Consider the following 115,343-nt stretch of genomic DNA (forward strand, 5'->3'; position numbering starts at 1 on the left):
ATGTTTCATCTTCTATTGTGAAGAAATGGTTCAATAACTTTACCGCTGAAGCGATGGTGTATGCGATTGGTTCAGAGAATCCGTACTATACGCAGGTGCTGCCTAAAGAAAGCAAGCCGCCGGCTCTATCTTCTGTGATGCTGCAGCTCATGACGAGCCTGCGGCCGGGAGATCCCCGCAGCCTTCTCGGTTCGGAGCTGCCGGGCTTTGCTATTTTTGATTCTGAAATTTATATTGCCGGTAAAGGAACCAATTATTCCACGCTGCCAATCGAGCCTACGCTTCCTTTGCAAGAGGTATTGCAGCCGAATGAACCGAACGAAAAGAACGCGGAAGTGGAGCAGCCGGAAAAGAATCTTCCGCCTCCTAAGCAAAACACGGAAGGACAAGTTGTTTATATCTACCATTCCCACAGCTATGAATCATTCAGACCGGTGTTAAAAGGCGGAAAGTTCACGAGCACGGATCCGAAGACCAACATCATTTCTGTCGGGGACCGGCTAAAACAGGATTTAGAGACGCGGGGAATCGGGGCATCGCATGATACGTCAAATGTCGGAGAAAAGCTAAACGCGAGGAAATGGGGAACAGGCAAGGCCTATGCTCTCTCGCGAGAAACCGTCCAGCAGGCTATTGCCCAAAACCGAAGGCTTTCTTATTTCGTTGATATTCATCGCGATTCGCAGCCAAGAAAGCTGACAACGATCTCCATCAAAAACCAGGATTATGCGAGGATTTGTTTTATCGTTGGCCGGGAGCATCCTTCGTTTCAAAAGAATTTGCAGCTTGCCGAAGAGCTCAACCGCCGGGTCAACCAAAAATATCCACACCTGAGCAGGGGGGTCATCATCAAAAACAAATATGAAGGAAACGGCATTTATAACCAGGATCTTTCCAATAATGCCATGCTGATTGAAATCGGCGGCATTGATAATGACTTCCGTGAATTGTATCGAACCACCGACGCGTTTGCCGATGTGTTTGGCGACTTTTACTGGCAAGCAGAGAAGGTTAACGGCGGGGAAAGAAAGAAAGAATAAAGAGCTGAATTTTCAGCTCTTTATTTGTGCAAAGGAGAGGAAGATATGGAAACGATTGAATATGAATGGGTGAAACAGACAAGAAAAATTATGCTGGACGTTTGCGGTAACCTGACAACCGAAATGCTGACTGCAAACGTGGAGGGATTTGGCTATCCATCGATCCGCAATCTACTGGTTCATACAGCAGATTGCTACTACGCCTGGCTGGGCTCCTTTCTTTTGCTGAGGACCAAAACACCGCTCACTCCAAAAGACAAATTTGAGGAGATGAGCCTGAACGACATCAGGGAAAGGTTTTCACAAGTTGATCTTTACGTGAAAGATATTTGGAGTGAGTATGACGGAAGGATGGATGAACCTGTCAATAGAATCATCCCGTGGAGAGATACCGGGGAGTCTCTTTCCATGACGCCAAGACAGTTGTTGTTTCATACAGTGACTCATGAATTTCATCATAAAGGACAAGTCATGGCGATGATGCGGCAGCTGGGGATGAAACCGCCAAATACAGATGTTTTGGGAGTGGATTAAAATGAAATAATTTCACGTACCGTATTTGTAATATATAAAATAAATAATGAATAAAAAATATTTTCATCATACCTCTCGTCATAATTCAAATATTTCTGAAAAAGTGGTACACTAAATTTACGATATGCAAAACTGAGTTTTATATTATAGAACAATTAAATAGTCATTACATAACAAGCTCAGTTGATATTTCTTAAGTCCAACCAGCACACGAAAGAGGAGAGATGAAAATGCCTGTAAAATTCCAGGGAGTGATCCCGCCAATTCCAACCATCCTTCATAATAAAGGGAAATTAGATGAAAAGGGTATGGGAGCACTTATCGACTTTTTAATTGAATCAAAGGTTGATGGGTTATTTTTTCTTGGATCCGGCGGAGAATTCAGCCAGATGCCAATCGCACTAAGAAAGGAAGTCGCAGCCTTTGCTATCCGTTATGTCAATGGACGGGTTCCGGTATTAATCGGAACTGGGACCCCAAGCACAATGGACACCCTTGAGTTAAGTCACCATGCCAAGGATGCGGGAGCAGATGGCATTGTTGTCATTAATCCATACTATTGGACTCTTACAGAGGAGAACCTTTTCAAGCATTATGCCGACATCGCTGAAGCTATTGATTTGCCAATCTTGTTGTATAACTTTCCGGGTCTTACCGGACAGGACCTTTCGCCAGAATTTGTACTCCGGCTGGTGAAAGCGTATCCCAATATTGTCGGAATTAAAGAAACAGTAGAGTCTGTAGGACATACTAGGGAAATGATTTATACCGTTAAGTCATATAAAGAAGATTTTGCGGTGTTCTCCGGTTATGACGATCATTTTCTTAATACCTTATCTCTGGGAGGAGATGGTTCGATCCCTCTTACCGCCTCATTTGTACCGGAATTCTCTGTTGGTATCTACCAGGCGTTTAAGAAAGGAGATTACAAAAAGGCAATTAAATTGCACAGAAAACTGGCACCAACCCTTTCACTGTATAAACTGGACTCTCCGTTTGTGAATGTGGCCAAAGAGGCGATTGCTCTGCGCGGGATTGATATCTCGACGGATGTGTTGGCACCTGCACGGCCATTAAATGAGGAGAAGAAAGCACAAATAAAAAGCTTCCTGTCACAGCTCCTGGATGAATCGGCAGTTTTAGTAAAATAATCATTTGCCTCGAGCAAATGCGAAAAGCCCAATTTCTCGGATAATCCTATGAAATCGCGAGCGTTTATTGATGAAATTTAGCCATCCCTAATCAGTTCCTTACATAGGCGAGACCTGTTTTTACAACAAAGCTTTCTATGAAAGATATGTGTTTAAGTACAGTGACCAGTAAATTAAAAATATGTGATATAAATTTTCTATATCTGAACGAAAAAAGCCTGATTTCTCAGCATTTAAGTTGAAAAATCAGGCTTTTTTGATGTTTAAGAATCCAAGAACAATAATATTCTTAACATTCGGTTATTGACGGAACAGAAACTCTTTCGATATAATGTTAGAAAATATAACATTGAATTGTAAGGGGTATTTACATGATCGTACAGGATGAGCTCAATCAAAATGTGATTATGCATATGGCGGAAACTGAATTACTGGAGATACTTCACTTTATTCGCACGAAAAAAGAACAAGAGATTGACAAAATTAAAAGCAAGATTAATAAATACGTACAAAAGAAAAATGCCGAGGAAACCTTCTATCAATCGCTGTCCCCCATGAGAAAATTATTTACCGGCCGTTCGCCGAGCCATCATCAGGCTGTTGAATATATCGCTCATGTAAAAGAGCCGTTACAGCAGATTGAGCGTCTAAAGCAGGGACTTTTTGAACTCAATCATTCCATACGCTCTCTGCAGGAAGAACACAGGGAAGAAATAACGCTATCAACGTCCATTTTTAGAGAAGTAAGAAATAATCATAGAATGGGGAACTTTTCATCATGACGATACAAACATTAAATACAGGAATTGATACCATATGGGTGGTCTTAACGGCGGCCATGATTATTTTGATGGAGGGCGGCTTCGCGTTGCTTGAAGCGGGGTTTGTACGTCACAAAAATAATGTCAACATCATTATGAAGGTATTTGCGGATATTACCATTGGCACCCTTTGCTTTTATTTGATCGGTTTTGGACTCATGTATGGGAAAGACGCATTCGGTTTACTTGGAACCAACGGTTTCATGATTAAAGGGGATTTATCCCATTTGGACTTTTTAATTTCTACGGATACATTTTGGCTGTTTCAGGCAGCTTTTGTTATAGCGGTTATTTCCATCGTATCCGGCGCTGTCGCGGAGCGAATCAACTTTCGTGCTTATATTCTTTATGCCATCCTTATGACCATTTTTATTTACCCTGTTGCCGGACATTGGGTCTGGGGCGGAGGCTGGCTTGGCAAACTCGGAATGCAGGATTTTGCTGGATCAGGCGTCATTCATGCACTTGGCGGTTTTTCAGCACTGGCAGCCGCGATGTTTATCGGACCACGGAAAGGGAAATTCACGCCTCAAGGGATGAGTACAGTCTCGTTGCCTAGTAACCTTCCGTTAGCATCGGTGGGAGCCTTTTTGCTTTGGTTCGGCTGGTTTGGATTTAATGCAGGAAGTACGTTGAGCGCAACGGATGCCAGGATTGGCCACATTGCTATCGTAACCATGTTGTCTGCAGCATCAGGAGGAGCGACAGCGATGCTCTTTACACTATTTCGCTACAAGCGGTCTGACGCTCCTTCCGTCATTAATGGATCACTGGCAGGACTTGTGGGAATAACTGCCGGATGTGCCTTTGTCAGTGACTCATTCGCGATATTAATTGGTGTTGTTTCCGGACTTGTGATGTTGTTTGCGACCCACTGGCTGGAAATCAAACAGATTGATGATCCCGTTGGTGCGTTTCCTGTACATGCAGCCTCAGGGATATGGGGAACGATTGCCGTTGGCCTGTTTGCAACTGATAATGGATTATTTACAACAGGAAGTTGGCACTTACTAGGGGTTCAAGTACTCGGCCTTTTAGTCCTATGCACATGGGGATTTGTATTAACCTGGTTAGGTTTGAAATTGATTCAGCTATGGATTCCTGTCCGTTCCACCGAAGAGGAAGAAGAGGTGGGGCTGGATATCAGCTACCACGGCATGGTAGCCGCCTTTCAGGAACAAGAGTTTATCAAGTATGAGAGCAATTACCTCCATTACAAAGAAGAAGATTAATGCCTGTGGCAGAAAAAACGCCTTTTGACGAAAGGCGTTTTTTTACTATAATTTTATTCTTTTTGAAGTACAAGTACTTCTTTATAAAGAACAAAAGTGGTATAATAGCACTACTATCAAACAGGCGGGTGAAAGAAAATGAAATCATGCAAAATGGAAGGGTGCGACAGACCTGTGGCAGGCAGAGGACTTTGCCATATGCATTATAAACGGTGGGCAAGGCATGGTGATCCTGAAGTCACAATGGTAAAAAAAGAATGTAAAGTAGCAGGCTGTGAACGCCGCCATTTTTGCAAGGGATATTGTGAGCCCCATTACCGGCGCATGCGGAAAGAAAAAGCCCTGGAAGAGGAAATCAACCAAATCAACCAGCAAAATAAAATATAAGAATTTTCTTGACAATAATAGATCACGTGCATCATAATATATTTTAAAATTGCTAAGCGCGTTAACAGGAACCAGTAAATTGGAAGACATGCGCAAGAGAGTGGAATCCACCGGCTGAAAGATTCCATCGTCATGAACCAATTGAACCTACTCCTCGAGCTGTCAGATGAAACCTGACCGTTTACCCACGTTACGGGATCTAAGAGAGCCTCATCAAAAGATGATGCTAATCAAGGTGGTACCGCGGATAACAGACTCTTTCCGTCCTTATAACAGGATGGGAAGGGTCTTTTTTAGTTAATGAAAGGGGCTGGGTTTATGGGCAAAAAACGAATTGTGGTCAAAATTGGGAGCAGCTCGCTTACCAACAAGAATGGCGGGCTGAGCCAAAATAAAATCTTGGAGCATGCCAGTGCCATCGCTGAACTTCGCAAAATGGGGCATGAGGTGGTTTTGATTTCATCAGGAGCAGTTTCAGCAGGATTTGCGGATTTGGGGTATCCGTCCCGTCCAGTGACAACAGCAGGCAAACAAGCTGCAGCGGCAGTCGGACAAGGACTGCTGATCCAGTCATACACAGAGGTTTTTAAACAGCATGGAATCATTGCTGCACAACTGCTCTTAACACGAAATGACTTTTATAAAAATGAACAATACACGAATGCTTATGCTACGTTAACCGAACTTTTAAAGCGGTCGGTATTGCCAATCATTAATGAAAATGATTCAGTATCGATTGATGAATTAACCTTTGGAGACAATGATATGCTTTCGGCTCTTGTCAGCGGGCTCGTTCATGCGGATTATCTCATCATTTTGACCGATATCAACGGTTTGTATAACCAAAATCCACGTACGATACCAACAGCGCGGCGCTATGATTTTCTTGAAGAAATCACAGATGAACACCTGGGGATGACAAATAACCCGTCGTCTTCAAAGTTCGGAACCGGTGGAATGAAATCTAAGCTGTTGGCCGCTAAAACCGCTTTATCCCTAGGAGTTCAGGTCTTCGTGGGGACAGGGACCGGCAAATCCAAGCTTCTGGAAATTTTGGAAGGCAGGGGGGATGGAACCTATATCGGCAGTCAGCTTGCTCCAGCGTTAAAAACACAGAAGCAATGGATTGCTTTTCACTCTCCGCTTAGTGGTGCGATTGAAGTCGATGATGGAGCAGCCCGGGCGATTTTACATGAAGGAAAAAGCTTGCTCCCGGCCGGTGTTAAAAAGGTTAGTGGCTTGTTTGCAGCTGGTGATGTCGTTGAAATTATCAATACAAATCATGAAGTGATCGGAAAAGGACAGGTTCAATATTCATCTGATGAGCTGAACTTGATTAAAGGAATGGCAAGCCAGGATGCGAAAATGCACACCAACAATCCCCATTCGGAAGTCATTCATCGAAACAAATGGCTATCCATGGCAAAGGAGAAAACAATATGAGTGAACTGCTGATGAAAGCGAAAAAGGCAAAAGAAGCGGTGAGTGACATGCTGACAAAATCAACCGCGCAAAAAGATGAAGCGCTCAGGCTTATTGCCCGTCAATTAATTCAGGAAACGCCTTTTATTCTCGAGGAAAATTCAAAGGACATTGAAACAGCCCGGCAAAAAGGGGTTCATGAATCGTTGGTCGACCGTCTTATGCTTAACGAAGCAAGAATTGAAGATATGGCAGGTGCTCTTGAGCAGCTCACTCATTTGCCGGATCCGGCTGGTGAGGTCCTTGAGCGATTTGAACGGCCCAATGGTCTTTCAGTAGAAAAAATCGCCGTTCCGTTAGGTGTGATTGGAATGATCTATGAAGCACGACCCAATGTAACGGTTGATGCCTCCAGCCTTTGTTTAAAAACCGGGAACGTTGTGCTTCTGAGAGGCAGTTCCTCTGCCATCCATTCCAATAAAGCACTGGTACATGTCATCCATCAGGCGCTGGAACAAAGCGATCTCCCTGTCTATGCTGTACAGTTGATTGAAGATACAAGCCGGGAGACGGCTTCCCAGTTATTCAAGCTTAACCAATATCTTGATGTTCTGATTCCAAGGGGAGGAAAAGAGTTAATTCAGACTGTAATTGAGAATGCTTCGGTTCCCGTCCTGGAAACAGGTGCAGGCAACTGCCATATCTATATTGATGAAACGGCTCATCGGCAAATGGCCATCGATATTGTTGTTAATGCCAAAACCCAAAGGCCATCGGTTTGCAACGCTATTGAAAAAGTGATTGTTCATGAGAGCTGGCCAGATGAAAATGTTAAGGAGCTGGTTGAGACTCTTCAGCAACATCGTGTAGACATAAGAATAGATGCTGCTCTTTGCGATTCATTTCCTTCCCTTACAGTTGCGACAGAGGAAGATTGGCATACGGAATACCTTGATTACGTTTTGGCGCTAAAGAGAGTCTCCAGTACACAGGAAGCGATCGAGCATATCAATCATTATGGTTCAAAACACTCTGAAGCCATCATCACCGAAAACGAAGAAAATGTGAGTCTTTTTTTTCAACTTGTTGATAGTGCTGCTCTCTATCATAATGCATCAACCCGCTTTACCGACGGATTTGAATTCGGTTTTGGCGCCGAGATCGGAATCAGCACTCAGAAGCTTCATGCCCGCGGGCCAATGGGACTGCCTGCATTAACATCAAGCAAGTATGTGATACGGGGGAACGGGCAAATTCGTCAATAATCAAAAACGTTTTTCAAAGGAGCAGCCAGTCATGCGCTGCTCCTGTTCGTTGTTTAGTGATACTTAAGTGTATAATAAAGAGAAAACAACTGAAAGGAATGAATGCAAATGGAAATCACGAGGCACTCAATGGAAAAATTGCAAGACCCCACAGGAATTTTGGAGGGGGAACGTTATGAATTTATCATTCACGTCGATGTGGACGAAGAAGATGAACTTTATAGGGAAAACGGAATCTATGTCAAACTGATTTATGTTGTTCAGCCAGGAAATTCCCGAATTGTACAATATACGCTTTTAGAAAACTATACTGATAACATCATGGATTTTGAACTGGAGGAAGAGGAAGAACAAGAGCTGGATGCGTTTTGTAAAAGCAAGCTAAGCGCAGGAGAGAGTAATTTAAATTAACTATAATACATACAAGCTAACCAACCAGCATGGATAATTTCACGCTGGTTTTATTTATTGTGCAAGGACCCAAAGATATCAACGGTTCTAAAGATTTTTTATATTGTCGACATTGAAAGCTGTAATAAAGACCGACTACCTTATTCAGGTAGTTGGTCTTTTTGGTTCTTCAACTCATCTTCTGCTTTATTTACCGTTACCATACGGTGAGCTTCAACAGGTGTTTCCACCGACCCATTGACGACCGGCTTGTATTCTTCCATGTTATTGTGTCCTGTTCGTTCTGTCACAGTTTTCACCTCTCCTGTAGTATGTATCACTTTTATCTTTCTATGTGTATTGAAAGGTACATTCTGAAGGTGGAATATCTAGCAGAGCTTGTATACTCGGCTGCCGGAGTTTTCCAGCTTCCGTCCATTCCGCAAAATGAATCTTGGCGGTCACCTCCGGTTTTACCCAGTAGGCATCACGGTGCCGTTCAACGAGGTTCACAAAAGGACGCTCCGAAGTTTTAATCGTAATAAGCTTGGAAGTTAAGTTCCGCCAATCCTGAACGGTAAATTTCCCCGTACCCGTATGCCCGATATAAACGAATTGTCCCTGATCATCATATAACCCAAGAAGAACCGCATTCACTACACCGCCGCTCAACGTAAATCCTCCGATCACCGCATTTACATCCAGGGTGTTTTTAATTTTCAGCCAAACCTCGTTCTTCTCACCAATATAATAATGGCTTTGCAGCTGTTTCACCACAATGCCTTCCATTTCGGAGCTTTTTACCGCTTTAAATAAAGCTTCGCCATCATGATGGGAACGGACCAGCTGAACATGATCATTCGGAGTGATGATCTCAGACAACAGTGAGATCCTTTTTTCTAGAGGCCATTTTGTTATCCACTCACCATTGTAAAAAAGAACATCGAAAATCATGTAAGTAATAGGGACCTGATGTTGCAGGAGGCGAACACGGTCCAGGTTTCTTACTCCATCTCTTCTCATTACTTTATGAAAGCTTGGCCGCCCGTTGTCCCCGAGCGCAATGACCTCGCCATCTAAGATGACAGATTCGGCCGAACAGTATGTTTGTATAGGAGCCAGTTCTGGATAGTTCGCTGTACGCTCTCTTTTTTTGCGATTAAAAAGACGTGTGGTTTGGCCATCGGAATAGGTTAGAATGTGTACGCCATCCCATTTGATTTGAGCAATCCATTTTGAAGAAGCAGGGATATTTGTCGCGCTTTTCGGTTCCATGGGAAAAAGGGGATCCATGATGTTCACCTCGGGTATAGATTTACGCCAATCGTTTACACTAGCAGCATCAGTGATCAATAGCGGAGGAATCGTCATGGAAGTACAAGTGGAAGGCATAGTCATTCCTATTTCACATCCGGAAAAAATGATATGGAAGGAAGCCGGTTTTACCAAGGCTGATTATATCCGCTATTTATTAGAAGTCTCCGATTACATGCTTCCTTATACGAAAGACCGGATGCTGATGTACTGGCTGTATCCACATGGAATGCACCAACCCAAAGTGGAGAAGCGTTCCAGACCCGAAAAAGCACCGGAATGGCTGGTGAGCACCTTTTATAAAGAAAAAGAACGAATATTACTTCATGATAAAGCGACCTTACTATGGCTTGCCAATTGGGGCGCGCTTGAGTTTCACGTACCGTTTGATCAATACACCAAACCCGATTTCCCATCGGATTTGGTGTTTGATTTGGATCATTCACCGGAAGAATTTGGGGACGTCCTTGAAATCTCATTGGTCCTGAAAAAGGTATTGGACGGGCTTGGCTTAACCAGTCATGTAAAAACCTCCGGAAAAACCGGCCTGCATCTTTTTGTTCCGATAGAACCCTTGTTCTCGTTTGCAGAGGCAAGAAGAGTAAATCAATTTATTGCACAGTATATTCAAGAAAAATATCCAGGTAAAGTAACGTTGGAGAGGGTAAAAGAAAGAAGGGGAAACAAACTTTATTTTGATTATCTTCAATTATGGAAGGGAAGGACGATCGCTGTTCCCTATGGTCTCCGGGCAATAGAGAATGCATTGGTGTCTACCCCGGTTACCTGGGAAGAATTAAGTTCAGGTTTTCACCCGAGTGATTTTACTCCATCTGTTGTTCTTCAAAGGCTTAGAGAAAAAGGGGACCTGTTTGCAACGACGCACAAGATTAAAGAAGAGAACACTTCACGTGTATACGAAATATTATCTTTCACAAAAAAAGCTTAGACTACATTTCAAATGAGTAGTCTAAGCCTTTTTTGCTTCGATAGCTAAATCTAAAGCAGCAAAGCATGCTGTTTCAATGCTTATGTAACCAACAACATACAACAGAAGGGCTTAGTTTCATTTCGATAAATGACCAACAAAATCAAATCAATAAATTCCGCATTCATTCTGCATCTCATGTAGATGGAAATGAAGAGGATCTATATTGGTGTATGTATGTTCCAGTCTTTTAAATCCTTGCCTCGTAGAACGGATGAAGCCTAACTGGGTCATTACGTTTGGAACTGGGATTGTGACTGCTGCTTCATTGTTCATGTTCTCGCTAACGGCCGACTCGCCTTCTGCCTTTATTTACATGGCAACAGGATTGGTTGGACTGGGCATGGGGCTCATTTCCCCGATTTTTATGCTTACGATCCAATCGTCTGTTCAACAAAAAGAACGTGGAGTTGCAGTGGCATTGAACACCTTTACAAACACGTTCTCCCAGACATTGGGATCTGCGGTCTTTGGTACTATTTTCAACCTGACTTTGCTTTCTGAAGCAAAGAAAAAAGGCGAGGGAGACCTGAATTTCAACGCCTCGTTCAGCGAAGGTCATGTACCGGAGGACATGGTGTCAGAGATGCACGGAATCCTTGCTTCTGCCGTTCATGCCATTTATAGCGGAATGCTGCTGGCCGCAGGCTTGAGCTTTGCTGTATCATTTGCTTTAATCAAAAGAAGAAAATCTAAGAGCAAGGAATATCAGTATTTAAAGCATGGATAAATCGTCCATGCTTTTTTATGACAAATTTTCTCATAAAATGGTGAACGGGCGTAAAGAATAGATAAAGGATCTAACTAAGACACTCGGAGAGAGTGTGGACGGAAATGGGTGCCGACATGAGAGAAGATTGTGATACCTCCTCGATGAAAGAGCAAATTGTTGACCATCTTCAACAGGTCAACCAGGGGATTCAACATTTTTTACGCTCATTTGAAACAGAGAGTTATTGCTTATTGGGAAATCTTGAAGAACTAAAAGCAGAGATTGAACAAATCCAAACTGTTGCAGCTTCCTTTTATTTGAATTGTTATCTTTCACCATACACAGAAAAATACCTGGAGATCTCTACCTGTATTCAGCACCTCTCCAGCCAAAGGCACGGCGCTTTAATTGTGGTCGAACGGGAAGAGGCTATTGAAGCATTGATCAGTGCTGGAAATAAAATTGGAGCGGATCTTACGTTTCCCCTGCTGGAATCCATTTTTTATCCCGGGAATCCCCTGCATGACGGAGCGGTATTGGTTAGGGGAGAGACGATAGTTTCTGCTTCGAATGTGCTTTAGGTATCCGGCATAGAAGCAGGAAATAAAAAATTAGGTACCCGTCACCGGGCCGCAATAGGTTTAACAGCAGTGTCCGATGCACTTGTCCTCGTAGTCTCTGAAGAAACAGGAAGAGTCTCGTTTGCGGTGGGAGGTAAGCTATTTCCTATTAGTACCTCCAGTTCCATTGTTTAGTTCTATTATATGTGGGGATGAATATACTCCTAATGATTTCCTATTTACTTTTGAAGGGAAGGCTGGACATGCTGAAAAGCTGTAAAACCTGTAAAAATGGTTTGGTTTTGCCTATGATTAATATTATCCCTGTTTATCATAAGGGAGCGAGTCTTTACATTCATAATGTGCCTTTTACTGTTTGCACCCACTGCAACACTCATGAATTTGTGGATCATTTATCCGAAATCAAACAGGTGGCCAAGAATTTGAATGATGAACATGGAACCCGCACATTTAAATATGAAATTGTTGAGATCAAGGAACCGGGGGACAAGCCATCCGCCTCTTCCTCCGTCATTTTATTGGGGGCGCTGGTTGGAGAATCGGGTGCACTATGGTATGCAGCAAGAAATAATACCCATTAATCTTTTCACAGGTTATCGCCATTGACTAAACGGGGTCATGGCTTTTTTCAATAGAGGAATAGGACCAGATATGAGGAATAGTATCCATAAAGATTACAAGATCAATAGATTGAAGGGGAGGAGCAATGGAGAAATACACAGTTTCCAAAACTATAGGTCTTGTTGCAGGCATTATCATTATCCTGTCCGCCCTGGGTTTTGGAGGGCTGTATATGCTTGGGACCTCTTTGGGAAAAGCGCTTGGCTCACAGACAGGTCCTTCAGTGGATGTACCGTTTATGTTTGTGGTTCTAATGTGTATTTTATTGATTGGCTTCATAACAGGATTAGGTTCCCTCGGATTAAGCATGGGGCTCCTTCTCCTGATTGTCTTTTTTAATTCTATAGGTGCTTTGGGAAAAGCGATTGAAGTCCTGATTCTGTGGGTAAGCGGTGTCTATTTTCTTTTAGGTTATTTCGTTAAAAAAGAGGAATCACAAAACCCTGTCGTTTGGCCAAAAAGCCAGATAACAGGGTTTTGTACTCAATCTTAATAGTTCAAGCCGGTTCCATAGGGGTACAGGCCTTCAATGGAAACGGGAAGCTTTCCTCCTGGCTGTGTTCCAAAGATCACATCAATCGCTGCTTTCCACGAGGTTGGAACAGGTGAACCCCAGCGCTCAACCGAGTATGTTGAAATGTATGCGCCAACTTCCGGATATTCCTTAACATCATAAGGGAGGCCAAGGGAAACCGCAACAACAGGCTTTCCTGTTTTTTGCAGTTCCTTCACCAGCTTTGCCTGTCCGGCAGGCAGCTCACTTGGAGAAAACGTAGGAACGATGATTTGGTCCGCTTGTTCAGCGAGCTTTACTGCCTGTTTAATTTCTGCCGTGGTCGCATCTTCTGAAGTGGTAAAGCTTTTTACATTTCCTGCCGATTTTTCATCGACCATGCTGGCAATATTGTTGATGAAATTGGTGGAGCCGTAAATTTGCGGTCCTGTTACAAGTGTCAATTTTTTCTCCGCCGGGTGAAAAGGAAGGACATTTTCATTTTTTACTAGCGTGATCGACTTTCTTGCAACTTCGGCAGCTGTTTCTTTATGTGCCGGTTGATTGACGACATTGACAGCTCCTTCAGGATCAACATACCGGTGGCCAAAAAGCTTATACTTAATCTTCAAAGCCAGAACCCTTTTTACCGATTCATTGACTCTTTTTTCGGATAATTGGCCGGATTTCAGCGCGTCACTTAAGGCATCAAAAGTTTCAGTTTGTTCGTCCAGATTTCCGGTAGCCATCACAATATCCGCTCCGGCGTTTACCGCCATCACAGCCGCTTGTCCTGCACCCCATTCCTTGGCGATCGCATGCATGCTCATGGCGTCTGTTACGATCAGTCCTTTAAAGCCCATCTCATTTCTGAGTAAACCGGTGAGCACCTTCTTGGAAAGCGTGGCAGGAAGTTCCTTGTCAATCGCATTAATAATCACATGGGCCGTCATGATGGAATCTACTCCTGCATCAATTGCTGCCTGAAATGGAGGAAGATGCACGGTTTCAAGCGTTTCGCGGTCATATGTAACAGCAGCTAAGCCCAGGTGTGAATCCACGCTCGTATCCCCATGGCCAGGGAAGTGCTTGGCTGTTGCGACTACGCCATTCTCCTGATAGCCTTTGATTTGTGCGGCGGTCATGCTGGAGACAAGACTTGTTTTTTCGCCAAAGGAACGTACACCGATAACAGGATTGGCAGGGTTCGTATTCACGTCAGCAACCGGTGAGTAGTTCCAATTAAATCCTGTTGCTTTTGCTTCGAGTGCCGTTATTTTGGCCACATCCTTCGCCGCTTTTGCTTGTCGTGTGGCACCAATACCCATTTGCCGTGGAAAAGGGGTTGCATCGGTGACATGTTGTTTTGTCCCGAATTCCAAATCGGCGGAAACCAACAGTGGGAGTTTTGGAGAGGTATTGGCAGCCCATTTTTGCAGCTGGTTATTATATTGAGCTGTTGTACGTGCATTACGGGCACCATAAACAATAACAGAACCTGCTTTGTAGTTTTGAATCAGCTTCCGGGTATCTTCACTCGGCATTTTACTTTCATTATCATGTGTGGAAGGCATGACAAGCTGTCCGATCTTTTCCTTAGCCGTCATATTAGCTATGATTTGTTCAATGACCTTATCTTTGGGGGACTTGGGTGGATCGGCATTTCCCTTTAATTCATCGGCACCTGCACTAAGAGGCAATAAGAGAGTGGAACCAATAAGAACCGTACTGATAAAAGCACTCATCTTCTTCATTGCACTTTCCCTCCTTGGCATAAAATGTAATCGTTTTCAATGAAAGGGTAGCACCCTTGAACAAGAAGGGTCAATTACCATTTACATAAAATAGAAAAAATGAATCGTATTACATATTTATTCAGGCACATGTTGGATGAATATGGTAGATTTGTTGCATGTACGAAATCGTTTATCGATAAAAAGCATGAGGAAGTTCTGCCTAGTGAATGAAAAGAGGTTTTCTCCACTTTCACAGGGAATATAAAGCGTGGATGAATCTTTAAAAAGGATGAAAAAGGAGAGTGGGAGGATGGATGTATTCCTAAGTCAGTATGATTGGATCAGGCGCACCCGGGAAACTTTATTTCGTTATTGCGAAACGTTACCTTATGAAGATTATGTAAAAGAGGTAGAAGCATTTGGCGGAGATTCCATTCGAAATTTGCACGCTCATGTAGCGGACTGTTACCAGACCTGGCTCGGAATTCGGGCACTTGAAAAGCAGTTTTCCGAAATTAACCCACAGACCATTCACAGTGTACAAGATATGCGAGAGATTTTTGCAAAAACAGATGATTTGGTTCTTGAATTTCTTCAAGAATTTAAAGAAAATGGCGACAAAAACATTCAAATCACCAGGAATGGAGAATCCTGGAATGTAACGGTATTATGGCTGTTTACGCACACGGCCACTCACGAGTTTCATCATAAAGGACAGATTGTAAAAATCGGCAGACAGCTCGGGTATATTCCGCCGGACACAGATCTCATAGAAGAATTCATTCCTAGTTGACAATTTTCCTGGAAGGAATGGGTAGAGTGAATAAAAAGCTGATTAAAAAATTTAACCGCCAGGCTGAGACTTACGACCGACTGAGGGAAAAACAATTCCAAAAAAAGTGGAGAGAAAAATTAATTGGGGAGGCTAGAGGACATGTGCTGGAACTGGCGGTGGGCGCAGGAGGGAACTTTCCGTTTTACAGGCTGGAAGAGATTCATACCATCACTGCAGTAGATTTCAGCCCGGAGATGCTTGGAAAAGCAGAAGAGGCTGCTCAGCACTAACATCTTCCAGTAAAATTTATTGAGAGCGACATTGAAGAGCTGGCTTTTGAAAAACAACAGTTTGATACGGTTGTTTCTACTCTTTCATTTTGTGGTTATTCCAATCCTGTACGAATCCTTGAAAACGTAAGTACATGGTGTAAACCACATGGACAAGTATTGCTGCTGGAACATGGAATCAGCTCTAATTTATTCGCCTCGACTTTACAAAGAGCTTTGAATCCTTTGGCTGTTAAAACGGTGGGCTGCCATCAAAATCGTAACATTATGGAGCTGCTTAACCGCTCGCCTTTAGAAATTCAGAAAGCAGAACATCATTGGCTGGATGTCTTTCATCTTATTTGGGCCACGCCACGAAAGGAATAAGGAGTGAACCATATGAAGATGGCAGTAGGCAGACACCTGTAACATTGTTTCAAAACCTAAAGGATGCTTCAGTCGGAGAAGAACTATAATAATACCAAAGAAAACTGGCCTAAAAGTTGGCGAGTTTTCTTTGGCAATATGCCATATATGATGTAAAAGGGTTGATTTACTCGTTTTTTAACCTTCTATCTGTTACTCAAGATTAGTTATAATATCTCTCCATAACAAACTTTGAACGATCTCCTCGTACAACGCTGGCAGAAAATTCGATTGGCAATTCCTTTGAGGAATAAGTGATCGATTCCAGTAAAAAAGACGGGGAGCCTGCTGGGATGTTCAACAGTTCACTCATGGCTTCATTGGTTAGAATGGGCTCGATGGATTCCACTGATCGGTGGATTTCAATCTCAAATTTGCTTCTTAACAATTGAAACAAAGAACCCGAACAATCTTCCTGCATCAAACCTGGTGCAACCTTCCAAGGGATAAAAGAGGTGGAATGCTGAAGAGGTTCTGTTCCGCCATGACGTAAGCGTACAAGTTTGATGACTGGATCCTCTTCATCTATCTCAAGAGCCTGGGCTAAAGAATAATAGGCGGGGATGACTTCCAATGTAAGGACTTTTGAAAAAGACACCAGGCCGGCATCTTTCATCTGCTCTGAAAAACTCTTCATATTTTGAGAAAGTGCCTCATTGATTTTCGGCTTTGAAACAAAAGTTCCCTTTCCCTGAATACGATGAATTTTGCCGTCGATTTCAAGTTGTTGCAGTGCCAGACGGATCGTGGTTCGGCTGACATCAAACATCCGGCATAATTCGGATTCAGTGGGAAGTTGGCTTCCAATTTGATACGTTTCGTTTTTTATCAGTTCCAAAAGCTTTTCTTTAATTAAATAATATAAGGCAGTTCCAGGGCTTCTATTTATCATATTCTCACTCCGATTTATCTCTCCTACCTGAATAGTGTATACATATGTTACAACAAATTTGTGAATTTATACAATTTATTTAATAGTAGAATTTTTACAAAAATATTCTGTTTTCCCAGCAACTGTCGTTTTTATGCAATTAACGCTATCAAAATCCTTAAGAATTGCTTTATGTAATCTAAATATTTAGAAAATTCAGTTGACAAGAGATTATAAATCCAATAGATTTGTAGTAACAACACAACAAATTGAGGAAAGGAGGAAAATGTTATGACATATGATGTACTGGTAGAGGGCATCATTTCCACGGATGTTATTTTTTCATCCATTCCCAAAATGCCGAATCCTGGAGAAGAGGTCTATTGCGGATCGTTTGAATTTACCTGCGGTGCAGCCTATAACACGGCAGTCGCTCTTTCGAGACTAGGGCTGAAGGTGGCAGTCATCGGCCCAATTGGCAATGACTTTCTTAGTCAATTTATGAAAGAGAGTTTGGAGGCGGAAGGTGTTTCCACCTCTCTCATGTTACAAGTTGATCAACCTCTTCGTTGTTTATCTGTTTGCATCAATTATGGCGGAGACCGATCGTTTCTCTCTTTTCAGGACAGCGTTGAAAAACTAAACCTTGCTGATTATGCGTGTTCTGTAATTGAAAACACAGAAGCAAAGGTCTTACATACTTCGGCAGGAAGAGGTAACAAAGGGGTCATTGAAAAGGCCAAAACCAAAGGAATGTTGATCTCTTTGGATGTCGGCTGGGATGAGGAATGGCTGCAGGACGACCAATTGAATGAGCTCCTTAAAATGGCCGACATCTTTACACCTAACCAAAAAGAGGCAGAAACAATAACAGGGATTAAAAATCCTTATGAAGCCATTGAAAAGCTGGGTAAACATAACACCTCCATCGTTATTAAACTGGGAGAGCTCGGTGCATTGATGCGACAAAATCACACCATCAAAAAAATAGCCGGTTATCAATGTGTGGCCATTGATACAACAGGGGCTGGAGATGTTTTCTCTGCCGGCCTGTTGGCAGGGATACTAAAGGGATGGTCTTTAGAGGATTCCGTAAAATTAGGCAATTACTGCGGCAGCTGCTCTGTTCAAAGTTTGGGAGGAGCAACCAGCAGTCCAAGCTGGCAACAAGTACAAAAGGATTTTTTGGAACCTATAAAATAAATCAGGAGGATGAATCATGAAACTGACCATATTAGGCGGAGCCGGGATGAGGACTCCCTTATTGATTGAAGGCTTGTTTAAACAAAATGATCTTCATTTTAAAGAAGTCACTCTCTTTGATGTAGATGAGGAAAGGTTATCTGTTATGGGAGGCATTTCTCGATTTCTCGTGGACAAATACCAAGGAGATTTTATTCTTTCATTCACCACCGATATCAAGGAAGCGGTACGAGGTGCGGATTTTATTTTCTCCGCTATTCGTGTGGGTCAGGAGGAAGGACGCGTCCTTGATGAACAAATCGCACTTAAGTATGGAGTGCTTGGCCAGGAAACAACAGGTCCAGGGGGATTTGCCATGGGGTTGCGGACCATTCCCGTCATGCTCGAATACTCCAGGATTATCTACGAGGAAGCACCGGAAGCCTGGCTTCTTAACTTTACCAACCCGGCTGGTTTGATGGCTCAAGCTCTTACTACATATGGAAAACATAAAAAAGTAATCGGAATATGCGATGCACATGCCGGGATTAAAAATTCGCTGTGCAAGTTTTTAAAGGTGCCTCATACTGACCTGCAAGTTACTTATTTTGGATTAAACCATCTGGGCTGGGTTCCTTCTGTTTATGAGAAAGGTGTGGACCGGCTTCCTGAAATTCTTGATCGTTATGAACACCTATCCCGTATTTCGCATACTTTCCGTTTCTTTGAACCGGAACTGATCCGTAATATGGGGATGCTGCCCAACGAATATTTGTACTACTTTTATTACGCAGATCAGGCAGTAACAAACATCTTGCAATCGAATCAAACGAGAGGTGAGCAAATTGTTCAGTTAAACCGCCCGCTTCTTGAAAGAGTGTCAGACCTCGTCCAACAGGACCGTATGGAGGAAGCCTGGGCTGATTATAAAGGAACACTTGATGCGCGGGGCAGCACGTACATGTCCAGGGAAACGACCGGTCAAATCCATGATGTTCACGAAGAAGAAGATACCGTTGAACTCTCCTTTGAAGAAGAAGGCTATGAAGGTTTGGCCTTCAACATCATCCGCAGTATTGCAAACAACAAACAGCAAATCTTAACGCTAAACGTGCCAAACAATGGGACAATCACTCAGCTGCATAACGATGATGTGGTGGAAGTTCCTTGTCTTGTAAATAAAAATGGGTATTTTCCAATTAATATTGGCGACGTTCCGGATTTTGCCCTTTCATTGATCCATCCGGTAAAAACGTATGAGCGGTTAGCCGTGGAATGTGCAGTAAAGGGAGATTATCAAGCGGGGGTAAATGCATTGACTGTTCATCCTCTTGTCCCTTCATTTACCTCAGCGAAGGCAATGATGGATGATTATCTGACGGCTCACCAAAAGCATCTGCCACAATTCAGAGATAAGAATATTAACGTTTAACAATAGATTACGAGTTTTCCAGCAAAACCCCAAAAAAATGTTTAAAGGGAGGGTCTACATTGAAAAAAGGAAAGGTGCTTTTTCTTTTAATCTTGATTTTTTCTTTATTGGTCGGTTGCAATGCAGCTCCGCCAACAAGCGGAAAGAAAAACGAGGCAAAGAGTGAAAAGCTGAGCTGGAATAACAAAAAAGACCTAAAAGGGGAAGAAATCACCTTATTGTGGGTGAATACAGACGGTGCAAACGGGCCTCGTGGAAAAATTTTAAAAGAGTTTACCAAAGACACAGGAATCAAAGTGAAAGAACTAGCGGTGGATTACAATTCCCTGTACAACAAGATCACCACCGCTGTTCTCTCCAATTCGGCGGACATTGATTTGGCAGAAATGGATACGATTTGGGCCGGGCAGTTCATGGAAGGTGGGATTGCCTATGATCTGGCGGACACCGTACCGAAAGAGGTGCAGAAAAAGTATACGCAATCGTCCCTAAGCTCCGTCATGTATAAAGACCAGCTGGCCGCTGTTCCATTTTTCTCCAGCACAAAGCATTTCTACTGGAACAAGGAGCTTCTTGCAAAAGCCGGATATAATTCTCCTCCAAAAACGTGGGATGAATTTCGGGAAATGTCTAAAAAACTGACGAAGAATGGTGTATATGGCTCTGCCTGGTCATGGAAACAAGCAGAAGGATTAAACTGTGACTTTGTCAGCCTCGTATATGGGTTCGGGGGAAAATTCTTTGATGAAAAAGGAGCGCCTGTTTTCAATAAAGGCGGGGGATTGAAAGCACTTCAATATATGGTTGATCTCACTCAAAAGGATAAAACCGTTGATCCGGCAAGCTTGCAATGGAGTGAGGATGATGTAAAAAATGCATTTTCCACAGGAAAGATCGCCATGATGACGAACTGGGAAGGTATGTATCCCGATTTAAATGATCCATCCAAATCCAAAGTAGTTGATAAAACCGATGTCGGATTAATGCCGGGAAATGGGGATGTGAAGTCGGCTGCAGTTACCGGTTCTGAGGGCATTTCTTTAATGAAAGACAGTAAACATAAGCAAGCAGCCCTGGAATTCTTAAAATGGATGAGCACCAAGAAGTTTCAACTTCCGTTGTTTAAGAATGACGGAATGTATCCTACAACGGAAGGACTATATGACGATCCTGATCTAAAGGCGGCGGACAAAACAAAAACCGTGGACAAAGTCATGAAGCAATTTGAATATGGACAAAACCGTCCCAATGCTCCAGGTTACGTGGAATGGGCGGATATATTATCTGCTGAAATCCATGAAGCATTGTTAGGGAAAAAATCTGCGAAAGTGGCATTGGATACGGCAGCAAAAAAAATTAAGAAAGCCATTGAAGAGTCAAAATAATGATCAGGAAGCGGTTAGGCACTAACCGCTTCTTCTTTCAAAGGAGGATTGAGATGGAAAAATCGGCTGGTAAGTCAGCGAAATTCAGGCTAATGGGTAAAAAAAAGAGAAAAGATCTACTTTTTGCTGTGATCTTGCTGTTACCCACCTTCTACATACTCTTTAAAACCTTTTTATTTCCCATTTATCAATCGCTCGTCTGGAGTATGTATAAGTATCACATGCTGGATGGTTCTGATGTGGTATTTGTAGGATTTAGTAATTTTACAGCATTGTTCAAGAACCATGATTTCTGGACGGCAACCTATTTTACCGGTTACTTTACCGTCATCTCCACTGTAGCGGAATTAGTACTCGGCTTGTTTAGCGCTTTGCTGCTCAATCAGATGTTCAGGGGAAGAGTATTTTTCCGGATGATTATCATCATTCCCTGGGCGATGCTGACCCTCGTAAACGGTTTGCTGTGGAAATGGATTTTTCAGCCGGGGAACGGGTCATTTACGATTATCCTGAAGAAAATTCATGTGCTTAGCGCAAGTGAAAACCCGTTATGGCTGGCTGATGCACATAATATTATTAATTCCGTGGTGGTTGCCGATGTCTGGAAAATGACCCCGTTTATGACACTTTTACTTTTGGCCGGCCTTCAGGCAATCCCCTCGACACTTTATGAAGCCGCGATGATGGATGGTGCCGGGTTTTGGAAAAAGCTTTGGTATGTCACCATTCCTCAGTTGTTTCCCATCCTGATGATTGCCGTTGTGCTTCGTACCATTGCCGCATTTCGCGTTTATGACATCCTGACCGTTTTCACAGGAGATCCAACCACTTCTATTTCCTACCTGACATTCAACAAGGCATTCCGTTACTTTTATCTCGGTGAAGCTTCTGCCATGGCGTGGGTTTCAACAGCTATCATTCTCGTATTTATTGTCTTGTATATTCGCATGTTAAAGAAGAATTCCCATGAGGTATAAAAGGAGGGATATTCATGTTTGAACCAACGATTGAACAGAGAAGCGTCAAAAATGACATCGCAACGGTTAAAAGGAAATCCAGCTTGTTTAAGGTGAAAAGCACAGATCTGATTTCCCCCTTTTACTTGTGGTGCGGCTTAATCCTGCTCGCACTGTTTACATTGGCTCCTTTTGTCTATTTGTTTACGTCTTCCATCAGTAAAACCGAAGAGCTGCTTAGCGGTCATTTGGTTCCTCACTCTCCCACACTGGAAAACTATTATCGTCTTTTTACGGGTAATGGGGCTGCCGAATTTATTGCAGCCATGAAAAACAGTATCATTGTGTCCCTGGGCACCACGGTGGGCACACTGATTTTGGCCATTTTTGCTTCGTATGCCTTTTCCAAGGTGATGTTTCCATTTCGCAATTCTGCGTTATTTACAGTGCTGGCGATGCAGTTGTTGCCGTCCATCTCGATCATCGCTCCGCTCTATGTCATGATGAGAAATGGAATTTCCATTGCTATCCCATTCACCAATGTCATATTGTTTCAATCGCCTCCTCTTTTGGACACGGTTTGGTCGTTAATTATTTCCTATACGACCTTTTCACTGCCGTTTGCCATCTGGATCATGACCGGCTACTTCCAAACCATCCCTAAAGCACTGGAGGAAGCTGCCATTATCGATGGGTGTTCTCGTATGGGAAGCTTGTTTCGGATCATTATTCCCCTTGCCATGCCCGGAATTGCGGCAACCGCTATTTTTACGCTGCTGTTGGCATGGGATGAATTTATGTTTGCCAGTGCGTTCACTCAATCCTTTGCTTCCAAAACATTGCCGATCGCTATCCGTGAGTTTATTGGCAAGCACAACATTGATTGGGGACTTATGACGGCTGGGGGCTTTATCGCCTCGCTGCCGCCGGTTCTGGTCTCCGTATTTCTTTATAAATATATTGTCGGAGGCCTTGCTGGTGGAGGTGTGAAGGAATAATGACACACATTGTGATGGGGATTGATGGAGGCGGAAGCAAAACACATGCGGTTATTGCCGATCAGTCTGGTAACCTTCTTGGGAAAGGATTTTCAGGATGCTCCAACTACCAGGTGAACGGGATTGAGCAAGCGTTCACCAATATTCAAGAAGCAGTTGCAACCGCCATGCAGGAGGCCCGGCTTTCAAGCACTGATCTTTCTTTTGTCCAGTATGGACTGGCCGGCGCTGATCGTGAAATAGATATTCGAACGCTGAAATCAAAGCTTGCAACCCTGCCTTATAAAAAATGGGACCTGGTATGTGACACCATGGAAGGCTTGCGGCTAGGGAGTGATTCCAATACCGGAGTCGTTTTAGTAGCAGGGAGCGGTACAAATGCAGCCGGACGAAACCAGGAAGGGAACGTGGTCCAAACTGGAGGTTTCGGTTATCTTTATGGCGATGGACAGGTAGGTGGAAATGCACTTGCGACAGAAGCATTCAGATCGGCGGTGCGTTCCTGGGAGCTTCGGGACATTCCTTCGAGCTTAACCGAACGGATCCCCCGTTTTCTGGGATTTAATACGATGGAAGAAATGTGGAATCATTTCTTGGATAAGGGGGTAACGAAAGTCGACGGCAGACTGGCGATTGTTCTGCATCAAGCCGCAATGGATGGAGATCTGCTTTCGATCCGGATATTACAAAACGCCGGCAGCGAGCTGGGCATAGCGGCAAACTCGGTGATCAAGAGACTCGGGAACTTGCCTTTACCTATTCCCATCGTTCTAACAGGCAGTGTACTGCAAAAGGGGAAAAATCCTGTAGTATTGGATGCATTAAGAAAGACGATCGAGAATGAGGGACACGAAATCGAGATGATCATTCCACAAAAGGATCCGGTTTTTGGAGCAGTGTTACTGGCATTTGACCATCTTCATTTGCCGGTTAGTATTGAAATTTTAAACCGAATGGAAGAAGGGTGGATAAGTTATGAAAAACGGGCTTAAAGTAGCGGTGATCGGCGGTGGATCTTCGTATACGCCTGAATTAATTGAAGGCTTTATTGAACGGCATGAAGAGTTTCCTGTACAGGAACTTTTTCTGGTGGACATCAACGAGGGAAAGGAAAAACTTGAAATCGTAGGAGAATTAGCACGGAGGATGATTCAAAAAGGCGGCGTTCCCATTCATCTCACGTTAACGTTTGATAGGGAGGAAGCTATCACAGGAGCTGACTTTGTCATCACCCAGCTCCGTGTGGGAATGCTTGAGGCAAGATCGAGGGATGAGAGAATCCCCCTCCGTTATCAGTGCATTGGCCAGGAAACCACTGGGGCCGGAGGGTTTGCTAAAGCCCTGCGGACCATACCGGTGATCCTTGATATCTGTCGGGATATTGAAAAATATGCTCCTGAAGCTTTTTTGATCAACTTTACTAACCCTGCAGGTGTTGTAACGGAAGCGGTAAATAAATATTCAACCGTAAATGCGATTGGGCTTTGCAACCTACCGATCAACACCAGGAAACAGCTTGCTGAATTCTTAAATGTGGACACCAATGAAATTGAGATTGAAATGGCAGGAATTAATCATTTGAATTGGACGACAAAAATTTGGATAAAAAACAAAGATGTTACTGAGAGTTTCTTAAAGGGAGAAGCAGACCTGAAAGGCTTTAACATGAATAATATTCCTGATCTTGAATGGAATCGTGACTTTTTGCAGGCATTGGATGCTTTACCTTGCGGTTATCATCGTTATTATTATAAGAAAGATGAGGTTTTGAAACATCAATTAGAGCAATTGCAGGAGACTGGAACCAGAGCGGATGAGGTAAAAAAGGTAGAGGCCGCTTTGTTTAAACGCTATCAAGATCCCAACCTGTCCATCAAACCACCGGAACTCGCTCAACGAGGAGGGGCATTCTATTCGGAGGCAGCGGTTGATATCATGTCCTCCATTTATAACAATAAGAAAGATATTCAGACCGTAAATGTGCAGAATAATGGGATCCTATCCTGTCTTCCTGATACCGCTTCTATTGAAGTCAATTGCGTGATTGACCGTCAGGGTGCTCATCCCATTCAACTTACTACCAAAATCGATGCAAGAATCCGCGGATTGCTGCAAGTGGTAAAAGCGTATGAAGAAATGACCATTGAAGCTGCAGTTCACGGAGACTATGCCATGGGACTGCTCGCCTTGATTACTCATCCGCTGGTGAAGAGTGCTTCTGTTGCAGAAAAAATATTCCAAGACATTCTAAATGAAAATAAGACCTTTCTGCCACAGTTTTTTTCAGAAAGCAAAACGGTATAAGCAAAAGCTCCGGGACTGGGAGAAATCTCTCAGTTCCGTTTTTATGAGTGAAGGCAGGACCATATAATGTCAAAAACTTAATTTGTTAAAGTATTAAAAATTTTTTGATAAATCTGTTGAAAAGTAAGATATGGAGTGGTTTAATAAAGCTATATATTTTTAAAAACTGAAAAAAGGAAAAGGCAATATTTTTTTAAGCAATTAATGAAACAGTGTTTCTTATTACGAAACAACCGGAGGTGGAGAGTATTGCTTGAGACAGTATCGCTGTCGGATTTAACCTCGATCTTACCCCAAGAACAAATCATGGTCGAGGAAGAGAATGACCATCCCCTAGGCAATGGAGGGTATATCACCGTTTTTCCTGAAACTGAAGAGGAAATTCAGGTCATTTTAAAATATGCCGGGGACCATGATAAAAAGATTACGATTCAGGGCAGGGGAACAAAAAGGGGTTATGGAGGACAAAATGAAAAAGCTGACATTTTGCTTTCGTTATCGAAATACAAAGGGATTGTTGAACATACGGTTGGAAATATGACAATCACTGTGAAGGCAGGAACCCCTTTTCACGAGCTGCAAACGTACCTGGCCGAGCACCAGCAGCGCGTTTCCCTAGATCCTGCGTGGCCAGAACAGGCCACGATTGGCGGTATTATCGGATCGAATGAAAGCGGTCCCAAGCGGCTAGGTTATGGTTCCTCACGAGATGTAGTCATTGGGTTGCGTATGGTTTATCCTGATGGCTCAATCATACGGTCCGGGGGAAAGGTCGTAAAAAATGTGGCCGGTTATGATATGAACAAACTGTTTATTGGATCCATGGGTACGCTGGCCGTTATGTCTGAAGTGGTTCTTAAACTGCGTCCGCTTGCAAAGTATGAAAGCTTGGTGCTCTTGTCCTTTCCGGAAGGAAATCTGGAGGCGGTTCGCTTGTTTGCCACGACTCTTTTGGAATCCATGATGGAACCTGTCACTCTCGAGTTGTTAACACCAGCTCTCTCGGAAAGACTGACCGGTCAACGAGTTTATACGATGGCGATCAGTTTCGAGGATGTAAAGAGTGCTGTGCATTATCAGGAGGAATTCGTCAAAAGCATCTCTCCAGCCCAGGTCCAAATGGACATCTTGCCCCAAGAAAAAGCAAAGGCGTTTTGGGATCAATTCTATATCCTCAGGCCGAATGGAGCCCTACCTTCCACCGATACTGAAACAGTTGCAACTGTCAAAATCGGCGTTACCAATCTTGACGTCGTTCATGTTTTAAAGGAAAGCGAGCTCTTGCAAGACAGCCACAATTTGGTGATTCAGGGGCACGGTGGATTAGGACATGGTTTGTGTCAAGTGACATTGAAAGGAGCAAGCGATAATATCCTGAGTGCTATAACTCATCTCCGGCAAGTTGTAGAACAGTTAAACGGTTATCTTATCGTGACACATTTACCTTACGTTCTCCGGCAGCAGGTCAGTGTGTGGGGCAAGCCACCATCCTATTTTTATCTGCTGGAAGGAATTAAAACCAAAGTTGACCCCAAGAGAATTCTTAATGACAAACGTTATGTGGGAGGGATCTAAGCGTGAGCACAAGGGAAAGCGATGTGAAAGAACGCCCGGCATGTACAACCACAAACCTGAGCAATTATCATTGGAGCGATCCCCCTGACGAAAATAAATGGGCGGATTGTGTGCATTGCGGGATGTGTCTGGAATCATGTCCCACGTATGAACTCACAGGCCAGGAGCAACATTCTCCCCGAGGACGAGTTCATCTCATCAAATCGGTCGCCGAAGGAAAAATCGAGGTCAATGAACAGTTTATGGATCCGGTTTTCGCCTGCCTGGACTGCCGTGCATGTACAACTGCCTGTCCTGCGGATGTGGATGTCGGGGGACTGATCGAAGAGGCGCGTGGGCAAATTCGTAAAGCCATGCCATTGACAGGCTACAGAAAAACCGTCAGCAATTTCTTCCTGCACAGTCTATTTCCTCATCAGAACCGATTGAACACCGTTGGCGGGTTATTAAAATTTTATCAAAAGAGCGGGATGCAAAAGGTCGTCCGCAAAACCGGACTGTTAAAGGTAATGCCTGATCATCTGGCAGAGATGGAAAGAATCATGCCAGTACTGACAAAACCCGTGCGCCAAAAATACAAGAATCAAAATGTGATTAAAGCAAAAGGCGAAACCAAGCATGAGGTTTCCTTTTTAACGGGATGTGTCATGGATGTGATGTTCAGTGACATTAATGACGCTACAATTAATGTTCTGACCCGAAACGGTAATGATGTGGTCATTCCGCAAAACCAGACATGCTGCGGTGCTCTTCACGTGCACGCGGGTGATCGGGAAATGGGAAGAAAGCTTGCTAAACAGAACATTGAGGCATTTAACGATGCAGAAAAAATCATTGTTAATGCCGCAGGATGTGGCTGCATGATGAAGGAATATGCGGAATTGTTCCGTGAAGAGCCCGAATGGCACGAAAAAGCGCTGGCGTTTTCCGCCAAGGTGGAAGACGTATCGAAATATCTTCATGACACGGGGTATGAAAAGCCACAGGCCGAAATAAACACCCGCATCACCTATCACGATGCCTGCCATTTAGCACATGGACAGGGAGTACGTCAGGAGCCTCGTAACATTTTGCTTGATATCCCGGGCGTTGAAATGGTCCATATGCCAAACGCTGACCGCTGCTGCGGAAGTGCCGGAATCTATAATATTACCAATCCTGAAATGGCGGGAGCTGTGCTGGAAAGCAAGATGGAGAATGTACCGGATGACGTGGAGATGATCTCGATGGGAAATCCCGGCTGCATGCTTCAAATGGCGATGGGCGTCCAAAAATATGGGCGGAATCAAAAAATTGTTCACACTGTTCAGCTGCTCGACTGGGCCTACCAGAAAGAAGATGGCTTAAGGGGGCAAGAATAATGGGACGAAAGGGACTGAAAACAAAAGATAAACACATTAAGAATCTCGCAAAGATCGTAGGCGACCGTTCGATTTTACACCATAAAGAGGATTTATTGGCGTACGACTGTGATGGATTTACGATCCACAAGTATTTGCCAAAAGCGGTTGTTTTTCCAAAGGATACACAGGAGGTTGCCCGTCTCGTCAACTATTGCTCAGATAACGGGCTGCCTTTTCTCGCTCGCGGCGCAGGCACAGGTTTGAGCGGCGGAGCCATTCCCGTCAACGGAGAAGTGGTGATCAGTCTGGTTAAAATGAAAAAGCTGCTGAGTGTAGATTACGAGAATAGAAGAGCGGTGGTTGAACCCGGATTCGTCAACCTGAAGCTGACCAACTCCATCTCGGATAAAGGGTATTACTATGCACCTGATCCATCCAGCCAATATTGCTGTACGATTGGCGGGAATGTGGCAGAAAATGCGGGAGGCGCTCATTGTCTGAAGTATGGGGTGACCACAAATCACATTTTGGGACTGGAAGTGGTTTTGCCAAACGGTGAAATCATTGAAATCGGCAATAACGGGGTTCCTGATGCGCCTGGGTATGATCTCCTCGGATTGATTACTGGCTCGGAAGGAACGCTGGGAATCGTGACCAAAATCACCGTCAGGATTCTGAAAAACCCGGAAGCCAAACAGACTGTGCTCGCCTATTTTAATGACGTTTCAGACGGGAGTCATGCGGTATCGGACATTATCTCTGCTGGTATTGTTCCTGCTGCGCTTGAAATGATGGATAAAACAGCCATTGAAGGGGTGGAGGCCGCAGCCTTTCCTGTGGGACACCCGAGAGATATTGAAGCGCTGCTGCTCATTGAAGTAGATGGCATCTCTGCCGGGATTGATGAGCAAATCAGCCAGATTCTCGACGTCTGTAAAAACCGGAATGTCAGGGAAGTAAAAGTCGCCCAGGATGAAGCAGAACGGGCCAGATGGTGGGCGAACCGGAAGACAGGATTCGGTGCCATGGGTGCCATCTCTCCCGACTATTTGGTACAAGACGGAGTCATCCCGCGCAGCCGGCTGCCGGAAGTGCTAAACAGAATCAACCAGATCAGTGAAGAATCCGGCCTTCGCATCGCCAATATTTTTCATGCAGGGGACGGAAATCTTCACCCGCTCGTTCTTTTTGACGCAAGAATTCCGGGTCAAACGGAATTGGCCATCGCCGCAGGCAGTGCGTGTTTGCAAGCTTGTGCAGATGTTGGTGGAACCATTACGGGAGAGCATGGAGTGGGAATTGAGAAGAGAGAAGAAATGCGCTTCGTGTTCACCGATGAAGAAATACAGGCCCAGACCGATATTCGAGAGGTGTTTAATCCGGGGAACCTGTTAAATGCCGGTAAATTATTTCCAAGTCCGGGTCGATGTGCTGAAGTCAAAAAAGAGATAAAAGAGGCAGCACTTTAAAATCGTGTATTTTCCGAAAATAGTTGAAAGCGATTTATACTTCGTGCTATTATTTTTTCAACATCATACAAAACAGCGTTTTGTAATAACAAACAATAAATACTAAAAGGAGGAACAAGCGATGGAAAACTATGTTCAAAAAGGTAATTTGCAAGTAGCTCAAGAACTTTATGAGTTTATTCAATCTGAAGCACTACCGGGAACCGGGGTAAACCCTGACACGTTCTGGTCGGAATTTGAAGGACTGATTCAGGATCTCACACCAAAGAACAGGGAATTATTAGCGCGCCGTGATGAAATTCAGGACCGGATTAATGAATGGCATCTGGACCATAAGGACCGGTTCGATTTTGAATCGTATAAGGAGTTTTTACAGGAAATCGGTTATCTTGAACCGGAGGCAGAGGATTTTGAAATTACCACCCAAGGAGTGGATGATGAGATTGCCATCCAAGCCGGACCGCAGCTGGTGGTTCCGGTGAACAATGCCCGTTATGCCATCAACGCGGCGAACGCCCGTTGGGGAAGCCTCTACGATGCGCTTTATGGAACGGATGCTATCAGTGAAGAAAATGGGGCCGAGCGAGGTGCTAGTTACAATCAGATTCGGGGTGAAAGGGTCATTGCCTTTGGAAGAGAGTTTCTTAACCAAACCATTCCTTTAAAAGATGCTTCTCATGAAGACGCGGTTCAATATCGTGTGGTCGACGGGGAGTTATCCGTTACGCTACATACCGGAAATACCACAGGACTGGAAGATTCCTCAAAGTTTGCTGGGTTTCAAGGGTCGTTAGAAAATCCAAACGCCCTTTTGTTCAAAAACCATGATCTTCACTTTGAAATCCAGATTGACCGCAATCATCCCATCGGTAAAACCGATGATGCAGGAGTGAAAGACATTTTGATGGAAGCAGCCATCACTACGATCATGGACTGTGAAGATTCAGTAACGGCTGTTGACGCCGAGGATAAAGTACTTGTCTACCGAAACTGGCTGGGTCTTATGAAGGGAGATTTATCCGCTACCTTCCAAAAAGGAAGCAAATCCATGACTCGTACCCTTAACGCCGACCGCCAATATACGACTCCTGCAGGAAAAGAGTTCTCATTGTCAGGGCGATCATTAATGTTTGTCCGTAATGTCGGCCACTTGATGACGAATAACGCGATTTTGGTTGATGGAGAGGAGATTCAGGAAGGGATTCTTGATGGAGTAATCACGAGCCTTTTGGCCAAACATTCTCTTCTCGGTAATGGAAGCTATCAAAACTCCTCAAAAGGATCCGTCTATATTGTTAAGCCGAAAATGCATGGATCAGAGGAAGTCAGATTTGCCAATGAACTTCTCGGTCGAGTGGAAGATATGCTTGAACTCGAACGCAATACCATTAAAATCGGCGTAATGGATGAAGAACGTCGAACGTCCCTTAATTTAAAGGCTTGCATCCGCGAAGTCAAAAACCGGATCGCCTTTATCAATACAGGCTTTCTTGATCGAACCGGCGATGAAATCCATACATCCATGGAAGCTGGTCCGATGATCCGTAAAAGTGACATGAAATCATCCGCCTGGCTGCAAGGCTATGAAAAATCCAACGTATTTACGGGTCTGGAGACAGGCTTCCAGGGTAAGGCCCAGATTGGTAAAGGAATGTGGGCGATGCCTGACCTGATGGCAGATATGCTGAAGCAGAAGATTGGCCACCCAAAGGCCGGAGCAAATACCGCCTGGGTACCGTCGCCTACAGCCGCTACGCTGCATGCCCTGCATTACCATCAAGTGGATGTTTCCAAGGTACAGGATGAGCTTAAAAAAGAATCCAAGGATTTACGGGATGATATTTTGGAAATCCCGGTCGTGAAACGTGCAAATTGGAGCGCAGAAGAAATTCAACAGGAATTGGACAATAATGCGCAAGGGATATTAGGCTATGTCGTACGATGGGTGGAACAGGGCGTCGGCTGTTCCAAAGTGCCGGATTACTATGATGTGGGACTGATGGAAGACAGGGCAACTCTCAGAATCTCCAGCCAGCATATGGCGAACTGGCTGCACCACGGAATTTGCACAAAAGAACAAGTAAGGGAGACGTTAGAGCGGATGGCCAAGGTAGTAGATGAACAAAATGCCGGAGATCCATCCTATCTCAGAATGTCCGATAACTATGACCATTCAGTTGCGTTTCAGGCAGCATGCGACCTGGTCTTTAAAGGCTTTGAACAGCCAAACGGTTACACAGAACCTATCCTGCACCGCCGACGTATTGAAGCGAAAGCCAAATATGCCATCAAACAGTAGCAGAATGCCTGCTCGCACCGGCTTTATTAGAACATAAACAAACCTGGTAAAGCAGTAATTTCACGGGTTCGATCGTGAGATTACTGTTCAACAATACGTGAGGAGTTGAGAATATGCAAAACCTTAAGGAGAAATCGCTTGAACTTCACAAACAGTCCAAAGGAAAACTCAGTGTGGCGGTTAAGGTTACGATCGAAAATGCAGATGACCTGAGTTTGGCTTATTCTCCGGGAGTCGCAGAGCCGTGTAAAGCCATTTACCAGGATCCGCAAAAAATTTACGATTATACGATCAAAGGAAATGTGGTTGCGGTCGTTTCTGATGGTTCAGCCGTATTAGGATTAGGAAACATCGGCGCAGGAGCATCGATGCCGGTTATGGAAGGAAAAGCGGCGCTATTTAAGGCCTTTGCAGGAATTGATGCCTTTCCGATCTGTTTAAACACGCAGGATGCCGAACAGATCATTCAAATTGTCAAATCAATAGAGCCGACATTCGGCGGGATTAATTTAGAGGATATTTCAGCCCCTAACTGTTTCATTATTGAAGAACGGCTGAAAAAAGAAATGGATATCCCTGTTTTTCATGATGACCAGCATGGAACAGCCATTGTTACGGCAGCCGGCTTAATAAATGCGCTGAAGGTCGTCAACAAACGGATTGAGGATACAAAAATTGTTGTAAATGGAGCCGGGGCTGCAGGGATCGCTGTAACGAAGCTGCTAATCAATATGGGCGTGAATGATCTCATTCTTTGTGATTCCAAAGGGGCGATTTTTGAAGGACGAGCCTATGGAATGAACGCCATGAAAGATTGGATTTCTGTTCTCACCAACAAAGAGAACGCAGAAGGAAGCTTACAAGACGTCATTAAAGAAGCCGACGTCTTTATCGGAGTTTCAGTGGCTGAGGCCGTAACGCCGGAAATGGTAGAATCCATGGGCAAAGACCCGATTATTTTTGCCATGGCTAATCCTATTCCCGAAATTATGCCTGTGCTTGCCAAGGCGGCTGGTGCGGCTGTAGTGGGAACCGGACGTTCCGATCTTCCCAACCAGGTGAATAATGTCCTGGCGTTTCCCGGTATTTTTAAGGGTGCTTTACAAGTCTTTGCTTCTGAAATCAATGAAGAAATGAAAATAGCAGCTGTTTATGCTATTGCTAACTTAATTACAACCGAAGAACTAACCTATGACTACGTCATTCCTCATGCCTTTGATAAGAGAGTCGTAGAAGCAGTGGCCAAAGCGGTAGCAGATGCTGCCATTTCCACAGGGGTGGCCCGGAACATTAGTATGAAACAACCTACCAATTACTGAGAGGAGTAGCAGAATGAAATTTACTAGATTTAAGGTTCAGTCTTCTGTATTAACAGGGGTTTTAACGGAAGACCGTACCATCAGTGAAATCAAGGGAGACCTGTTTGGTAAATGGGAATATACCGGACAAACGTTTTCCGAATCGGACGTTAGGTTTCTTGCTCCAATTGCTCCGAACCAAATCATTGGTATTGGCGCCAACTATGTATCCAAGACAGACGAGCTTCCAAGTGAGCTTCCGGAAATCCCTGTTTTTTTCTTTAAGCCAACCTCCTCGGTAATCGGACCTGAAGAAGATATCATCATACCGGGCAATATCGAACAGGTTAAGTTTGAATCAGAGCTTGCGATAGTCATTGGAAAAGAAGCAAAGAATGTCCCGGAAGAAGAGGTGCTTGAGTATGTTTTCGGGTATACTGTCGGCAATGATGTGACCGCACCTCAATATTTCCATCAAGCCGGCCATTGGACCATTGGCAAATCATTTGATACCTTTACTCCACTAGGACCGGTCATTGAAACGGAGCTGGACCCTTTCAATGTTATTGTCGAGGCAAAGCTGAACGATGTTATAAAACAAAACAGTCCCACGAATTTAATGATCATTCCCATTCGTAAAATGATTTCCTATCTTACCGGAGTCATGACGCTTAAACCTGGTGATGTAATCTTAACGGGCAGCCCTGTCGGCGCGGAATTTGTGGGAGCAGGTGATGTGATCGAATGCGAGATCAAGGAAATTGGGAAACTCCGCAACACGTTTGCTGCAGCCAGAGAACGCATCCAAGCTTAAGTGAATCATCCATGGCCCGGTGGCAGATATGCTATAATTTTCTTAAACTTACAGATGAGGTGAGGGGTTTTGGAAAGAGAGAATATGGTGAAGTCCGTCAGCCGGGCACTGGATATCATTACCCTGGTCAGTTTGAAAAAAGGCGGATTGGGTGTAACTGAAATCGCAAAACAAATCGATATCAACAAAAGCTCTGTCTATCGGATCCTGTCAACTTTGGTGCTGTATGGCTATATTGAACAAGATAAAGAAACAGGGCGTTATAAGCTAGGATATAAATTCTTGGAAGTTAGTTCGAAACTGCTTGAATCCATCGACCTGAGAGCGGAAGCAAAACCGTTTCTCCAGGAGCTGGAAGATGAAACAAATGAAGTCGTCCATCTTGTTGTCTTTGATCAAGGTGAGGTCGTCTATATTGAAAAATTGGACGGAAACGAAACTCTCCGTATGCATTCCAAGGTGGGAAAGCGTGCCCCGATGCATTGTACATCGGTAGGGAAAGCCATCCTTGCTTCACTGCCGGCGAACGAGGTCGTGGAAATTCTCCAGCGTAAAGGAATGCCGAAGCATACGGACAAAACCATAACAGACAAAGATCTTTTTCTAGAAGAATTAAATCAAGTAAGACAGAAGGGCTATGCACTAGATTTGGAAGAAAATGAAACGGGCATCACGTGTATTGCAGTACCCATCTACGATCATTTGGGAACGGTAGCTGGTGCGGTTAGCATCTCTGGACCAACCCTTCGTATGACCAATGAACGTCTGGAACAGCTCAAGCCCCGCATGCAACAAATCGGCATGCAACTTTCTGCCCGGCTTGGTTATACGAACGAAGATTTCGTTCAGATGAAAAAGGAAAGTTAGTGAAAAGAAGAGGAACGGGTTTTGAACAATCCGTCCTCTTTTTATGTACAGAATTTTTAAAATATACAGAAAATAAATTGACGCGGTGTTATGAAAGCGATTACAATAAATTTTGAAACTCTCCTATTACAGCAGGAAAGGAGTATAAAGAACCTTCTTTTAAAAAATCTATTATAATTTCATCTCATCTCTCTCATCAAAGATCCCACCCTTAGACATCCTTCCATTCATGATTCAACGAATTAATTCCTTAGTGTTTTTTTATTTAAGAATTTCGGGAAACGCGGTTTGGTAATAACAAACAAAAAACAGGAGGTTTTATTTGATGTCATGGAAGCAAATCTATGATCCAATTGGCGATAGTATTGGCCTCTCTGCACTCGTTGCTCTTATCCCTATTTTGTATTTATTATGGGCGTTGGCTATAAAACGCATGAAAGGTTACATAGCGGGGTTAACTACATTGGTTGTGGCTCTCTTTGTGGCTGTGCTGGTCTACGGCATGCCAGCAGGAATGGCGGCCATGTCCATTTTGCAGGGTGCTGTCTATGGACTGCTGCCCATTGGCTGGATCATCGTTGCATCGGTCTTTTTGTATAAGCTGTCGGTAAAAACGGGGCAGTTTGATATTATTCGAGATTCCATTGTTTCTATAACAGAGGACAGGCGTTTGCAGGCATTATTAATCGCCTTTTCATTCGGTGCCTTCCTGGAAGGGGCTGCCGGGTTTGGCGCCCCGGTTGCCATCTCTGCCGCTTTGCTTGTAGGATTGGGTTTTAACCCTCTCTATGCTGCGGGTCTTTGTTTGCTTGCCAACACCGCTCCTGTAGCCTTTGGAGCCATTGGATCGCCTGTTATTGCGATTGAAGGACCAACGGGAATGTCGGCGATTGAGGTTTCCAAGGTGGTCGGCCGTCAGCTGCCCTTTTTATCGGTTTTCGTGCCGTTTTACCTCGTCGTTTTGATGGCAGGCTTCAAAAAGGCATTTGAAGTGATTCCTGCTATTCTCGTATCGGGGGTCTCGTTTGCGGTCACACAGTTCCTTGTTTCCAATTATCTTGGACCGGAGCTTCCGGATATCATCTCAGCATTGGTATCCATCATCGCCTTAACCTTGTTCCTAAAAGTTTGGCAGCCCAAAACGGCATTTCGTTTTAAGTCTGAAATGGGGCAGGCGGAAATGGCGGCAGGTAACGCGGAATCCATTCATGTGATTAAATCGGATGGTAAAAAAACCTACACCTTGCCGCAAATTTTAAAAGCCTGGTCACCGTTCATTGTCTTAACATTCATCATTTCTGTTTGGGGCATACCGACCATAAAAAAGGCACTAATTGGACAGTATGAAGGAACAAATACTCTGCTTCAGGGGTTGAATTCTCTTGGAAGCTATCTCAGTTTTCATCCGGCCGTCCCCGGGTTGAACAATTTAATAATCGACGGAAACGGCCAGCCCATTGCGGCGCTGTTTAAGTTGGAACTATTAGCGGCAGCAGGCACGGCCATTTTAATCTCGGCCATTATTTCGAAGTTCATTCTAAAAATCGGCTGGAAAAGCTGGTTTTCAACTTTTATTGAAACGCTGAATGAACTGAAGTTCGCCTTGGTAACCATTGCATCAGTTGTGGGGTTTGCTTATGTGGCCAATGCTTCAGGTATGAGTATTACACTGGGGATGACACTCGCTGCTACAGGTTCTCTGTTCCCGTTTGTTTCTCCGATTCTTGGATGGTTAGGAGTATTTCTGACCGGTTCCGATACGTCTGCCAACTTATTATTTTCAAGCCTACAAAAAATTACGGCAAACCAGGTAGGAATGGACCCCATCTTGGCTATTGCGGCAAACAGCAGCGGTGGTGTAACAGGGAAAATGATTTCACCTCAATCCATAGCGGTTGCTTGTGCGGCCGTGGGTCTGGGAGGAAAAGAATCCGATTTGCTCCGCTTCACTATAAAGCATAGCATCATCCTGCTTCTCATCATTTGCTGCCTCACGTATTTGCAATCCACGGTATTATCATGGATGTTGCCGTAGATTGTTACTAAAAGATCAGAAAAAGCAGTGATCCTAATTGGGAATCACTGCTTTTGTTTTTTGCATTTCATTAATTAAATTGCAGAATAACTATGACTATTGTCTGAATTGACTGTAAATTTATTGACAAGCACTTTGAGGTAGGATAAGCTTTGTCGAAAATGATAGATAACCGTTTGAGTCTACTAATATAGGAGGAAATTATGGATACACCTGCACTCGTCATTGAAAAAAGAAAACTGGATGCAAATATTCAAAAGATGGCAGACATTGCCCGAACAAAAAAGGTTCATTTAAGACCCCATACAAAAACCCATAAGAACCCAAAGATTGCGAAGCTTCAGTTGGAAGCTGGCGCCGCTGGCATTACAGTCGCAAAAGTGGCAGAAGCTGAGGTAATGGCCGAGCATGGTATTGATGATATTTTCATCGCTTATCCTCTTGTCTCAGAAATAAAAATTCAAAAAGCCATCGATTTGAGCAGAAAAATAAGATTGATTACTGCGTTTGACAGTCTCGAAGGGATACAAAAACTGTCTCAGTCAGCAGAGACAGCCGGCGTTGTTCTCGAAGTGCGGATGGAGATTGATTCCGGTCTTCGCAGAACAGGAGTCCTTTATGATGAGGCGGTTGAACTTGCCAGGAAGGCAAAGGAGCTGCCCGGAATAAAGTTAACCGGAATCTACACCTTCCGGGGACCCATTTTGGATGGAAAACCAACTTTGGATATTGAGGAAGCAGGAAGACAGGAAGGACAGCTGATGGCGGATTTGGCAGAAAGGCTTAGGGCGGAAGGCGTGCCAATCACCGATGTCAGCGTAGGATCCACTTCCACCTCTGCTTCCGCTGCAGAAGTTGAAGGGATAACGGAAATCCGCCCCGGCACCTATGTCTTTTATGACAGGATGCAGGAAAAGTATCATTGCTGTTTACACGAGGAATGTGCGGCTGCCATTCATGTCACCGTTGTCAGCAAACCATCAGATTCTCTTCTGATCGTAGATGGTGGAAGCAAAACGTTCGCTACCGATGTGCAGCCTGGTCAGTCGCCTATATTTCTGGAGGGATTCGGGGAAATCATTGGACACCCGGAAATGCTGCTTGAACGGCTGACAGAAGAACACGGAATGGTTGCGGTTCATGGAGAAACGAATGTACAAATCGGAGATGTACTTCAGGTTATACCCAATCACATATGCAGCACAGTGAATCTCCATAATGACGTCTTTTTGAAAAACGAAGATGGGACTTTGGAGAAGCAAGCAGTCCTTGGCAGAGGAAAAGTTCAGTAAAGGAGATGTAGGCTATGCTGGATTTAGTCATCCAAAACGGCCGGATTGCAGATGGATCGGGTAATCCCTGGTTTTTTGGAAGTGTTGGCATCAAGGATGGGATCATTGTTGAGGTCGGTGCCGTGAATAGTGAGAGCAGGGAGACAATCGATGCAAAACGGAACATCATATCGCCGGGATTTATTGACGGCCACTCTCATTCGGATCTGCTTGTTCTTAACCGTCCGATGATGGATATAAAGCTGCAGCAAGGGGTGACTACAGAAGTCGTCGGAAACTGTGGGCTTGCTCCTGCTCCTTTTGTTCCCAAATACGGGGCACTGCTGAAAGAATACATACAGCCTGTCGTCGGTGAGACGCAGTGGGAATGGCCATGGCATTCGGTATCCGACTATATCAGAGAATTGGACAGAACAGGAATCTCTGAAAATGTATCAACCTATGTGGCACATGGCGCCCTCAGGATTGCTGTCATGGGGTTTGCAGGCCGCCCCGCTGATAAGCAAGAGTTGAACATGATGAAGGAAATGCTTAAAGAAGGGATGAAAGCAGGGGCGATTGGTTTGTCGATCGGCCTTTTATATTCTCCAGGAAGGTATGCCTCCAAGGAAGAACTGGCGGAACTATGTCAGGTCCTGCCCAAATACAACGGAATTTTATCGACCCATATTCGCGGAGAAGGAAAAAATCTTATTCCTTCCATAAAAGAAGTCATCTGGATTGCAGAAAAAGCAGGTGTCCCTCTACAGGTAAGCCACTTGAAAGCGGCCGGCAGGCGGAACTGGGGCAAGGTGCTGGAAGCGATGGAACTGCTTGAGGAAGCAAGTGCACGAGGACTGGATGTGACCTGTGATGTTTATCCGTATGATGCAGGATCTACATCACTTACCACGTTACTACCTCCATGGAGCCTGGAAGGCGGAATTCCCGCTTGTCTTGATCGAATCAGAGAACCAGCTACACGCCGAAGAATGATAGAGGAACTTGGAGAAGAGCAGGAGGAGTGGGATAACCTGGTTGTTTCAACCGGTTGGGATAATGTCGTCGTTTCTTCTCTTTCCTGCCACAAGGAATGGGAAGGAAAAAGCATTGACGCCATCAGCACTGAAATCGGAAAGAGTCCTGCTGAAGCGGCATTGGATTTGCTGCTAGAAGAGGGCGGAATGGTTTCTATTATTTACTATCACATGTCCAATGAGGATGTCGAGCAGGTGGTGAAATGGGACCGTTCGCTCGTCATTTCTGACAGCCTAGGTTGTGAAACGGGTAAACCGCACCCTCGGTCATTCGGAACCTTTCCCCGCCTTTTTTCCAAATATGTACGCGAAGACAAGTCGCTTACACTGGAACAAGCGATCCGCAAAGTGACCTCCTTTCCGGCACAGCGGTTTTCCCTGGGTAAACGGGGATTGATTGTTCCCGGCTACCATGCGGATTTAACCATATTTGATGAGAAAAAGATTACTGACACAGCGACTTATCATGATCCGATCCAGCAACCTGAAGGAATATCCCACGTGATTGTCAATGGGATACTGACCATTAGAGAAAAAGAAAACCTCAGACAGAGCGGCGGAATGGCAATTAAAGCCGCAGCGGCTAAGTGTCTGTGCCAACACCACACAAAACAGGAGGCAGCTCATGGCTAACATTGAACTTAGACTGAAGGAACTGGGAATTGAATTACAAAAAGCACCGCCACCAGGAGCGGTGTATGTCCCTGCAAAAACCGTAGGAAACCTGGTCTACACATCCGGTGCCGATTGCAGGATCAATGGAGAACTGATGTACAAAGGCAAATTGGGAAGCGATCTGACCGTGGAGCAAGGATATAAGGCAGCAAGGCAGACCATGATTAACCTTCTGGCTGTTTTAAAGGAGCATGTCGGAGACCTTGACAGGATCAAACAAGTCGTTAAATTGCTCGCCTTTGTAAATTCGGCCGACGGGTTCGTGGAGCAGCCCTATGTCATCAATGGGGCGTCAGAACTGCTTGAAGAAGTCTTTGGAGAAAAAGGAAAGCATGCCAGATCGGCTATTTCCTCCAATGAACTGCCATTTAATACCCCAGTAGAAATAGAGATGATCGTTGAAATTGAGTAGAACCGGATCAGGTTTAAGAAAGGCATCATTCAAGCAAAGGGGAGTAGTACGATGGAAAATAACCAGCGGGATGATCTATACTTCATCGGCAGAAGAGGTGCTCAGTAATAAGCAGGTCACGCCATAGGAAATAAAAAGCAGTGAACCCGCTGTACTTGGAATCACTGCTTTTTATTATTCATACATTTTTTAGCAATCCTTAATATAATTAAACGGCACAAGAATAGGGGGATTTTTAAAAGAGTTAATGAGATTCCAGAGGTGATTGTACGGCATATTGCAAATAAAGTTCTTCTTCCAATGCTCACGAAAAAGGATTGGCAACAATATAGTGAATCGAGAACAGCGAAACGGTTATGTGGTTAGCTTGTTTTTTCTGGTTGACCTATTTTTTAGGTACTATTTGAGGTAGCCGGGATTAAAGAACAGTTAAGTAACAATAAGTTGATCTGTTAAAGGGGGTAGAATGTTGAGTAAAGCTCCTTGTCCTAAAGGTCTGTTCAATAAATAAAAACGGTGTCTCTTTTGAGGAAGAATACGCTTCGGTGTTGAAAGTAAACAATATTTTTCGCACTTTTTACTTTATTTGTAGTGAACAACATATCATTCTATAGAAGAAAATTATTTCTATAGGAGGTTTCAATGGATCACAAGGATCAAAGTCGTCAATTAGACCAAATAAAGCAAATGCAACAAATGTTTAAAGCGAACATGAAAACTCATCCTTATCCCATGTACCCTAACTATGGGAAAATCACACGCTACGAAGAAATTCCGATAAGTTTACCTGAACAGCGACAGCTGCGCCATCCCGGAGTGGAAAAATTTATGGTACCCCTTCCAATTATCGAAAACCCGAACTATAAAGGGAGTGGAAAGTTAACAGGAAAAGTAGCACTTATTACAGGGGGTGACAGTGGTATTGGTGCAGCAGTAGCAATTGCGTTTGCTAAAGAAGGCGCAGATGTTGCTATTTCATACTTAGATGAACATGAGGATGCAAATAGAACAAAAACAAGGATTGAGCAACTCGGACAACGTTGTTTTCTAATGCCTGGTGACTTGCGGGACAAACAACAGTGTATCTCCATTGTAGAACAAACAGTAAATACGTTTGGACGTCTCGATATTCTTTGTAACCACGTTGGTATCCAATTCCAACAGCTAAGTCTGCTTGACATTACAGATGAGCAATTCGATGACACCTTCAAAGTTAATATATACTCTCATTTTTACACAACAAGAGCAGCGCTTCCTCATTTAAAACCAGGCAGCTCAATCATTGGCACTTCTTCAGTGGTAACGTATGTAGGTGAGCAGCAAATGATTGATTATACGGCAACAAAAGGCGCAATAGTGGGTTGGACACGTGCCTTGGCTAAAAATGTCGTGAAACAAGGGATCCGAGTCAATGCCGTCGCGCCCGGCCGAATTTGGACCCCACTTATTTCAGCAAGTTTCTCGTCAGACCAAGTCGCTGTATATGGAGCATTTAATCCAATGGAACGAGTTGCCCATCCATTTGAACTCGCACCAACCTTTGTCTATCTTGCTTCTGATGATTCTCGTTTTGTTACTGGTCAAGTTCTTCATGTTGATGGGGGAGAATCCACACATTCCTAATGGAAGGGGGTTACCATTTTGAGATATGAATTTAATCCAGAAGTAAAGCTATTGCTAGTAAACCATTCAAATGAAAAAGTAAAGATGGACTATATCGAGGACTCCTGGCCAATGTCTAAAATAGCACTTAGACCACCATACTATTACCACCCAAGTTACGAGCTGGATTATCCGATCATCTAAATAATAACAGACAAAAAGACTTCTATACACAGGTGGAAGTCCATTCTTCGCTTAGGTTTCACAATTATGCTTACTTTCAATTCATCCATTTAAACTAATAAGAAAAGAGTTATCACAGTCGTTTTAAAGGCCGGAGGGATAGCATTAGTAGATATAGAAAGTTTATCGTCTAGACCCAGGGAAGAAATTATTGGTAAAGTATACCTCAATATAAAAACACACCTTTATAGGTGTGTTTTTATAAATTTTTATTATATTGTTGTATATGACTTATGTCACAACGAAACGAATACGCTGCCATCCAAGATAGAGGTGTACAGAGATACCGAGGAAAACATCGAACAGTTCTTTGGGATTTCTAATGAACAATATGATCATTTTTTGGATGCTATCGTCAGGCACAAAGAACGCAGGATTGGTCGACTAAAAAACATCCTAGTACGAAGAGAGTTATTATTACCTGGTTACGAGCTGGAATTTGTTGCTGAAACCAATACTCTAGGACCCTATCAAGTGTTTTGGAAAGTAAAAAAGGGAGGACAAATGGCCATTTCTAAGGATTGTAATGGTAGATGGTTCTAGAGTTTTATATATTTGATTAATGAGACAGCTCATGGAAAGCGGCTGTGAACTGTTCAAAAGTTGCTGTCCCAAAACGTGTTTTATCTCCATGAAAGAAAATGTCCATTGCTACTTCCTGAGCATCCACCACTGAGCAGTCTCTAGCATTCATGATTAACCGCAAATACGATATAAAATACGACTTTGCGAGAGCCCCTCCACGATTAACGATCATTTCATTTCCTCCTTTAGCAAGCACATGAGCAGCAAGGTTCCAGTGTTAAGGAAGGTTTAGAGACGGCTCGTTTCCTCGCTTTGTTACTTTCTTTTCGATTCTGATACATCCACGCCACCCGAGCTTGCCTTTCCACTTTTTCCTGACGAGACTTTGCCCAAAGGTAAACCGCATATTCATTAAACATTATAAATTCCTCCTTCATCAAATAAAGTTGATATATTTATCAAAAAAAATTGATTAAAACCGTAAAAAAAGAGATGAAACTAGCAGCTGGGCTTAAAAATACAGCACAGCTCATGGGAAAGCAAATGATTAATTTCTTTCGTATTGATGCTGTAATAGCTGTTGGTTCCCTTGGTCTCTTTATGGATGATGCCAGCGTCCCACAGAATCTTTAAATGGTAAGACAGTTTGGATTGCGTCATTCCCATTAATGGTGCCAGATCACAAACACAAGTCTTTCCTCGTTGAGTAAGGATATTCATAATATGAAGCCGCTTTTTATCGGCCAACGCTTTAAACTGGCTTTCATACCTTTCAAATTCATTGTCTTGTTGCATGTCTTGAAGCGGAATTTCTTTTTGCATGGTACATCACCTCGTTTTGATAAATTTATCGTATATCGTAGGACAGGGAGTTGTCAATTCTTTTAATCAAAAAAATTTGATAAAAAGGAGTTGCAATTGGAAATGGTTGCTACTAAACTAAAATTAATCAAAAAAAATTGATTAACATGGAGGGATTAGACATGAACGTACACGTTGGTTTAAATGTCACCAATTTAGAGAAATCCATTGAGTTTTATTCACAGGTATTTGACGCATCACCTGTTAAAGTAAAATCGGATTATGCCAAGTTTTTACTACAAGATCCAGGTCTTAACTTTACGTTAAACCTGAAAGATGAAGTGTCAGGAAACCAGGTCGGCCATTTTGGGTTTCAGGTAGAAGATGCAAAAGAGGTCCTAAAACACAAAAGTCGTTTAGAGAAACTTGGTTTTTTCGCCCGCGAGGAAATGGACGTGACATGCTGCTATTCGAATCAGGATAAATTCTGGGTCACTGATCCTGACGGCAACGAATGGGAGTTCTTTTATACGAAGAGTGACGTAGAGAGCATGGAACCAAAGGATTCAGCTTGTTGTGCACCGCAAACTCAAAAGATTGAGATAACAAAATCATCATCATCATCTTGTTGCTAAGAGCATAAAAAGAGGCCCCTCCTAAATAGGAGAGGCCACTTTTAGTTGTAAAAAGATACATAGCCCATGATTACAAAAAAAGTAAGAAGAGCAATCAATACCACCAGACCAATCCATACTCTTTTTTTCATTATTACATCATCCCTTTTGGTTGGTTGAAATACTTTCGTTGGAACCATACGGCCACATTTACGAGAGCGATCATGACAGGTACCTCGACAAGCGGTCCAATAACAGCAGCAAATGCTGCACCAGAATGAATGCCAAAGACTCAACAGCAACGGCGATGGCCAGTTCAAAGTTGTTGCTCCCTGCTGTAAACGCTAGGGTTGTTGTAACAGGGTAGTTCGCCCCGATCTTCTTTCCGAGATAGAAAGAAACAAAAAACATCACGACAAAGTAAATCAGAAGCGGTATCGCAATACGAACGACGTCGAGTGGCAAGGTTAAGATGGCGTCTCCTTTGAGGGAAAACATAACGAGGATCGTAAAAAGCAAGGCAATAAGCGTAATGGGACTGATTTTAGGGATGAACTTTGTTTCATACCAGGTTCTATCTTTCGTTTTTATGAGGATTAAGCGAGTGAGCATACCTGCGATGAATGGAATGCCAAGATAAATAAATACCGACTTTGCTACCTCGCCCATGGTTATATCCACAACCGCTCCTTCTAAACCCAGCCATTTGGGAATAACGGTAACAAAGACATACGCGTAAACCGAGAAGAATACCATCTGAAACAAAGAATTAAACGCCACCAGTCAAGCGGCATATTCTCGGTCTCCGTTTGCGAGATCATTCCAAACAATCACCATCGCAATGCAACGAGCCAATTCGATGAGAATCAATCCCACCATGTATTCTGGTTTATCAGGCAAGAGAAGAATAGCCAGCACAAACATAAGAATGGGGCCGATGATCCAGTTTTGCACAAGGGAGAGCCCCAATACTTTCACATCTCGAAAGACACGCCTCATCTCTTCATAACGTACTTTTGCAAGGGGAGGATACATCATGAGGATCAGACCGACGGCAAGTGGAATGGAGGTTGTACGGACCTGCCATTCATTTAGCCCATCGACAAACTTAGGAAATAAAGACCCTAAGCCTATTCCTATAGCCATCGCCGTAAAAATCCAAACCGTTAAATACCGATCCAGAAAAGACAAACGTTTCATTTGAACAATTCCCGTTCTTGTTGGTATTAACAATTGCAGTGGAGAGTTATCTGGGACTTTTCGATCTTTCGCATGTTTTCGGTTTGGTCTGGAACATGAGCTAATAGGTCGTCAATCAAAGGGTATATTTCACTTTGAAGGATTAAAGAATAATACACCCAGCGTCCTCGGCGTTCTTCTTGAATCAAACCGCTGTCTTTCAGTTTTCGTAGATGTTGGCTGATGGACGGCTGGCTCATATCAAAGACCTCATTCAATTCACATACACAACAGTCACGGTGCTTCAGAATGACGACGATCGTTAAGCGTGTTTTGTCACCCAGCCAGCAATTTTAAAGCCTGAGCCATCTTATCTAAGGGAACAGTCCTCGAAGGAATTGACGTACACCTCCCATTCATTCATAGTCATATAACTATATGTAGATTACTGGAGTGATGAACTAATAAATTGTTAACGGTTTGTAAAGGTTAAGCGTGAGGATAAATTTATGGTTGAATATATAATAATATACTTATACAATGATGAATGAAAATGATGTTGATGTGAGGAGGTGCTTACATGATTACCAATGAAACTGTTGAATTAGACGTCGCTGCAAATATTCTAAAGGTTCTTGGGGATAAAACCAGACTGGCGATGGTCAAAATTGTTTCAGAGAATGAATGCTGCGTATGCGAATTTGTGGATTTGTTCGACATGAGCCAGCCTGCAGTCAGCCAGCATTTGCGGAAGTTACGGGACAGCGGGATTGTGAAGGAACGGAGAAAAGGCCAGTGGATCTATTATTCATTGAACCCTTCCTACCCGTATCATTCCTTTGTGCTGCAAATTATAAAAAATCTTCCCAGCCAACATTATCGAATTGAAGAATTAGAAGCACAAGGAAAACGAGTAACTTGTTGCGATGAATAGGAGGTATCAGTTTTTGTGGGCTCAGTAATTATTGCCAGTGTCATCTTCTTAGTTACACTAACGCTTGTCATCTGGCAGCCGAGAGGCCTTAATATTGGTTGGAGTGCTTGCGGGGGAGCGGTTTTAGCCCTCCTGTTCCAAGTGGTCTCCTTCGAGGATGTGATCGACGTAACAGGCATTGTTTGGAATGCCACGCTTACCTTTGTAGCGGTCATTATTATTTCCCTTATTTTAGATGAAATTGGGTTCTTCGAGTGGGCGGCCCTTCATATGGCTCGCTTTGCTAACGGGAATGGAATCAAAATGTTCTTGCTCGTTACGGTACTCGGGGCGGTTGTTGCAGCCTTTTTTGCCAATGACGGAGCAGCGTTGATCCTAACACCGATTGTACTCGCCATGGTGCGTAACCTGAAATTTGAGGACAAGATGATCCTGCCATTTATCATGGCCAGTGGATTTATCGCCGATACGACGTCACTTCCTCTTGTGGTCAGTAACCTGGTGAACATCGTTTCTGCCGACTTTTTTGGCATCAGTTTTTCCACGTATGCAAGCCGAATGATCGTACCCGATCTTTTCAGCTTGCTGTCCAGTATTTTGGTGCTGTATCTGTATTTCAGAAAAAGCATTCCAAAATCGTATGACGTCAACGAGTTGAAGAAGCCTGCGGATGCGATCAAAGACCTGGAGATGTTCAAGTCATCCTGGTTTGTACTTGCCGCCTTGCTGATTGGCTATTTTGTTGGAGAACTTTTCTCTGTACCTGTATCCATTATCGCGGGAATCATCGCGATTGTTTTCTTGCAAACGGCAAGAAAAAGCAATGCCGTACAAACGAAAACAGTCCTCAAAGGGGCACCATGGGCGGTTGTCTTTTTCTCCATTGGGATGTATGTGGTCGTTTATGGACTGAAAAACGTGGGGCTAACGAGTCTTTTGGCTGACTTGATTCAGAATGTCACCCACCATGGGTTGTTTGTCGGCACGGTTGGAATGGGCTTTATTTCCGCCATTATCTCATCGATCATGAACAACATGCCAACCGTTATGATTGACGCCTTGGCGATTTCAGACACCCATACCACAGGGGCGATGAGAGAAGCCTTGATCTATGCGAACGTCATTGGTTCTGACCTTGGACCTAAGCTCACACCGATCGGTTCGTTGGCCACGCTGCTTTGGCTTCATGTGTTAAACACTAAAGGGGTAAAAATCTCGTGGGGATACTATTTCAAAGTAGGTATCGTCTTAACGGTTCCAACGTTATTCATTACCTTGACGGGACTTTATATCTGGTTATCCATCATTCATTAATTCTCTGAAGGAGTGTTTCAAATGCCAAAAAAAACAATTTACTTCTTATGTACAGGAAACTCGTGCAGAAGCCAAATGGCTGAGGGCTGGGGTAAAAAACTTCTTGGGGACGAGTGGGAAGTGAAAAGTGCGGGCATCGAAGCTCACGGCTTGAATCCGAACGCCGTAAAAGCGATGAAGGAAGTGGATATCGACATCTCCAACCAAACGTCCGATATCATCGACCCTGAAATCCTGAACAACGCAGACTTCGTGGTGACCCTTTGTGGAGATGCAGCCGATAAATGCCCGATGACACCACCTCACGTAAAACGTGATCACTGGGGATTTGATGACCCTGCGAAAGCTCAAGGAACAGAAGAAGAAAAGTGGAAGTTCTTCCAGCGTGTTCGCGATGAAATCGGAGGTCGCATCTCCACCTTTGCGAAAACTGGAGAATAAGAACCAATGTGCCAAGGGGCAACTCTTGGCCTTTTCTCTAAACGATATATAAGTATACTGGAGTAATCAACAATTAATATTGATATCAATAAAGTATAAAAAACCCATCGTAATGATGGGTTTAATCTTTTAAAGCTACTTTCAATAATCCATTCATTACTTGCTTAAAGCATCTTCACCATTTACGCTCATAGGATTTTTAAAGAATATAAAGATCTTTAACGTGATTAAACTGGGCCATACATCAATTGGTGTGCATATTGAATGTTTTAATTTTCTTCACAAGGGTTGAATGGTCTACTCCTAAATAGGCCGCAGCTTTCCTAATAGAGGGCTTCCTCTGTAATGCATCTTCAATTAATCTTTTTTCAAAGAGTTTGACCCGCTGTTTTAAAGGAAGAATGGATTCAGGATGATTTTGAATCCTGAAGTGAGGCGGGAGGTCAACTGGTTCAATCGTAAGGGAAGGAACCGAAACAATCATGCTTTCCACTAAATTTCTTAATTCTCTAACATTCCCTGGCCAATGATAATTTTCCAATATGTGAAGCGTATCTTGTGAGATATGCTTCTCGACATTATACAATTTACAGAAATGAACAAAAAAGTGCTGCAGCAGAGCATGGATATCTTCTGGACGTTCACGCAAAGACGGAACGTTCAATTCTACAACCTGCAAACGATAAAATAGGTCTTCCCGGAATTTACCTAGTCTGACCAATTCCTTTAGATTTTGATTGGTAGCCGAGATAATTCGAATGTCCAATTGCTTCGTTTTGGTTCCTCCAACTCGCTGGACTTGCTTCTCTTGGAGTACACGGAGCAATTTGACCTGCAGCGCTAGCGGCAGGTCACCTATTTCATCAAGAAGAACGGTCCCTTTATCCGCCAGTTCCAACAACCCGATTTTTCCTTCCTGGCGCGCTCCAGTGAACGCGCCCTTTACATGGCCAAACAACTCTGACTCTAATAACGGCTCAGGAATGGCCCCGCAGTTCACTTTAATAAAAGGCTTATCTTTCCGGTCACTTAATTGATGAAGTAAGTCGGCGATGACTTCTTTTCCTGATCCGGAAGGGCCTAACAATAAAATACTTGTAGGGAAGGATGCCACCTGCTCTACTTTTTGAATAACTTCCTTCATTCGGACACTTTCGAAGATCACTTGTTCATCCGAGCCATCTGTCATAAACGTGTAACGGTTTTGGCTCATTTCTGAAAAACTTTTCGCCTTTGTTAACGCTTTAGTCATCCTATTTAACTGAGTAATATCGCGGACACTTGTCACGACCATCTGAATCTCACCAGATTCGTTGAATACGGGATTTCCGGTGACGATCACATCTTTTTGTTGTTTCCCGATTTTCTGCAAAATTGATATCCTCTTTTTAGCATCCAATACGAGTAGAGAGACAGACTGATCAAAATATCCTTTCGACATTAACTCACTCATGTGCTTGCCGACTAGCTCCTCTCTTAGGAACCCAGTCATTTCCTCATAAGCCGAATTAACAAGTAAGGTCTTGCCTTCTTTATTTACCACATAAATACCGTCGGTTGAAAATTCAAGAACCTTTTCTAATTTATCCATGATAAAAAAACCTTCCTTGTTTAAAATATGGTGAAAAACATCACCGGTGGTGAAAAACATCACCGGTGGTGAAAAACATCACCAGCTTTATTATACAACCATTCGTTCATAATTAGGGTTTTCTGTGGTGAATTTTATCACCACATTAGATTCAACACAGCCTTGCCATCCTACTCAACACCGGCTTTTTTAGTTTTGGCATGGATCTTGCAAGTATGTGAAGAAGTGAAAGGAGGGAAGTTCATTATGAATATAAAAGGTTTATTTATCAATGGTGAGTCAGTAATCAAGCAAAGAACCTACGATCTCCGGTCTCCATATAACGGAGAATCTATCGCCACGATTAGTATGGCAGATCAAGAAGATGTAAATCGGGCAATCGATGGGGCTCAGGCAGCTTTTGAAGTAATGAAAGAAATGCATGCCTATCAACGCTCTGAGATCTTGTTAAGGGTTGTGCAAATCTTTGAAGAAAGGAAGGAGGAGTTAGCTCGTGTATTGGTACAGGAAGCCGGCAAACCGATTCGCACCGCACGTGGAGAAATCGATCGAACCATTGCTACCTACCAGCTTGCTGCAGAGGAGGCAAAAAGGATTTATGGGGAGACGATTCCGATGGATGCAGCCCCAGGCGGTGAAAATCGAATCGGGTTTACATGGAGAGAACCATTAGGCGTAGTGGTTGCAATTAGCCCTTTTAACTTTCCGTTTAATTTGGTCGCCCACAAATTGGGTCCAGCCATCGCTGCAGGAAACACGGTTGTTTTAAAACCTGCTGAACAAACGCCATTAAGTGCATATCTTACCGCTGAAATTTTTCAGCAGGCTGGACTTCCGAATGGAGCTGTTCAGGTAGTGGCAGGTAGTGGCAGAGAACTCAGTGATGCTTTAATCATGGATCCAAGAGTCAAGAAAATTACTTTCACAGGCAGTTCTCAAGTAGGTAAAGCAATTAAGGCAAAAGCGGGATTAAGAAAAGTAACATTGGAACTTGGTTCAAATTCCGGGTTAATTGTCGAACCGGATGTCCCTTTGGAAAAAGTGATTCAGAGATGTGTGGAAGGGGCATTTTCCTTTGCTGGCCAAGTTTGTATTTCACTGCAACGCATTTATGTCCATGAATCGATTTATGAGGATTTTAGTAAGCGTTTTATAGAACACACTAAACAATTAAAACTTGGTGACCCGTCGGAAGAAACTACTGATATAAGTGCCATGATCAGTTCCCAGGAGTTGGAGCGGATCGAATCGTGGGTAACTGAGGCCGTAAAGCAGGGTGCCAAAATTGGCATCGGGGGTGCAAGGAATGGAACTATTTTTCCACCAACCGTTTTGCTGAACGTCAAACGAGATATGGCAGTTTCATGTCAGGAAACGTTTGCTCCCGTGGTTTCAATCGTGCCCTATAAGAAACTAGATCAAGCGATTAACATGGTGAACGATTCAGTGTATGGACTCAATGTGGGGATTTATACCCAAAACATTATCAATGCCTTGCATGCGGCACGTAAGTTGGAGTCGGGCGGCGTGATAATCAATGATATCCCAACCTTTAGGCTCGATCATATGCCTTATGGCGGTGTGAAAGAAAGCGGTTACGGTCGTGAAGGAATTAAATACGCGGTTGAAGAAATGACCGAATTAAAATTCGTTACAATGAAAACCACTTTTTAAGGGGGAGTACTACATGACTAATATTATAAAGCCTAATCCTAAACTTTATGTCCTGGATAACGGTCGGATGAAGATGGATAAAAATTGGATGATCGCCATGCATAACCCGGCAACCATTGACAACCCAAATGCACAAACCGAATTTGTTGAGTTCCCGGTTTACACCGTTCTCATTGATCATCCTGAAGGTAAAATCCTTTTTGATACCGCCTGCAACCCGAATTCCATGGGTCCTGATGGACGGTGGGGACAAGCAACTCAAGCCATGTTTCCGATTTCCATGGGAGAAGAATGTTACCTTCATAACCGTTTGGAACAGCTGAATGTACGGCCTGAAGATATAAAGTACGTAGTCGCTTCCCACCTTCATTTAGACCATGCAGGTTGTTTGGAACTGTTTACAAATGCAACGATCATAGTACATGAAGACGAGTTGAACGGTACACTCCAATCTTATGCACGCAATCAAAAGGAAGGGGCCTATATTTGGGCAGATATTGATGCGTGGATCAAAAATAACCTTCAGTGGCGAACAGTAAAACGGAGTGATGACAATCTCCAATTAGCAGAAGGCATCAAGATTTTAAATTTTGGGAGTGGCCATGCCTGGGGCATGATTGGACTTCACATCGATATGCCGGAATCGGGCGGAATTATCCTTGCTTCAGATGCGGTCTATACGTCGGAAAGCTTTGGTCCACCGATTAAACCGCCTGGCATCATCTACGATTCTCTGGGCTATGCAAATGCGGTTGAAAAAATACGCAGAATTGCTCAAGAAACAAATTCTCAGGTCTGGTTTGGACATGATCCTAATCAATTTAAAGGGTTTCGTAAATCTACTGAAGGCTATTATGAGTAAGGGGGAATCTTAAATGAGTTTTGCTAAGCTAGTTTTTGCCCCATTAAGTTATACCGGATGGGGTGCTTTAGAACAACTATTACCCGAAGTCGAAAAATACGCGCCTAAGAAAATACTGGTGGTCACAGATCCCATGCTTGAAAAAATAGGGTTAGTCGAGTGGGTGACTACTCCCCTAAAAGAGAGCGGGTTTCAAGTTACGGTATATACGGATGTGGTACCTGAACCACCTTTAGAAACAGGTGAGAAGCTAGTTTCCTTTGCCCGAGCAGGCCAATTTGAAATGGTGGTTGGCTTCGGTGGAGGTAGTGCATTGGATTTAGCCAAATTAGCAGCCGTTCTGGCGGAGCATGAAGGATCAGTAGCCGACTATTTAAACCTCACCGGAACAAAGAAAGTAGAAAAGAAAGGATTGCCCAAAATCCTCATCCCGACAACTTCTGGTACGGGTTCGGAAGTGACAAATATATCCGTCTTGTCCTTAGAAACAACAAAAGACGTCGTTACTCACGATTATCTTTTAGCAGATGCTGCCATTGTCGATCCTGAATTAACGGTTTCTGTTCCAGCGAAAGTCACAGCAGCCACCGGAATTGATGCATTGACCCATGCGGTGGAAGCCTATATTTCGGTTAATGCAAGCCCAGTGACCGATGGTTTAGCCCTTCAAGCCATTCGTCTCATTGGCCGTTCATTACGAAAGGCCGTTCATAATGGCAATGATAAACAGGCCCGGATCGATATGAGTAATGGGAGCTTTATCGCAGGACTAGCATTCTTTAATGCCGGGGTAGCGGGTGTTCATGCGTTAGCCTATCCATTGGGCGGTCAATTCCATATTTCCCATGGTGAATCAAACGCGGTATTACTGCCCTATGTCATGGGTTATATCCGAAAAAGCTGCACGGCAAAAATGGCGGATATCTTAAACGCGCTCGGGGGCAACTCTAGCTATTTATCTGAGGAAGACGCCTCTTACAAGTGCGTTGAGGAACTGGAGAGGCTTGTAAAAGAGGTTGGAATTCCATCAACATTAGCAGAGTTTGATATACCTGAATCCGCTTTGGAACGCCTCACTCAAGACGGGGTCCAGCAAAGACGTATACTGGCCAGAAGCCCTTACCCATTATTGGAGGAGGACATTAGGAACATTTATCAATCTGCTTTTAACGGTGTTGTCACTGAGCCAACGAAGCGGTAAATGAATTCTATTCCATATCAAAAGCCACTGAATGAATAAAAACTCCTTGAGGACACTGTAGAGTGACCTAATTAAATGAGACAAAGGAAAAAACACCCCCCATGGTCGTAAATACAATTATCGACAAAGTGGAGGTGTTTTTTCTTATGATGAGAAAAAGAAGGTCTATTCAGGAGAGCTAAAAAGAGAAGTGATTCGTCTAAAATTACCATTTGGGATTAAGAATCGTACGCAAAGCCCTTGAGAACATTATGTTTGTTTTTAGTTAACATAATATATATTGAAAGGCGTAAAACGTGGAGTTCTACCTCCTTAACAAGTGCATATGTGAAACCTTTTCTAGGTATTTCTCTGCGGTGTTTCTTATTTACTTTTTTATTCCGTTACCTACCTTTAGGGAAGGTGATTCTTTTGTGAAATCGGCCCATTAGCTACACTTGTTCAAAAGTTCCCACTTTTTCATTGAGGGCACTTGAATTGGAATCCTCTCTTTTTTTAGTCTGCTTTAGCATTAATTGTAGCTTTGCTTAACCTTGTTCAACTAACTGGCAGGATTGTGGAACTAAGAGTTTAATTATGAGTAGTAACTAAAGATTATAATTATAAGGAGATGGACGTTATTTCAAAACAAAATGAAGAACGACAAATACAAATTAACATTTGGGAAGACAAAGACCTTGATCTACTTGTTAAATTAAACGCACCAGAAATGATGGAACATCTCGGAGGGTCTGAAAGTAATGAACAGGTTCTAAAGCGTCATAAAAGGTATCTTGAACTTGGTGAAAAGGGGAAAGTGTTTAGCATTACCCTAAGTCCTGATTTTGAAGTGGTTGGTTCAGTTGTATATTGGCAATCAACTTGGAATAATGAATGTGTTTATGAAATTGGATGGAGCATACTACCACAATTTCAAGGGAAAGGGATAGCAACACATGCCGTTAAACTAGCAATTAATGAAGCAATAAAGGAAAGGAAATATCAATACATACATGCTTTCCCTTCGGTTGAAAATCCTGCTTCAAATGCCATTTGTCGAAAGCTCAACTTTTCATTTATATCAGATTGCAAATTTGAGTACCCACCAGGTAATTTCATGCATTGTAACAATTGGCGTTTGGACATAAAGTAAATCATAATTGGTTTTTCAACAATCGGGTGCTTATGTTAAAAATGGGATGGCTGTGGTGAACCCGTTTTTTTAGTGTGCTAACGGGGCAGGTTAGTGCTCTAGCCAGCTAGTTTGGCTTAAAGACCACAAGGGTAAATAGAGATAGATCTAGATATAGGGGAGCAATTGAAAATGAAATAACAAAGAAAGAGATATATTGTGAAACTCGAACGCAAAAGATCAAATGCGACGGCGAAGACCTGAAAGACCTTTGGGAGATTGTGATTTCCGGTTTCCGGTCATAAGCCTTACATCAAGGCATTGATTTAGTTAACCATCCATAAGTACACGATAGAGTTCACGCTTGCCTTATTTACAACAATTTTATAACGAAAAACTATCGATCAACGCGAATTGTTGAACAGGATTTTGGCTCTTCCACGATCTTAATATAAAAATCCCATGAAGAAGTGATCTGGAAAGTGTGAATACTAATATTATTAAAGGAGGTTCATTTATGCCGTTCATTGATGTAAACGGAACTACGCTTTACTACCAGGATACCGGTCTAAAAGATGCACCAGCCTTGGTTTTCAGTCACTCATTATTCTTTAATAGTCGAATGTTTCATAAACAAGTGGAACGGTTTGCTGGTGAATACAGAGTCATTTGTTATGATCATCGGGGGCAAGGGAAAAGTGCTAAAGATACGTTGGACATGCTTGATTTGGATACATTGACAGAGGATGCGGCAGCACTTATTAAAGAGCTTGTTTTAGGCCCCTGTCATTTTGTAGGTAACTCTATGGGGGGCTTCATTGCTTTGCGTCTGGCTGCAAGGCATCCAGAACTCCTTATTACATGTACAGTGCTGGGGACATCCGCTGAAGAAGAATATAAAATAGATGAATTTCAGCCAATTGTTGAGCATCTACAGATTTATGGAGGCAAGCCTATGTCCCAAACTTTGATATACATTATGTTTGGAGACACGTCACTTGAAGATCCGTCTTTTGCGAATGAACTCAATTTCTGGAAGGATCACATAGAGGGTTTGGATCGTACGATTGGCGATGCTGCGTATCAGGTGGTTCATCGCAAACGAATCCTGAGTGAACTAAATGAAGTGGATGTTCCGATGTTGGCGATTGCAGGAGCTGAAGATCATGCCTATACGGTTGAACAGTCGAATAAAATTGCAGTCACAGTAAGAAATGGTGTGTGTAAAGTCATTGCCAACGCGGGCCATTCTCTGGCACTTGAAACTCCGGAAGAAGTTAATTCGTTTCTTGCTGAACATATCTGTAATTCCGGTAAGTATTATTCAGAATAAGCATTGCAAAAAAAGGGTTGTTTTGTGCCTGAATTAAAATATACCTTTAAAACTAGAAATCTCTTTCTTGTTACACACAAAAGATTTTTTAAGATACTGCGGCCATGTTTGGCGGCTTTTTTCTTTATTGTTCTTTATACTTTCTTAGTTATGGAAGAATTAAAGAGGGTGCGTTAGTTGAAACTAATAGAGGCTGCTAAAGCAGCCTTCCTTAGAAGTATTTATCGTAGAAATATTGCCTTATTTTTCCACTAAGATGGGCATAGACTTATACAATCATCATGCAATATCTGCCTGCCAAGTCGTTAACCGCAGTTATTTTTTTCTGTTGTTTATCCTTGATAGACAAGTGTGCTTGCAACCATATATACTTAAAGAAAATATTGACACTTATCTGAGGAGTATTTTTTTATGGGTTTTGAAAAGGCAAATCTAATTGAAGAATTCGCACATTTTTTAAGTAAGAAGGCTGAATCAATTAGCAGGGAAATTGTTAATTATAATGTGAGTAAGATAGAAATAACATTACCACAAGAAATAATAGATAAATCAATTGATACTAATGCTGAATTTCTTAAGTTTTTGGGGAGTACGCTTAAATTTTCGAATGTAGAGGTTGAACCTATATTCATTGAATGGCTCATCAAACAGGAAACACCGGAAGATACTCAATATATTGAAAAAGAGCTATCGAGTCTTATAAAACCTTATGCGGATACAAGACAGCTATTAATAAAAATTTTGTCTCAATTATGCATGGACTATGGACTAACTACTGAGGAAGTTATCACTGTAACCAGTAGATTAAGCTATTTTCTCGATTTAAGTATTACTGAAACTATTCTTAAGCGAGAGAGAACAACAAAAGAAGCCGAAGAAAAGCAAAACCAGAAGATCACAGAACTATCTTCACCCATAATCCCTATACAAAATGGTATGGCGGTTCTCCCGATAATTGGAGATATTGATGTAGAAAAAAGTGAATTTATTATGAATAGAGTCATACCCAGAGTCACTGAGTTGAAAATTGAATGTGTTATTATTGACTTCTCAGCCATTGCCTCTATCGATACCGAAATTGCGGCTCGAATCTTTACAATATATGATGTTCTTAGGTTGTTAGGAATCAAAGCGGTGTTTACAGGGATTAGAACGGATTTAGTTTCAAAAATTATCAACTCAGGCATCAATTTTTCGAGTATCAAAACTTACGCCACACTTCAACATGTTTTACAAGATATTAGATAATTGGTTCCTCTATGATGGGGAAGTTAGTTAAAAAGCAGCCGAGTCAGTGCGAACCAAAATCATAGGTGACTCGTATTACTCAAACAGCATATAGAACATCAAAGGATCGCTGCGGCGGTTCTTTTCTTTTGCGACCCGGAAGTTATTAGGCACTTCTAGAGCTGTGAATTTTTTTCAGGTTTTATTAAAGTGGGAGTATATCTTATTAAGCTAACGGGTGCGTTACTTTAAGAACTTCAGCTGACATTACAGGCGGCTTTTCTTATTGAGATACAGGACAGGTTAGTTGAAGAAGGAAATAAACTTTAAAAAGGAGAATATTTGGAACTTAGACCTATTAAGTACCTTATGCTTTTCAAAGAGGATGATGATTATGAAGAAACAGAAGAAGATCTTGATATTTCTAAAACAATAACTACTTTTCTGCTTTTAATGATGTTTATACTGTCATCTACTAAAATGATTCATGATTATCTCAGTGCAGCTGTCATAATAATTATTTTAGTTGTCTTCTTTTATAAGAAGAAACAATTAGAAAAAAAGGACTCTAATCATATTTAAGCATAGTAATCGGAACGTCCCATATTTGGAGCGATTTTTGCCTTTAAACACTTGAAGTAAAGGGGGTACCGCAATGGAGTCAGATCCATCATATATTCTTGAGCGAATTGTTAAAGAACTGGGTGTGGAACAGATCGTTGAATTACTGGCTGATCGAATACCAGAAACAGATTTATACACGCTCTTACTTTATGTTTTTCGAGAGAAGACCCAAAGGTTAGTTCCCAGCGAATTACTTAAAAGGTACCAGGCAAACCGTTCGGTGCATCCTGCTTCAGTTGATCCTATCCAGTTAAAGCAACTAGAACTAGATATTTTGAAAATAGCAAGCAACCATTTCGCTACACCAGTTCAGTTATCTCCCGTGGCTCCTTTAGGATCTTGTTCTGTTGTAGCGACAGTCGATCAAAATAAAGTGCTTTCTGCAATCAGAGGAACTGAAGTAGTGTCAGACGCGACCAACCTTCTAGCTTTGCATATTAGCGATTTGTTAAAATCACGCAAAAAGAGCAACAGGGAGGACTATATCCGCTTATGCACAACCCATCGACATGTTAGAACTCAATATTTCAATAATCCTGGAATGTTTCCACATTTTCATCTGTTCTGTATGGTCACTTCTGGTACAGATACAGGTTCTTATCAGTTCGAAAAGCAATCATTTTGGGAGCACATTACCGTGTACCAAGATATATTCCAATCATTGTTCCAATCAGATATTGAGGTTATCCTAAGTGGCCGTGATGGTTATAAAGATTCCGAAGGGTTGCTGCGGAGAGTTGCACAGCTTGGGAAACGGTTTTCGATTAAAGTATCAATAAAGGAGCCTAATTTAGAAAATCAGTATTATAAAGGTTTACAATTTACTGTCATCACGAAGATAAACGGAGAAGAACATAACATTGGTGATGGTGGATTCGTCGATTGGTCACAAAAATTATTGGGAAGTAAAAAACAACGGTTGATTATTAGTGCCATAGGCTTAGATAGGCTACTTTTGTAAATTGGTTATTACAGTACAGAGGATCAACTAAAGCACTGCTTCGTTTCTATATTTTCGGGTGTTTTACTTGAAAAAATATTTCAACTATTAAGCACACAGGAATCTAATAATTAGAAAGCAACCTGTTGTGGTTGCTTTCTAATTATTATTCTTGATTGTCTGCTGTTTTTGATTCTATGTTAGATCTGTCTATTGACTTTGTATATTTTTCTTGGTTACCAGATTAGTCTGCATCTGTTCGGGTATTCCATTTACTATATTTAAATGTGTTTTTATTGGCATTATTAATCCACCTCCAATAATTAATTTCAAAATTCCTGTCCTTCTTTCGATTCTAGAAACGAATCGATTGATTCATCCAATAATCTTTCCCGATTAGGGTCTTCATTAATATCTGAATCCATTTCCATTTCTTGTTTAAATATGCCGTATGTATCATCTTCTTTATTTAGATTACTATGTTGGACTGGTTTAGTTCGATTATTTTTTTGATGTGTCATGTAATCTCCTTCTATAACAAGTATTTTAATTTAGTATGAACAATTGATCTAATATAATCCAATTCTTTTTAAATCAAGCATTAAAAGAGGTAGCATGGCGATAATGTTTATAAGATGTAGAAGAAATTTTTTATAAAAATGGTACAATTAAAGGTTTAAAAGTAATCAATTATCACCATTTGGTGACAGCAAAAGCATTGTAGCAGAAAAGGCCTTGCGAGACAGGACAGAATTCATCGCAGCTCCACCAGATGCCCTGTGCATTTCTGTGCCTTTAATATTCTGTATCATGAAGGTGAATCTGTGATGATCTTCCCTTGTTAGAAAGGAAAAAGTTATTGGATTCAGTTGTTAACGAAAGTGAGTGTCTAACGCAAATCCGTTGGATGAAAGGCAAAGGAATTGAGTTGTTTTCACTTTGCCAGGACAATGGGCTAGAAGGAATTGTCTTAAAGAAGGCAAGTTCCAAATATCAAATCGATTACCGCTCTCCAGCATGGATAAAAGTCATCAATTATCAATATGAAGACGTATTTGTCATTGGTTATCGTAAGAAGGAGTTTGGTTGGATACTTGGTAAGATTATAGACGGTAAAATGAAAATAGTGGGGTTACTGAGTTTGTGCCGCATGTAGCACGAAAGGAATTTAATCAAACGATCGATGGTTTGGTTTTGAATGAAACAGAAAACGTTGTCTATCTGAAGCCAACTGTACGATGTACCGTCAAGTACATAAACTATACGAAGGCAGGAATGTTGCGTATGCCTGTTTTTGTGAAGTTTATAGACTAGAAATTTGAACTAAACTTAGACTGCTCTTAAGGGCAGTCTTTGTTTTTGAACCTCCTTATATCCCTCCAATTGGGGATTGGACAACCGTGTTCAACTAACAAGTCACAGAGCTCAACGGAACGATCATGTTTGATCAAAAACTCCGCATAGAGCTTGAGATCAAATGCGTAACTTTTTAAGGTATTCGGCGAGTAATTTTTCTCCACGTGCAAATACATGAGAAAGTCATCAGTAGCTTGTTGAATGTTCAATAAAATCGACCTCCGGAAGATAAATTTCATTATGGAACGGTCCCGTAAGTTATGAGACGGCCGTGTGAGTTATCGGGTCGACACACAATATTATCGTAAACTTGGGCGGTGGAAGTACCGGATATGAGATGTTATAGGAACTTGAGGGAAGAAACTTATGGTACGTTTGTGTTTTTTCTAGTTAACATAATATATATTCTAGGAAGCTATGTAGAAGAAGTTGATTTCTGTATCAATTGATAAGTTTTCTTGGTATAATGAGACGAAATTAAAAATTTCATTGATCAGTCACCCGTTGTTAAAAAACTAATATTATACAAATTTATAAAGAAGGAATTTAAAATTGAAGAATATATCCTGCTTATTTTTGCCTCCATTGTTATTCTGAGTACTGTTGGACACCAGCCAAAAGGCGGTTTCAAAGATCCTCGTGAAAAATCACGAACAAAATCTTTTCATCCTCGGGATTCACAACCGCCAACAACTGGTATGTAATATATAAATCTCCATCTCATCAATGAAATCTCCGAAAGCTCTTCCGGGTATGAATGCACACTTAAAAATTCCCCCTTGATTAAGACATGACTAGTCTTACAGAGGGAATTTTTATGTGTTAAAAGCTCTTAACGGCCTCCTCAAAGGCTGTACATACACGATTTTTGATTCGGAGGAGCTGTCCTCCTTCACAGTCCAAAGGGAAGTATTTCTTCTTCTATTGTTCTTCCCGACGTTCTGTATTCCCAGTCCACCAGGTCATAAAACGGAAACCAGGTATAACCCGTTATGGGCTTCCCCTGTTCCCTTCCCTTCTGTAACACATCCAAGCTTTCATGGAGCCAATCCATTCGTTCCTGCTCTGTTCCCCGATAACTGGTTTCGGTAATAAACACCGGTTTATTATACCGATGAAGAAACCGGTCAATGATATCCATTAAATCATTCGCGGTTCCCATTACATGGGGGAAATGAGCGCCTGAGGAAGCCCCTTCTGACTGATGAACACTAAATTGTGGATAAAAGTTGATCCCCGCGATATCGAGATCAATTTTATGTTCAGAAAACCAATTAAGCTGCTCATCCGTCACCCCATGTTCCTGAATCCAGGGAAGAAGGACCTTGTTTTCACTCAACCTCCCCTGAATCATTTCCCATGAATACATGGAAAGCTCGCTCCACCTTTTTCGTTCCAGCTCTAAAGAAGCGTCATCGGTACTTGGCGGATAATACTTTTTCGTAGCATCAACATGGACCGCAATGCTCTCAGGATTGATCGATTTGACTTCCTCAACCGTATGAATAATTCCTTTTCCGAGCTGCATCATCAGCTGATTGAATCCTTTAAGCCCTTGTTGATATGGCGGCCATTTTCCTAGAAGCCCACAATACTCTGCATTCACATATGGCTCGTTCAGCGGGGTGAAATAGGGCGTCACGTCTTTATACCGTTGAAAAAAAACGCCCGCAAAGCGTGCCACAGCCTCTGGATACTCGGGGTTTAAAAACTCTTGCTTCAGCCAGCCGGGCGTACCGTAATGCATCAAATCGATAATAGGTACCAGCTCCCGGTGCTCCCTGAAATAATCCATTACCTGATCCACCCACAACCAGTTATACTGACCTTTCGTTTCCTCTACCCCATGCCAGGGTATTCCGTAACGAATCATGCTAGATCCACTATTTCTCGCCAAGTCCAGGTCTTCTCTCCATTTTTCATAATGCTGGGTCAATGCATACTCATCAAGGGGACGTTCGCCCCGCTCGGTCTGGATCACAAAGGTATCTTCAATCCCAACTGCAAAAGCAAAATTTTTCATCATTTATCACCTTTGATCATTAATGGATTTAATTTTGGACAGCTCACACTTCGGTTTGCGGTCATAGGTAAGCAGTCCGTTGATTTCTTGTTCCACATCGGTCAGCTGCGTATAACAAAACCCCTGCACAACAGAAGACCTCATTAAAGCTTCAGTTACGTTCCTGTACTCCTCGATCAGTTCTTCCCCGCTTTCAACTGAAGAATAGCCCCATCCTGCTGCTGACACCTTGTACGCAATTCCCCCATATTCCGTAATCATAATCGGTTCCTTCTGATAACTAAAACCTCGCGCATAGATGGCACGGTTGGCAGGCTCAGTAGAAATGGCACTTTCGGTAGTTTCATAGGCTTTTTCCATCTCGGTCGATGATTGATAATTATGAATGCCGCAAATATCAGATTGCGTATGTTCCCAGCCCTCGTTGGATAGCACCGGGCGGGTCGTATCCAGAGATTTTGTTAAATGGTACATCGCCTGTGAATGAGCTTGCTGCTGAGCATCACGTTCTACCCGGGAGATACCCCAGCTTTCATTAAGCGGAACCCAGACAATTAGTGAAGGATGGCTGTAATCCCGTTTTATCGCTTCAATCCATTCACGGGTAAGGCGGCCAGCGGCCTGCTCACTGTATTCGGCCGCATTGGCCATTTCTCCCCATACAAGAAAACCAAGTTTATCGGCATGATAAAAAAACCGCGGGTCCTCGACCTTTTGGTGCTTTCTTGCCCCATTAAACCCCATCTCCTTTGCCAACAGGATGTCATTCTTTAAATCGTCGTCACTGGGAGCCGTCAGCAGGCCGGTTGGGAAGTATCCTTGATCCAGGACGAGTTTTTGGTAATAAGGCTTGTTATTCAATAAAATTTTTCCGTTTTCAATCGAAATTTTTCTCATACCAAAATAACTGGAAATCGTATCAAGCGTGGATGTGTCATCTTTTAAAACAAGCTCCACATCAAACAGGTTGGGGTGCTCAGGAGACCAATACCAGCCCGCTCCATGAATATTGCTTCGTTCGGTAAAACGGCTGCGAAGGTCAATGTTTCGTTTCGTATAGGTGTCATGCAACGATAACAAATCCTGAATAATCACCTTCCCTCCAAAAGAGATACGAACCTCTGCCTTCAAGTTTTCTAAAAGTCGGCTAACCTCCAGCTCCATCCCGATCGATCCGTTGTCAATATCCGGTGTCCAGCGAATAGAAGTGAAATGGACAGGATCTACCGGTTCAAGCCACACCGTCTGCCAGATCCCTGTTGTTCTTGTATAAAAGATCGATTCTGATTGTTCTTTCCAATATTGCTTGCCCCGTGGAATGGTCTCATCTTCCGACGGATCTTCTACACGAATCACGAGATCATTTCTATTACTTTCATTCAGGTACGGTGTAACGTTATGCGAAAAAGAGGTATGACCGCCTTCGTGAAAACCGACGAGTGAACCATTCACATAGACCCATGAACGATAATCGATCGCACCAAAATGAAGATACAATTCTTTCCCCTTCCATTCGTCAGGAACAAGAAGCTCTCGTTCATACCAGACTACATCGTGAAAGGCGGTTTGATGAATCCCGCTCTCTTCACATTGATAAGCAAACGGTACCTGGATTTTTAATGATTCTTCAGGCAATCCATTCTTGTACCATCTTTTATTCATCCCTTCATTTTCATCATCAAAGATAAAGTTCCATTCACCGTTTAAATTTAACCAAATGTCCCGCTGAAATTGGGGACGTGGGTATTCGCTGCGTTTTTGTGTCATACATTTGCCTCCTCTATTTGATCCCTGTTTGTGTAATTCCTTTTATAAATTGGCGCTGGCCGACCAAGAAAATCGCTAACATCGGCAGAGTTGCCAACGTTGTCAATGCCATTAGCTTTCCGTAAGAGGAAACGAAACTTCCTTGCTGCATAATCGCAATTCCCGTAGTAATGGTCCGAAGCTCAATCGAATTCGTGGAAACGAGCGGCCATAAAAAATCATTGTAAATCGTCATGAATGTAAAGATGCCAAGCGTCCAAAGCATCGGTTTGGCTGAAGGCAGCACAATACGTACAAATACCTGCCATTTGTTTGCTCCATCAATCACGAAATTCCTGTGCATTTTTAGGCGGAGTATTGGGATCCAATCCGGCTTTTTTGAAAAGGTCTTTGTTCCAATAAAACATCAGCGGGTGAATATCCAGCGGTATGCCATAGGTGCTGCCGTTAACCTTGGAAGCTTGAAGCGCTTTTGGGTGGTAATCCTTTTCGCTGATTTTTTTGCTCTTGGTCAGAATGCTTGTTTTTAAAAGCTGATCTTTTGTCGCATAATCTACAATGCGGTCCGCGTGCATGATCATTAAGTCTGGCAAATGATTTTTTGAACTCAGGGTCAAATTCACCATTTTGTAATAGTCGGATGATGGAATGATCTGCAAATCCACGTTGTATTTCTTTTGCGATTGATTATACGACCTGACAATCTCCTCAAATTTCGGACCGTCCGGACCTGAAAATGGAACCCACAGCTTTACGTTCTTTTTATCTTCGCCTGTGGCGCTTGTCTGCTGCCATGAACAACCGGCAAGCATGACGCAGATGATCATTAATACCAACCCTGCAACATTGATCTTTTTCAATTGTTCCCCTCCTTTTTAAAAGCGCTTTCAAATATGGGCCTATTATTACATACAAACATATTTCATTTCAACTTTTTTATAAATAAAAAACCGGACTCCATTAAGAATCCGATTCTTGATTTATGAGTATTTAATTTTCATGAGCAAATCCTGTTCGTAATTGCCGAATTTAGAGCCGAAAATATTTAGACCGCCTACTTTCTCGGCATCCCGCTTGACGCCAAAGGTTACGGAAACATAGGGTTTTTCTTCTAACTGAAGGGTTTGAACAGTATGATCTGAAATCTTCAAACTGTCGACAAAACTGCCGCTCTCATTCACCTTCCATTGTTTTAGCATTCCATACTGTGTATTGTGGTCTTCCCACCAGGAAGGTGTAAGAAATCCCCGTTCCCCGCCAAAATCTGAAGGGCTTGTCCATGTACCGATTTCAATCCCATTAATCCAGCAGGTTATATCAGAAGGCCAATCCAGCTTGTGATAAGGAGCTTCCGAACACATTTCCACACTCAGGCTGATTTCTTCCACTTTTGACCCATAGGGCACACGGTTTGGAAAGTGATATTCCAAAAATCCTGCTCTGAACCATATGATTTGCGCATCTTTGCGCTCCGGTTCAAAGAAGGAGCGCTGATCATCAATAATACTGATAATCCCGTTCTCGCTGGCAAGACCGCAGGTCGGCTCAACTTCGCATTGAACATAATTTCCAATCGGCATTTCGAGTGTAATGAACTTCTCAGGCGCTTCTTTTTTACTGGCCAGATCAATGACGATGCGGTCAAAGCGTTTGGAACTCACCTTCTGGCTGCCGCGTCCAGGTACGATTTCGGTCGCAATTAAACCCGCTTCTTCCAGCTTTTTAATGTTCACGGCAGCGGTGGAAAAGGGAATCTCCAGCCTTTCTGCCAAGTCGTTCACATTTTTGGGCCCTTCCGTCAGGACACTCAGCATTTCCATCCGTTGCTGATTCCCAAGCGCTTTGCTTACCGCTAATGCTTCTTCTAGTGTTAAATGCAGTACTCTCACATAGACCTCCGTTTTATTACAAAAAATAGTGTTATAAAAAGATATAATGCATCGGGTACTTATTTGTCAAGGGGATATCTCTTATGGATACTGACAGTCCCTCCTTTTTAACTAGGTCATTGTATTCGACCACAGCTTGTTTGCACTGGACTTGCGGAAACCCATGCGTATGACGGAAAAGCGCTAAGCTACAACAACTGCGATGATAGTGCCGTTACAAAGAAAAAGTTAAAAATCAGGAATGATGATTTTGGCCATACACCCGCGGTTAAACAGACTGGTACTAACCTTAAGGAGGTGCTGATGAATGAAAAAGGTCAAGAGAATACCTATGGTTCTGTCTATCGTCATAACTGCCATTCTGGCATCCCTTCATCCCGCGAACTCAACACTAGCTGAAACCCATACGTACGACGGTAAAAGCCCCTACTACAATCATTGCGCGGACAGCGCGGTAACCAAGGATAAAGTGTGGATTGATTCTGTTTCTTACGTTGAATTAAAATACAGTACGTTGTGTAAAACGGTGTGGGCCAAAGTAATCCTCACTAGAAACGCTACTTCCAACTATGAAGCAGATGCCAGAATTGTCCGCAGTACAGATGGAAAAGCTTATACATGTGACAGTTCTGGCGGAAACGGAGCTGTAAATAAAGGCCAGACTTCCTGTTATACAGCGATGGTTATGATTACAATCCCAGAAAATCACAAGCTCAAGGGAAACACGCCATTGCCAACAGTGATGCCCTATAATCAAAAAGAAACCATTTGGTATTAAGGTATAATAAATAATGATATTTTTCTCTTCATCTGAGTATATTTCAATGTGGATAACCATTCACATCATGAAAATGCGTAGGGGGATGAGGAAATGAAAAAGATTCAAAGTATCTATTGGATTTTTACAGGTTTATTAGCGGTGCTTATGCTCGTCGGTTCCATTCCGGATATCGCCAAAGTCGAATCAGCGGTTGACTTGTTTAATCATCTTGGATACCCGGAATACTTGCTTCCATTCCTAGGTGTGGCCAAATTGCTCGGAGTGATCGTACTTTTATTGCCTGGCTTTTCACGTTTAAAAGAATGGGTATATGCAGGATTTGTATTTGATCTGGCAGGAGCCACCTATTCCACGATCGCAGTTGGCGATCCCTTCAGCTCCTGGTGGGTAATGGTTGTTGGGCTGATTCTTGCTGCAGGGTCCTATGTGTACCACCACAAAAGATTGCAAGCAAAAGCTGCGGGCAGTGCGAGTTTCTAATGCTAAAAAAGGCAGGCTCACATAAAGTGAACCTGCCTTTCCATTTCCTTGATTACTTTTCTTGTCCTTTTGTCTGCTCAGCGTTAAAGGTCCATTTCAGGTTTAGAGAATCACCCTGAAACACGTTTTGATCTTGTCCGTTATCCACGAACCCCTTACTCACACCATTTTTCTTTAAGCGAGTTTTCCATTTAGTTCGAAACGTTTAGCAATCTGCTCAACTATTGCATTACCTATTTGAATGGACGCAGTAGCTGCAGGAGATGGGGCATTGCAAACATGCAAAGAACGTTCACCAGAGAAGATGGCAAAATCATCTACCATGCTGCCGTCATACTTAATTGCCTGTGCTCGAACGCCCGCATGGGTTGGAACAATATCCTTTTCTGTTAACTCCGGAATCAGTTGCTGCAAACTATTTAAAAACGCCTGCTTGCTGAAGGAACGCACGTACTCTTTCAGGCCTTCCTTCATGTTAGGCATTGCCATCTTCCAGAAGCCCGGATAGGTCAATACCTCCAAGAGCTCTTTCACATTAATGTCCTTTTTGGTATAACCCTCACGTTTAAAAGCTAATACTGCGTTGGGTCCCGCATGTACATCCCCATTAATCATCCGAGTAAAGTGGACACCAAGAAATGGAAAATCAGGATTAGGTACCGGATAAATTAAATGTTTTACGAGATGCCTTTTTTCAGCTGTCAATTCATAATACTCACCTCGGAATGGCACAATTTTCATACCGGTATTTAAATCGGCCATTTTAGCCACGCGATCACTGTGTAAACCCGCGCAATTGATTAAAAAGCGTGCTTTTATCGTACCTCGGGTTGTCTCAAGTGATACACTCTCCTTCTCTTCAGCTATGTTTTCCACTTTCGTACCAAGATGGATTTCGCCTCCACCTTCTTCAATGATACGGGCAAAAGTACGGGATACACCTTTATAATCTACAATACCTGTACTTGGCACCCGGATCGCACCCACTCCTTTTACATGCGGCTCTATCTCCCGAAGTTCTTCTGGCACAATTTTCATAACATCCAGCTGATTCTGCAAGCCCCGCTCATATAGATGCTCTAACAACGGCAGTTCTTTCCGTTCGGTCGCCACGATGACTTTCCCGCAGACATCATATTTAATTCCATGTTCCTTGCAGAAGTGCACCATGGCTTTACTCCCTTCGCGGGCAAAACGTGCCTTGAAACTCCCTGGTTTATAATAAATACCTGAATGGATTACCCCACTGTTATGACCCGTTTGATGATGGGCCAAGTCCTCTTCCTTTTCGATGACGATAATTTTTGAGCCAGGGTATTGCTTCGTAAGAGCCATGCCTGCTGATAAACCAACGATTCCTCCCCCTACGATAGAAAAATCATACATAATATCCCTCTTTTTTAATGGTAATTTAGATCTGGGCCGTTCACTTTTCCATACTTGCATGAGAGGGCAAAGATCACCATGACCTTTGCCCTGCTTGCTTTTTATTTGGTTTGAATCTTCATCGATAGATACTTATCCTCTAAATAATCATCAATTCCCTGGTGGCCGCCTTCACGACCCATTCCACTCTCTTTTATCCCTCCGAACGGAGCTTGGGCTACAGTCGGTATTGCATCGTTCATACCAATGATTCCAAATTCCAAAGCTTCTGAAACTCTGACGGACCGACTGGCATTCTGTGTATAAAAGTACGCCGCTAAACCATAAACCGTATTATTCGCTTGTTGAATCACTTCTTCTTCTGTGTCAAAAGGTATAATGGGAGCCACAGGTCCGAATGTTTCCTCATTGGTAATCAGCATTTCATTCGTTACTTCATCCAAAATGGTAGGTTCATAGAACAATCCATTGGAAAGTTCTCCCTTCAGCCTTTTCCCGCCGCAAAGAAGACGAGCTCCTTTATCTAAAGCGTCTTGTACGTGCTCTTCTACCTTTGATAACCCATCACGGCTTACCAGAGGCCCCACCTCAACGGTTGAATCCAGGCTATTACCGACTTTAAGAGCTTTTGTTTTTTCCAAAAATAGTTTTGAGAACTCCTCAATAACTGAACGCTGAACATAAATCCGATTTGCACAAACACACGTCTGTCCTGTGTTTCTAAATTTACTGGCAACGGCCCCTGCTGCAGCTTCTTCCAGATCCGCATCATCAAACACAATAAATGGAGCATGCCCGCCAAGTTCTAGTGACAATCTCTTTAATTGGGAAGCCGATTTGGCGACCAAAAGTTTTCCCACCTCAGTAGAACCTGTGAAAGATATCTTCTTAACCACCTGATTATCAAAAATCTCGTCTGAAATAGGACCAGAATCCCCGGTTACCACATTCACAACACCACGCGGAACTCCCGCCATTTCCACCAATTTACCAAATGCAATGGCACTGATAGGAGATTGTTTGGCTGGCTTCACAATCCCTGTACATCCTGCAGCCATCGCCGGGCCGATTTTTCGAGTCATCATGGCTAGCGGGAAATTCCAAGGGGTAATGGCAGCCACTACTCCGATCGGTTGACGAATCACCATTAATCTTTTATCAGGTGTGGAAGCAGGAATGGTTTCCCCATAGATCCTGCGTCCTTCTTCAGCAAACCACTCCAAATAACTGGCCGCAAAGAACACTTCCCCCTGTGCTTCCTTAAATGGTTTTCCCATTTCCATGCTCATAATTTCAGCTAATTCATCTTTGTATTCATGCATAAGATCACGAATTTTCAATAGATATTTACCGCGTTCCCCTGCGGTTAATTTCGACCAAGACTTAAACGCTTCACCAGCAGATTCGATGGCCTGCTTTGTTTCGAAGCGTCCTCCTTTTGGAACTTGGGCGACGACTTGACCGTTGGATGGATTAGTAACTGAGAACGTTTCTCCGCCCTGAGCGCTTGTCCATTCCCCATTTATAAACATTTTTAGTTCACTTAAGTTAACTAATGAGTCTACTTTTAACATATACATCCTCCTCTTATTAATGGGTTACATGCCGGTTGCGACATTCTTTTCCTCTGTTTTTTCTTCGTGGAACGAAATTCTCTGGTTTTTAATAATGAATGTATAGGCTAATGAAGCAATTCCACAAATGACTATGGGTATAATCAGCGCAATGGTGAAATTTTTAAATTGAGAAATGAGGAGCCCGGTTACTACAGGAGCGAGCCATCCAGCCAGATTTCCTACAAAGTTTTGCAATCCTGCCAGCTTTCCTTCAGCCCCAATCGGAGCGACATCCGAGACGGTTGCCCATAGGATACCCGCTGCCAACCCCTCACCGCCAATGGCAATAGAGATAAAGATAAGTGCTGTCATCGCATCTTTTGTATAGACGGTCGGAATAATGAATAACGGGAAAAGCATACCGATCGCCAAAATCGTTTTCCTGGCTTTAATAGAATTCCATCCTCTTCTTATTAACCAGTCAGATAGAATACCACCAAGGATGTTCCCCAGGAAAGACATAATCCATGGAAGCATTGTAAAAAATCCGGCCTTTAACAGGGTCATATGCCTTTCTACTACTAGATAAGTAGGCAGCCAGGTCATCATTAAATAGATCAAGTAATTATGTGCGAATAAGCCATATAGCATGGGCCATACATTTCTATACCTTAGAAATTTTATCGGTGATATCTTAATAGCAAGCTCACTTTTTGTTTCTGTTTGTCCCGCTGCAATATAATCAACCTCGGCTTTATTCGCAATGGCACTTTGGCTTGGTTGATTTCGGAAAAAGAACAGCCAGAACGCCAGCCAGATAAACCCAATGGATCCGATGACTACAAAAGCCGCCTGCCAGCCCCATTTTTCAATGATCCATGCCAGTACCGGAGTTGTAATTCCAATTCCAATTGCTGTTCCTGAGTTGAAAATTCCGTTTGCAACCCCCCGTTCATTCGCAGGCAGCCAATCAGAGATTACTCGAGTATTTGTTGGAAATGCAGGTGCTTCCCCAATTCCCATCAGGACACGGATTCCGATCAATGTACCGATAGACCGGCCCAGTCCCGTGAATACCGTACATAAAGACCACCAAACAATAGCAATGGAATACGTTAATCGTGCTCCTAACTTGTCTACAATCATCCCCACTGGAATTTGCATTAAAGCATACGACCAAAAAAATGCGGATCCCAAGATGCCAAATTGCACAGTTGAAAGAGAAAGATCTTTCATCATCGAAGGCCCTGCAATTCCGAGAATAGCCCGGTCCATATAGTTCACTGTTGTAGCAATGAAAAGAAGGACAACTACCAGCCATCTTCCATTCGTTTTCTTCATACGCTCACCTCTTATTTTCATTTATAAATTGAATACGCTTCCAAAAACTAAGTCAAAGTACGCTCATTTTATTCGGTTCGTTATAGCTGACTTCCAGATCACCATGATAAGCCTTTTCAATGATCGCTTGAATATCAGCAGGCCTTGTAAGCCTTGGATTCACATGTACATTCCCGCTCCTCATTGAGTCTTCCACAAGTTTTTCCATTAATTGTAACGAAACGCCCAAGTCCTTTATATTAAGGGGGATATTCATTGACTCATTCATTCTGATAACCGTTTCAATCGCCTCTTTGGCAGCCTCCATCTCAGGAAGACCATTGACTTCCCTACCTAAAGCAATGGCAATATCTTTATATTGCGCAGCACATGCCGGCAGGTTAAATTTCATCACAAAAGGCAGTAATGCAGCATTTGCAATGCCATGAGGAATATCAAACGTGCCACCAAGCGTATGCGATATGGCATGCACATTTCCCAGACGTGATTGGGAAAACGCAACCCCAGCAAGCATTGCAGCAACAAGCATCTTTTCCCTGCTTTCAATATCCGTTCCCCTAAAATACGCCTTTGGCAAATGCTCACCAATCATTTTAATAGCTTGTATAGCATATCCCTGGCTAACCGGATTAGCAGTTTTAGATGTATAAGACTCAATGGCATGGGTTAAAGCATCCATTCCAGTCGAGGCTGTAATTTCCTGTGGCAGCTGGATGGTAAGAGCTGGATCAAGTATAGCTAGATCCGAAAATAAATAGGAACTTAGCACACCCAGCTTAAAGGAAGTTTCTTTGTTGGTCACCACTGTCGAATTTGTGGCTTCACTTCCGGTTCCTGCTGTAGTAGGGATCGCAATAATTGGCAGTGGGGGAATCCTAATCATGCCTACTCCCTCATAATCAAGGATATCACCGGGATTCACTGCCATTACTGCTATTGCCTTTGCGGTATCAATACTGCTTCCGCCACCGACACCAAGTACTGCATCACAATTTCTTTGCCTAAGAACCTCGGTACCTCTTCGAATAGTGTCAGCGGATGGGTTCGGCTCTACCTCATCATAGATTTCATATTCCAAATTAACTGCATGAAGCGACTTCACGATTCCTTCTAACAGATTCGCTGACCTTACCCCTTTATCAGTTACGATTAAAACCCTGGAAACATCCAGTTCATTAACTAATTCTCCTGTCTTTTTAGACATACCGTTTCCACATTCCACTCGGGTAGGCATAAAATAAGTAAACGACAATGTTTGAACCCCTTTCTGTTTCACTTTCTTAAATCAAATGCCTCTTTGATCTTTTATAAGGCTTTTCGAAGCAACTCTTCCAAACCATGGAGAGTGGGAACCCTCGGATTATTTCGGACCAAACGGTCAATCTGCAAAGTCTTCTCCGCAATTTCGGCAACATCTTCTTCTTTTATTCCTATATCTGAAAGGTGTGTAGGCAATCCAATCGTCTCAAGTAAGTTAAAGACGGCTTTTGAAGCAGCCAATGCCGCTTCCTTTCTGGATAAACCATCAGCGTTGATGTCAAAAGCTTTTAAAATTTTCACCATTTTCTCTGTTTCTACTGCCGTATTAAATTCCATTACATATGGCAGCAGGAGCCCTGTCACTTCTCCATGTGGGGATTTTACAAGTCCCCCAATGGGATAAGCTAACGCATGGGCTGCCGCAGTTCCAGCATTTGAGAAAGCCATTCCGGCAAGCAGACTGCCCAATAACATATTTGAGCGTGCTTCAAGATTTGTCCCTTGCTGTACCGCGAGCGGAAGATTCTTGGCAATTAATTCAATTGCCCTGTAAGCAAGAGCATCACTAATGGGAATTGAACCTTGAAACAAAATCTGGCCTTCTGCTTGGATAAATGAAAATGGTTTAGCTGTGTATGCCTCAATGGCATGGGATAAGGCATCTATTCCTGAGCAAGCTGTTACGTAAGAAGGAAGGCCAATGGTTAACTCGGGATCAAGCAACGCAACAGTTGGCCGAAGATAATTATCCGAAATTCCCACTTTTAGATTGTTCTTAACATCAGTCAATACTGAAACCGATGTGACCTCAGAACCGGTTCCGGCTGTCGTTGGAATTGCTACTAAAGGCGCAATTGGTCCTGGAACCTGATTTTCCCCTCCATAATAATCAAGCGGATGTCCTCCATGCGCGACCAGAAGGGCAACAATCTTTGCCATATCTATGCTGCTGCCTCCCCCCAACCCAATAACGGCATCGGTATTTTGTGACTTGGCAAACTCATAACACTCCAAGGCTGAATCTATTGGCGGTTCTGGTATAACTTGATCATAAACAACAGCATGGTAGCTGGCCTGCTCTAAAAGAGCTAAAACTTTATCAACAATGCCGGCCTGTTTAATTCCAGGATCAGAAATAAGCAGAACATTTTTTGCTCCAAGCCTTTGAAGAATTTCACCCAGTTGCTGTATTGCCCCATTCCCAAATACAATTCTCTCTGTAGAATAAAAATCCCATGTAGTTCTCATACCTTTCACCCCTTCTTACAAATTGATCACGACAAGCTTTTCATCTGTCATTTCCTGAATAGCAAAATGAGGACCTTCTTTACCAATTCCACTGTCCTTTACACCACCATAGGGCATAACATCAGCGCGATATGTAGACACATCATTGATAATGACCCCGCCAAAATGGAGCTCCCTTGTGGCTCGCATCGCTAAATGGAGATCGGATGTAAACAGACCAGCCTGCAAGCCAAATGCCGAATGATTCGCTTGTTCGAATGCCTTTTCAATTTGGTCAAAAGGAATAATGCTTATGACAGGTGCAAAAACCTCTTCACATACCACCTTCATCTTTTCAGTGACATCTACTAAAATGGTTGGTTTAAGAATAGCCCCTTGCCTTTCCCCGCCGTATATCACTTTTGCCCCCTGTTGAACGGCTTCCTGAATCCATTCTTCTGCTCTTCTTGCTTCTTTTTCTGATATCATCGGCCCTATATCGGTCGCAGAATCGGCAGGATCCCCAATCTTCAAAGACTCGGCAACTTTTATAGCTTTTGCTATAAATGAATGATAAATGTCACGATGGACATAGACGCGTTGTACGGAAATACAGGCCTGTCCTGCATTTGAAAAACCCCTCGTAATACATAAATCTGCAGCTCTGTCGATATCAGATACATCTTTGTGAATAATATTGGGTGAATTGTTACCTAGCTCCAATGTAACCTTTCGGATTCCCGTCTTACTTTTAATTTGACGCCCAACGGCTGCACTGCCTGTAAATGTATACATTGCAATGCGCTCATCTTCTAAAAGATATTGACCCGTTTCTTGGCCACGTCCGTTGACAACATTCAGAAACCCTGCTGGTAATCCAGCTTCTGATAGTATTTCTGTAATCTTGCACACAATAAGGGGAGTTACTTCAGCCGGTTTTAAAACTACTGTGTTTCCTGCGGCAATCGCTGGTGCAACTTTATGTAAAGTTAGATTAAATGGAAAGTTAAACGGTGTTATAGCTCCAATAACCCCTACCGGAACACGTATCGTATACGCCATTTTATTTTCATTTCCCGGCTGCCCTAAAGGCACCCCGTTGCCAGCAATCCGTTTAGCTTCTTCAGCAGAAGTAATCAGCGTTTGAATTCCTCTATCGATTTCCCCCCGGGCATCTTTTAATACTTTGCCTACTTCACTTACAAGAATCATAGCCAGTTCTTCTTTTCTCTCTCTTACTATTTCTGCAGCCCGCATTAAAATCTCATATCTTTGATTGGAATCCAGTTTCTTTGTCTGAAAAGTATGTAATGCATTAGTAACAGCTTCAGTAACTGTCTTTCTGGATGCACTGCCGATCCGTGAAATCTCTTCATACGTATATTTGTTAACGACAGGGATTGTATTTTGATCAGTAATCCATTCTCCATTTATAAAATGTCCAAAAAATGCGCTTGATGTATTTATTGTTGTTCTCACTTCCATTCCTCCTAGAAGACGTATTTTAATAATAAAGCGCTTTCAAATAACATGTAATTTAATTACCATCAATCTGCTGCTCCATCAGGACAATAAATCACATGTTCATTTCTTTTTCTTACTGAAGATGATTTCATCCTAAATAATATATTATTTTTTAAGAATATATCACATAATATATTATTTTGTAAATATTCAAAATAAGAAAAAATAGTATAAATTAAGTTGAACTTTTAAAAATCCTGGTTTAATCAAGTTTTACAAAGATGCGGTATTATATTTCTAAATTATTTTTTATTCCCTTGAATGAAATTAGACGAAAAATAATATATAATTTTTATGAATAATATATTACTTTGCTGTGACACATTACAAAATGTTAATCTTGATATAATGAAAATGTAGTAAGATAGGAGACTTTCAATGATAAGAGAGAAAGAACGAGGAGAGACAACGGAATATGTCTATAATTTGTTAAAAGAGAGAATTTTCGATTGGAGTTTATCCCCTGGAGAAAAAATAAACATTAGAAATTTAACTCGGGAAATTAGTATTAGCGCCATACCTTTAAGAGAAGCATTGTCCCGCCTTCATTCCGAAAAATTAGTCGTTTTAGAACCATATAAAGGGTATCGGGTCAGTGATATCCTAGATGACGAAAACATGTCCAAAATGCTAGAAGCACGTGTTTTGATGGAGACTTATGCCATCCAAAACATTATCCGAACCAATAATTTGTCCGTAGCGGAAGAAATGACAAGGCTAACTGAACAAATGTTTTCAATCCATTCGGACACACCCAATAAGAAAATACTCGACTTCACGCATTTAGATCAACAATTTCATATTGCCTTGATGGAAGCTGGCGGAAACAATTTTCTGTGCAAAGCATATGAAGGCTTGCATTGCCATCTTCATATCGGCCGTTTTTATCATGTAAGAGGTGAGGTTGACCAACGGGAGGCCCCTTCTGAACATTTGGAAATTATCGAAGCCATTCGAACGCGGGATGTTTTAAGAGCAGAAAATGCTGTTTCCACCCATATTCAGGATTCTATAAAACGGTTATTGAGAAAAGAGTAATTGAGATAGGGGGAGGCGCCTAGCCTCATATCCCCTCACACCACCGTACGTGCGGTTCCGTCTACGGCGGTTCCTGTTAGTTAGGTCTGACGCAGAAAGTCATATCTTGCAGTCAAGCTCCCTTTCGATATGTATCGTGCAAGATAGCCACAATTTGGTGATTCAGGGACCATTACTACGGGGATTTGCTTTGGAATAGTGGTCGGTAACTTCCGCTCCCTCAACTGGTACTCCGTTTTTGGTTTGCTGAAGGCGTACGTGTGTCATGCCCAGCTTATCAGTTTCGATTTGCTTTTGTTTGAATGAAAAGAGAAGAAAAAATAGACTGACATTGCTATTTTGTATATTGGTATTAAGGCTTTGTGAGCAAAACAAAAAAGAGCCAAATCCACATAGGGACTTGGCTACTCAATGAGGGTATTTCATTAGGGGGTGTGTCAAAATCTTGTTCCCAACGATTATAGATTTATCTTACCATAGCACATTAATAAGTCAACGCTTTTATGCGCTAAAATAAAAAATGGTAAGAACGTCTCGATTGACCATCCTTCAACCGTTAAAATGTTACTAAAGCATAGTCATATTTTCGCTTTAAATATTCTTTGCATTCGGTGATAAAAAGGTACCTGTGTACCTACCAAAAATGATTACGGGCTCCCGTTCTCTGATTAGATGGAAAAGAACTTCATAGTTTAATAATCCTTTCCCCAATTCAATAGCATTCTGGCTTGTGATTCAACTGGATCCGGACTGTTATCAAATTGTCCATCAGCTGCTCCTCAAGAAATGATCATCAAAGATACAGGTCTCAGTCTCCAAAGAACACAAAATCTTGTAGTTATCAGTATGGTAAGTAAAACAAGAACGAAAGAACAAAAAGAAAGGCTGTATTCTTGACTGGCGGAGCGGCTTCAAAAGGAAGTCGGCATCTCCCCGCAAGATCTTATGTTTTCGGTTACAGAAAATGGAGCGGCCGAATGGAGTTTTGGTCGTGAGGCTCAATTTCTTACAGGTAAATTTGACGAAAAAAGGCTTCTGTTTTTTATTTATGTACGACTAATGAGATTATGTCGATTACTAATGTCGTGATCTTTGTTATTCAGAAACTATTTACGTTTAAAAGGAAGGATTGAGAGGTAAAAGTAAAGATGGTTAAAAAGACTTATAAGGTTCTTCCTATGCCAATTACCTGTAATTGGTTTTTAACATGTCCCTACTATAAAATTCGTGAGAAAGGAGAAATAAAAAATCAACGAAATGGGATCTATTTGTATGTTCTTTTACATGTTTTCATTTCATTTAAAGCATCCTAAAATGAAATGACAAAGAACATTCTCGATGATATAAACATCAAAAGTTGGAGGGAGAATTATCAGTGAAACTGTATCAAGTAAGAAAAGGCCAGTTTGTCTACTTTAACAATGAATTACACAGGGTTTATGGAGTAAAACACATGTATAAGCAATCCGTTCATCTCATACGGCTTAGAGATTTAACACAACACTTAACCAATGCCGTCAGTGTGGAGAAATACAAGCCTAAGGAACTGGACAGTTTTATCTTTAACCATAAGGAGTATACGCTCAGAAGTAATCAAAAAGCACAAGTAGGGGATTTTGTTCTGATTCACAATCCAATGCCTGATTCCCTCGATACATATTCTCTAAATGAAATTGATGAGGTAGAAACAGTGGATACTAAAGGTGTCATGACTAGTAGATCACACGGCATTAAACATAATGAATACATGCTGATGGTACCCGGACGTTCAAATAACAGCCATGCCATTGATTATCAGGATATGAACCGTGTACCAGACCACTTACAGGATACTCAGTTCTCTCAGCCAAAAGAAGAAATTCTGCCAACACTTGGAGATATTTACAGAAAGCACGACAGTAACGAACCTTATGAGGCTATGGTCATAGCAATAACTGGTTCAACGGTTTTCCTGGGAAACGGTTTGCAGCTATCTCAGAAAGAACTGATGAACACAGATCAGTGGGAACTACTTTATAATCTACTTGATAACTAACTCTATTTTGAATGCAGTTTACATGTTTCAGACATTTTATTAGGAGGATTCTATGGACAGAAAAAACACCGGAAATAGTGTTTTTATTATTTCAATACTCATTACATTGATTTTTATTATCTGGGGCGTGTTTTTTACAGATAATCTCGCCAAAGTTACCAATGCTATTTATAATGGTTCCATTGATTATCTAGGTTGGTTCTATCTTGGTGCCACGTTATTCTTTGTTATCTTTTCCGTTTATTTATTGCTGTCAAAGTATGGAGATATCCGTCTTGGCAAAAAAACAGACAGGCCAGATTTTAACACAGCGTCCTGGCTCGCCATGTTATTCGGTGCAGGGATGGGAATCGGAATTGTGTACTGGAGTGTGGCTGAACCGATTACGCACTACACTGCCCCGCCTTACGGAAAAGGATATACGGTCGACGCAGCAAATACAGCAATGAAGTTCACATTTTTCCACTGGGGTTTAGACCCCTGGGCTATTTATACTGTAATTGGTTTGGCTCTGGCCTTTTTTCAATACAACAAACGGCTTCCTGCCGCGATTAGTTCGGCATTTCATCCAATATTGGGTGACAAAATTTATGGGCCGATCGGTAAGACCATTGATATTTTATCCATTTTTGCCACAGTTTTTGGAATCGCGACGTCTTTAGGTCTGGGGGCGATGCAGGTTACTGCAGGCATGCATGACATATTTGGCGTTCCCAACGGATTAGTTGTGCAGCTCATCGTGATTGCGGTCGCTACCGTCCTTTTTATCATATCGATCAATACAGGCTTAGAAAAAGGGATTCAATATTTATCGAATACAGCTATGATCTTATCTTTCGCTATAATGCTTATGATTTTGGTTGTTGGTCCGACCTTGACCATATTTAAAGTTCTTTTTAACACCACGGGTATCTACTTAAGTGACTTTATACACATGAGTTTACGATTAGAACCTTTTGGTGAAGGAAAATGGATTGCATCCTGGACATTATTTTATTGGGCATGGTGGATTGCCTGGGCACCTTTTGTGGGTATGTTTATTGCCCGTGTTTCAAAAGGACGAACGGTCCGGGAATTTGTTATTGGAGTGTTAGTCGTGCCCACCCTGGGCACATTTCTCTGGATGTCCATCTTTGGAGGCTCAGCTCTTGAACTTGTCCAAAAGCAAGATAATCATCATCTGGCAAACTTTATTACAAAAAATGTGTCGTTGTCGATCTTTACATTCTTTGATTATCTCCCATTAAGCTCAGTACTCAGCATTTTAGGGTTCGCAGTGGTAGCCATTTATTATATTACAGTTGCAGATACGGCCACCTTTGTCCTGGGCATGCTTAGCGAGGGCGGAACATTAAATCCATCAAATAAAATTAAAGTAATTTGGGGCGTGATTCAATCGGCCGTAGCTGCTGTATTACTGTTGGCGGGTGGATTAAACGTATTGCAAACCGCCTCTATTGCAGCTGCCCTCCCTTTTGCTGTCATCATGGTGGTCATGTGCTACTCGTTATTGAAGGGGCTAAAAAGTGAAGTTAAAGTACAGCGAGGAAGTAAAGGCAGAGCCCCTTTTCAGCCTTAACATTCTTTAAAAACGAAAGGCTGCCCCGATTCATCGGGGCAGCCTTTTTTATTAGTCCTGCAGTTTGAAAAAAGTGCCATTGTCGAGGAGTATTGATTTGTTTTGAAGATGTCCTTGCATATAGACAACTTGAATTCATTACTTTAGATGTGCTTTTTAACTATGTCTTTCACTTTATTAATACCCTTCCATACATCCCCTGGTTCGTCATAAACTAATGTTAAAGGTCCACTGTAATCAGCGTCCCTTAGTAGAGCTAAACAGTTTTCTAATTCTTCCTTGTCAACTTCGCCATCTTGTGTGGTGAGAGCCTTTACATGGACAGATTTACTTTTAGGAAGAGTTTCCTTTAAAGAGTCCAATTTGTTAGGACCAGAGAAGTTCCCGAAGTCACTTATTAAGCCGGTAAGGTCAGTATGTTCAAGTAAATACAAACAATTTTCTGATGTAGACGCTAACGACCGAAAATTTTCGGTTAAGACCCCAACACCTTTTTTCTTTGCGTATACGCATAGCTCAGTAAACTGGACCGAAGCACGTTGTAAAGCTACTATATCTTCTGGACTTGATTCCCCGCTAACAACTCGTACATTTTCAGCCCCAGCTATTGAAGCAACATCAATCCAACTTTTGATAAAATCCATATCCTTCTCTCTTCGGACGGGATCTGAAGTGGATATATCACCATAATCAATCAAGAGAGTATAAAACCTTATGCCACTCTTTTTTATGGATTGACATAATTTTTGTAAATAATCTAGTTCAGTAGAATGGAAATGTGCATGTACAATTTCTACTGCTTGGAATCCTTTTTCAGACAGGATGCCTGGCAGATCTACTAGTTTAAGATTTAACGGTTGTTCCTCAACTTCTGTCACAATTTCTTTTTTATCATGATCCCATTTTGACCAAGATAAAGGACCTAAATGTCTGTGTAAGCTCCAAGATGTTAATGATAAATAGCTCATATATTCGATGTCCTCTCTTAGAAATTCATAGATTGTAAATTTAGTTTTATATTCTTTGGGAGCAAGAATCACACTTTCGTAATATCCATCAACCGTCGTCCGAGGCGTGGCCCAACCAACGCTTCGCCCCATTCCGGATCAGGAATACCAAATACACTCAATTCATCAATCTGCGAATGCTTCACCATACTTCTTCCACTTCACGCGGATAAATTTTGTTGCCTCCACTTCCACTGATGATCATGTCTATTATGCAGTAATCTCACATAATCATCATTCCTTATCAGATTATTCAGCTATTAAATTATCTTCTATAATAGACTTTAAAAAGCAACTTCAGAGAAGCTGCTTATAATTCCGTCATATACCTTTTTTTCTTTCTAAAATACGCCCACTCCCGGAACCCGATCTCCTTTAACCGCTTCTGGACTTCTTCAAATTCATCGCCGACTCGCTTCGGGGTATGAGCATCAGAGCCGAACGTCACGGCTACACCATGGAACAGGGCACGTTCAAGTAGCTCATCTGCGGGATACCATCCTCCGCAGTCTTTGTTCTTTCCGGATGTATTAATTTCTATGGCAATTTCATACTGCGAGATGGTTTTCAACGTTTTATCGACGGCCTCGGTCTGAATTGTGGAAAAAGCAGGATAGTAACCTTTCATGGCATCGATATGGCCGAGGATCTGAAAAATCCCGCTTTTGGCCGATTGCCCGATCAAATCATAGTAGGTTTCTTTCGTTTCCTGCTTTTGTTTTTCGGTTAACCCCTCCCAGCGGTTTCTTTTAAAAATACTTAGTCCGCTCACATGATGCACCGATCCGATAATGTAATCTAGCGGAAATTGCTCATAGTATTGCTGGTACATCTCGGCATGCTCGGGAAAAAAGTCCGATTCCACACCCAATAGTACTTCAATTTTCCCCTGGTACTCTTCCTTGAGCTGAAGAACCTCCTTGATGTATTGGGGAAAGTGGCTTTTGGCCATCGCAATACCTGGAAAGAGATGGTCTTCTTCACTGTACAGATAAGGTGAATGGTCAGAGATTCCGATCATGTCCAAATGGTTTTCAATTGCGGCCTCAATGTATGCGCGAATGCAATCTTCCGCATGGCCACATCGGTCATGGTGAGTATGATAGTCAAATTTCATGTAAAACCACCTCTTTTAAAATTAAAGTCTAGTATCTTATTTTTTGATGGAAGTATAAACTAGATTGGCGATTTCCTTTGAAAGCGGACCTGTACTTGGATAACTCCCACTTGGAAGTGGTCCGTTATTCTGCTTGTTGGTCAGTACGATAATCTGCAGGTTATATGCCGGATCAAAAATAACCTGTGTGCCGGTAAAGCCGGTATGTCCGAACGCTTTGGAAGAGTAATAGTCTCCCATGTACCAGTTTTTAGCCTTTTCCCAGCCATAACCCTGTCCAAATGCATGCTCCGAAGTGAAGTTTTGAATGGTTTTTGCCCCATACACCTTTTCCTTCCCATAAGAACCGCCGTTCAGCATCATTTGGCCGATGACGGCTAAATCCCTTGCTGTAGAAAACAGTCCTGCATGGCCAGCAACTCCTCCATTGGCATAAAAACTGTTGCCATCATTCACTTCTCCTACCAGCGTGTAATGCCGCCAGCCAGGAAACATGTTCGGATCCTCTTCTACATAATAGCCGAAATCGGGATCGTCTATCATTTTATATTCGTAAGGATTTCCCCAAGAAGTGGCAGCGATCTTGTGCCCCAGACTGGCATCAGGGGTAAACATCGTATTTTTTAGTTTCAGTGGCTGGTAGATTTGTTTTTCCAGATAGACATCAAGTGGCCGGTGGGTGATTTTTTCGATGACAAAGCCAAGGGTCATAAAACTAAAATCACTGTAAACGCGCTTAGTGCCTGTCGGGTATTCCAGGGGTAAGTTGTTGATGATCTCCAACACTTGCTTTGGATTTCTGGCATATAAGTAAGTTGGTTTCCAAGGGGTTAATCCGGAAGTATGTGTAAGTAAATCGGCAGTCGTCACATGCTCTTTTCCATTTTGTCCGAAATCAGGGATATACTTTACAACCGGGTCGGAGAGCTTCAGCTTTTTTTCATTTACAAGCTTCATGATGCCTTGTGTGGTACCCATTACTTTGGTTATAGAAGCCAAATCAAAAAGCGTGTTCTTTTTCATTTTACGGGGATGGGGGAGCAGAACGCCCATGTCATATTTTTGTGCATCTCCGTATGCAGTTTCTTTTACGATTTTCCCATTTCTCGCGACCAAGACGACAGCGCCAGGCGTCATTCCGGTTTGGATCGCCTGCTTGGCCACCCCGTCAATTTTCCCTAACGTCGTGGAACTCATTCCTACCGATTCAGCATGACCGTATGTTAATTTTGTCGCTTGAGCAGACGCCTCCGCTCCGACAGGTATTGCAGCAGTAATCAAACAAAACGCCATAAAAGTACTCAACCATTTCTTCAACACAATCACTCCTTTACCCTTTTATTTTTTTCACATCCCTCTCCGCTGAAAGTGAACCACCTCCGGGTTATGAGAATTTGTTCGTTGAATAAAAGCCACATGGGACCTCGTGACAAAAATCTGTGACCGAAAGGCATAGATTACTGAATCTCCAACATTCATTCCATCGTTTTTCTCAAGGCTTCCATAATAATCGATATTTTCGTAAGACGGAGGCTGCACGCTTGTTTCTTGTTTCAATAGACGTTGAGGGGTATTTCCAAAAAACGCTTTTTCCATATTGGACCTTGCGTAAAAGCCTCCAGCAATCGTATAAGCCGCGTAATCATCCATATGGGAAATTTCTGAAACATAAACCAGGCATGGGGTTTCTTGCAGTGATGATGTATAAGCATGAAGCGGTGTGGTTCCGGTCATGGCATGCCCCGGCTCTCCATGGGTAATACCATGTTCTTTTAAAAAAGGGATTGTAAAGCAGCTTGTTGAACCCGGCGCATTAATATGTGTCACCCTCACCCCCTGATCCTCCATGATCTCTCTCGCTTTTTTTAACGTTTCGAGGTTCATTGTAAAATCAAAACCGGTTTGACCTTTGTTTAGCTGCAGAACCGGAAAGCTGGTCAAGCCGATCACGTTTATTCCTGGAAGCTTGAGCAATTCAGGGACAGCAGCATTTATTGTGTTAAGGGGAAACCCTCCATGCTGGCCTGGATACAACACATCGTGTTCACTGATAACACGGAGTATCACATTCTGCGATTTTCCAAGAGACAAAGCGGCCTCAGACAGCTGTTCTGCCCGCTCCAAGGAAAAAAGGGTGATCACTTCCGGGCAGATTTTGGTGAGAACTTCCTTCCACTGCTTGTTTCCCGGCTGAACCAAATGCCCGACGTTTCCGATTTGGCAGCCTGCTTTCTTCAAATTAAAAGCCTCATCGATATCCACAGCAACTGCTTTTGAAATGCCGTTCTTTTCAATGACCTGTCCAATATAACCGCTTCGCCCGATTTGTTTTGTCATGTAATACAATTGCAAATCATGCTCTTTGGCACACCGGGAGAGACTTTGAACATTGCGGCAAAAGGAATCGAGGTCAATCACATACGTATTGGGCGGAATGGACCCGTTTTGATGAAGGGCTGCAGCTGCTTTGACTAATGCCGGGTTTCTCTTTTTCATCATGTCTGTAAACATCGTCGGGAGCTCCTTATGATATGTCATCCATTATCTTGTTAAGTATCGTTAGCACGGTTAGTGCTGAAGCTTTCATCGGATTGACGCGGAGACCAAATTCCTTTAACCGCGGCTGATGCTCAAGGAAACTGCCGGATACCCGGTAAATCATGGGCAACAGTTCATATTTCGATTCAGCGCCAACCGGGTAGGTCGCTGCACCATGGCAGCTTGCGTTTTCAATTACTTTTTGGGCAATGGGCTTCTTCAGCTCTACGATCACATTTTTTGACTGGGAATTGGTGATATATGCCTCTTTTACGAAGGGGACCTCTCCTTTATTTAGTCTTTCGCACAAATCTTCCACCTGTTCATTTTGAATGGCCAGCATAACAGGTGCCATCGTCATGGCGCGCAGCAATTCATGGCCTTCATGCCCTTGAACCTGTCCCCCTCCTGAATAATTGCGCTTATGGAGTGTTTCGATGAAATCTTTCGTTCCCAAAATGACTCCAATTCCTTCTGGCCCCAGAACTTTAAAACCGGAAAAGGTGGAAACATGAGCCCCATATTCAACGCCTATTCCTTTCATTTTTAAAGCGCAATAATTATCATCGACAATGATCATTACATCCGGCCGGAGATCCTTGACTTGAGAAATCACTTCCTGAATCCGATAAGTGTCTGTTGGCTGCTGCCTTGCATGCTGAACATAAAATACCTTGATTTCTGTATGTTTCTGTAAGGCTTTAATCAGTTGCTCCTTGTGGTTGTAATTTACCGGTTTCTGCACTAACCCCATCAGGCGAAAGGTTTCCCTTGTGGTCATGTACATCGGTGCATCATGGACAAAAATGGAATCCCCCGGCTCAGCTAAAATACTTAACGCTAACCGGATGGCACCGGTGCCGCTTCCTCTTACCAGTGCACACGCTTCACTGCCAAATACACTGGCGATTACTTTTTCCGCCTTTGCTGTCGTTTGCGGCCGGTGATGGTCGGGATGCAACCCGACATCGCCGAGGGTAAAAAATGAATTGTGGTGAAAGACTTTGGTCATCTCTTCTACCAATCGAAACTGCAGTTCCTTTGCTTCTTCCAGTGTTCGGTTCTCCAACATAGATTCCGCATATTTAAGTCGCACCCTGTTCACCCCCTCTCCTTAATGCTGAACGCCTTTTTCGGATTTTCCTTCAACAGCTTCTCGATGACCGCTTCTGTCACTCCCTGTTTTTTCAAGGCAGGAACAAACGACCGGAGAACAACATCATACCCATGTCCGCCGGAAGAACGCAGATGGGATTTTCTCGTTAGATCACTGGAAAGCAGCAGTTGGTCTTCATATCCCTCTTCCAAAAAAAGAAGCAGGGCATTCAAGCGATCCTGATCCGATCGGTAATTCTCTTTACCGATCGTGTCGAGAGCGACATATGCCCCGCTTTTCAATACGTCCAAAACGACTCCGTTATCCTGGTTTAAGTCCTGATGTCCGATGATGACCTGATGAAGCGGTAATGCTTCTGTTATAAACAAATCGATCTGTTCGGCAGCGCACGTTCCCAGAGTGGTATGGGTGGAGAGAGTCAAACCCGTCTGACGGGCTGCCTCTATAGCTCCATGGAATAATTCTGTTTCAATGGGTTTAAATTCATTGAAACTGCTACCAATCTCACCAATGACCCCTGGCTTGATGCCTGTTCCAGCAATACCGTAACAAATTTCATCTACCATCCACTCAGCAAACTGATCACGGGTCCATTGCTGTTTATCTTCTGGGATAAAAGGATCCTTATAACAGCCTGTACTTGCGACAATGTGCAGATCGAGCGTGGTGCTCAATTGTTTCAGGATCTCTGGGTTCCTGCCCATTCCATCATTCGTGACCTCGATCACCGTCCGGCCGCCGAGCACTTTAAATTGTTCCAAGTCTTCGGCGACTAACTTTTCTTCCTGCAAACAGCAATCCTTGTCGTTTTTGATATGACTTAAATCCACATACAGATGTTCATGACAGGCACAGATACCCAATTCATCTGGCTCGATCAGACCTTTCACGGTTTGTATAAGCATGTATTCTCCTCCTTAGCCTGCAGGCGGTGTGTACAATCCAATCCACACGAGAATATTTCCGAGAATCCCCACGGCGATAGCCCCGATTGGACCTACAGCCATGCGGACAATCGGCCGGCCGGCCGCCTCGTTGAGCAAATAGAGCCCGGCAATCGCAAAAAAACCGAGTCCTGGAACAATGGCGTTGGCCGCGTTCGCACCGCCGATCAGCAAAGCCACTTCAAGCACCCGTGTCATGGCGGTACGAATGTTTTCGCCGGATTCACGAATACCCGGGTAGCGGTCAAGCACTTTGGCTAACTGTGTCAGCAGCATTACTTCGGCAAAGATAATAACTGCCCCCAGAATGGCGGCGAGGAAAGGGTTAGGTGAAAAAATACCTGCGCCAAAAACAAAGGTAAATCCAACAGGGCCATAAACCCCTGTTGCAATGGCGGTACTTGCGATTAACGGGACGAATCCAATCGCTTTAGCGAGTGAAGCAATACCGCCTTCGGAAATCTTACCGTCAGAAAGCAGGTTAAGAGAAATAGGATCTCCTGCAATCATAAGCTGATTGGTTGCAACGGCCACGAGCGCGCCACTGATCATTAATACCCAGGAGTATTTCCTGATTTTTGCGACCCGTTCGGTAAACAACGAGGCAAGTATGGAAAGGTTCTGGTCTTCGGATTTTTCCCTTATGGCAAACGAAAGCAAAAAGACCATTCCTATGATTAAGGCAATACCTTCAGGACTTAATACAACTTGTGTTCCGTTAATCAAAATCAGTTTTTCAATGTTGGCAAAAACAATAAGCTGACGGGCAATGGCTGCTGCGATAAAGGTAAGTACACCTTTCTTGATGCTGAATTGCAAGGCAACAGCAATGGCAGGGAACACCATAAAAGAAACAACCACCGGTTCGCCCACTTTATTGAATCCATCCACGAAATTAAGAGGCAGCATTTTAAACACTTCAACGACCGACTGGAGTCCATAGTAAATGCCAAGTCCATATAGGGCTCCCGCCACACCTGCCAATACGGCATTCACTTTGCTCCGGTTAAACGCCAGACCGATGATATCAGTACCAAGCAAGATACTGTGGATTAAGATAATACTTCCTGCAATCGAGATCGGAATTCCAAACCCGATGACAAGACCAAAGCTCATGGCGAATGCAGTTACTCCCAATTCTTTGCGGCTCATCCGTCCTTCCAGATTTTCTGGTACGATTGGACGGAGACCATCATTAAAAACGGCGATTCCCAAATTTGCCATAACTGCAGCAAGCGCACCGATACAAACCATTAACCCCGCTTCCAGCATGATTTATCCCCCTTATTTATTTGATCTATGTGTATTGTTTCAGTAAGGCTCCCATTACGTATTCCACCGCTTGTTCCTTATGATCTCCTGTAAAACCAAATGCTTTTGCCCCTGATTCCACCGCTTGTTCCACCTGTTCTTTAACCGGCTTTTTACCAGGCATGGAAATGGTGGCACATTTCGGTTTTCCCAATAGAGCAATGGCCATGGCAAGTGCTCCGCCTCCCCCGGTATGGCAGGCTCCGAGGTAATAATCCGCTCCGCCTGATTTAATGAGCATAGCCGCTTCAAGATCCGATTTTATAACAACGTTAACCTGATCTCCTCCCGCTGCCTTGACCAACTGTTGAATTTCCTGCTTTTCCACTTGTCCTCCGATTGCAATCCTCATTTGTCTCCCCCTCTGCTAGGCTGATAGCACATTCACAAAATGCAGGTATAAAAACTCTTTTTCTTCTTCTGGCAAGTTCTGATTTAACAGTTTTTCAATCCAGCCGACACGTCCCCGTGCTTCCTCCATTTTCGGAGATTGATAGACTTCTATCATGATATCCGTTGGCGGCGGGAGCAGCTCCTGCTCTCTTTCTATTCTTGTTAGTGCCATTGCGAGATGTGTAATCAGCATAGTGTACTGGTCCGCTTCATTCTCGCTTACAAATTTCTGAATGGTCTTCCGGCAGATGTCAAAAGCCGTCTCTGTAATGGAATCGCTGCTTTTTAACAACTCCAGGCGTTCCAGCAATCCATTCACTTAAATCCTCCTTTCAAAAACACTTTATTAATATTTAGGGAGATGATCTCCTGTTTGTACCATTTCCTGAATCTGTTTCACCTTTTCTAAATGAACCAGGCTCAGTCCATAAGCTCCCTTTTTATTGTCGTTCCTGGCTACACATACGGCCTCCCCCATATACTCTCCCATCTTTTTAGCTAGGGGCGAAGAAAGCTGCATGGTGTGATAGCGTTCATTATCCACCTCATCCATATTCCAGATGGTGGCGTCGATTGTTTTGGCCTGAATATGCCGAAGCAAATGCATGTAGTTCAGCTCGATGTATTGCACGTTTTTATTCTTAGTCTCTTCTTTAATCAAAACTTGTTGGTCGGTTGAGAACGGGTCAATTCCAATCTTCATCCCGTCTTCAAAGCTTTTGTATTTCCGGTCTGAAAAAATAACCGCATGTTTGGATACATAGGAGTAGCTTCCAAACGAAAGAAGAGTGGAAAGTTCAGGATGCTCTTTCATGGCTTCATTTGCCGAAAACCTGGAAACGATGGCAAAATCGTACCTGCCCTGTACTACCTCCTGGAGCCGGAGTTTTGCTCCCCTCATGAATGCAATACTTAATTCCATTCCTTGCGCCTGACACTCGGAAGAAAGTCCGGATGCGAGGCCTTCATACTTTTTGGAATAAGGTAAAGGCATGATTCCCGTTAATCGCTCCATGCCGCAAAATTTCAAGAGCTGAGGGGTGTTTTTGTACCGTAAAAAAGTCCCCAAATGACCTTTGGCTTGAAGCCGGATACTTCCGCTTTCCTCCAGGTATTTTAGAACCGTCTGGATCGTGCCTCTGCCCACACCGTTCATACTCGCTAAATCACCAATCTTTGGGATGCGATGATCCACTTCAATGAATAAGAAAGATTCTGCTATTTTTTGCAGGATCATTCCTTTTTTTGATAAAAGCCGTTCATTCATTTGTGTTCTACCACGCTTTGTACAAAAATTTGTATTTTCAACATCAACATACCATATGCGAAAGAAGGAGACAATAAATTTTTTGAAAATTTAAAAAAGAGCCATCCCAGCAGGATGCCCCTCGTTCTCTTACTATTTTATAGAATGTTTAATTTCAATACCTCGTTTGCAATGGAAACGACATGTCTAATTTTTTCCCACTGCTGCTCCTCTGTCAGCAGATTTCCTTCCTCTGTGGAAGAAAATCCGCACTGAGGGCTGAGACAGATTTGATCCAGTGGAACATACTGGGAAGCCTCACGAATTCGTTCCTTAATGAGTTTCGGATCTTCCAATTCGCCGAATTTTGATGTAATCAGTCCAAGAACAATCTGTAAATCGGAGCGGTTCACATGCCGAAGAGGTTCGAAGCCGCCGGAACGCTCATCATCAAATTCAAGGAATAACCCGTCCACCTTTAATTTGCCGAAAATGTATTCGGAAGCATTGTCATAGCCTCCGCTTGCCGTATAGCTGGACTTGAAGTTTCCTCGGCAGATGTGCATGGTGATGACCATGTCTTCCGGCTTTTTGGCAATGGATTCATTAATGGCACGTGTAAAACGCTCAAGCAATTCATCGATTGAGTAACCTTTAGCGGCAATCTGTTCCTGACCCTTTTCAGAGAAGAAAACAGCCCAGGCCGTATCGTCAAGCTGCAGATACCGGCAGCCGGCATCATAAAATGCTTGAATGGCTTTCTGGTAAACCGCGATCAGATCGTTAAAAAATTCATCTTTGTCCGGATATACCTTTTCATCAATCGTTCCCCTGAAAAACAGCATGTTGGGGCTGGGGATTGTGAATTTTGCGACATGGTCCCCTGCAAGATCATGAAGGAATTTATAATCTTCAAGCATTGGATGGTCGCTAAAGTCCAGTTTGCCAACGACCTTAATTCCGTGCGCTTTTGTTTGTACACCGTTAAACTGAATGCCGGCGTTAGTTTCGTAAAGTTCTACGCCTTCTAATTGAGACAGAAAATCAAAATGCCACCAGGCACGTCGAAACTCTCCGTCCGTTACGGCCTGCAGCCCTGCTTCTTTTTGTTTTTCCACTAGACGTGTAATTTCTTCATCTTCAATGTTACGAAGCTGCTCTCTCGTAATGTCCCCATTTTGGTGAAGGACACGGGCTTCTTTAATCCGCTCAGGGCGTAAAAAACTCCCTACATGATCGGCTTTGTAAGGTCCTTTTGTTAACGTTGTTGTCAATTGTGACAGCTCCTTGAAATTTTTAACCCTATTATAACCATAAAATTGAGCTATACGCTATGCTTTTGTCTTAATTCATCAAATAATGAAAATTTTTTGTCATAAAAAAGTCTCTCCTTATATGGAGAGACCTATTTTTTCATTATTAGTCATTGTCTGCAGGTGACGGTGCTTTGCTTTCGGGTTGCTGAGCCACTACATCAGGCGCAAGAGGAGCTTTATCTCCCGGAAATGGAGTATCAAACCCTTTTGTTGCATACCAGACGGCGTGATTTAACATATTGGCGTTGACTTCATCTGGTGAAGCGGTTTTTCCGCTCAAGAACTTTTTGTTCTTATTTGACCACTCCGTCCATTTCTGCGCCAGTATTTTTGAAGTTGATGTCGTATCTTCTGTATTGGCTAGTGCAGCAGTATTAGCTTTGGGCTGGCCGTTCAGGGTATCCAGCGGAATGCGGCTACCTTCAGCTTTATACGGTGTAAAATCAGGCTTGTTCGTAAAAATTTCGCTCATTGGCTGAGCAGCCGCATCGTTTTGGTTCATTGCTGGAAGTCCAAGGATTTGTTCAATACTTCGAACCATGTTGATAACGGTCCAATAACGGCTGTTGGTAATCTCCTTTTTAACCCAAGGACTTATAACATAAGCCGGTTCCCGGTGTCCGTCTACATGGTCCAATCCGTTCTGTGCATCATCTTCTGTAACGAAGATCACGGAGTCCTTCCAATACGGACTATGAGAAATAAGATCAACTATTTTGCCGACAGCCAAATCATTGTCTGCCACCATGGCCTGCGGGGTAGGATTCCCGGTGGCTGTTCCTGCTGTATGATCATTCGTTACCCAAAGCGTATTTAATGCAGGAAGATCATTATTTTTTACATGTTTCTCAAATTTCTTTTTGAAGATTTCAAAACGGTATTGATCTGGAATGTTCATATCAAACGTTGGGTAAGGTTTGTGCGTGATTGGTCCTAATGATGGAATATCGTAAGTAGCTTTATAATGGCCAACCGGAACATGAAGATCTCCTTCCTGTTTACCAGAAAGTTTTAAATAATCATTGTACCAGTCTGTCCACGTTCCAAACTCTTCCGGCCCGACAAAGCCGGTGGTATCTTCTCCAAAGTTTTCTACAGAAACATTATATTTACGGGCTTGGTCCCATAGATGTCCAGTCGGTGCATAGGCCATTGGATCTCCTGCTCCACCGGGGTAGCTTCTTACGTTAGCTGTATCGGTTTCTTTGTCTTCGTAATCTGTATTGGTTCCTTGCATCACCCATTGATGGCCACTTGCTGATTGAATCCCTGACACATAAAAATTGTCCAGAAGCGGAAAAGTGTTAGCCAGCTTATGAAAATTCGGTGTCACTTCTTCACCAAACTGAGTGATGGCCGGTTCGCCATTGCCCTTTCCTAAATCACCGAGTACCTGGTCATACGTTCTGTTCTCCTTAATAATGTAAAATACATGCTTAATGGTAGAAGGCTCACCTACCCGTTCCGGCATGGCAACCGGCTTTTTGTTTGGGCGGCCCTTGGCATTTAAATCTTTTAAGCCATACCAATTGTTATTTTCATACACTTTCTTTGTCCCTTTAATTATGTCTCCCGGTGACGGAATCGGCATCAGTGATATCGACCCAACCTGAGCATAGGAAGAGTGGCCGGAAACCGTAATACCCTGAATAGTGGATGTCCTTGCCGGTCCAAGAGAGCCGACTCCATCAGCATTTGCCACAATGAGTCGTTTATTTTTGGAATCCATTGCCATATCTACCGGGAACCAAGCGGTTGGCAGCAAACCGAGAAGTTCCGGTTTCTTTTTTGGTCCCTGCCAGTCATAGACGGCTACAGCGTTTGCTCTTCCTAATGTTACAAGCAAACGGTGATCATCCAGCATTTTAATCGAGTTTGGTGCTGCTCCCTTTTTCGATTTAGGATATGGCTTTACATCAATGGTTTGAACCACTTTATTTGTTTTTGTGTTGATAACGGATACAGAATCACTGTTGGTATTCGTTACAAATAAATACTGACCGGATTGCGTCATTCTTTCAGGCTGGACGCCCACTTTAATGTTTTTGATTACTTTCTTGGTGTTAAGGTCTATGACTGAAACGGTTCCTGTTGACGTCGCCCCTGTTTTCTTGTTAATGACCACCTGTGTCCCGGAAGAATCAACGGTGGCATCACCAGGCTTTGGCTTTCTTCCTCCCTGATTGGTTACATATGCCTTATCTCCGTCTATCCAAACACCGGTGGGCGCATTTTCAACCGCGATTTTGGATGTGATTTCCCCGGTTTTCGGATCGATCAGCCCCAGACTGTTATCCCGATTTAGCGCAACAAGGAGTTGTCCATTTTGCGCTACCCTGATATCGAGAGGATTAATATTTCCGCCTGCAGCTGCCTCAGGAAGGTCATATGTCGCTTTAACTGATGGAGTTCCATCTTGAGCGACAGACATGACAACAACTTTACCAGTTTTGCCGGTTGAACCTGTTGCATATAACTCTTTTCCGTCCTGAGAATAGGCTACACCCCACATGTGAGAAAGTTTCAATTTAAAACTTGTAGCCATAAGTTTCCCGGTCTCAAGATTGATCACATTTAATCCATTTCCGCCATAATCTGTTCTTCCATTTAATGATACTGCTGTCTTACCATTCGGATGAACTGCCAGTGAAATAGGATTTCCGCCAAATTCAATTTGCTTGCCGGCAGGTGTTACGAGTTGGTTGACCGGAGTTACCACTTTACCGCTGGGCTGCCGACCGACCAGTTTTTTACCGAAAGGATCCTGTACCGTGGCATATACGCTTGCCGAGCCAAGCAGAACAGTGCTGAGCGCGATCCCCGTTATGAACTTTTTCTTGTTTTTCAACAATTGCCTCTCTCCTGTCATTTGGTATGTATTTCTAGATTAGAATACTCCTCCACTATTAATCTTTCTTTACGTTAACGTAAATTTAATTGATTAATAATGTAAAATATTCAAATTATTTCTTAATGAATGAAACCTGCAGCATGGTTGCTGCAGGTTTCATTCAGGCATATTTTTTTTGCTCGTGTTCTGTACGGTCAGGCAGTGCCTTTCTGTTCATCCACTTATAAAAAATCGGAATAATGATCAAGCTGCAAAAAGTGGAAGTGACTAAGCCTCCAATGACAACAATACCCAGAGTTTGTGATACCACAGCATCCTGACGTGAAGAAAGTGCCAAAGGAAGAACCGTTAATACCGTCGTAAGAGCAGTTGTTATAATGGGGCGTGCCCTTGTTATAGCAGCAAAACGAACAGCCTCCTCAAGATAAGCTCCTCTTGCAATATTTCTTTCGATTTTATCCACAATGACGATTCCGTTGGTAACTACAATTCCTGTTAGCATTAATAATCCAACCAAAGCTGCCAAATCCCATTCCAGCCGGAAGATGACCATGGCGATGACTGAGCCGATAAATGCTAATGGAACACATATTAGAACAGATAATGGTCCCTTCCAGCCCTTAAATACCAAACTGACAATCATAAGTACGAGCAGAAAGGAAAAGGCGAGAGCTATGGCCATTTCATACATCATTTCATTAACTTGCTCCGGTATGCCAGAAAATGAATACTGAATATTCTCTGGTAAATCCAGTTTTTCCATTTCATCCTTCACTTGCCTTGAAACACCACCCAGATCACTGGAGGTGATATTTGCGGTCACTTCTGCATATGGCTTTCCGGCTTTTTCCTGAATTTCCGTACCATCTTTATCTGCCTCAACCGTTGCCAGCTCACGGAGCTTCACTTGCTGTCCCTTGTTTGCAGTAAACGTTTCATTACTGAGCCGGGCTAAGGCATCAGATGCCTCTTCATTCTGATTTAAACTCTGAGTATTTTTGAAAACAACCGGGAATGAAGTGTCATTAATGTTGAATTGTCCGATGGCTCCTTCAGAAGTATAGTACTGTATTCGCTGGAGCACATCACTTTCCTTAATGCCATTCCGTTCAATCGCTTTTTGATCAAGATTGATGCGATACCCTTTCACCGTTCCTTCCTGGTCTGCCATGTTCTCAACCGCAAGCCCGGGAATATGTGAAAGATGCTGCCCTATACTTTGCGCCATAGCTTCCAATGTCTCGGGGGCTGCTCCTGTAAGATTAATCTTTAACTGAGAATCATCTCCCGCTATTCGTTGATTGGTTACGGTATAAATTGCTTTTCCTGACCGTGCATCCAGTTGTTTTTGCAATACTTTCATAAACGAATTAACATCAGTTCCTTGTTTTAGGCTAACCAATAAATTGGCCACGTTTGGCTTTTGAATCCAACCGCCCCCTGCATCAAAAACATCATCTGATTCCGGGGTGAACGATGATCCAAGCAAAGAAGAAAACCCGCTTACCTTTTTGTTTGCTTTTAACTCCCCTTCAAGTTTTTCAACTTCAGCTTCCATATTTTCTAATGATGTGGTTTGGGGTAATTCCAGACGCACGCCAATTTGACCTGGTTTATGGGCCATTGGAAGAAAATTGACCGGCAAAAAAGCAGCTCCCACACCACTTAGAACAAATAGGACAAGGATGATCGCAACAATTCTCTTTTCATATTGGAACCCCCAATGAAACAGCATTCTGGCGTGTGTTTCAAGTGGATCCTGGCTTTTTCCTGGACTTGTTTTCCAGACTACATAATAAAGTGCAGGAACGATAAACATGGCAACAGCAAGAGAAATAACAAGCGCGATAACCACCGACCAGGCAAAACCGGAAAAAGCAGAACGGATCAGTCCTCCGATCAACGCGATTGGGATATAAACAGCTATTGTTGTTGCAGTTGAGGAAACGATGGCAGGCAGCATTTCAGCAACCGCTCCAACTACTAGTTGTTTTCTAATTCTTCCGCCAGCCTCCTGTATTTTTCGGTTCATATTATCCAGAATTACAATGGAATCATCAACCACACGTCCCATTGCAACAATTAACCCGGAAACTGTCAGCAGGTTTAAACTTATTCCCATCGTGTACAAAATCCCTGTTGTTGCCAGTAAACAAACGGGCAGAGATAAAACGATAAGCAACGTTGAACGCACCTGACGGAAAAAGAGGAAGACACAAATCATGGAAAAGAGACATCCGAGCAATCCTTCTTTTACCAGACCCTGTAATGAAGTGTTTACTTCCTGGCTTTGATCAAATAAAATAACCGATTTAACTTCATGGTTCTTAATTTCAGGTATAGCACTCAGTTTGCTTTTTACCCGTTCGCCTACTTCTGTGATGGTAGATTCGGAAGTTTTTAGTACATCAAGCTGCACACTCGGTGATCCATTTGTCCGTGAAATGGTTTGAAGATTGACAACAGCATTAGAAATATCAGCTACACGGAAAAGAGGTATTGTATGACCATCCTGTCGCTTGATTGGCAACTGCATGAGATCATTTTTAGATAATATCCAGCCGGTGACTTGAATGGGAAAAGAAGAGATTTGATTAGCCACATTGCCTTGAAGCATGGTTGAATGTTTCTTTTCCAATGCGGATTGTACATCATCAATCGACAATCCTTCTTTCTTCAGCTTTTCAGGATTTAATTGTAAAGAGTAACCCGCGTTTCCGCCGCCAGTAACTTTTATATCTTTGACACCTGGTACCGTTTTTAGTTCATTCCCGATCTCTTCCTGTATCAGGGTCCTTAAGCCGTTTTCTGTCACATTGGCAGATGAACTGGTCAGATTGATGCTCATGATCGGAAACGAATGAGTACTTAACCGGGTAACAACTGGCTTCTTTAACCCAGAAGGCAATTGCAAATCATCAATAGCCGCACGTACATCCGTTTCTGCTTGTTTCATATCGTAGCTCATGGGAAAATTGAGCCGCAAGAATGAGCCTCCCTGATACGAACTTGTCTCAATGTCCTGAAGGCCGTCAACCACTCTGACGGCTTGTTCAATAGGTTTGGTAATAGAGGTTTTCACTTGATCGGCTGAGAAATTCTGAGCTTGAGCAGAAACAGTTAGAGTCGCATTGCTGATCTCCGGCAGATAATCCCGCTGAATCTTCCAGGCGCCGACAGCACCCCAGACCATAATTAATACGATTAACGTAATCATAAGTATGGCGCGGTTCATTACCGCATTGAGAATTGACTTCATTTTATCCCCCCCTTTTGTTTTGTTGATTACCATGGATCTTTGATTTATGTAAATTTTTCCTGTTACTAGTCCAGTATAAAACCCTTGTGTAAAAACCTTGTTAATTCAGCGTAAAAGAATTGTATATTGTTAAATACTTTTCTTGTAAACTATTTCTCCATACAAAAAACCCCTTAACACGTAAATGTTAAGGGGCGCTTTCTATTTGACTAACTTTTTACTGAGGGTTCTGCTCTTTTAAAAACGTCGGACAGGGTAACCCATTGCTTTGTTTGTGCCGATTCCTGCACTGCTTCCAATATCGCCTGGTTCCGGACTCCGTCAACAAAGTTTGGTAGCGGACTGTATCCTTGATCAATGCCATTCATCAATTCCACCATCAGGTTGGTGAAGGTATGCTCGTAACCTATGATATGGGCTGCCGGCCAGTAGGCGCCTGCATAAGGGTGGACCTCTTCGGTACAATTTATGGTTCTGAACCCCTGAAGTCCGTCTTCATCCTGATGAAAATAGACATCAAGATTGTTCATGTTTTCCATATCCCAACGAATGGATCCTTTTTCTCCGTTGATCTCAAACCTGTTTCCGTTTCGGTTGCCTCCTGCAAAGCGTGTAGCTTCAAATGTTCCGATGGCACCGTTTTCAAAACGGGCGAGGAATACACTTGCATCGTCTACCTCAACAGGCCCTTTTTGTTCGGATGATCCTTTGCCACTTAATCCAGAACTGTCCTCCACAATGGGCCGTTCTTTAATGAATGTTTCCATAATCCCGCTGACTTCCTTGAATTCTCCGACTAAAAAACGGGCAAGATCGATGCTGTGTGCGGCCAAGTCACCCAATGCACCGGAGCCGCAGACCTCTTTGCTCAACCGCCAAACCAGTGGAAATTCGGGGTCCATGATCCAATCCTGCAAATAGGTCGCCCGGATATGATAGATTCGACCCAACCGGCCTTCTTCGATCAGTTTTTTTGCCCACTGTACAGCCGGAGCAAACCGGTAGTTATGGTTGATCATATGTACCACACCATTTTTCTCCACCGCATCCAGCATCCGTTGGGATTGTTCCAGCGTCAAAGCCAGCGGCTTCTCGCAAAAAACATGTTTGCCGGCTTGTGCGGCTGCAATAGCAATCTCTGCATGACTGTTGTTAGGAGTTACAATATCAATGAGATCAATGTCATCACGTGCAATCAGTTTTCGCCAATCTGTTTCATAGCTTTGCCAGCCCATGGTGGCTGCCGCTTCTTTCACGCCTTCTTCATTGCGTCCGCAGATGGCTTGCAGGACCGGCTTCGCCTTTGTGTCAAAGTAAAACGATACATCCCGGTACGCATGAGAATGCGCTTTTCCCATAAACTTATAGCCGACCAGTCCTACCCTTACCTGCTTTTGGTTTACGCCCACCACATCTCAACAGCTCCTTCTTCAATCAATTTGTCCTTTAAAAAGGCTACTGCTTTTGTGAATCCTTCTTCGACACTCATCAATCCATCTTCATGCTCAATGCTGATTGCTCCGTTATAACCAATCGTTTGAAGAGCGCTGATGATATCCCTCCATGTATCTTCTCCATGGCCGTAACCCACGGTTCTGAACACCCACGACCGGTTGGCGATGTCGCTATAACTCTTTGTATCAAGTACACCATTTAATGGATGGTTTTGTCCATCAATTTTTGTGTCTTTAGCATGAAAATGAAAGAGCGCTTTTTCTCTTCCAAGTGCCCGGATGCAGGCGACCGGATCCATCCCCTGCCAAAAATAATGGCTTGGATCAAAGTTTGCGCCAATTTGGTTGCCACATTCTCTTCGTAATCGAAGCAGCGTTTCCGTATTGTATACAACAAATCCGGGATGCGGCTCGATGGCTGCTTTTACGCCATGTTCTTTTAGAAACTCATTTTGCTCCTTCCAATACGGAATGACTTTTTCGTTCCATTGCCAATCCACAACTTCAGAAAAATCGGTCGGCCAAGGGCATGTGATCCACACAGGATGAAGAGAATATTCGGATTCACCCGGACACCCCGAGAAAGTAACTACCTGTTCAACACCCAGTTTTGCGGCCAGGCGAACCGTATCCTGAAAGATCCGATGGTGCTCTTCTGCAATATTTTGATTGGGATGCAACGGGTTGCCGTGGCAGCTGAGGGCACTGATCTGAATCCCCCGTGACTGCAGTGCGTATTTAAAGTCATTCAACTTTGATTCATCCGCCAGCAATTCAGCTGGCTTGCAATGGGCATCACCGATATAGCCTCCAGTGCCGATTTCTACCGTATCCAGCCCACTTTCCTTTATGTAATCCAAAGCTTCTTCAAATGTCTTTTTTGAAAATAACACAGCAAATACTCCTAATTTCATCGAACTCTCTCCTTTTTTGATTTTCTGATTATTTAACAGACCCGGAGGCCAGTCCTCCAACGATATGTTTTTGAAACGCGATAAAAATAATGATGATCGGAATAACACAAACGGTTGCCACCGCCATCAAAGAGTTCCAATCGGTTCCATATTGCCCGACAAAGGTATACAAATGGACCGTTAATGGCCGGACGCTTTTGTCCGTGGTCAAAATTAAAGCAAACAGCAAGTCCCCCCAGGCATGTAAAAAGCAGAAAGATCCAACTGTCAGGAGGCCGGGCTTTGCCAGCGGCAGAACGATTTTCCAAAATGCGGCAAAGCGGTTACATCCATCAATGACCGCTGCTTCTTCAAGCCCTTTTGGAATGGACATGAAAAATGGGCGAAGCACAAGTATGGCAAATGGCATGGAAAGCGTGGCATTGGCAATGATCAAGGATATAAAATGGTTTAATAGATGAAGTTTAGAAAACAAGATAAAGAACGGTAAAGCAAGCATGATGTTCGGAAGCATCTGGACGACCAGCAAAAATCCAATCATCCAGCCCTTTCCTCTCAACTCCAGACGGGCCAGCGCATAGGCGAATGGTGAAGCAAACAGCAAGGTCAATATCATGGAACCTGTTGCGATAATAACACTGTTTAAAAAGAATCTCAGAATCTCGGTATCTTGTATAAAATTTTTCACATAAGCTTGGAACTGTATCTCGTGAGGGATGATCTGTGGAGTGGTAGCCAAAATGCCAGACATCGGTTTTATGGATGTGGTGACCATCCAGTATACAGGGAACAGAAAAATGATGGTCGAAATGACAGCAATGGCCGTCGTAAAATATTTATTGTTGACCTTCGGGAGCGAATTCATTACACATTTTCCTCCTTTCTGACCAGCCATAAATAGACCAGAGCTACAAGTACCAATAAACCGAGCATAATCGTGTTTATGGTGGCGCCAAGGCTAAAATTATAGTTGGTAAATGCCAATTCATAGGAGTAAAACGGCAAGACCGTAGAACTGTTGACTGGTCCCCCGCCGGTCATAATCAATATGATGTCAAAGACTTTGAAGGTGTAAATAATGCCCAGTATGAGCAAGGTCAAGATAGTGGGCTTCATAAGCGGAAGGGTGATGAAAAAGAATTGCCGAATCTTTCCTGCTCCATCCACTTTGGCCGCTTCATAGGTTTCCTCAGGCAACGATTGGAGACCGGCCAGCAAAATGATCATATTGAACGGAATCCCGATCCAGATGTTGGCCGTGATGGTGCTGTACAATGAAGTATGATCATTGATCAGCCAATGAATCGGCTGGTCAATCGCTCCCAGCCATAAAAGAAGATGGTTAATGATTCCGTGGTCACCGGCAAACATCCATTTAAATAATGTGCCTGTGATCACCATGGGAATCATCCAGGCAATCAAAATGAGCGCCCTCATTACGTTCCTTCCTGGAAATTTCTTGTTAAAAAACAGAGCAAAGGCAAAGCCGATCGTAAATTGGAAAAAGATACAGAGACCTGTAAAGATAACAGAGTTTTTTAGCGACAGAAGAAAAATTTTATCTTTCAGCACCGTCACATAGTTTTCCAGACCGACAAAGGACTGTTCCTTTAAAATATTTAAGGCTGTTAAATCCTCAAACGTAATTTTCAAGTTATAGCCGATGGGAAACACCAAAAACAGAAGCAGAAAGACTCCGCCTGGCAGTATGAACAGGTAATTACCCAACGACTTTTTTCGTTTTGCTTTTTTTCTGATTTCCATAGTGACGTTCCGTTGCCAAGAAGTATCCGTTTCTACATTCATGACTCTCACCACCTTTTCTTATTGAGTGATATAGGGTTTGATCTTTTTGGCTGCTTGTTTGACCGCCTGATCAGCGGGCATGCTTCCGGTTAAAACCTCCTGCATCAATTTTTGAATTTCTTCAGAAATGGAAGGATAATATGCCCCGTAAGCTCTGGCTTTGGCAAACTCCATACTGTTGGCAAAGGTTTTTAGTCTGGGATCCTTTTGCCAATAGTCATCCTGGATGTAATCCTTTCGCGGGGGCAAATTCCCTTTTTGAATAAGAATCTTTTTGGCATTTTCTTTCTCCTGCAAAAACATAAGCACATTCCATGCTGCCTCTTTGTGTTTGGACGTACTTGTGATAGCATAATTTTCTCCGCCCAAAATGGTGCTGTTTTCCTTGTATCCTGGAAGCTCCACTACATTCCAATTCAATTTCTTTTCTTTTTCCAAAACAGGAATTTGCCAGGTACCGTTCACCATCATCGCGGTTTTTCCGTTGATGAACTGCAAAGCAACATCCTGCTGGGTTTGTGTTAGAACGCCTTTGGACATAGAGTGACTATCAATCAGTTCCTTCCAGAGGGAAATTGCATCGACGGATCCCTGCGTATTAAAATGAGTCAGGTCAGAACCTGCTTGCCAGACGAATGGCAAAAATTGAAACGTACCTTCCTCCTGACTGATGGCCGATACCGATATGCCATATACATCGTTATGGGTCAATTTCTTAGCTGCGTTTTTAAGCTCGTCCCAGGTTTTTGGAGGCTTTATCCCTGCCTCTTTTAACAGGTCCTCATTATAAAAGAGGGCAAGGTTGTTGCTTCCAAGCGGTATTCCGTAATTTTTCCCTTTATAAACGGTAGATGACAGCGGCCCTTCAAAGTAATTCTTTTCCTGTCCCCATACTTTCACTTTCTTCGTAAGATCTGCCAGAATCCCCGCTTCTGCCAGCATCTGATGGTCAGGGTTGTCAATGATCAAAATATCCGGCAATTCCCCTCCGGCTGCTCCCAAGAGTATCTTCTTTTTCAACTCTCCAAAAGGAACCTCGATTCGTTCGATATCCACATTTGGATGGGCTTTCTCATATGTTTTAATGGCGTTGTTCATTGCGACAGCGGCTTCACTGCCGTAATAGTCCCACCACGTTAATTTAATCTTTCCATCTTGTTTGCCTTCTGCGCTTTCACAAGCGGGTAAAACCAGAATTAAGGCTAATAACATGATAAAAACCGACAGTTTCTTTGCCATTCCATACCCCTCCTTTAGCCTGTAATCAGTTTTGGACCAGGGATAAAGGCAGCTTGACCACCTTGTGAGTAACTGCTGATTCGATGGCGGCGCAGGTGAGCTCATAACTCTTAATATTATCTTCAATAGAAGTGGCTGCCTGATTACCGTAAATAATCGATTGAACAAAATGATCCAGTGACAACGTACGGTCATCATAAGGCAGGTCGACTAAAGGCACATTTCGTGCTTTATTAGTTGAATCATATAAAGTAACTTTATCCTCTATTAGTTCAATGGCACCTTTTTCTCCGACCAACCGAAACTCTCCATTCCACGGGGTTTCCTTTCCTTTTGTCACCCAGCTTCCCGCATAGTTGACATGAACATCATCCTCAAAGGCAATCGTTACATGGGCATTCGGATTCCCCTGAAACCAGCTCCAGGATGGACGGTAGCTTTGTGCGTAAACTTCAATCGGGTTTTTATTTAGCAGGTATCTCATCAGATCGAAATGATGGATCGACATATCCTCCAGGAGGATATGATCATATCGGTCTCTCCAGCCTCCAAAGTGGCTTGCGCGCTGAAAGGAATAATTCATCCATTCCACTTTTCCGATTTCACCCGCATCAAGCAACTGTTTTACCGTTTGGATCGGACGGTTCCACCGGTAATTTTGACTGACTATCAGCTGTTTATGATGGTTCTGTTTAAAATCCAGCAATTCCTTTGCTTCTTCAAGCGTATGTGCAAGTGGCTTTTCCATCATCACGTGAAACCCCTGCTGGATGGCTTTTATCGCCAGCTCTTTATGCGTTTGCGGCGGAGTGACGATCAACACGGCATCCGCCTCGATTTCCCTTAAAGCTTCATCTATAGTTGAGAGCAACATTTCCCCCGGTAAGCCAGTAATCTGTTTTGCTTGCTTCAGGTTTTCCTCCATCATATCTACAACAGCAACAAGCTCAACTTGTTCATACTTCATGGCCACTTCAAGCCATGATTGGCCGAATCCTCCTGAACCAATTTGAATGATACGTATTTTTTCCATATCTCTAGCCTCCTGTTGAATGAATTACCTGGTATTCAGTTTTCTGTTAATGTATTTCCACTCTTCGCATTTATCGTACTGAATGCGCTTTCTTATGGCTATTCACAATCTTATTCATAATTCGCACAATATTACGCAACTCAGACAAAGAAAGCGTTGTCATTCTTCCGTTTACCTGTTATCTTAATAGAAAAATATGAGTGGATTGAGGAGGAATGGTATGACCAGAAGTGATTTAAAGGAAGCAACATATATTCCGGATAAGACATTTCCTATTAATATTTTCTTCATCAATAAGTTTCCTCTTCACTGGCACAATCATATGGAATGGATTTTTATTAAAGAAGGAAAAGTAAAGGTGCAAATAGATGATACATTCGTCCATCTCGAAAAAGGAGAACTTGCCTTTGTGAACCCGAAACAGCTGCATGCTGCAGAGGGGCTGACTGACCATGCTGAAATTGCAGCTATTGTGTTTAATGATGCCCTGCTTCGGAACACGGGCCTCGATTGTACCGAACGCCTTTATCTTTATCCCTATTTCAACAATGAATTAAAGCTTCAAAACTTTTTAAGAAAAGAAGAAGTGTACACGAATGAACTCAGCCGTTCCATTTCTTGCTTGATCACCGAATTTGAAAAGAGCGAGGTCGGTTATGAACTTTTAGTTAAGGCAGAGCTGTTTCGGATTTTCGGTCTTATTTTCCGCTATTATCATCAGCTGAAAGAACAGTCTCCTGCTTTTTCCAAAAAGTCTTATCATCTCACCGGCCTGTTAAAATTCCTGAGAGAACACTATAACCAGGAAATCAGCATTGAAGAAGCTGCGAGGATGGTTAACTTAAGCCCCAATCACTTTTGCAAAGTCTTTAAGAAAATAACGGGAAAAACATTAATTGAATATCTTCATTTGCTTCGAATCAACGAAGCAGAAAAAATGCTGGTGGACACTGACGCTTCGATCACAGAAATTGCAGGGAATGTCGGATTCAGCAGTATTACCTATTTCGGAAGAGTGTTTAAAAAAATTAAAAATGTGCCTCCTTCTGTTATCCGAAAAAAATAAAAGCCAAACAGCAATGGATCACTGTTTGGCTTTTCTGTTGGCTTGATCATAATTCAAATAATTGCATTTCTCTACAGGCAGCACGGCGTTACCTTGATCATCGGTGCACCAGGACTGTGATTGAAAAGCAAGGAACGTTCCTACCCACGAATTCGATTCTTCAAAATAAAGCAGCAAACCGCCATCCTGCCAAGTTCCATTATCTCGTTTCCACTGTCCCACGTTTCCCTGGTTCATATGGATATCATGAATTCCATTCCCAGGGGTAAATCCAAAATACTGATCCGGTTTGTTATTCTCGGGTCCCCAGCGCTGGCCGAAGGCATAAAGGACTGCCTTTTCCTGTTGTGCTTTTTCAATGTAAAAACTTAACTTTTCATTCAGGTCATTATCCGGTCCTTCAACGTCAGCAGGCAACGGAACCATCTTTTTGGGATCAAATAAATTTCCTCGGATAAAATCAAGCGCGATATCCGGATGGTTATTTTTTATATCCATAAATCCAGCTGGTAAGTTCGGCAATGCGGCTAAATCTTCGGATTGAAACTGGTCACTGACTAAATACAATACTTCTGAAGGGTAGGATTGTGACTTAATGTTAACCGCCACACGGTATTTCGTTTGTTCTTCCCCCTCAACAAGGATCTGGTAATGAGGACTGGCATCACTGCCATGCTTGGAATCTAGTACTTTCCCTTTTAACACTCCGTAGTTGTTCAATGACATGTACTTCCCCTCCTTGAACCCATATAATTCGTTGCACGATCTCTAAATCCTTTTTATAAACCAAACAGGAACATTTGTTCTTATTGTAAACCGGGAAAGTTACCGCCGCAAGTGTCCATTGTAGGAATCATAGTAAGTAATCTGTGAATTTCTTCCTACTTATTCCTCCTTAAAAATAAATCTAAAGCAATGGGTTATTTCTCTATGAATCTTCTATAATTATACTGTTATTACCAATTAATAGAAAATAAGGAAAAGAGGTTTTGTCATGGTATCAAAGAAAAAAGCAGGCTCAATGCTGCTTGCTGCTTTTCTTGGCGGCAACTTACTCCTATCCACCCAAGCTGCCAATGCTCAATCATCCCCTCATCAAGCAAAAACATATCCTAAGCAAGAACTTCGTGGAGCCTGGATTGCCAGTGTAACGAACATCGATTGGCCTTCCAAGCCAGGGCTGTCCATCTCACAGCAAAAAGAAGAGTTCAACCGGTACCTGGATGAGCAAAAAGCAATGAACATGAATGCGGTCGTCATGCAAATTAAACCGACTGCGGATGCTTTTTATCCTTCCCAATATGGTCTCTGGTCGAAATATCTGACAGGTGTCCAGGGCAAAGATCCTGGCTATGATCCCCTCTCTTTTATGGTAGAAGAAGCTCACAAGCGTAATATGGAATTTCATGCCTGGTTTAATCCGTACCGCATTACCATGCCATTAGGCAAAACGGCCGATCTGTCAGATCTTGATAAACTGCCAGCCGATCATCCTGCAAGGCTGCATCCCGACTGGGTCGTTCCATATGGCCAGCAGCTGTATTTTAATCCCGGGATTCCGGCTGCACAGAAGTTTATCATTGACGGTATTATAGAAGTGGTAAAAAACTATGACATTGATGCGGTTCATATGGATGACTATTTTTATCCCTATAAAATCGCCGGAGTTCCATTTCCGGATCAAGCCACTTACCAAACATACGGAAGATCACGTTTCTCGAACATTGAAGATTGGCGGCGCGACAATGTAAACCAGCTGGTAAAGCACTTGAATGAAGCGATTAAATCGGAAAAATCCTATGTGAAATTTGGCATCAGCCCGTTTGGTGTTTGGCGCAACAAAGCTGTTGATCCTACAGGCTCTGATACAGCAGCCGGACAAACGAATTACGATGATTTATACGCAGACACAAGAACCTGGATCAACAATGGGTATATTGATTATATTGCTCCGCAAATTTATTGGAACATTGGCCTGCCTGTTGCGGATTATGCCAAGCTTCTCGATTGGTGGGCAAAAGAAGTTAAGGACAAACCGGTCCAGCTGTATGTGGGACAAGCTGATTACAAAATCAATACGATAACGAACGGTGTATCCAACTGGCTGAATCCTGAAGAGATGCCCCATCAGTTGCAACTAAACCGTACGTATGATGAATTCAAAGGAAGCATGCATTTCAGTGCTAAGGATTTACGTAAAAACCCACTGGGCATTGCGGATCGCTTAAAAAATGATATTTACAAATATCCTTCACTCATTCCTTCCATGCCATGGATTGATGATCAAGCTCCAAAGTCACCAAAGATACGCGGAATAAGTTATAGAAATGATACGGTCTCCTTTGTGATTGAAAAGCACAATAAACACAGTGATGCCACTGCCTATGCTGTTTATCGGTTTGAAGGAAAGAAAAAAGGCAGTATTGATGATGCGTCCCACATGCTTATGACTATTTACAGTCCAAAACAAAAGTACTTGTTCACTGATCAAACAGCTGAAGCCGGAAAGACGTATACCTATGTGGTAACGGCACTGGATCGAACCCACAATGAAAGTAAACCTTCCAAAAGTTTTAAAATAAAAACAAATTAAGAAAATAATTTTCAAGGTAAAAAGATACCACTTGTGCTAGAGTGGTATCTTTGATTTTTTTAGTTAATTTTATATTAAAAATTTTAATATTAAAATACGGTACGTGAAATTATTTCATTCGTTAAAAAAAGAGAGTTCTCACTTATGAAGAGGCTCTCTTTTTTCACTAGGTTATTTATCTTCTATCATAATGTAAGCCGTGTATGTGGTTGGCAGCAGGCTCACGGAACGGCCAATGCCCATGCTGCTGTATAGCACGACTGTCCCAGCTTCAGCCAGTGTCATTTCACTGAACGTGATTCCTGCGTTTGACCGCTCTGCCAATAGGATGTTCTCATTCCCCATCCCGGCATTCCATTCATAGGACGAAGCTTTTAATGGCCCAGGACCTTTTTTAATCGATCCTTTATATGGCTGAAGGTGCAAATTTTGAACCAATGTTATAAAGCCCGTCCTTCTCTTTCCACAATGACTTGCCTTGTTTATGCAGCAGTTGATGAAGCGGTATTTTAACTGGACAGGCATCTGTGCAGGTGCACTTCAAACGAAATATCATGAAGCACCGGTATCATTGTTTGATTAACAGAATACTCATATGAAAGGTTTTTCACCTGAATCAGCGGCTCCGTTATAGGATCCCCCCTTTTCGGATGAAAGTTCTGAAGACTCGGACGCTTGTTTTTTAATCGTAATAACAAGTGCAAAACAAATGAGCAGACAGATACTTAAAAAATACAATCCTGATTTTGTACTGCCGGTGCTATCCTTTAAATAACCGATCATGTAAGGACCAACAAAGCCTCCTAAATTCCCAATCGAGTTAATCAACGCAATCCCCACAGCAGCCGAAGCTTCAGTTAAAAAGAGAGCGGGCAGGGACCAAAACGGTCCAAAAAAACTATAAATGCCAATGGTGGCAATGGAAAGCATGATGATGGAGACATAGGGATTGGAGGTTAAACCAGAACCGATTAATCCGAGCGCGCCAATTAATGGCGGTACGGCCGTATGCACCTTTCGTTCTCCTGTCCTGTCGGAACGCCTCGCCCACAGAATCATGCACAGGCCTCCTGCAATATAGGGAACCATGGATATCAGACCGATCTGTGTGTTGGACAGCAAAGATGAAAAGGATTGGATGATGGTAGGAAGCCAGAAGCCGACACCGTATAACCCGACAACCAGCGTCAAGTAAATAAAGGACAGCCTCCACACTTGAGGGTTGCTGAGCACTTGTTTAGTGGTTAATTGCCCCTCCTTTGACTTTTGCTCATTCTCCCGCTGGATTTCTTGAATGAGCCATTCCTTCTCCTCTTTGTCCAGCCATTTGGCTTCCTGCGGCCGATCAGTCAGGTAAAAGTAGGTTACAACACCAATTAGAATAGCCGGAATCCCTTCCAGAACGAACATCCATCTCCAGCCCGATAAACCACCCCATTGGATATGATCCATGATCCAGGTAGAAAGCGGAGCTCCAATGATATTAGAAGCTGCAAGTGCTGTCATAAACAGAGCAAATGCCCGTGCCTGTTCTTTTCCTCTGAACCAGTAGGTGATGTACAATATAATGCCAGGGAAAAAACCGGCTTCCGCCACACCAAGCAAAAAGCGCAATATATACAACTGCCCGGCATTTTGAGCAAATGCGGTAATGATGACAACAACACCCCAGCTAAGCATAATGCGTGCGATCCATTTTCTCGCTCCCACTTTATGCAGCAAAATGTTGCTTGGAATCTCAAATAAAAAATAACCGAGAAAGAAGATTCCTGAGATCAATCCAAAAGTGGAACTGGCAAGCGCCAGATCTTCATTCATGTCCAGCGCTGCATATCCAAGGTTCACCCGGTCAAGAAAAGCGATAATATAGAGCAGAAAAATAAATGGAATAACCCTCCAAAACACTTTTTTTGTGGAGCGTTCTTCCAATGAGATGTTCGGCTGATTCATCTTGTTTCCTCCTTTTCATTGAACGAATTAAACGCCTCTTCCGCCATCAACATTCAACACTTCACCGGTCACAGCTTTGGCGAGATCAGAAGACAGGTATAATGCCGCCTGTGCGATGTCGTGCGGCTGGATCAGCCTGCCCAGGGGAACACTGTCCAAAAAGATTTTTTTCTTGTCTTCTTCTACTTTCTGTGCGTCACCTGGTAAAAACCGGCCAAGCATAGGAGTTTCTGCAGGTCCTGGATTGATCGCATTCACGCGTATGCCATAAGGAGCCAGTTCCAGGGCAAGTGCTTTGGTCAGCATGAGGGCTGCCCCTTTTGACGCACAATAGGCATTTAAACCCGGTCTGGCCCGTTCGCCGGCAATAGACGCGATATTAATGATGACCCCACTTTCCTTTTGCTTCATTAACGGAACAAGATGACGCGTGGTAAGAAAAATTGATTTTGAATTTACGGCCATAATGTTGTCCCATTCTTCCAACTGAAGTTCTTCGATCGGTGTAAAGAATTGAGGAACACCAGCACAGTTGATGAGGATATGAGCGTCCCCAAACGCTTCTGTCGTCTGCCGAACCATGTCCTGAACACTGTCATCCTGTGCGACATTCGTCTGTACGACCAGCACACGTTTCTTTAGTTCCATTTCACTGGCTGTCCTTCTGGCTGCCTCTTCGTTCAAGTCCGCCAGTACAACGTTGGCGCCCTGGCTGCCAAATACTTTGGCGATTTCCTTTCCCATACCAGACCCAGCTCCTGTAACAACCGCCGTTTTCCCTTCCAACAGATTCACATTCATAGGTTCATCACCACCATTCGTTCGTCTGTTAATTCCTGAATGGCATAATGCGGCCCTTCTTTGCCTATTCCGCTATTTTTTATTCCTCCATAGGGCATGACATCATTGCGGTAAGTTGAAACATCATTTATAACCACGCCACCATATTGAAGAACTTTTGCAGCCCGCATGGCCAGTTGAAGATCTTTCGTAAAAATCCCGGCCTGCAGCCCGTAATCGGATGTATTCGCTGCTTCAAACGCTTCTTGCACCTCGTCATATGGAACAATACAGACGACTGGTGCAAACACCTCCTGACATATCACTTTCATGTCTGGTTTTGTGTCGACCAGTACTGCAGGATAAAAGAGTGCTCCTTCCCTTTTAATTTCAACGAGAGAGCGTGCTCCCTGGCTGACAGCTTCCCTAACCCATTCTTCTGTACGGATGGCTTCCTTCTCACTGATCATCGGTCCAACATCAGTTTGCTCCTTCTCAGGATCTCCTATGTTCAACTGTTTAACATGTTCCACATATTTTTGTGTAAATTCTTCGAACACCTCTTTTTGGACATAAAGGCGCTGTACAGCAATACAAGCTTGTCCAGCGTTATGGAAGCTTCGGTTAGCTGTAAGCTGGGCAGCGAGATCCAAATCTGCATCTTTATGGACAATGTTTGGTGAGTTGTTTCCGAGCTCGAGCGCCACAGGGCGCAGTCCGCTTTTTTCCTTGATATGTTTTCCAACTTCCCCAGAACCAGTAAACGTGTACATGGCGATCCGTTCCTCCGCAAGCAGCCACTTTCCTACTTCACTTCCTGCACCAGTAATAATATTGACAAAACCTTTTGGAAGTCCGGCCTCTTCCAGCAAATCAACGAGCATGAAAGTCGCAAGCGGGGTAGATGTTGCGGGCTTGATAACAATCGTATTGCCTGCAGCTATCGCGGGGGCCACTTTATGTACGCCAAGCAAGAGTGGATAGTTAAATGGTGTGATGACGCCAATTACTCCTTTTGGAACCCGAATCGTAAAGCCAATACGGTTTTCCGAACCTTCTGTTGCCTGAAGAGGAACCATCTCACCGGCAATCCGCTTCGCCTCTTCTGCAGAAAGTCGAAGTGTATTGATGGTGCGATCCAATTCCCCTTTGGCATCCTTTCTTGTTTTTCCTACTTCCTGAACCAATGAACGTTCGAATTCATCTCTGCGCTTTTCCATGAGTTCAGCACATTTTAAAAGAATGGCATACCTCTGTACCGGAGTAAGGGAATCTTTGTTAAAATTCCTCTGGGCAGCATCTACCGCCTGGATGACATGCTGGCGGCCAGCTTTTGAAATGGACGCAATGACTTCACCAGTATATTTGTGATAAACCGGAATGCTCTCTTCGGTTTTGATGTATTGTCCATCAATATACAACGGCAATTCTTTTTTTTGTTCGACTAATGATATGCTTCGCACTCATTTAACCTCCTTTAGTTATGCTGCACGCTTACTTCTTGCATCTTTTTATGAATTGCATCACCAAGCTCAAAGGTTTTATTTTTTCCTCCTAAATCGGGTGTCCTGATGGTACCTTCAATTAAGACCTCCTCAATGGACGAAACAACCAAATGGTTCATCTCTTCAAAACCCAAGTGCTCCATCATCAGGCCAATGCTCCAAATTTGGGCGATTGGATTGGCGATTCCTTTACCAGCGATATCAGGTGCCGATCCGTGTATCGGCTCGAACATGGACGGGAAGGCTTTTTCCGGATTGATATTGCCAGAAGGAGCCATGCCCAGGCCTCCGACAATAGCCGCTCCCAAATCCGTGAGAATATCTCCAAATAAGTTACTTCCAACCACCACATCCAGCTGCTCTGGTCTGGTAATGAAATAAGCTGCAAGGGCATCAATATGATAAATATCGGTTTGAACCGATGGATGCTGCCTGCTGACCTCCTTCACAATTTCATCCCAAAATGGCATGGAATGATTAATTCCGTTCGACTTCGTGGCTGCTGTCAGCCGCTTGGCTTTCCTTTTTTCAGCCAACTGAAAGGCATAGTTGATAACCCGCTCTGTTCCGTAACGAGTAAATACATTGTTTTGCACCGCCATTTCATAAGGGGTATTTTCGTGCAGCCGGCCACCCATGTTTGAATATTCACCTTCTGTGTTTTCCCTTACAACAATAAAATCTAAATCACTGTGGTTCTTGTAACGTAAAGGACTTTCCAATCCCTTCAAAAGCTTGATGGGCCGCAAATTAATATACTGCTGAAAGGTTCGGCGAATCGGCAGAATCAATTCCCATACCGACACATGGTCTGGCACTTCCGGCGTTCCAATGGCTCCTAAAAGAATAACGTCATAATCCCTTAACGTATCCAGTCCATTTTCCGGCATCATTCTATGGTGCTTAAGATAGTAATGGCAGTTCCAATCGAACACATCAATAGAGAATCGGATTCCACCATGCAATTCCTCGATCTTTCTTAAGGTTTTGAGTCCTTCTTTCATTACTTCAGGACCGATTCCATCACCCGGAATAGCTGCAATAGAAAAATGCTGCAAAAAATCACCTCTTTTTAAATTTGATGTCTAATGAAAGTATGCAAGTTCCATGCCAATTCCCCTAATTTTGAATATTCTTACTATTTATCGCGTATTTTTACTTTGCCTCCAATAGAGCAGCTACTTATTATGTTTTAAATTGGCACACTTGTATCAAAATGAATCAAATTAGATCATGTTGTTTCATTTTTCGCCATAACGTGGAACGGCCGATTCCCAAAAACCTTGCCGCTTCGGTCTTATTTTCATATTTGCGAAGTGCATCTTGGATCAACTGTCGTTCATTTTCTTTCAGATTCTCTCTCTTTTCTTCTCTGCCTTTTTTGTTAGAGGTCAGCTTTGGATAAAAGACTTCTGCCTTTTGTGCATTCAATGATGTCCCTTGGTCAAGAAGGATTAACCGTTCAATCACATTTCTCAGCTCACGAATGTTTCCTGGCCAGTCATACTGCTTCAAAAGCGGCAAAAAGCCCGGATCAACATCACTCATTTTCCGGCTATGCTGTTCATTAAACTGTTCCATAAAGTGATTTACAAGAAGAGGAATGTCGTCCTTCCGATCTCGAAGAGGAGGAAGGTCAAGAGAGAGTACATTTAAACGATAAAAGAGATCCGTACGAAACTTTTTGCTGCGAAGAGCCTCTTCCATTTCAGTGTTGGTTGCCGCAATAATTCTTACGTTAACAGGAATGGCACGCTGTCCTCCAACTCTCCTTATCGTTTTTTCTTGAAGGACGCGGAGAAGATGAGCTTGAATCTGCAACGGCATCTCTCCCACTTCATCCAGGAACAGTGTCCCCCCATGCGCCAATTCAAACAGCCCTGGCTTTCCTCCTTTTTTCGCGCCTGTAAAACTTCCCTCTTCATACCCAAACAGTTCACTCTCCAGAAGGTGCTCCGGAAAAGCCGCACAATTGACCGCAACAAAAGGACCTATTGCCCGTCTGCTCTGCAGGTGGATTCCTTGTGCGAATAATTCCTTTCCCGTTCCAGATTCTCCAGTGATCAGTACGGTTGCATCGGTTTTGCCAAAAATTTCGGCTTGCTCTTTGGCATTCTGAATTGTTTTTGTTTCTCCGATGATGTCACGCAGTGTGTATTTCGCTTCCAGACCATTTTCATGCAGTCTTTTCCTTAGCTTCATCTCCATTTTTTGAAGGTCGGTGATTTCCTTAATATTTGAAACCGCACCAACGACCGTATTGTCCAGCAAAACAGGATACCGGTTAATAAGGTACTGCTTATCATGAATGGTGGCGATATCTCCTATTTCCTTTTTTCCTGCCTGTAGTACTCTCAACATATCCGAATGGGGAATAAAATCGGTGATATTCCTTCCAATAACATCTGCCTCCAGCCTTAGATATTTTTTTGCGTGGTCGTTGGTCAAGGTTATTTTTCCATTCATGTCGACAGCTATTACCGCATCGTGTGCAGAATGCACAATGGCTTGTACGTGCAGCTTTTCTTTTACAAATTCCTTTGTTACTTCCATTAATTGCAATGCTTGTCGGACTGCAGCCATCAATGTGCCTGTTGCAGGATTTACAAAAACCACATTCTCTTTCTTCCAGTGTGGGAACGTTGCTTGCTTATGCCAAGCGGGAATAAAAAGGGATGCCTGTAATTTTACTGCATTATTCATTTCGTGTTCACTACTGAAAACAGGAAAGAAGGGTTCATCTATGAATTGTGATTCCATTTCCAGCCATTCCTTTTCTTTTGGAGACACGAAAAGAACGGTAGGTTCTTTATGAGCTTGAGTCCTCATTTCTGCTTCAAGAAAATCCTGCCTTTGCAATGAAAGGGGAATAATTGGCACATTCAAGGACTGAATTTCGTCGACAAAAGGTAATGGTGCGATTACAACAAAAGGATTCATTGATTGATCAATCACAGCTTTTTTGGAATGAAAGCAAGAAGGACTTATCCCTTGCAGATGAAAAAGCCGAATAAGCGACGACTCCAGCATTTCGTTACATTTATATAGGGCAATCACTGGTAAACACTCCTTTCATTATTAGCACTCTATCATTCTTTTATAAAAAAAGAGCCCGTTGTTGGGCCCTTATTCATGTATGTCTATTTACCTCTTTTTTTATACAGCGGGATAATGCTTCGAACCTCTTTATTTCTCAGCCATAATCCTCCCCAGGCCAGTATCCCAACATAAACAGGGAAAAGTGTGTAAGAAAACAATGGATTGTCGAGCCGGAGATGAGTGGCGGCAGCGCCTCCAAAATACCCGGTCAGCAGGATCGCACCCAGTACAGCTGTTTTTGGATAAAGATAAAGCAGAACCGAAATAAGGCCAAGAAGTCCAATGGCCACGACATGATGCTCTGCAAAACCCAGTTCGGTGCTCCCATCCACAGCTGCTCGTGCTTTAAACAGTTTGGAAATGCTGTCAAAAAGTAGGAAAAGAACAACCAGCCCGCTCATGATCCGCCCTGTCCACGTGCTTCCTTTCGAACCAACCGCCATATTATGTCCCCCTTTAACACCCCTTTTCCCATCACTTTATTCACTCGCAGCCTGTCTAAAAACTTATAGTCCATATTTATGAATTTTTTTGTAGAAGGTACTTCTCGGGATTTCACAAAGTTTGGCAGCGAGCGTTACGTTTCCTTTTGTCTTCTTCAATGCGTCCATGATAACGTTCCGTTCGACTTGATCGCGGAATGTAAGGGCAGTACTTTCATTGGAAGGTATACATGTGTTATCTTGAGGATCCAATGGCCGAAGCAATCGTTTCAATTGGCCAGTATTCATCTCAATTTCAGGCAAGACCTGTAAACGCTCCATCACATTAAACAGCTCTCTGATGTTTCCTGGCCAATCATACGCCATCAGAGTATCCATCATATGATCTGTCAGGTTTAGAACCAATCCCTGCTTTTCACAATAATAACGTATGAGATGTGGAATATCTTCCTTTCTTTCACGAAGTGCCGGAACAGCCAGCGGATATACGTGCAGACGATAAAACAAATCTTTCCGGAACAATC

Annotated in this window: 103 protein-coding genes, 8 pseudogenes and 1 other annotated feature (2 of these 112 cut by a window edge); of the genes and pseudogenes, 58 read left to right on the top strand and 53 right to left on the bottom strand. The window is 42.9% G+C overall.

Annotated elements, in window-relative coordinates; translation table 11 throughout:
• From spoIIP to AS030_RS07735, 9 genes are all read left to right on the top strand, one after another.
• On the top strand, nt 1-1,040 hold the 3' portion of the coding sequence (gene spoIIP, locus AS030_RS07690; RefSeq protein WP_061970162.1) for a stage II sporulation protein P. 109 nt of this gene lie to the left of the window's left edge; 1,040 of the gene's 1,149 nt are visible here — the last part of the coding sequence; its start codon lies beyond the left edge, outside the window; the stop codon is at nt 1,038-1,040.
• 45 nt (nt 1,041-1,085) lie between these two features.
• Complete coding sequence (locus AS030_RS07695) at nt 1,086-1,574, top strand: DinB family protein (RefSeq protein ID WP_061970164.1); 489 nt, start codon at nt 1,086-1,088, stop codon at nt 1,572-1,574.
• Between the two features lie 230 nt (nt 1,575-1,804).
• The gene (locus AS030_RS07700; RefSeq protein WP_240482223.1) at nt 1,805-2,725 is read left to right on the top strand and encodes a dihydrodipicolinate synthase family protein; all 921 of its coding nucleotides are present in this window, start codon (nt 1,805-1,807) and stop codon (nt 2,723-2,725) included.
• Nucleotides 2,726-3,096: 371 nt separating this feature from the next.
• On the top strand, nt 3,097-3,507 hold the full coding sequence (locus AS030_RS07705) for a hypothetical protein (protein WP_061970169.1): 411 nt from the start codon (nt 3,097-3,099) through the stop codon (nt 3,505-3,507).
• Nucleotides 3,504-4,778 carry an ammonium transporter gene (locus AS030_RS07710; RefSeq protein WP_061970171.1) on the top strand — a complete coding sequence of 425 codons (1,275 nt, stop codon included), beginning with the start codon at nt 3,504-3,506 and terminating at the stop codon, nt 4,776-4,778. Before AS030_RS07705 ends, AS030_RS07710 begins: the two co-directional genes overlap by 4 nt.
• 138 nt (nt 4,779-4,916) lie before the next feature.
• On the top strand, nt 4,917-5,165 hold the full coding sequence (locus AS030_RS07720) for a hypothetical protein (RefSeq protein WP_129475576.1): 249 nt from the start codon (nt 4,917-4,919) through the stop codon (nt 5,163-5,165).
• Between the two features lie 52 nt (nt 5,166-5,217).
• Nucleotides 5,218-5,437 (top strand) — a binding site (T-box leader).
• Nucleotides 5,438-5,483: 46 nt separating this feature from the next.
• Entirely contained in the window at nt 5,484-6,608 is a 1,125-nt protein-coding gene (gene proB, locus AS030_RS07725) for a glutamate 5-kinase (protein WP_061970177.1), read from the top strand.
• The gene (locus AS030_RS07730; protein ID WP_061970179.1) at nt 6,605-7,852 is read left to right on the top strand and encodes a glutamate-5-semialdehyde dehydrogenase; all 1,248 of its coding nucleotides are present in this window, start codon (nt 6,605-6,607) and stop codon (nt 7,850-7,852) included. Before proB ends, AS030_RS07730 begins: the two co-directional genes overlap by 4 nt.
• A 108-nt stretch (nt 7,853-7,960) precedes the next feature.
• On the top strand, nt 7,961-8,263 hold the full coding sequence (locus AS030_RS07735; RefSeq protein ID WP_061970182.1) for a DUF6509 family protein: 303 nt from the start codon (nt 7,961-7,963) through the stop codon (nt 8,261-8,263).
• 140 nt (nt 8,264-8,403) lie between these two features.
• Here AS030_RS07735 and AS030_RS23525 read toward each other — a convergent pair whose 3' ends face one another.
• Both AS030_RS23525 and AS030_RS07740 read right to left on the bottom strand, forming a co-directional pair.
• Nucleotides 8,404-8,553: a hypothetical protein gene (locus tag AS030_RS23525; RefSeq protein WP_156412560.1), complete on the bottom strand. Its 150-nt coding sequence runs from the start codon at nt 8,551-8,553 to the stop codon at nt 8,404-8,406.
• A 40-nt stretch (nt 8,554-8,593) separates the two neighbouring features.
• Entirely contained in the window at nt 8,594-9,535 is a 942-nt protein-coding gene (locus tag AS030_RS07740; RefSeq protein WP_061970184.1) for an ATP-dependent DNA ligase, read from the bottom strand.
• 76 nt (nt 9,536-9,611) lie between these two features.
• Between AS030_RS07740 and ligD the strand changes: the two genes are divergently transcribed.
• The 5 genes and pseudogenes from ligD to AS030_RS07765 all read left to right on the top strand — a co-directional run bounded on the left by ligD (nt 9,612) and on the right by AS030_RS07765 (nt 12,951).
• Entirely contained in the window at nt 9,612-10,505 is an 894-nt protein-coding gene (ligD, locus tag AS030_RS07745) for a non-homologous end-joining DNA ligase (protein ID WP_061970186.1), read from the top strand.
• A gap of 253 nt (nt 10,506-10,758) precedes the next feature.
• A pseudogene (locus AS030_RS24790) lies at nt 10,759-11,035 on the top strand (MFS transporter); the annotation flags it as partial.
• Nucleotides 11,036-11,390: 355 nt separating this feature from the next.
• Nucleotides 11,391-12,011: pseudogene (gene cdaS, locus AS030_RS07755) on the top strand (sporulation-specific diadenylate cyclase CdaS).
• A 68-nt stretch (nt 12,012-12,079) separates the two neighbouring features.
• Nucleotides 12,080-12,418, top strand: coding sequence for a YgiT-type zinc finger protein (locus tag AS030_RS07760; protein WP_162264542.1), 339 nt, complete (start codon nt 12,080-12,082; stop codon nt 12,416-12,418).
• A 125-nt stretch (nt 12,419-12,543) separates the two neighbouring features.
• A complete protein-coding gene (locus AS030_RS07765; RefSeq protein WP_061970192.1) occupies nt 12,544-12,951 on the top strand; it encodes a hypothetical protein in 408 nt (135 codons plus the stop codon).
• On the opposite strand, the gene AS030_RS07770 is transcribed toward AS030_RS07765, so the two are convergent.
• The gene (locus AS030_RS07770) at nt 12,948-14,705 is read right to left on the bottom strand and encodes a glycoside hydrolase family 3 protein (RefSeq protein WP_061970194.1); all 1,758 of its coding nucleotides are present in this window, start codon (nt 14,703-14,705) and stop codon (nt 12,948-12,950) included. The genes AS030_RS07765 and AS030_RS07770 overlap by 4 nt on opposite strands.
• Nucleotides 14,706-14,997: 292 nt before the next feature.
• On the opposite strand from AS030_RS07770, the gene AS030_RS07775 reads away from it, so the two are divergent.
• The 3 genes from AS030_RS07775 to AS030_RS24245 are packed head-to-tail and all read left to right on the top strand — an operon-like array spanning nt 14,998 to nt 16,118.
• The gene (locus tag AS030_RS07775) at nt 14,998-15,480 is read left to right on the top strand and encodes a DinB family protein (RefSeq protein ID WP_061970196.1); all 483 of its coding nucleotides are present in this window, start codon (nt 14,998-15,000) and stop codon (nt 15,478-15,480) included.
• A gap of 26 nt (nt 15,481-15,506) precedes the next feature.
• Nucleotides 15,507-15,752 carry a class I SAM-dependent methyltransferase gene (locus AS030_RS24240; protein WP_240482227.1) on the top strand — a complete coding sequence of 82 codons (246 nt, stop codon included), beginning with the start codon at nt 15,507-15,509 and terminating at the stop codon, nt 15,750-15,752.
• An 18-nt stretch (nt 15,753-15,770) separates the two neighbouring features.
• Nucleotides 15,771-16,118: a methyltransferase domain-containing protein gene (locus AS030_RS24245; RefSeq protein ID WP_276203851.1), complete on the top strand. Its 348-nt coding sequence runs from the start codon at nt 15,771-15,773 to the stop codon at nt 16,116-16,118.
• A gap of 202 nt (nt 16,119-16,320) precedes the next feature.
• Here the strand turns inward: AS030_RS24245 and AS030_RS07785 are convergent, their stop codons facing one another.
• Complete coding sequence (locus AS030_RS07785; RefSeq protein WP_061970198.1) at nt 16,321-17,049, bottom strand: GntR family transcriptional regulator; 729 nt, start codon at nt 17,047-17,049, stop codon at nt 16,321-16,323.
• 270 nt (nt 17,050-17,319) lie between these two features.
• On the opposite strand from AS030_RS07785, the gene AS030_RS07790 reads away from it, so the two are divergent.
• The 20 genes from AS030_RS07790 to AS030_RS24795 all read left to right on the top strand — a co-directional run bounded on the left by AS030_RS07790 (nt 17,320) and on the right by AS030_RS24795 (nt 42,768).
• On the top strand, nt 17,320-18,231 hold the full coding sequence (locus AS030_RS07790; protein WP_061970200.1) for a carbohydrate kinase family protein: 912 nt from the start codon (nt 17,320-17,322) through the stop codon (nt 18,229-18,231).
• 16 nt (nt 18,232-18,247) lie between these two features.
• Nucleotides 18,248-19,642, top strand: coding sequence for a 6-phospho-beta-glucosidase (locus tag AS030_RS07795; protein WP_061970202.1), 1,395 nt, complete (start codon nt 18,248-18,250; stop codon nt 19,640-19,642).
• 59 nt (nt 19,643-19,701) lie between these two features.
• Entirely contained in the window at nt 19,702-21,027 is a 1,326-nt protein-coding gene (locus AS030_RS07800; protein ID WP_061970204.1) for an extracellular solute-binding protein, read from the top strand.
• Between the two features lie 53 nt (nt 21,028-21,080).
• Nucleotides 21,081-22,004, top strand: coding sequence for a carbohydrate ABC transporter permease (locus tag AS030_RS07805; RefSeq protein WP_061970206.1), 924 nt, complete (start codon nt 21,081-21,083; stop codon nt 22,002-22,004).
• Between the two features lie 14 nt (nt 22,005-22,018).
• Nucleotides 22,019-22,981 (top strand): carbohydrate ABC transporter permease, encoded by a 963-nt coding sequence (locus AS030_RS07810; RefSeq protein ID WP_061970208.1) that lies wholly within the window; start codon nt 22,019-22,021, stop codon nt 22,979-22,981.
• Nucleotides 22,981-23,973, top strand: a complete 993-nt coding sequence (locus AS030_RS07815) for an N-acetylglucosamine kinase (RefSeq protein ID WP_061970210.1) — start codon at nt 22,981-22,983, stop codon at nt 23,971-23,973. The genes AS030_RS07810 and AS030_RS07815 overlap by 1 nt, the downstream gene beginning before the upstream one ends.
• Nucleotides 23,957-25,285, top strand: coding sequence for a 6-phospho-beta-glucosidase (locus AS030_RS07820; protein ID WP_061970212.1), 1,329 nt, complete (start codon nt 23,957-23,959; stop codon nt 25,283-25,285). The genes AS030_RS07815 and AS030_RS07820 overlap by 17 nt, the downstream gene beginning before the upstream one ends.
• Nucleotides 25,286-25,534: 249 nt before the next feature.
• A complete protein-coding gene (locus AS030_RS07825) occupies nt 25,535-26,860 on the top strand; it encodes an FAD-binding oxidoreductase (protein WP_420889637.1) in 1,326 nt (441 codons plus the stop codon).
• 2 nt (nt 26,861-26,862) lie between these two features.
• A complete protein-coding gene (locus AS030_RS07830; RefSeq protein ID WP_061970214.1) occupies nt 26,863-28,221 on the top strand; it encodes a (Fe-S)-binding protein in 1,359 nt (452 codons plus the stop codon).
• The gene (locus AS030_RS07835) at nt 28,221-29,672 is read left to right on the top strand and encodes an FAD-binding oxidoreductase (protein WP_061970216.1); all 1,452 of its coding nucleotides are present in this window, start codon (nt 28,221-28,223) and stop codon (nt 29,670-29,672) included. The genes AS030_RS07830 and AS030_RS07835 overlap by 1 nt, the downstream gene beginning before the upstream one ends.
• A gap of 121 nt (nt 29,673-29,793) precedes the next feature.
• Nucleotides 29,794-31,971 carry a malate synthase G gene (locus AS030_RS07840; protein ID WP_061970218.1) on the top strand — a complete coding sequence of 726 codons (2,178 nt, stop codon included), beginning with the start codon at nt 29,794-29,796 and terminating at the stop codon, nt 31,969-31,971.
• Nucleotides 31,972-32,084: 113 nt separating this feature from the next.
• Nucleotides 32,085-33,290, top strand: a complete 1,206-nt coding sequence (locus AS030_RS07845; protein WP_061970220.1) for an NAD(P)-dependent malic enzyme — start codon at nt 32,085-32,087, stop codon at nt 33,288-33,290.
• A 13-nt stretch (nt 33,291-33,303) separates the two neighbouring features.
• On the top strand, nt 33,304-34,083 hold the full coding sequence (locus AS030_RS07850) for a fumarylacetoacetate hydrolase family protein (RefSeq protein WP_061970222.1): 780 nt from the start codon (nt 33,304-33,306) through the stop codon (nt 34,081-34,083).
• Between the two features lie 69 nt (nt 34,084-34,152).
• On the top strand, nt 34,153-34,950 hold the full coding sequence (locus tag AS030_RS07855; protein ID WP_061970224.1) for an IclR family transcriptional regulator: 798 nt from the start codon (nt 34,153-34,155) through the stop codon (nt 34,948-34,950).
• A gap of 325 nt (nt 34,951-35,275) precedes the next feature.
• Nucleotides 35,276-36,985 (top strand): L-lactate permease, encoded by a 1,710-nt coding sequence (locus AS030_RS07860; protein WP_061970226.1) that lies wholly within the window; start codon nt 35,276-35,278, stop codon nt 36,983-36,985.
• A gap of 203 nt (nt 36,986-37,188) precedes the next feature.
• Nucleotides 37,189-38,277, top strand: a complete 1,089-nt coding sequence (locus tag AS030_RS07865) for an alanine racemase (protein ID WP_061970228.1) — start codon at nt 37,189-37,191, stop codon at nt 38,275-38,277.
• Between the two features lie 14 nt (nt 38,278-38,291).
• A complete protein-coding gene (locus tag AS030_RS07870) occupies nt 38,292-39,926 on the top strand; it encodes an N-acyl-D-amino-acid deacylase family protein (protein WP_061970230.1) in 1,635 nt (544 codons plus the stop codon).
• Nucleotides 39,919-40,380 (top strand): RidA family protein, encoded by a 462-nt coding sequence (locus AS030_RS07875; protein ID WP_061970232.1) that lies wholly within the window; start codon nt 39,919-39,921, stop codon nt 40,378-40,380. The genes AS030_RS07870 and AS030_RS07875 overlap by 8 nt, the downstream gene beginning before the upstream one ends.
• 642 nt (nt 40,381-41,022) lie before the next feature.
• Nucleotides 41,023-42,003, top strand: a complete 981-nt coding sequence (locus AS030_RS07880) for an SDR family oxidoreductase (protein WP_061970235.1) — start codon at nt 41,023-41,025, stop codon at nt 42,001-42,003.
• A 495-nt stretch (nt 42,004-42,498) separates the two neighbouring features.
• Complete coding sequence (locus tag AS030_RS24795) at nt 42,499-42,768, top strand: nucleotide-binding domain-containing protein (RefSeq protein WP_061970238.1); 270 nt, start codon at nt 42,499-42,501, stop codon at nt 42,766-42,768.
• A 16-nt stretch (nt 42,769-42,784) separates the two neighbouring features.
• Here the strand turns inward: AS030_RS24795 and AS030_RS07890 are convergent, their stop codons facing one another.
• Together AS030_RS07890 and AS030_RS07895 are read right to left on the bottom strand one after the other, a co-directional pair.
• Complete coding sequence (locus tag AS030_RS07890) at nt 42,785-42,982, bottom strand: hypothetical protein (protein WP_061970240.1); 198 nt, start codon at nt 42,980-42,982, stop codon at nt 42,785-42,787.
• A 266-nt stretch (nt 42,983-43,248) separates the two neighbouring features.
• Nucleotides 43,249-43,572, bottom strand: a complete 324-nt coding sequence (locus tag AS030_RS07895) for an ArsR/SmtB family transcription factor (protein ID WP_061970243.1) — start codon at nt 43,570-43,572, stop codon at nt 43,249-43,251.
• Between the two features lie 161 nt (nt 43,573-43,733).
• Here AS030_RS07895 and AS030_RS07900 point away from each other — a divergent pair, with 161 nt between their 5' ends.
• The gene (locus tag AS030_RS07900; protein ID WP_061970245.1) at nt 43,734-44,186 is read left to right on the top strand and encodes an ArsI/CadI family heavy metal resistance metalloenzyme; all 453 of its coding nucleotides are present in this window, start codon (nt 43,734-43,736) and stop codon (nt 44,184-44,186) included.
• A gap of 133 nt (nt 44,187-44,319) precedes the next feature.
• Here the strand turns inward: AS030_RS07900 and arsB are convergent.
• Nucleotides 44,320-45,365 (bottom strand): annotated as a pseudogene (arsB, locus tag AS030_RS07905) (ACR3 family arsenite efflux transporter).
• 26 nt (nt 45,366-45,391) lie between these two features.
• Nucleotides 45,392-45,688, bottom strand: a complete 297-nt coding sequence (locus AS030_RS22950) for an ArsR/SmtB family transcription factor (RefSeq protein WP_420889647.1) — start codon at nt 45,686-45,688, stop codon at nt 45,392-45,394.
• A 236-nt stretch (nt 45,689-45,924) separates the two neighbouring features.
• Here AS030_RS22950 and AS030_RS07910 point away from each other — a divergent pair, with 236 nt between their 5' ends.
• Genes AS030_RS07910 through arsC form a run of 3 tightly spaced genes read left to right on the top strand, consistent with a single transcriptional unit; the run spans nt 45,925 to nt 48,033 of the window.
• Nucleotides 45,925-46,278, top strand: coding sequence for an ArsR/SmtB family transcription factor (locus tag AS030_RS07910; protein ID WP_061970248.1), 354 nt, complete (start codon nt 45,925-45,927; stop codon nt 46,276-46,278).
• Nucleotides 46,279-46,293: 15 nt separating this feature from the next.
• On the top strand, nt 46,294-47,592 hold the full coding sequence (locus AS030_RS07915) for an arsenic transporter (protein ID WP_061970250.1): 1,299 nt from the start codon (nt 46,294-46,296) through the stop codon (nt 47,590-47,592).
• A 21-nt stretch (nt 47,593-47,613) separates the two neighbouring features.
• Nucleotides 47,614-48,033 (top strand): arsenate reductase (thioredoxin), encoded by a 420-nt coding sequence (gene arsC, locus AS030_RS07920; protein WP_061970253.1) that lies wholly within the window; start codon nt 47,614-47,616, stop codon nt 48,031-48,033.
• A 244-nt stretch (nt 48,034-48,277) separates the two neighbouring features.
• On the opposite strand, the gene AS030_RS07925 is transcribed toward arsC, so the two are convergent.
• On the bottom strand, nt 48,278-49,624 hold the full coding sequence (locus AS030_RS07925) for a sigma-54 interaction domain-containing protein (RefSeq protein ID WP_061971634.1): 1,347 nt from the start codon (nt 49,622-49,624) through the stop codon (nt 48,278-48,280).
• A gap of 246 nt (nt 49,625-49,870) precedes the next feature.
• Between AS030_RS07925 and AS030_RS07930 the strand changes: the two genes are divergently transcribed.
• From AS030_RS07930 to AS030_RS07965, 8 genes are all read left to right on the top strand, one after another.
• Nucleotides 49,871-51,298: an aldehyde dehydrogenase family protein gene (locus tag AS030_RS07930; protein ID WP_061970255.1), complete on the top strand. Its 1,428-nt coding sequence runs from the start codon at nt 49,871-49,873 to the stop codon at nt 51,296-51,298.
• A gap of 13 nt (nt 51,299-51,311) precedes the next feature.
• Nucleotides 51,312-52,160, top strand: coding sequence for an AhlS family quorum-quenching N-acyl homoserine lactonase (ahlS, locus tag AS030_RS07935; RefSeq protein WP_061970257.1), 849 nt, complete (start codon nt 51,312-51,314; stop codon nt 52,158-52,160).
• A gap of 13 nt (nt 52,161-52,173) precedes the next feature.
• Nucleotides 52,174-53,361 carry an iron-containing alcohol dehydrogenase gene (locus AS030_RS07940; protein ID WP_061970260.1) on the top strand — a complete coding sequence of 396 codons (1,188 nt, stop codon included), beginning with the start codon at nt 52,174-52,176 and terminating at the stop codon, nt 53,359-53,361.
• Nucleotides 53,362-53,971: 610 nt separating this feature from the next.
• Nucleotides 53,972-54,493 carry a GNAT family N-acetyltransferase gene (locus AS030_RS07945; RefSeq protein ID WP_061970263.1) on the top strand — a complete coding sequence of 174 codons (522 nt, stop codon included), beginning with the start codon at nt 53,972-53,974 and terminating at the stop codon, nt 54,491-54,493.
• A gap of 496 nt (nt 54,494-54,989) precedes the next feature.
• Nucleotides 54,990-55,805, top strand: a complete 816-nt coding sequence (locus tag AS030_RS07950) for an alpha/beta fold hydrolase (RefSeq protein ID WP_061970266.1) — start codon at nt 54,990-54,992, stop codon at nt 55,803-55,805.
• Nucleotides 55,806-56,216: 411 nt separating this feature from the next.
• On the top strand, nt 56,217-57,053 hold the full coding sequence (locus tag AS030_RS07955) for an STAS domain-containing protein (RefSeq protein WP_061970268.1): 837 nt from the start codon (nt 56,217-56,219) through the stop codon (nt 57,051-57,053).
• Between the two features lie 321 nt (nt 57,054-57,374).
• Nucleotides 57,375-57,614 carry a hypothetical protein gene (locus tag AS030_RS07960; protein ID WP_061970271.1) on the top strand — a complete coding sequence of 80 codons (240 nt, stop codon included), beginning with the start codon at nt 57,375-57,377 and terminating at the stop codon, nt 57,612-57,614.
• A 73-nt stretch (nt 57,615-57,687) separates the two neighbouring features.
• The gene (locus AS030_RS07965; RefSeq protein ID WP_061970274.1) at nt 57,688-58,617 is read left to right on the top strand and encodes a hypothetical protein; all 930 of its coding nucleotides are present in this window, start codon (nt 57,688-57,690) and stop codon (nt 58,615-58,617) included.
• A 308-nt stretch (nt 58,618-58,925) separates the two neighbouring features.
• Here the strand turns inward: AS030_RS07965 and AS030_RS07970 are convergent, their stop codons facing one another.
• Nucleotides 58,926-59,117 (bottom strand): hypothetical protein, encoded by a 192-nt coding sequence (locus AS030_RS07970; RefSeq protein ID WP_061970276.1) that lies wholly within the window; start codon nt 59,115-59,117, stop codon nt 58,926-58,928.
• 317 nt (nt 59,118-59,434) lie between these two features.
• Between AS030_RS07970 and AS030_RS07975 the strand changes: the two genes are divergently transcribed.
• Entirely contained in the window at nt 59,435-59,752 is a 318-nt protein-coding gene (locus AS030_RS07975; protein WP_074440486.1) for an ATP-dependent DNA ligase, read from the top strand.
• A gap of 184 nt (nt 59,753-59,936) precedes the next feature.
• Here AS030_RS07975 and AS030_RS24800 read toward each other — a convergent pair whose 3' ends face one another.
• The 6 genes from AS030_RS24800 to AS030_RS08005 all read right to left on the bottom strand — a co-directional run bounded on the left by AS030_RS24800 (nt 59,937) and on the right by AS030_RS08005 (nt 65,631).
• Nucleotides 59,937-60,191 (bottom strand): site-specific integrase, encoded by a 255-nt coding sequence (locus tag AS030_RS24800; protein WP_082635732.1) that lies wholly within the window; start codon nt 60,189-60,191, stop codon nt 59,937-59,939.
• 653 nt (nt 60,192-60,844) lie between these two features.
• On the bottom strand, nt 60,845-61,978 hold the full coding sequence (locus AS030_RS07985) for a family 1 glycosylhydrolase (protein ID WP_082635733.1): 1,134 nt from the start codon (nt 61,976-61,978) through the stop codon (nt 60,845-60,847).
• Between the two features lie 3 nt (nt 61,979-61,981).
• A complete protein-coding gene (locus AS030_RS07990; protein ID WP_061970287.1) occupies nt 61,982-63,742 on the bottom strand; it encodes a glycoside hydrolase family 2 protein in 1,761 nt (586 codons plus the stop codon).
• 13 nt (nt 63,743-63,755) lie between these two features.
• Nucleotides 63,756-64,070: a carbohydrate ABC transporter permease gene (locus AS030_RS07995; RefSeq protein ID WP_061970289.1), complete on the bottom strand. Its 315-nt coding sequence runs from the start codon at nt 64,068-64,070 to the stop codon at nt 63,756-63,758.
• Nucleotides 64,063-64,602: an extracellular solute-binding protein gene (locus AS030_RS08000; protein ID WP_061970292.1), complete on the bottom strand. Its 540-nt coding sequence runs from the start codon at nt 64,600-64,602 to the stop codon at nt 64,063-64,065. Before AS030_RS08000 ends, AS030_RS07995 begins: the two co-directional genes overlap by 8 nt.
• A gap of 120 nt (nt 64,603-64,722) precedes the next feature.
• On the bottom strand, nt 64,723-65,631 hold the full coding sequence (locus tag AS030_RS08005) for an ArsR/SmtB family transcription factor (protein WP_061970294.1): 909 nt from the start codon (nt 65,629-65,631) through the stop codon (nt 64,723-64,725).
• Nucleotides 65,632-66,025: 394 nt separating this feature from the next.
• Between AS030_RS08005 and AS030_RS08010 the strand changes: the two are divergent.
• Together AS030_RS08010 and AS030_RS08015 are read left to right on the top strand one after the other, a co-directional pair.
• A pseudogene (locus AS030_RS08010) lies at nt 66,026-66,409 on the top strand (DUF2690 domain-containing protein); the annotation flags it as partial.
• Between the two features lie 93 nt (nt 66,410-66,502).
• Complete coding sequence (locus AS030_RS08015; protein ID WP_061970297.1) at nt 66,503-66,892, top strand: DoxX family protein; 390 nt, start codon at nt 66,503-66,505, stop codon at nt 66,890-66,892.
• Between the two features lie 52 nt (nt 66,893-66,944).
• Here the strand turns inward: AS030_RS08015 and AS030_RS22955 are convergent.
• The 7 genes and pseudogenes from AS030_RS22955 to AS030_RS08045 form a co-directional block, all read right to left on the bottom strand.
• Nucleotides 66,945-67,043, bottom strand: a pseudogene (locus AS030_RS22955) (TasA family protein); the annotation flags it as partial.
• A 23-nt stretch (nt 67,044-67,066) separates the two neighbouring features.
• The gene (lhgO, locus tag AS030_RS08020; protein ID WP_061970300.1) at nt 67,067-68,278 is read right to left on the bottom strand and encodes an L-2-hydroxyglutarate oxidase; all 1,212 of its coding nucleotides are present in this window, start codon (nt 68,276-68,278) and stop codon (nt 67,067-67,069) included.
• Nucleotides 68,279-68,379: 101 nt separating this feature from the next.
• Nucleotides 68,380-69,852 carry an NAD-dependent succinate-semialdehyde dehydrogenase gene (locus AS030_RS08025; protein WP_082635735.1) on the bottom strand — a complete coding sequence of 491 codons (1,473 nt, stop codon included), beginning with the start codon at nt 69,850-69,852 and terminating at the stop codon, nt 68,380-68,382.
• 24 nt (nt 69,853-69,876) lie between these two features.
• Nucleotides 69,877-71,175: an MFS transporter gene (locus AS030_RS08030; protein ID WP_061970303.1), complete on the bottom strand. Its 1,299-nt coding sequence runs from the start codon at nt 71,173-71,175 to the stop codon at nt 69,877-69,879.
• A 52-nt stretch (nt 71,176-71,227) separates the two neighbouring features.
• Entirely contained in the window at nt 71,228-72,409 is a 1,182-nt protein-coding gene (locus AS030_RS08035; RefSeq protein ID WP_074440530.1) for an iron-containing alcohol dehydrogenase, read from the bottom strand.
• A 71-nt stretch (nt 72,410-72,480) separates the two neighbouring features.
• A complete protein-coding gene (locus AS030_RS08040; protein WP_061970309.1) occupies nt 72,481-73,683 on the bottom strand; it encodes a hydroxyacid-oxoacid transhydrogenase in 1,203 nt (400 codons plus the stop codon).
• Between the two features lie 15 nt (nt 73,684-73,698).
• Nucleotides 73,699-75,141 carry an aldehyde dehydrogenase family protein gene (locus AS030_RS08045; protein ID WP_420889638.1) on the bottom strand — a complete coding sequence of 481 codons (1,443 nt, stop codon included), beginning with the start codon at nt 75,139-75,141 and terminating at the stop codon, nt 73,699-73,701.
• Between the two features lie 423 nt (nt 75,142-75,564).
• Between AS030_RS08045 and AS030_RS08050 the strand changes: the two genes are divergently transcribed.
• A complete protein-coding gene (locus AS030_RS08050; protein WP_061970314.1) occupies nt 75,565-76,224 on the top strand; it encodes a GntR family transcriptional regulator in 660 nt (219 codons plus the stop codon).
• Nucleotides 76,225-76,386: 162 nt separating this feature from the next.
• Here AS030_RS08050 and AS030_RS24540 read toward each other — a convergent pair whose 3' ends face one another.
• Nucleotides 76,387-76,599, bottom strand: coding sequence for a hypothetical protein (locus AS030_RS24540; protein WP_141687041.1), 213 nt, complete (start codon nt 76,597-76,599; stop codon nt 76,387-76,389).
• 373 nt (nt 76,600-76,972) lie between these two features.
• Here AS030_RS24540 and AS030_RS22965 point away from each other — a divergent pair.
• From AS030_RS22965 to AS030_RS08060, 3 genes and pseudogenes are all read left to right on the top strand, one after another.
• Nucleotides 76,973-77,241: pseudogene (locus AS030_RS22965) on the top strand (tautomerase family protein); the annotation flags it as partial.
• A 358-nt stretch (nt 77,242-77,599) separates the two neighbouring features.
• On the top strand, nt 77,600-78,259 hold the full coding sequence (locus tag AS030_RS08055; protein ID WP_061970317.1) for a hypothetical protein: 660 nt from the start codon (nt 77,600-77,602) through the stop codon (nt 78,257-78,259).
• A gap of 52 nt (nt 78,260-78,311) precedes the next feature.
• A complete protein-coding gene (locus AS030_RS08060; RefSeq protein WP_061970319.1) occupies nt 78,312-79,838 on the top strand; it encodes a glycine betaine uptake BCCT transporter in 1,527 nt (508 codons plus the stop codon).
• A 143-nt stretch (nt 79,839-79,981) separates the two neighbouring features.
• Here AS030_RS08060 and AS030_RS08065 read toward each other — a convergent pair whose 3' ends face one another.
• The 19 genes from AS030_RS08065 to AS030_RS08155 form a co-directional block, all read right to left on the bottom strand.
• On the bottom strand, nt 79,982-80,806 hold the full coding sequence (locus AS030_RS08065; RefSeq protein ID WP_061971638.1) for a sugar phosphate isomerase/epimerase family protein: 825 nt from the start codon (nt 80,804-80,806) through the stop codon (nt 79,982-79,984).
• Between the two features lie 349 nt (nt 80,807-81,155).
• Nucleotides 81,156-81,962: a histidinol-phosphatase gene (locus AS030_RS08070; protein ID WP_061970321.1), complete on the bottom strand. Its 807-nt coding sequence runs from the start codon at nt 81,960-81,962 to the stop codon at nt 81,156-81,158.
• A gap of 36 nt (nt 81,963-81,998) precedes the next feature.
• Nucleotides 81,999-83,279 (bottom strand): serine hydrolase, encoded by a 1,281-nt coding sequence (locus tag AS030_RS08075; RefSeq protein WP_240482229.1) that lies wholly within the window; start codon nt 83,277-83,279, stop codon nt 81,999-82,001.
• A gap of 30 nt (nt 83,280-83,309) precedes the next feature.
• Entirely contained in the window at nt 83,310-84,473 is a 1,164-nt protein-coding gene (locus AS030_RS08080) for an alanine racemase (protein ID WP_061970323.1), read from the bottom strand.
• A gap of 13 nt (nt 84,474-84,486) precedes the next feature.
• A complete protein-coding gene (locus tag AS030_RS08085; protein ID WP_240482231.1) occupies nt 84,487-85,596 on the bottom strand; it encodes an aminotransferase class V-fold PLP-dependent enzyme in 1,110 nt (369 codons plus the stop codon).
• Between the two features lie 5 nt (nt 85,597-85,601).
• On the bottom strand, nt 85,602-86,522 hold the full coding sequence (locus tag AS030_RS08090; RefSeq protein WP_061970326.1) for a phosphotriesterase family protein: 921 nt from the start codon (nt 86,520-86,522) through the stop codon (nt 85,602-85,604).
• A 12-nt stretch (nt 86,523-86,534) separates the two neighbouring features.
• On the bottom strand, nt 86,535-87,833 hold the full coding sequence (locus AS030_RS08095) for a YhfT family protein (protein WP_176716376.1): 1,299 nt from the start codon (nt 87,831-87,833) through the stop codon (nt 86,535-86,537).
• Nucleotides 87,834-87,858: 25 nt separating this feature from the next.
• Nucleotides 87,859-88,224: a DUF2620 domain-containing protein gene (locus tag AS030_RS08100; protein WP_061970328.1), complete on the bottom strand. Its 366-nt coding sequence runs from the start codon at nt 88,222-88,224 to the stop codon at nt 87,859-87,861.
• Between the two features lie 15 nt (nt 88,225-88,239).
• A complete protein-coding gene (locus AS030_RS08105) occupies nt 88,240-88,584 on the bottom strand; it encodes a PRD domain-containing protein (protein ID WP_061970330.1) in 345 nt (114 codons plus the stop codon).
• A 27-nt stretch (nt 88,585-88,611) separates the two neighbouring features.
• Nucleotides 88,612-89,532 carry a GntR family transcriptional regulator YhfZ gene (gene yhfZ / locus AS030_RS08110; RefSeq protein WP_061970333.1) on the bottom strand — a complete coding sequence of 307 codons (921 nt, stop codon included), beginning with the start codon at nt 89,530-89,532 and terminating at the stop codon, nt 88,612-88,614.
• A gap of 137 nt (nt 89,533-89,669) precedes the next feature.
• Nucleotides 89,670-90,785 (bottom strand): 5-methyltetrahydropteroyltriglutamate--homocysteine S-methyltransferase, encoded by a 1,116-nt coding sequence (locus AS030_RS08115; RefSeq protein WP_061970336.1) that lies wholly within the window; start codon nt 90,783-90,785, stop codon nt 89,670-89,672.
• A 145-nt stretch (nt 90,786-90,930) separates the two neighbouring features.
• Entirely contained in the window at nt 90,931-93,678 is a 2,748-nt protein-coding gene (locus AS030_RS08120; RefSeq protein ID WP_240482232.1) for a bifunctional YncE family protein/alkaline phosphatase family protein, read from the bottom strand.
• A gap of 160 nt (nt 93,679-93,838) precedes the next feature.
• Complete coding sequence (locus tag AS030_RS08125) at nt 93,839-96,937, bottom strand: efflux RND transporter permease subunit (protein ID WP_061970341.1); 3,099 nt, start codon at nt 96,935-96,937, stop codon at nt 93,839-93,841.
• A gap of 209 nt (nt 96,938-97,146) precedes the next feature.
• Nucleotides 97,147-98,346, bottom strand: a complete 1,200-nt coding sequence (locus tag AS030_RS08130; protein ID WP_074440531.1) for a Gfo/Idh/MocA family protein — start codon at nt 98,344-98,346, stop codon at nt 97,147-97,149.
• Nucleotides 98,337-99,305, bottom strand: a complete 969-nt coding sequence (locus AS030_RS08135; RefSeq protein WP_061970344.1) for a sugar phosphate isomerase/epimerase family protein — start codon at nt 99,303-99,305, stop codon at nt 98,337-98,339. Before AS030_RS08135 ends, AS030_RS08130 begins: the two co-directional genes overlap by 10 nt.
• Nucleotides 99,306-99,333: 28 nt before the next feature.
• A complete protein-coding gene (locus tag AS030_RS08140; protein WP_061970347.1) occupies nt 99,334-100,170 on the bottom strand; it encodes a carbohydrate ABC transporter permease in 837 nt (278 codons plus the stop codon).
• Nucleotides 100,170-101,111, bottom strand: a complete 942-nt coding sequence (locus tag AS030_RS08145; RefSeq protein ID WP_240482233.1) for a carbohydrate ABC transporter permease — start codon at nt 101,109-101,111, stop codon at nt 100,170-100,172. Before AS030_RS08145 ends, AS030_RS08140 begins: the two co-directional genes overlap by 1 nt.
• 18 nt (nt 101,112-101,129) lie before the next feature.
• Entirely contained in the window at nt 101,130-102,350 is a 1,221-nt protein-coding gene (locus tag AS030_RS08150; RefSeq protein WP_061970348.1) for an ABC transporter substrate-binding protein, read from the bottom strand.
• A gap of 25 nt (nt 102,351-102,375) precedes the next feature.
• Nucleotides 102,376-103,383 carry a Gfo/Idh/MocA family protein gene (locus AS030_RS08155; RefSeq protein ID WP_061970350.1) on the bottom strand — a complete coding sequence of 336 codons (1,008 nt, stop codon included), beginning with the start codon at nt 103,381-103,383 and terminating at the stop codon, nt 102,376-102,378.
• A 220-nt stretch (nt 103,384-103,603) separates the two neighbouring features.
• On the opposite strand from AS030_RS08155, the gene AS030_RS08160 reads away from it, so the two are divergent.
• Nucleotides 103,604-104,449, top strand: coding sequence for an AraC family transcriptional regulator (locus AS030_RS08160; RefSeq protein ID WP_061970352.1), 846 nt, complete (start codon nt 103,604-103,606; stop codon nt 104,447-104,449).
• A gap of 18 nt (nt 104,450-104,467) precedes the next feature.
• Here the strand turns inward: AS030_RS08160 and AS030_RS08165 are convergent, their stop codons facing one another.
• Entirely contained in the window at nt 104,468-105,175 is a 708-nt protein-coding gene (locus tag AS030_RS08165) for a YukJ family protein (protein ID WP_061970354.1), read from the bottom strand.
• 268 nt (nt 105,176-105,443) lie between these two features.
• Here AS030_RS08165 and AS030_RS08170 point away from each other — a divergent pair, with 268 nt between their 5' ends.
• Nucleotides 105,444-107,042, top strand: coding sequence for a glycoside hydrolase family 10-like protein (locus tag AS030_RS08170; protein ID WP_061970356.1), 1,599 nt, complete (start codon nt 105,444-105,446; stop codon nt 107,040-107,042).
• A gap of 189 nt (nt 107,043-107,231) precedes the next feature.
• Here the strand turns inward: AS030_RS08170 and AS030_RS24255 are convergent.
• From AS030_RS24255 to AS030_RS08210, 9 genes and pseudogenes are all read right to left on the bottom strand, one after another.
• Nucleotides 107,232-107,405: pseudogene (locus AS030_RS24255) on the bottom strand (LUD domain-containing protein); the annotation flags it as partial.
• Between the two features lie 6 nt (nt 107,406-107,411).
• Nucleotides 107,412-107,586: pseudogene (locus AS030_RS24670) on the bottom strand (amino acid dehydrogenase); the annotation flags it as partial.
• A 47-nt stretch (nt 107,587-107,633) separates the two neighbouring features.
• Nucleotides 107,634-108,992, bottom strand: a complete 1,359-nt coding sequence (locus AS030_RS08180; protein ID WP_061970360.1) for an MFS transporter — start codon at nt 108,990-108,992, stop codon at nt 107,634-107,636.
• Nucleotides 108,993-109,019: 27 nt separating this feature from the next.
• Entirely contained in the window at nt 109,020-109,793 is a 774-nt protein-coding gene (locus AS030_RS08185; protein WP_061970363.1) for an SDR family oxidoreductase, read from the bottom strand.
• Nucleotides 109,790-111,235, bottom strand: a complete 1,446-nt coding sequence (locus AS030_RS08190; RefSeq protein WP_420889639.1) for an aldehyde dehydrogenase family protein — start codon at nt 111,233-111,235, stop codon at nt 109,790-109,792. Before AS030_RS08190 ends, AS030_RS08185 begins: the two co-directional genes overlap by 4 nt.
• Nucleotides 111,236-111,249: 14 nt before the next feature.
• Nucleotides 111,250-112,335, bottom strand: coding sequence for a tartrate dehydrogenase (locus AS030_RS08195; RefSeq protein WP_061970366.1), 1,086 nt, complete (start codon nt 112,333-112,335; stop codon nt 111,250-111,252).
• A 163-nt stretch (nt 112,336-112,498) separates the two neighbouring features.
• Nucleotides 112,499-114,334, bottom strand: a complete 1,836-nt coding sequence (locus tag AS030_RS08200; protein WP_240482238.1) for a sigma-54 interaction domain-containing protein — start codon at nt 114,332-114,334, stop codon at nt 112,499-112,501.
• Nucleotides 114,335-114,417: 83 nt separating this feature from the next.
• Nucleotides 114,418-114,819: a DoxX family protein gene (locus AS030_RS08205; RefSeq protein ID WP_061970369.1), complete on the bottom strand. Its 402-nt coding sequence runs from the start codon at nt 114,817-114,819 to the stop codon at nt 114,418-114,420.
• 63 nt (nt 114,820-114,882) lie between these two features.
• Nucleotides 114,883-115,343: the 3' end of a sigma-54-dependent Fis family transcriptional regulator gene (locus tag AS030_RS08210; protein ID WP_061970372.1), read on the bottom strand. Its footprint extends 1,387 nt past the window's final position; only the last 461 of its 1,848 coding nucleotides appear in the window; its start codon lies beyond the right edge, outside the window; it ends in the stop codon at nt 114,883-114,885.

Source organism: Fictibacillus enclensis (assembly GCF_001457035.1).
Classification (GTDB): domain Bacteria; phylum Bacillota; class Bacilli; order Bacillales; family Fictibacillaceae; genus Fictibacillus_C; species Fictibacillus_C enclensis.

What these genes read in the sequence shown, in the direction of transcription:
- AS030_RS07695 (WP_061970164.1), top strand. Translation starts at nt 1,086, where the DNA reads ATGGAAACGATTGAATATGAATGGGTGAAACAGACAAGAAAAATTATG.
- AS030_RS07700 (WP_240482223.1), top strand. Translation starts at nt 1,805, where the DNA reads ATGCCTGTAAAATTCCAGGGAGTGATCCCGCCAATTCCAACCATCCTT.
- AS030_RS07705 (WP_061970169.1), top strand. Translation starts at nt 3,097, where the DNA reads ATGATCGTACAGGATGAGCTCAATCAAAATGTGATTATGCATATGGCG.
- AS030_RS07710 (WP_061970171.1), top strand. Translation starts at nt 3,504, where the DNA reads ATGACGATACAAACATTAAATACAGGAATTGATACCATATGGGTGGTC.
- AS030_RS07720 (WP_129475576.1), top strand. Translation starts at nt 4,917, where the DNA reads ATGAAATCATGCAAAATGGAAGGGTGCGACAGACCTGTGGCAGGCAGA.
- proB (WP_061970177.1), top strand. Translation starts at nt 5,484, where the DNA reads ATGGGCAAAAAACGAATTGTGGTCAAAATTGGGAGCAGCTCGCTTACC.
- AS030_RS07730 (WP_061970179.1), top strand. Translation starts at nt 6,605, where the DNA reads ATGAGTGAACTGCTGATGAAAGCGAAAAAGGCAAAAGAAGCGGTGAGT.
- AS030_RS07735 (WP_061970182.1), top strand. Translation starts at nt 7,961, where the DNA reads ATGGAAATCACGAGGCACTCAATGGAAAAATTGCAAGACCCCACAGGA.
- AS030_RS07740 (WP_061970184.1), bottom strand. Translation starts at nt 9,535, where the DNA reads ATGGATCCCCTTTTTCCCATGGAACCGAAAAGCGCGACAAATATCCCT.
- ligD (WP_061970186.1), top strand. Translation starts at nt 9,612, where the DNA reads ATGGAAGTACAAGTGGAAGGCATAGTCATTCCTATTTCACATCCGGAA.
- AS030_RS07760 (WP_162264542.1), top strand. Translation starts at nt 12,080, where the DNA reads ATGCTGAAAAGCTGTAAAACCTGTAAAAATGGTTTGGTTTTGCCTATG.
- AS030_RS07765 (WP_061970192.1), top strand. Translation starts at nt 12,544, where the DNA reads ATGGAGAAATACACAGTTTCCAAAACTATAGGTCTTGTTGCAGGCATT.
- AS030_RS07770 (WP_061970194.1), bottom strand. Translation starts at nt 14,705, where the DNA reads ATGAAGAAGATGAGTGCTTTTATCAGTACGGTTCTTATTGGTTCCACT.
- AS030_RS07775 (WP_061970196.1), top strand. Translation starts at nt 14,998, where the DNA reads ATGGATGTATTCCTAAGTCAGTATGATTGGATCAGGCGCACCCGGGAA.
- AS030_RS07785 (WP_061970198.1), bottom strand. Translation starts at nt 17,049, where the DNA reads ATGATAAATAGAAGCCCTGGAACTGCCTTATATTATTTAATTAAAGAA.
- AS030_RS07790 (WP_061970200.1), top strand. Translation starts at nt 17,320, where the DNA reads ATGACATATGATGTACTGGTAGAGGGCATCATTTCCACGGATGTTATT.
- AS030_RS07795 (WP_061970202.1), top strand. Translation starts at nt 18,248, where the DNA reads ATGAAACTGACCATATTAGGCGGAGCCGGGATGAGGACTCCCTTATTG.
- AS030_RS07805 (WP_061970206.1), top strand. Translation starts at nt 21,081, where the DNA reads ATGGAAAAATCGGCTGGTAAGTCAGCGAAATTCAGGCTAATGGGTAAA.
- AS030_RS07810 (WP_061970208.1), top strand. Translation starts at nt 22,019, where the DNA reads ATGTTTGAACCAACGATTGAACAGAGAAGCGTCAAAAATGACATCGCA.
- AS030_RS07815 (WP_061970210.1), top strand. Translation starts at nt 22,981, where the DNA reads ATGACACACATTGTGATGGGGATTGATGGAGGCGGAAGCAAAACACAT.
- AS030_RS07820 (WP_061970212.1), top strand. Translation starts at nt 23,957, where the DNA reads ATGAAAAACGGGCTTAAAGTAGCGGTGATCGGCGGTGGATCTTCGTAT.
- AS030_RS07835 (WP_061970216.1), top strand. Translation starts at nt 28,221, where the DNA reads ATGGGACGAAAGGGACTGAAAACAAAAGATAAACACATTAAGAATCTC.
- AS030_RS07840 (WP_061970218.1), top strand. Translation starts at nt 29,794, where the DNA reads ATGGAAAACTATGTTCAAAAAGGTAATTTGCAAGTAGCTCAAGAACTT.
- AS030_RS07845 (WP_061970220.1), top strand. Translation starts at nt 32,085, where the DNA reads ATGCAAAACCTTAAGGAGAAATCGCTTGAACTTCACAAACAGTCCAAA.
- AS030_RS07850 (WP_061970222.1), top strand. Translation starts at nt 33,304, where the DNA reads ATGAAATTTACTAGATTTAAGGTTCAGTCTTCTGTATTAACAGGGGTT.
- AS030_RS07860 (WP_061970226.1), top strand. Translation starts at nt 35,276, where the DNA reads ATGTCATGGAAGCAAATCTATGATCCAATTGGCGATAGTATTGGCCTC.
- AS030_RS07865 (WP_061970228.1), top strand. Translation starts at nt 37,189, where the DNA reads ATGGATACACCTGCACTCGTCATTGAAAAAAGAAAACTGGATGCAAAT.
- AS030_RS07870 (WP_061970230.1), top strand. Translation starts at nt 38,292, where the DNA reads ATGCTGGATTTAGTCATCCAAAACGGCCGGATTGCAGATGGATCGGGT.
- AS030_RS07875 (WP_061970232.1), top strand. Translation starts at nt 39,919, where the DNA reads ATGGCTAACATTGAACTTAGACTGAAGGAACTGGGAATTGAATTACAA.
- AS030_RS07880 (WP_061970235.1), top strand. Translation starts at nt 41,023, where the DNA reads ATGGATCACAAGGATCAAAGTCGTCAATTAGACCAAATAAAGCAAATG.
- AS030_RS07890 (WP_061970240.1), bottom strand. Translation starts at nt 42,982, where the DNA reads ATGATCGTTAATCGTGGAGGGGCTCTCGCAAAGTCGTATTTTATATCG.
- AS030_RS07895 (WP_061970243.1), bottom strand. Translation starts at nt 43,572, where the DNA reads ATGCAAAAAGAAATTCCGCTTCAAGACATGCAACAAGACAATGAATTT.
- AS030_RS07900 (WP_061970245.1), top strand. Translation starts at nt 43,734, where the DNA reads ATGAACGTACACGTTGGTTTAAATGTCACCAATTTAGAGAAATCCATT.
- AS030_RS07910 (WP_061970248.1), top strand. Translation starts at nt 45,925, where the DNA reads ATGATTACCAATGAAACTGTTGAATTAGACGTCGCTGCAAATATTCTA.
- arsC (WP_061970253.1), top strand. Translation starts at nt 47,614, where the DNA reads ATGCCAAAAAAAACAATTTACTTCTTATGTACAGGAAACTCGTGCAGA.
- AS030_RS07925 (WP_061971634.1), bottom strand. Translation starts at nt 49,624, where the DNA reads ATGGATAAATTAGAAAAGGTTCTTGAATTTTCAACCGACGGTATTTAT.
- AS030_RS07930 (WP_061970255.1), top strand. Translation starts at nt 49,871, where the DNA reads ATGAATATAAAAGGTTTATTTATCAATGGTGAGTCAGTAATCAAGCAA.
- ahlS (WP_061970257.1), top strand. Translation starts at nt 51,312, where the DNA reads ATGACTAATATTATAAAGCCTAATCCTAAACTTTATGTCCTGGATAAC.
- AS030_RS07940 (WP_061970260.1), top strand. Translation starts at nt 52,174, where the DNA reads ATGAGTTTTGCTAAGCTAGTTTTTGCCCCATTAAGTTATACCGGATGG.
- AS030_RS07945 (WP_061970263.1), top strand. Translation starts at nt 53,972, where the DNA reads ATGGACGTTATTTCAAAACAAAATGAAGAACGACAAATACAAATTAAC.
- AS030_RS07950 (WP_061970266.1), top strand. Translation starts at nt 54,990, where the DNA reads ATGCCGTTCATTGATGTAAACGGAACTACGCTTTACTACCAGGATACC.
- AS030_RS07955 (WP_061970268.1), top strand. Translation starts at nt 56,217, where the DNA reads ATGGGTTTTGAAAAGGCAAATCTAATTGAAGAATTCGCACATTTTTTA.
- AS030_RS07965 (WP_061970274.1), top strand. Translation starts at nt 57,688, where the DNA reads ATGGAGTCAGATCCATCATATATTCTTGAGCGAATTGTTAAAGAACTG.
- AS030_RS07970 (WP_061970276.1), bottom strand. Translation starts at nt 59,117, where the DNA reads ATGACACATCAAAAAAATAATCGAACTAAACCAGTCCAACATAGTAAT.
- AS030_RS24800 (WP_082635732.1), bottom strand. Translation starts at nt 60,191, where the DNA reads ATGAAATTTATCTTCCGGAGGTCGATTTTATTGAACATTCAACAAGCT.
- AS030_RS07985 (WP_082635733.1), bottom strand. Translation starts at nt 61,978, where the DNA reads ATGATGAAAAATTTTGCTTTTGCAGTTGGGATTGAAGATACCTTTGTG.
- AS030_RS07990 (WP_061970287.1), bottom strand. Translation starts at nt 63,742, where the DNA reads ATGACACAAAAACGCAGCGAATACCCACGTCCCCAATTTCAGCGGGAC.
- AS030_RS08015 (WP_061970297.1), top strand. Translation starts at nt 66,503, where the DNA reads ATGAAAAAGATTCAAAGTATCTATTGGATTTTTACAGGTTTATTAGCG.
- lhgO (WP_061970300.1), bottom strand. Translation starts at nt 68,278, where the DNA reads ATGTATGATTTTTCTATCGTAGGGGGAGGAATCGTTGGTTTATCAGCA.
- AS030_RS08025 (WP_082635735.1), bottom strand. Translation starts at nt 69,852, where the DNA reads ATGTTAAAAGTAGACTCATTAGTTAACTTAAGTGAACTAAAAATGTTT.
- AS030_RS08030 (WP_061970303.1), bottom strand. Translation starts at nt 71,175, where the DNA reads ATGAAGAAAACGAATGGAAGATGGCTGGTAGTTGTCCTTCTTTTCATT.
- AS030_RS08035 (WP_074440530.1), bottom strand. Translation starts at nt 72,409, where the DNA reads ATGCCTACCCGAGTGGAATGTGGAAACGGTATGTCTAAAAAGACAGGA.
- AS030_RS08040 (WP_061970309.1), bottom strand. Translation starts at nt 73,683, where the DNA reads ATGAGAACTACATGGGATTTTTATTCTACAGAGAGAATTGTATTTGGG.
- AS030_RS08050 (WP_061970314.1), top strand. Translation starts at nt 75,565, where the DNA reads ATGATAAGAGAGAAAGAACGAGGAGAGACAACGGAATATGTCTATAAT.
- AS030_RS08060 (WP_061970319.1), top strand. Translation starts at nt 78,312, where the DNA reads ATGGACAGAAAAAACACCGGAAATAGTGTTTTTATTATTTCAATACTC.
- AS030_RS08065 (WP_061971638.1), bottom strand. Translation starts at nt 80,806, where the DNA reads ATGAGCTATTTATCATTAACATCTTGGAGCTTACACAGACATTTAGGT.
- AS030_RS08070 (WP_061970321.1), bottom strand. Translation starts at nt 81,962, where the DNA reads ATGAAATTTGACTATCATACTCACCATGACCGATGTGGCCATGCGGAA.
- AS030_RS08080 (WP_061970323.1), bottom strand. Translation starts at nt 84,473, where the DNA reads ATGTTTACAGACATGATGAAAAAGAGAAACCCGGCATTAGTCAAAGCA.
- AS030_RS08090 (WP_061970326.1), bottom strand. Translation starts at nt 86,522, where the DNA reads ATGCTTATACAAACCGTGAAAGGTCTGATCGAGCCAGATGAATTGGGT.
- AS030_RS08095 (WP_176716376.1), bottom strand. Translation starts at nt 87,833, where the DNA reads ATGCTGGAAGCGGGGTTAATGGTTTGTATCGGTGCGCTTGCTGCAGTT.
- AS030_RS08100 (WP_061970328.1), bottom strand. Translation starts at nt 88,224, where the DNA reads ATGAGGATTGCAATCGGAGGACAAGTGGAAAAGCAGGAAATTCAACAG.
- yhfZ (WP_061970333.1), bottom strand. Translation starts at nt 89,532, where the DNA reads ATGAATGAACGGCTTTTATCAAAAAAAGGAATGATCCTGCAAAAAATA.
- AS030_RS08125 (WP_061970341.1), bottom strand. Translation starts at nt 96,937, where the DNA reads ATGAAGTCAATTCTCAATGCGGTAATGAACCGCGCCATACTTATGATT.
- AS030_RS08135 (WP_061970344.1), bottom strand. Translation starts at nt 99,305, where the DNA reads ATGAAATTAGGAGTATTTGCTGTGTTATTTTCAAAAAAGACATTTGAA.
- AS030_RS08140 (WP_061970347.1), bottom strand. Translation starts at nt 100,170, where the DNA reads ATGAATTCGCTCCCGAAGGTCAACAATAAATATTTTACGACGGCCATT.
- AS030_RS08145 (WP_240482233.1), bottom strand. Translation starts at nt 101,111, where the DNA reads ATGAATGTAGAAACGGATACTTCTTGGCAACGGAACGTCACTATGGAA.
- AS030_RS08150 (WP_061970348.1), bottom strand. Translation starts at nt 102,350, where the DNA reads ATGGCAAAGAAACTGTCGGTTTTTATCATGTTATTAGCCTTAATTCTG.
- AS030_RS08155 (WP_061970350.1), bottom strand. Translation starts at nt 103,383, where the DNA reads ATGGAAAAAATACGTATCATTCAAATTGGTTCAGGAGGATTCGGCCAA.
- AS030_RS08160 (WP_061970352.1), top strand. Translation starts at nt 103,604, where the DNA reads ATGACCAGAAGTGATTTAAAGGAAGCAACATATATTCCGGATAAGACA.
- AS030_RS08165 (WP_061970354.1), bottom strand. Translation starts at nt 105,175, where the DNA reads ATGTCATTGAACAACTACGGAGTGTTAAAAGGGAAAGTACTAGATTCC.
- AS030_RS08170 (WP_061970356.1), top strand. Translation starts at nt 105,444, where the DNA reads ATGGTATCAAAGAAAAAAGCAGGCTCAATGCTGCTTGCTGCTTTTCTT.
- AS030_RS08180 (WP_061970360.1), bottom strand. Translation starts at nt 108,992, where the DNA reads ATGAATCAGCCGAACATCTCATTGGAAGAACGCTCCACAAAAAAAGTG.
- AS030_RS08185 (WP_061970363.1), bottom strand. Translation starts at nt 109,793, where the DNA reads ATGAATGTGAATCTGTTGGAAGGGAAAACGGCGGTTGTTACAGGAGCT.
- AS030_RS08205 (WP_061970369.1), bottom strand. Translation starts at nt 114,819, where the DNA reads ATGGCGGTTGGTTCGAAAGGAAGCACGTGGACAGGGCGGATCATGAGC.